Source organism: Aeromicrobium phoceense (genome assembly GCF_013868155.1).
Lineage (GTDB): Bacteria > Actinomycetota > Actinomycetes > Propionibacteriales > Nocardioidaceae > Aeromicrobium > Aeromicrobium phoceense.
This window is the reverse complement of sequence record NZ_JACEOG010000001.1, coordinates 2,432,193-2,546,969: the sequence shown is the minus strand read 5'-3', so window position 1 is coordinate 2,546,969 and position 114,777 is coordinate 2,432,193. Positions and strand designations below refer to the sequence as shown.

The window sequence follows — 114,777 nt, the reverse complement described above, 5'->3', positions numbered from 1 at the left end:
TCGGTGCTCCCACAGCGACCGTCGGCGAGGGTCTCGCCGGCGTGCAGACTGATCGAGGCGACGGTCGTGAACACGCAGACCTTCGCCTGCCCCGTCTGGAACCGGAGCCGCTCGGTCTCGACGTCGAACCGGTCACGGCCGTAGATGGTGGCGACCTCGATGCCGGCCTCGCGCAGACGGTCGGCGATCGGGTCGGCCGCGGTCGCCACGAACTCGACCGAGCACGCGACCTGCCGCTCGGCCTCGACCTGCTGGGCGATCCAGGCGACGGTCGAGTCGACGCGGATCAGTCCGGCCTTCTGCCGGAAGCGCAGCAGCGCGGAGCGGCCCCTCGCGACGTTGCGGCCGCGCCGGGCGACGTCCATCTCGCGACAGAACTCGCCCCATTCAGTCTCGTAGGCTGTCCGTTCCGCCGGGGTGAGCGCCACGGGCATGCCGAAGATCGGTACCGACCCCCACGGTGCGGCGCGGTGCAGCATGGCCGGGGGCCGTTCCTCACTCAGCCAGCCGCGCACCAGCTTGAGATCTGCCGCGCGGCGAGCGGGGTCGGTGGTCCACGTCGCGCCGTAGCGTCCGCGCTCCACCCCGACGCCGTGGCGCTCGAGCGCGTCGGCGAACGCGGCTGCGGCTTGCGTCGACGAGGTCCACTCCTTCATCGGCTCACCGAGCACCTGCGCATAGGCCGGAGCGAGGTACGGCAGCTCGAGTGGCGTGTGCCCGGGCGTCGCCGTGGTCGAGATGACGAACGGTGCCTTGTCGTGCGGGCGGCCGTGTCCGGAGATCCGCGCCCAGAGCTTCCATCGCTTCGTCGTCGTCCGTCGCAGCGCGTGAGCCTCGTCCGCGATGATGACGTCCCACGTGTGGTCCTTGACCTTCTCCAACCGGTCCCACGTGATGACCACCCATTCGAGGCCGCCGTCGCCGAGTGCGGTGATCGTGCGGCACCAGTGCCCGATCGTGATCGCGGCGGGTCGGTCGGCCACGACGAGGACCCGCCGCGCAGCTCGGAGATCGGCCACCGCCGTCGCCCCGAGAACCGCGGAGATCGTCTTGCCCACGCCGGGCTCATCGGCCAGCAGGAACTGCCGCCCGCCCGCCGCCGCACGCGCCGCGATCGCGTCGGCCGCCTCGAACTGGATCCTTCGCGGCTCGAGCTCATCGGTCGGTTCGGCGCTGGGCGTCGGATGGTCGGGATTGAGGGAGTTCTCGATGAACCGACCGAGCGTGTGGGGCCCCGGAGCGTACGGCGCGAGGTGTTCGGGCAACGCGCGTCCGACGTGGAGATGGGTCTTGACCGCGGGGTGCCAGGTGGCGCCGTCGACCTGTGTCCCGTACGGAACGTCGAGCACCCACACCCGTTCACCCGGTCCGGCGGCGGGCATCGGCCGCGACTGCTGTCGCGACCCGCCACGGCGCGGAGACGCGGCGCGTCGACGAGCACTGGATCGGCGAGGACTGGCCACCTCAGGACGCTATCGGGGTGTCCGACCCGAACAGAGCTGGCTCGCCCGGGGGAGGCGTCCCGGTCGCCGTCCCCGCTCATCGCCCCTAGGCTCGGGACGCCTTGCGTGCCTTCGAGCGCCCTGGCCTGTGCCGACCGACCACGTCACGGATCCACGATCGATCAGCGAAGGAAGCCCATGTGTCGCGTTCTGGCCTATCTAGGAACCGAAGTCCCGCTGGAAGAGCTGCTGCTCAAGCCAGAGAACAGCCTCATCAACCAGGCCCTCGACCCGGAGCGCCACCCTCAGCTCCAGCTGGCCGGGTGGGGATTCGGAGCGTGGAGCGAGCACCTGCTCAAGCCGGACAAGCCGTTCCTCTATCACCGCCCCATGGCTGCCTTCTACGACGACAACGTCGTCGGCATCGTGCCGAGCCTCCAGGTCAGCACCATGCTCGCCCACGTCAGGGCGGCGGACTACAACTCCAAGACCGTGCTGGCAGATGAGAACTGCCACCCGTTCTCCTTCGAGGGGACGCTGTGGATCGTCGCGCAGAACGGTGACGTACCGAACTGGCAGCTCTTGCAGCGCGAGCTGCTGCAGCATTGCAAGGACGAGTACCTGGAGCAGATGGTGGGCACCACGGACACCGAGTTCCTCTACGTGCTCCTGCTGTCCCTGCTCGAGAGCGACAGCGACGAGGACGTGAAGCGCGCCTTCGAGGAGGTCATGCGACTCCTCGTGCAGGCGATGAAGGATCTCGATCTGCCGGCATTGGCCAAGCTGAAACTGGCTCTGGTCTCCCCGAACCGGATCATCGGGGTCAACGTCGGCACCGGGCACCACGGCGAGCCTGACCCGGCGGGGGACTGGGAGGAGCTGCGCAAGTCCGGTCCCGGCACGGACGACTACGCCCTCTCCATGCTCCTGGAGCCGATGTACCTGCTGATGGGTCGCAACTTCGACCACGACGGCCCGACCTACGACTTCGAGGAGTGCACCGTCGACCACGCGACCGGCGTCATCTTCGCCTCCGAGCCGTTGACCGACAGCAAGGCTGACTGGGGCAGGTTGGAGTTCGGCGAGATCGTGTTCCTCGAGAGGGACGGCGAGCAGATCACCAAGACCGTCGACAAGCTGAAGGTGTAGCGGGCACTCAGGTCGAAGGCCTGTTGTTGTTCGTCATTGGCGGCGAGATGCTGCTGGGGGGCTCGCAGTGCCGCAGATGAGCTCGGCCGAAGCCGCCTTCGATTAGGGGGTCTTCTGGTCTGGCGACGAGGCAGGCGCGGATGGCGCTTCGCTCGACGCGAAGTCGAGCTGTTGGCCGATCGCGTCGGCGATGTGTTTGCCGTGACGCGCGGCCTGATCGACGTACCAGTCCCGCACGGGAGGGACGGCCGCGAGACCAAGGACGAGGCAGAAAGCGACAAACCTCCGAAGGTGACGAGCGAGAAGCCCGGCGTGGTCGGCGAGGTCGAATGGGTCCACGCATCAGATTCTTGAGACCCCCATCGACACTTTCGTCTGGTCCGCCCGACCGACACTGGCGCCGTCATGGCTCCCATGGCGCTGCTTGTCGAGAATCTAGAGGTTAGACCTCCATCGTGAGTTCGCTGACTACAGTCCAAGCATGAATCGCGTGACGCTTTCCGATCAGTGGCACAGCCGAGACCTGCCAGTTCTGGTGGAGACAGCCGATCGGCTTAGGACGTCGCCCACAGTGGCTTCTGGGCAGGTTGCACCAGCGGTCGGCATCGACGCAGCGGAAACCGCCCGTGCCTTTGATGCCCTGATCGGCACCTACCTCTTGGGAAAGGTGCAGCGTACTGGAAACGGCGAGATCTATGTGGCCATCGCGAGCGGAGTCACAGAACGCGGCCGGCGGGCCACCGGCCTTTGGCCGGATGGCGATTCCGCCGTCGAACATTTGCTCTCTGCCCTTCGGCAGGCAGAGGAGCTCACTGATGATCCGGACGACAAGAGCGCGTTGCGGAAGGCGTCCGGACAGTTAGCTTCCGTTTCTCGGAACGTGGTTGCCGAGGTGATCGCTGCTGTAGTAACCCGCCAAGCTGGTTCCTAAGGGTTGGGCGACGACCAAGATCGTGCCTTTCACGACGTTCGCGACCGGCGGGTTCGGTGGTGGCCTCCGTAGCCTTGTCTATTCCACGCCGCGTGAGGAATGCGGCAATATGGCGAGGATTGTGCGGCCGCGAGGCGCACACCGTCAACGAAATAGGCCATGATCGTGGCCGTGACGTTTCCAGACTGGAACGAGCCGGTCCGCCTTCTCGAGGAGCAATCGGGCCCAATAGCCCCGGAGCAACTCAGATTGGCAATGCAGGTCGGCATGTCACTCGCTGGTGATCTCCCTCGCGGAGTCGCCGCCATCCTGCTGGAAGATTATCTGAGACCACAGATCTGGGGAGTCCCGGCACGCGAGGACGCACTTCCGTCCGAGAAACAGCGCGCATTTTTAGAAGCGATCGCCCACGATCGACTATTCGAGCGCACGTCCCTCAGCAGGAGTTTGGCGTCCGCGTGGATCAGTCACTACTTGGCTGCTCGCACCGCCAGAAGGCTACGGGAGCTCAAGTTGGCTGCAGGAGACGTCGTAGTCCGACAGCAGACGTGGTTGGACCGCGACACTGGAGAATTGCACACCTTGGCCGATCGCTACGTCGTCTCAAGTATCGGGGCAAGTGGGTTGGTCTACTTCAAGGGAGGCAATGGCTGGTGCGCCTGGCCCACCAGCTTGGCGCGCTGCGACGCTTTGTAGAGGTATCGCGGCGAAGTGACGCGATCGCAGCCTGCGTGCATTCATCTCCCAGGGTGATAGTCACCGGTGAGGTACCGGAGGAATCGGTCGGCGCGGTCAACGTAGGTGTGCACGGTGCTGTCGCGCTTCCCAGCTCGCCGCAGATCGGTCTCGAACTCGAGCAGCGCGCGTCGCAACTCGAGCATCGTCCAGTTGTCTGTCATTGAACGAGCATGAGTGAAACCACCGGGATCTTGTCTAGTTCCACGGAGTACGCACTGCATGGGACCAATCGCGGCGAAAGGACGCGGTCAGAGGAGAGACGTGGCGGAGCAGGATGACCAGGCGCGTAACCGGAAGTGCATGTCGTGACGCAACGCTCCGACTACTCTCGGCGGAATGACCGAGAACGGCGACCAACTACCTCCGGCCGGGTGGTACCCAGACCACGCCGACGAACGCCAACTTCGCTGGTGGGACGGGAACCAGTGGACGGAGCATCTCGCGCCCAGTCCGCCGGAAATCGCCACAACCCGACCACCCGGCGAGACTAAGCGTCGAAGTCGATTCATGCGTGAGCTCGTGGGCAGCAAGGAAGAGAAGGCCGAGGCGAAGGCCGAGCGGCTCACCGCGAGAACTGAGGCCAATGCCGCGCTGGAGGCCAAGAGTGATCCGAGTCGGCGAGGCGGTCGAACTCCATCGAGTCATCAAGGTCGCCTTCCCTCCTTGGCGCAGATGCTCTCGGAGTTGACTCTGGAGCCACGAAGAGATCCGCTCGACGAACAGGTTGAGGTCGTTGGGGAGACCCACAACATTGCGGGCATTAAGAAGGTCTTCCGAGCCCGGAGTCTTCCGATTCCTAGCCGGGGACTTGAGATCAACGATGCTGAATGCGTTCTGGTACCCGAACCGTGGAACCCGCACGACGCCAATGCCGTGATCGTTTCAATCGACGGTCACCAGGTTGGCCACCTTCCGGCCGCCCTCGCGGAGGATTACGCAGGTCCGTTGGCCGCAATTGCGCGGTCGGGCTTTCTCGTAACAGGCGACGCTCGGGTCTGGGCGAAAGACGACGGGTCGGGAATTGTTAGGGCCCGTGTCACGGTCCTGATACCGGAGGTCGAACTTCTAGCCACCTGATGACTGATTGCGGCGGTATGACGTTGCCACCACGTCCGGCCGGGCGCCTGCGGCGTTTGAAAGGGACCCGGGAGCCGTTCTCAAGAGGCTAAAGTCGCTGCTCGTGAGCTATGAGGTCCCCTTGTCGTTGACGAACTTTCCCAAATGGGTGCCCAATCCGCAGTCGCTGCTCCTTTCGGATGAACTGCTGGTATGGGCGGCGGCAACTCTGGGCGAGCGTGGCCGCGCCCCGTTCAGCGCTGACATTGTACGAGCCGGTCATCGTCGGGTGTCTACGCTCTACGATGCGTTTTCGACCACCTGCGGATGTCACCTTGCCCCGAGCCAGAACTACTTGTCAGGTTCCGATACGACTGAGAGAGCTACCATCTCCTACTTTCTAGGTGGATTGTCCGCAAAGCTCGCGGCGGCTCTCCTAGTTGGCGTTCCATACCTAACGCACTATGACGCGGTCCTTCGAGAACATGGCCGCCCGGTTCGTGGCCGTCGTCCTGACTTTGTCGGAGTTGGCAATCCACCGATCGGTGCACGGGTCACTGTGGAAGCCAAGGGGACCATCGGGAATATCAACAATGCGCTCGATTACGCGGCAGTGCAGGCTAAAGGCGCTGGACGTCGTCCACGCCCTCGCCGCTTGGTTTGGGGGCAACAGGCGCACTTCAACGATCATGGCTGGGGCGAGGCGGTATGGTCTGCCAGCCTTGTTGATCCGCCCGAAGATGACTTCGAATTCCCAGCGACGGGTGACGTCCTCGTGGCGTACTTCGCACCTCTTGTGCGGGACCTATTTTTCCGTGCACAGGTGGAGTCCTACGTAGAGTCACAAGGTTGGTGGATGGCCGAGTTGGGCGAGACAGGCGCCCAAGTTGCAATCCGAAGAGAGATCGCTCTCGCAGCACTCGAGTCGGATGGAGCGGCGCTCGTGGAGCTTTCTCGACTGCATATGAACGGCCCGGACGATCGAGAGCCTCAGCCCGACGAAGTCGAAGCATCTCTTCTGGCCGCCGAGTCGGAACATTGGGGTTCACCAATCTGGCCAGAGCGTGCCGATTTGACTCAAGGAATCGTAGGACCAGACGGGATCGCCGTCCGAACTTCGACCGTCGCAACGTTTAGTCATTCCCTTTGAATGATCGCTCGGCACCGTCCACATTCGCGGTTGGCGGCCGGGCGACTCTCTCCGGCGGTCGCGAACTAAGGTGCGTAGGACGTGACAGCGGTCTCGGTCTTGGTGAACTGCCCTGATTCGTGCGCTCGTGACCATAGATTGTCGCCATGTATGTGCAACGCGTCGACGTGGAGCGTCTTTTGGGCTTCAGGCGGCTACGGGTCGACATGGACCGGGATCTGCAACTCATCGCCGGCCCCAACAACGCTGGTAAGTCCTCCCTCGTCACCGTGCTCGAGACCTTCTTCTCCGACCCCTCATCCGACGACCTCCAGCGGGTGAAACCGCTGCATGACTATTACGTCTCCGGCGGCCCAAGGATGATGTCGAGCATCAAGGTGATCTTTGGTGGCCTCGACGATAAGGAGGCAGCGGAGTTCGAAGACGTCACAGCCCGCGACGGTTCATTGGCCGTCGAGATCGCTTGTACGCGAAAGGGCCAAATCAGTTACCGCGGACGAGGAGACGCCGCACGCTCGCGCGAGGTCTACGAACGAGTGCTCCAGTCCTTCAGCTTCGTGAAGATTCCGTCGGTTAGGGTAAGCGGGGCGGATGCCGACGACGGCGATAGGTCGCTCGCGCGCCTATACGAGACGCTTGAAGGTGTACTCGTCCGCTCCGGAAGCTCCCGTTCCACGCAACTCCAGAAGGATTTCGCAGAAGCCATCAAGCCCGTCGAAGACCTTGTGCGCAAGGTCCTGAGTGAGTCCGTCAGTTCGGTTGCTACTGAGTTGCCCTTCCAGGAGCCAGTTCTTGGAGTCGAACTCCCCGCACCTCAGCATGCGCTGCGAGGAATGCTCCGGGAGGCAGTAATCACGAGCCATGACGACGTTGTGGTTTCGATCGCTGAACGAGGCACCGGGTTTCAGTCCGCCTTAGTACTCGGCATTCTGAGATACGTCTCTGCGAAAAACAGGCAGTCGGGCGCAAACGTCGTGTTTGCCATCGAAGAGCCTGAGGCGTTCCTCCACCCACAGACGCAGAGGGCTATGGCCAAGATTCTGAAGGAGATTGCGCAAGAGTCGCAAGTGCTGGTGACGACGCACAGCCCGGTGCTCGTCGACTCGTTCTCCGTCACTCGTATCGCTCGGCTTCCGCTGAGTCCCGAAGGCATGACGTACACCGCGCGCAAGCCGGACCTAGCAGTCGACGAAGAGGGTCGGCTGACACGTTACTGCGATGCGACTAACAGCGAGTTAGTGTTCGCCAGTTCGGTGATCTTGGTCGAAGGTCATGGCGACAAACTCCTCATCGATTATCTCTTAGAGAGGATTACCGGAGGCGCGGGCGGCCATTATGCACTGGGTATTGCGGTGATTGAGGCATCCGGGATCACTACGATCTCGCATCTTCTCCGGCTCGCTCAACTCTTCGGAGTCCGCGCGTATGTCCTCACCGACAAGGACGGATTGCATAAGAACGGCGAAGGCAAGCGGGCACTCATCGAGATACTGAAGGCGAAAGATCCGAAGCCGCCAACTAGTGTGCTCTCCGACTTGCGGGAGTCGGCGGATCGATCGGTGACAACACTAACGACGGCGCTCGAGCACCAAGCTGAACTCAACGACAAGCTGAGCGAGTGGGACAGTTTCGTACTGAGTTCGGATCTCGAGGGTTTACTCTTCGACACGGTCGGCCAGGCGCAATTGGCTGAGATGCTCGGACCAAACGGGACGGGTGAGGTAAGTGAGGCGACGGCGACCGACTTCGCGACAGGCATCGATGGCCGAGAGGCGATGGCGTCGTGGCTTGGCGCCAAGGGTTGGAATTCCGACCGCAAGAAGACAGGAAAAGCGAAGCCTCACCTGCCTTCGGCCTTGCTGCGGCAGTATCTCAGTACCGAAACTGGACAGCCTCGTGCCGTCAAACCACTACGTATGTGGCTAAAGGGTATTGTCGAAGCGCATAAGCGCGCGCCGCTCTAGATCCAGGCCGACCGATCTGCATCGGTCTTCGCCTGTCCTTTCCCGCTTAGCTGATGGCCTGCTGTCTACGCTGGCTTGAACGATGTTGGCTCGACCCGTTCTATTCGGTAGCGATTGCACCTCACACTGTTTTCGAGATCAGCGGCGCAGGGCCTGCGACCCGGACGGCCCGTCAGTTTGCGCCACTGTGTCCTAATGGCGGAATGCAGCAGCGTCGCGACGACCGCGCTAGGGCGGGCAACTTGGTACCAAGCTGTCGCTCCCGCGACCGCAACGTCGAAACTTCCGGCCGGACCGGCGGGCATTCAGCGGTCGAGCGAAGCCTGAGCGAACCCCACTGATAACCTGACGCAGAACCATCCTTTAACCACCGTCCTGTGAGGCGGAGAAGGAGGTCGGGCTTGAGCACCGTCATGGATGCCACCGACATCTCGCGTGCGCTGACACGCATCACCCACGAGATCCTCGAGCGAAATCGCGACGCCGAAGGCGTGGTGATCCTGGGGATTCCCACCCGCGGGGTCGAGCTCGCCGAGCGGATCGCCGCGAAGATGGCCGAGGTCGAGGGGACCACCATCAAGCCGGGCGCGCTCGACGTCACGATGTACCGCGACGACCTGCGCCTGAAGGCTCCGCGCGCGCTCGAGGCCACCAACGTCCCCGAGGACATCGACGGCCGCGTCGTCGTCCTGGTCGACGACGTCCTCATGAGCGGCCGCACGATCCGCGCCGCGCTCGACGCGCTGAGTGACCTCGGTCGCCCCAAGGCCGTGCAGCTCGCCGTCCTCGTCGACCGCGGCCACCGCGAGCTGCCGATCCGGGCCGACTTCGTTGGCAAGAACTTGCCCACCTCGAAGACCGAGAAGGTCCGCGTCCGGCTCACCGAGACCGATGGCGCCGCCGACTCCGTGTCGATCGAGGGGAGCGACGCATGAAGCACCTCCTGAGCGCCGGCGACCTGAGCCGTGACGAGGCCACCCTGATCCTCGACACCGCCGAGCAGCTGCTGAGCGTCGCCCAGCGACCCATCAAGAAGCTCCCCACCCTGCGCGGCCGCACGATCGTCAACCTGTTCTTCGAGGACTCCACGAGGACCCGGATCAGCTTCGAGGCCGCCGCGAAGCGCCTCTCGGCCGACGTCATCAACTTCAGCGCCAAGGGCTCCAGCGTCAGCAAGGGCGAGAGCCTCAAGGACACCGCGCTCACGCTGCAGGCGATGGGTGCCGACGCGGTCGTCATCCGCCACCACGCCTCGGGCGCACCGCACCGCCTCGCCACCTCCGAGTGGACCAAGGGCGCCGTGGTCAACGCCGGCGACGGCACCCACGAGCACCCCACGCAGGCCCTGCTCGACGCGTTCACGATGCGCTCGCGCCTGGGTGACCTGGCCGGCAAGAACGTCACGATCGTCGGCGACGTGCTGCACAGCCGCGTCGCACGCTCGAACGCGCTGCTGCTCGACACGCTGGGCGCGAACGTCACGCTCGTCGCCCCGCCCACGCTGCTGCCGGTGGGCGTCGAGACCTGGCCGGTCGAGACCTCCTACGACCTCGACGCCAGCCTCGAGAAGGCCGACGCCGTGATGATGCTGCGCGTCCAGCGCGAGCGGATGAACGCCTCGTTCTTCCCCAGCGCCCGCGAGTACAGCCGCCGCTACGGGCTCGACGTCGCCCGCATGAACCGGCTGCCCGACCACGCGCTCGTCCTGCACCCCGGACCCATGAATCGGGGCATGGAGATCAACGCCGACGTGGCCGACAGCGACCGCTCGGTGATCGTCGAGCAGGTCACGAACGGCGTTGCCGTGCGGATGGCGGTGCTCTACCTGCTGCTGGGTGGGGCTACGGAGGGGGAGAGCGCATGACGTGTGATCTCGATACGCGTCTCGCTTCGCTCGCCAGCTACTCGATCACCGGGGCGGCGCTCCGTAACTACTCGATCACCGGGGCGGCGCTCCGTAACTACTCGATCACCGGGGCGGCGCTCCGCAGCTACTCGATCACCGGAATGGAGAACGCATGAGCACCGTCATCAAGGGCGCCCGGATCCTGGGCGACGAGGCGACCGACATCCTCATCGAGGACGGGGTCATCACGGCCATCGGCGCCGACCTCAGCGGTGACGAGACGGTGGACGCCACCGGACTCATCGCGCTGCCCGGTCTGGTCGACCTCCACACCCACCTGCGCGAGCCCGGCCGCGAGGACGCCGAGACCGTCCTCACCGGCACGCAGGCCGCCGCGCGCGGCGGGTTCACCTGCGTCTTCGCGATGGCCAACACCGAGCCCGTCGCCGACACCGCCGGCGTCGTCGAGCAGGTCTGGCGCCTCGGGCGCGAGCACGGCTACGCCGACGTCCAGCCCATCGGCGCCGTCACCGTCGGCCTGGCGGGGGAGCGGCTCTCCGAGCTCGGCGCGATGGCCGACTCGGCCGCCCAGGTCCGCGTCTTCAGCGACGACGGCAAGTGCGTCAGCGACGCCGTCCTGATGCGCCGCGCGCTGGAGTACGTCAAGGCGTTCGACGGCGTCATCGCCCAGCACGCCCAGGAGCCCCGCCTCACCGAGGGCGCCCAGATGAACGAGGGCCCGCTGTCCGGCGAGCTCGGCCTCACCGGCTGGCCCGCGGTCGCCGAGGAGGCGATCATCGCCCGCGACGTCTTGCTGGCCGAGCACGTCGGCAGCCGCCTGCACGTGTGCCACCTGTCCACCCGCGGCTCGGTCGAGATCGTGCGCTGGGCCAAGAGCCGCGGCATCGACGTCACCGCTGAGGTCACGCCGCACCACCTGCTGCTCGACGACGAGCTGGTCCGCAGCTACGACCCGATCTTCAAGGTCAACCCGCCGCTGCGCAGCAAGGACGACGTCCTCGCCGTCCGCGAGGGCCTGGCCGACGGCACGATCGACATCGTCGCCACCGACCACGCCCCGCACCCCATGGAGGACAAGGAGTGCGAGTGGGGTGCCGCCGCCTTCGGGATGATCGGCCTCGAGACCGCCCTGTCGATCGTCCAGCAGACGATGGTTGACACCGGATCGCTGTCCTGGAGCCGCGTCGCCGAGGTCATGAGCGCGAACCCGGCGCGCATCGGCCGCGCCACCGGTCACGGCCGCCCGCTGGCGGTCGGTGAGCCGGCCCACGTCGTGCTCTACGCCCCGTCGGTCACCCGTACGATCGAACCCGCCGACACCGCGAGCCTCTCGCGCAACACGCCGTACGCCGGAAGGGAACTCCCGGGCCGCGTGGTAGCGACGTTCCTCGCCGGCAAGCCCACCGTCCTGGAAGGAAAGCTGCAGTGACGTTCACCCCCGCCATCCTCGTGCTCGAGGACGGACGCACCTTCCGCGGCCGCTCCTACGGCGCCATCGGCACCACGGTCGCCGAGATCGTCTTCAACACCGGCATGACCGGCTACCAGGAGACGCTCACCGACCCGTCCTACCGCGGCCAGATCGTCGTCATGACGGCCCCGCACATCGGCAACACCGGCGCCAACGCCGAGGACTTCGAGTCCGGACGCGTGTGGGTCGACGGCTACGTCGTGCGCGACCCCGCCCGCCAGCGCTCCAACTGGCGCTCCGACCGCTCGCTCGACGACCTGCTCGCCGAGCAGGGCGTCGTGGGCATCAGCGGCATCGACACCCGCGCCCTCACCCGCCACCTGCGCGAGCGCGGCTCCATGCGCGCCGGCATCAGCACCGAGGTCCTCGACCCCGAGGCCCTGCTGGAGCAGGTCACGGCCGCGCCGAGCATGACCGGCTCGAACTACCTGGCCGACGTCACCGTCGACGAGGCGCACGTCGTGCCGGCCGAGGGCGACAGGAAGTACACCGTCGTCGCGCTCGACCTCGGCATCAAGGGGATGACCCCGAAGCTGATGGCCCAGCGCGGCATCGAGGTGCACGTGCTGCCCGCCACCTCCACGCTCGACGAGGTGCTCGAGCTCAACCCCGACGGCGTCTTCATGTCGAACGGCCCCGGCGACCCCGCCACGGCCGACCACCAGGTCGAGCTCGTGCAGGGCGTGCTGGAGCGCGGAACCCCGTACTTCGGCATCTGCCTGGGCAACCAGATCTTCGGCCGCGCGCTCGGCCGGGGCACCTACAAGCTCAAGTACGGCCACCGCGGCGTGAACCAGCCGGTCCAGGACCGCACCACGGGCAAGGTCGAGATCACGGCGCACAACCACGGGTTCGCCGTGGACGCGCCGCTCGATGCCGACTTCGAGACGCCCTACGGCCCCGCGCGGGTCACCCACGTGTGCCTGAACGACGACGTCGTCGAGGGCATCGCGCTGCTGGACCGCCCCGGGTTCAGCGTCCAGTACCACCCCGAGGCCGCTGCGGGTCCGCACGACGCCGGGTACCTCTTCGACCGCTTCACCGACCTCATGGAGGCAGCCCGTGCCGAAGCGCACTGACATCGAGTCAATCCTCGTCATCGGGTCCGGCCCGATCGTCATCGGCCAGGCCTGCGAGTTCGACTACTCCGGCACGCAGGCCTGCCGCGTGCTGCGCGAGGAGGGCATCCGCGTCATCCTCGTGAACTCCAACCCGGCCACGATCATGACCGACCCGGAGTTCGCCGACGCCACGTACGTCGAGCCCATCACGCCCGAGTACGTCGAGAAGGTCATCGCCGCCGAGCGTCCCGACGCCCTGCTGGCCACCCTCGGCGGCCAGACCGCGCTCAACTGCGCCATGCAGCTGGACGCGGCCGGGATCCTGGAGAAGTACGGCGTCGAGCTGATCGGCGCGTCCATCGACGCGATCGAGAAGGGCGAGAACCGCGAGACCTTCAAGGCGATCGTCGAGGACCTGCCCGCCGAGTGGGGCGCCGAGGTGGCCCGCTCGGTCATCTGCCACACCATGGCCGAGTGCGAGGCCGGCGTCGACGAGCTGGGTGGCTACCCGGTCGTCGTGCGGCCCTCGTTCACGATGGGCGGCTCGGGCTCCGGCCTGGCGTACGACCACGACGACCTGCTGCGCATCGCCGGCAGCGGACTGGCGCTCAGCCCCACCACCGAGGTGCTCCTGGAGGAGTCCATCCTCGGCTGGAAGGAGTACGAGCTCGAGGTCATGCGCGACACCGCCGACAACGTGGTGATCGTCTGCTCCATCGAGAACCTCGACCCGATGGGCGTCCACACCGGCGACTCGATCACCGTCGCGCCGGCCATGACCCTCACCGACGTCGAGTACCAGCGCCTGCGCGACATCTCGATCGGTGTCATCCGCGAGGTCGGCGTCGACACCGGCGGCTGCAACATCCAGTTCGCGGTGAACCCCGTCGACGGCCGCATCGTCGTCATCGAGATGAACCCGCGCGTCTCGCGCTCATCGGCGCTCGCGTCGAAGGCCACCGGCTTCCCGATCGCCAAGATCGCCGCCAAGGTCGCCATCGGCTACACGCTCGACGAGATCCCGAACGACATCACGCAGGAGACGCCCGCCAGCTTCGAGCCCACGCTGGACTACGTCGTCGTCAAGGTGCCGCGGTTCGCCTTCGAGAAGTTCCCGGCCGCCGACGCCACGCTGACCACGCACATGAAGTCCGTCGGCGAGGCCATGGCCATCGGCCGCAACTTCACCGAGGCCCTGCAGAAGGCGCTCCGCTCGCTCGAGCGCCCTGACGCCGTGTTCTCGTGGGAGCGCGAGTGGGTCGACCTCGACAAGGAGGCGCTGGTGAAGTCGGCCTCCGTGCCGCACGACGGCCGCCTGCGCGAGGTGATGGACGCGCTGCGCGCCGGCGCCACGCCCGAGGAGGTCTTCGAGGCCACCGCGATCGACCCGTGGTTCGTCGACCAGCTGGCCCTGCTCAACGAGGTCGCCGCCGAGGTGACCGCCGCCGAGCGCCTCACGCCCGAGCTGCTTCAGCACGCCAAGCGCCACGGCTTCTCCGACGCCCAGATCGGCCGTATCCGCGGGCTCTCCGAGGAGGTCGTGCGCGGCGTCCGGCACGCGCTGGGCGTCCGCCCCGTCTACAAGACGGTCGACACCTGCGCCGCCGAGTTCGCCGCCAAGACCCCATACCACTACTCGTCCTACGACGAGGAGACCGAGGTCGAGCCCCGCGAGCGCGAGGCCGTCATCATCCTCGGCTCGGGCCCGAACCGCATCGGCCAGGGCATCGAGTTCGACTACTCGTGCGTGCACGCGTCGCTGGCGCTGTCCGAGGCCGGCTACGAGACCATCATGGTCAACTGCAACCCCGAGACCGTCTCCACCGACTACGACACCAGCGACCGGCTGTACTTCGAGCCGCTCACCCTGGAGGACGTGCTCGAGGTCGTGCACGCCGAGCAGCAGGCCGGCCCCGTTGCCGGCGTCGTCGTGCAGCTCGGCGGCCAGACGCCGCTCGGCCTCGCCGCCGGCCTCAAGGCCGCGGGCGTGCCGATCGTGGGCACCCAGCCCGAGGCGATCGACCTCGCCGAGGAGCGCGGCGCGTTCGGGCGAGTCCTGGCCGACGCCGGGCTGCCCGCGCCGAAGCACGGCACCGCCACCACGTTCGAGGGCGCCAAGCGGATCGCCGACGAGATCGGCTACCCGGTCCTCGTCCGCCCGTCCTACGTGCTCGGCGGCCGCGGCATGGAGATCGTCTACGACGAGGAGTCGCTCTCGACCTACATCGAGAACGCCACCGAGATCTCGCCCGACCGCCCCGTCCTGGTCGACCGCTTCCTCGACGACGCGGTCGAGATCGACGTCGACGCGCTCTTCGACGGCGAGGAGCTGTTCCTCGGCGGCGTCATGGAGCACATCGAGGAGGCCGGCGTGCACTCCGGCGACTCGGCCTGCGCCCTGCCCCCGATCACGCTCGGCAGCACCGAGATCGACCGGATCCGCGCCTCCACCGAGGCGATCGCCCGCGGCGTGGGCGTGCACGGCCTGATCAACATCCAGTTCGCGCTCAGCTCCGACACGGTCTACGTGCTGGAGGCCAACCCGCGCGCCTCGCGCACGGTGCCGTTCGTCTCCAAGGCGACGAACACGCAGCTGGCCAAGGCTGCGGCTCGCCTGATGCTCGGCGAGTCGATCGCCGACCTGCGCGCCGCCGGCGTCCTGCCCGCCGAGGGCGACGGAGGCCGGCTGCCGGCCACCGCGCCAATCGCGGTCAAGGAGGCGGTCATGCCGTTCAACCGGTTCCGCACCTACGACGGTCGATATGTCGACACGCTGCTCGGCCCCGAGATGCGCTCGACCGGCGAGGTCATGGGCATCGACGCGTCGTTCGGCTCGGCGTTCGCCAAGAGCCAGTCGGCCTCGGGCGCGTACAACGGCCTGCCCACCTCGGGCACGGTCTTCGTCTCGGTGGCCAACCGCGACAAGCGCCACATGATCTTCCCGATCAAGCGCCTGGCCGACCTCGGCTTCGAGATCCTCGCGACGAGCGGCACGGCCGAGGTCCTCGAGCGCAACGGCGTGAAGGCCACGGTCCTGCGCAAGCTCCACGAGGACGACTCGCAGGGCAGCACCGTCGTGGAGAAGATCAACGACCGTGAGGTGCAGCTGATCGTCAACACGCCGCACGGCCTGGGCAGCGGCGCGAACGCCCGCGTCGACGGCTACGAGATCCGCACGGCCGCCGTGGCCGAGGGGATCCCGTGCCTCACCACCGTGCAGGCGCTCGCCGCCGCCGTGCAGGGCATCGAGGCCGAGATCGCCGGCAGCATCGGCGTGCGGTCGCTGCAGTCGTGGGCGGAGACGGTCACGCGATGAGCTTCGGGAGCCGCGCCCACGTGGCGATGCAGGCGTACGGTCCGCTGTGCGTCGGCATCGACCCGCACGCCCAGCTCCTCGAGCAGTGGGGCCTCGAGGACTCGGTCGAGGGACTCGACCGGTTCGCCGCCACGTGCGTGGAGGCGTTCGCGGGCAAGGTCGCGTTCGTGAAGCCGCAGTCCGCGTTCTTCGAGCGCTTCGGTGCGGCCGGGGTGGCGATCCTGGAGCGCACGCTGCAGGACCTGCGGCACACCGGCTCGCTGACGATCCTCGACGTCAAGCGCGGCGACATCGGCTCCACCGCGACGGCGTACGCCGACGCCTACCTGGACGACGACGCCCCGATGGCGGCCGACGCGATCACCGTGAGTCCCTACCTGGGCTTCGGCTCGCTGACGCCGTTCTTCGCGGCGGCGGAGAAGAACGACGCGGGCGTGTTCGTGCTGGCGTTCACCTCGAACCCCGAGGCGATCCGCTTCCAGGCCGCCACGACGTCGTCAGGCATGTCGGTGGGCGACGAGATCCTCGTCGAGCTCGGGCAGGCCAACGAGGGTGCCTCCCCGATGGGCTCCTTCGGTGCCGTCATCGGTGCCACCGTGGCCCACCTCGACACGCAGCGCCTCGGCTTCAACGGCCCGATCCTCGTGCCGGGCTTCGGCGCCCAGGGCGGAACGATCGACGACCTGCGCCGCCTCTTCGAGACCGTCACCGACCAGATCGTCCCGTCCACCTCGCGCGACGTCCTGGCGAAGGGCCCCGACGTCAACGCCCTGCGCGCAGCCGCCGCCGCGACCAACGACGCGCTGTCCCTGCTGTAGCCCTGGGAGTGACCTTTCGGGGGTCTCACACGGCGTGTCGCCCCCGCGAACGTCACTGCCAGCGCTCCGTCAGCTCACCAGCCGGCGCCGAAGCAGACGAACGAGGTGGGGCGGTCGCCGGTCGCTTCGGCGAGCGCGACGGCCGGGGGAGTGCCCGCGGCCATGAGCTGGTGCACGTCCTGCAGGACCTCGCAGGCCTCGTCGTCCGCCACCGCGGCAGGGGAGGCGATCACGCAGCGCGCGCCGGCGTGCAGCCACGCGGTGACCATGCCCAGCGACTCCTCGGCCCAGCGCTGTGTGGAGCGGCCGACCTCGCACGCGGACAGGATGACGATCTGCGGCACCGTGGCGATCCGGTCGAGGTCGTAGCCGAACAGCGGTCCGTCCTCGAGCAGCACGCCGGAGAACAACGGGTTCTCGGCTGCGTGGCGGCCGTGGGCCGAGACGTGCAGCAGGTCCACACCGTCGGCGAGGTCGAGCGTGGCCGCCACGGTGGCGCTCGCATCGGTGAGCGCGCTGGAGCCCGTCCAGTGGGCCGCCGACTGCTTGCCCTCCTCCACGGCACGTGCGACGCCGGGTCCGGCGACGAAGCCCGCGCTGCGTGGTGCGCGGAGGTCGCGTGTGGCCAGCCACCGCGTGGCCGTGACCGGCACGGTGACCGGGCGCCCGGTGAAGCCCGGCAGCATCGACCACGGCAGGCCCGACAGCAGCCCCGCCGGCGTGATCACCACGCGTCGGTCACCCAGGTGGGGAAGCACAGGATCGACCAGGAGTCGTGAGAGCTCCACCAGCCGCCGGTCACGCGATCCACGCACCGCTCGCTGCATCGCCGGCATCAGGGTGGCGGCGGCCATGTCGAGGTCGGCCTGCAACCCACCGAGCCGCTCGACGAGGGGACCGTGGGGGCCGAGGTCCAGCAGGACCGGCTCGCCGTCGGTGATCACCAGGGCGTGCACCCGGCGCCGGTCCCACAGGTAGCTCACGAGCGCGTCGCGGTCGCCGAGGGAGTCGGTCAGCTCGGCGGGCTCGACCACGTCGCCGACCTCGCCGGACCCGCGCTCGAGCCAGGCGCGGTGCCGCACCCGGTCGCGCAGGCGCGCGAGCTCCCGGGCCTCGGGCGACCCCTCGTCCGGCTCCTCCACGGTGAGCTGGCGGATCTGGGTGAGGTCGTCGGCGGCGTCGGCATCCACGGGCGGCCGCACGGGCACGACGCGACTGGTCAGCTCTCGCGCGCGCTCGGACCACTCCAGGACCAGCGACGGGTCGCCCGAGGCGAGGGCCTCGCGGATGCCGGTGAGCGCCAGGGCGCGACCGCTGCCGGCCACGCCGACGGCGAGGTCGAGGCTGCCGAACGACGACTGCCAGTCGTGCAGGAGGTCGAGTCCGCGGCGCAGGTGGGCGAGTCCTTCGCGTCGTCGACCGCGCACCAGCGAGCGGGCGGCCATCGCCGACCGCTCGAGCAGTCGCTCGGTGAGGCCGTCGCGCTCGGTGGTGCGGCCGCGCTTCAGCAGCAGGGTCGCCCGCTCGGGATCACCCAGGACGGCCGCGAAGCGGGCTGCGAGCAGGTCGAGCAGCTGGGCGAAGTGGTCGAGGCCGTGCTGCCGCAGGGCACCGGAGGTCTCCTCTGCGCGATCGAGCCATGCCACGGTCGGCGGCGCGATCGAGGTCTCGGCCGCCAGCGCGACCGTGTCGGCGCGCAGCGCCCACCACTCGCTGCCCGTGCCGCGCAGGCGCCGCGCCGCCTGCCGCGCCAGCCGGCGCGACCGGCGCGGATCGGTGAACAGCAGGACCCGCGCGGCGGTGGCCTCGCACTCGCCCTGGTGCTGGCGCAACCGTGCCTGGGCGAAGACGCGGGCGGCCGCGAGGATGAGGTCGACCGCCTCGTGGGTCTCGCCGGCCGCCAGCAGCGCCTCGGCGGTGTCCTGGTCACACACGGCGGCGGCGACGGGGGAGAGGTCGGCCAGGTGCACGCGCGCCGCGTCCATCGCCGCGAGGGCCCCGACGAGGTCGCCGCTCTGCAGCGCCGCGTAGCCGTCGTTGTGGCGCGCCTGGGCCCACCCGGTCTCGTCGCCGGCCGCATCGAAGAGCGCGGCCGCCTCGTCGAAGTCGTGGCGCGCCCGCTCGAGGCGCCACTGCTGCAGGTGCAGCACGCCGCGGTTCATCAGGGCGTTCGCCCGGGCCGTGCCCGTCAGCGCGGGAACGGCGAGGTCGTACAGGGCCGACGCCCGGTCGGCGTCGCCCGCGTTCAGGTGCAGACCCGCTCGCTGGCTGTGCACGAGCGCACGCACCGCCGGCGCTCGCGCCAGCCTCGCGGCCTCGTCGCACCGTCGCAGGGCCTCCTCCGCATCGCCGAGCGTGGACTCGACGTGCGAGAGGTTGACCAGGATCCGCACCTCGCGCTCGGGATCGGCGTTGCGCTCCAGTGCCGTCAACAGCTGCCGCCGTGCCGTGCGGTACCGACCGGCGTCCATCGAGGCTCGGCCCCGCCGGTGCAGCTCAACGGCCGAGAGCACGGGACCTCACTCCGGGTCGGTGAGGCGACCGATCGCGGCGATCGCCCGCTCCACGGCCTGCGCCGGATCGTCGGCGGTTCCCTCCACCGGGAGGTCCTTCGCCAGCGCGGACGCCAGCTGGGCTGCGAACACGGGCGCGGCGAACGACGACCCGCTCCACACCGCGAAGCCGCTCGCGAAGTCGTCGGGGTCGACGGTCTCGCGGGTGCGGCCACGGAAGGTGGCGCGCGCGATCGGCTGGAGACCACCCTCGAACGGCGGGATGGTGCTGACGAGAGAGGCGCCCGGCCGGTACACGTGGACCCACGGCCCGGTGTTCGTGAACATCGCGTCGGTCCGTCCGTTCGGGTTCAGCGCACCGACGGCGACGATCGGCGTGGCGCGGGGGTCGCGGCGCACGAGCTCGTCGGCCGGGTTCTCCCACGGCCCGAAGGCGGCGGGGAAGAGGGGGCGGGACGTCGCGTCGTTGCCCGCCGCGCACACCACGGTGGTGCCCGTCCGGCCGATCAGGGCGAGCAGCTCGTACAGCGTCGGGTCGAACTCCAGGTCGTACGGCGTCTCGTGGTAGTAGCCGAAGGACAGGTTCAGCACGTCGAGGCTCAACCCGTTCTTCGCACCGTCCCCGGCGCGGACGAGCTGCGTGATGCGGATCAGGGCGGTGACGAAGTCGGACTCGGCGAGCGTGCCGTCGGAGTCCATCACCCGCCACCAGTGGATGTCGGCGTCGGGGCAGCCCTGGTGCAGCAGGCCCACGATGAACGTCCCGTGGCCCGAGGCATCGTCGATCGAGCCGTCGAGCGGGCCGCTGACGTTGCCGAGCGTCTCGGGGTCGGTGGGCGCGTCGTCGCGCCCGATGGTGACTCCCGAGATCAGCTTCGTGCCGTCCTTGACCGCGCCGTTGGTGAACCAGGCGTGCTTGCCGCAGCCGGAGTCCAGTACCCCGACCCGCGGGCGGCGCTGGCCGTCGGGGTCGTCGGGGGAGCGAGTGGGGGCCGGGCCGACCCAGGCCACCGGCTGACGTCCGCCGGAGCCGACGTCGCCGTACGAGTCGACAGCCATGCTCGCGCCTCGCGTGAACGGGGCGCCGCGGGTGAAGGGCGCGCCCCGCGTGAACGGGGCTCCGCGGGTGAACGGAGCCCCTCGCGTGAACGGCGCACCCCGCGTGAAGGGAGCACCGCGGGTGAACGGAGCGCCCCTCGTGAACGGGCTGCTCTGCAGGACGTGGTCGAGACCGATGCCGTGCAGCAGGTCGGTTCCCTTCTCGGGCTCGCGACCCATCGCCAGGGCTCGCGCGGCCTGGAGCAGCGACCAGGCGTCCGGCGGCCGGGCGTGCGAGCGTGCGGTGGCGGAGATGACGACGCGAGCCATCCCGACACTGCCGGTGGTGGTGAGCCACGGGTACCGCTCGGCACGCTCCCGGCGCTCTTCCTCGGTCTCCTCGACCTCGATGCGCGGGTAGGTCTCGTCCTCGACAACCTGCCAGTTGAAGACCGCGGCGGCTTCCTTCAGCAGCTCGATGGCCGCATCGACGTCGACGAGCGTGGAGATGAGCAGCTTCGTGGAGAGGTACGCCGTGGGGTGGGCCTCACGCCCGCCGGGACCCACCGTCGCCTTGGAAGGGTCGAGGGTCGCCCCCTCGCGGGCAGCGACGCTCTCGAGGTCCTGCTCCCGCTCCCACGGGTCCTGCTCTTCCCAGCGTGGTGGCTCCTGGCCAGTCGGACGCATCCGGTGCTCCTCAGATCTCGAAGGTGGGGGTCGCCAGCTCGGTGTCACCCGAGAAGTAGATGCGGATCAGGCCGGCCGGCAGGGACTCGAACTCGAACCGGCCGTCGATGACGTCCGCGGTCCACGTCTGGTCGCCCGAGGTGAGGCGTGCCTCGCTGGCCCCGGTGCCGGTGACCCAGCCGTCGACGCGGCGGGTGGTCTCGTCGACCTCGGCCACGCGCAGCAGGATGGACGCCTCGTCGTGGGAGAACTCGATGGTGATGACGCCCGAGCCGCGGGTGCCGACCAGCTCGGTGCTGCGGCCCAGCAGGCTCAGCAGCTCGTAGTCGGCATCGAGGCTCTCGGCGGCGATGGCGGCGATCATCGCGTCGGCCAGGTGGGCCGGCGGTGGATCGAGCACCTCGTACATCGCTCGCAGGTTGGTGAAGATCGGATCGCGTTCGGTCATGACGTGGCCCCCTCGCCGGAGATGACGGCCTTGAGCTTCTCGAGGCAGCGTCGGCGTGTCGGGCCGATGCTCCCCACGGGCATGCCCAGGTCCTCGGAGATGTGCTGGTAGTCGGGCCGGTCATCGAAGGCGATCACGCGCAACAGGCGCTGGCAGCGCTCGTTGAGCTGCGCGACCGCCGACCACAGCCGGTGGTTCTCGTCGGCCGAGACGGCCTCGGACTCGGCGGCGGGCGAGCTGGGCAGCGCAGGCGCCAGCAGCTCGTCGTCGACCGCGTCCTCGCGCCGGTTCCGCGAGGCGACCCGCCACGCCTGGCGGCGGGCCGTGATGATGAGCCACGAGGAGACCGCACGCGGGTTGTCCACGCTGTCGGCCTTGCGCACGAGTGTCAGCCAGGTGAACTGGATGACGTCCTCGCACACGTCCTCGTCGAGCCGGTAGGCGCGCACCACGTGCCACAGCACGGGGGTCATCTCGCGCACGAGTTCGTCGATCGCTCCGCGGTCCCCGTCACGCCAGCGTGCGAAGGCCTCGCCGGAGCGGATCCACGGGCCGTCGTCGGATTCTGCTGGTTCGTGTGACTTTTCGCTGGTCACGAAGTTCATTGTGCGCACATCCGGGACGAGGCAGGAAGAGGGCGCGCTGATACACGCGGTCGACGGACCGCCGGCCGGACGGTGCTCGCTAGTAACCTGTCGGGGTGCGACGACCCTCCCTGCTGCTGTCCGTGGTCCTCGGTCTCGCGACCCTGACGGGCTGCTCCGGCGGGGGGCCCTACTGCGACGCGGTCGACGCGGGCCGCGACTCGCTGGCCACCTTCGGCCAGCAGAACGACGCCGCGTTCGCCACCTACGCCGACGTCACGACGAAGGTCGCCCACGAGGCGCCCGAGGACATCGCGAAGCAGTGGACCGACATCGCCAAGGCGACCAAGAAGGTCGTGATCGCCCACCGCAAGGCCGACTTCGCGCTCGAGGACATGAAGAGCGAGGAGAAGGTGAACGCCCTGTCCCAGCAGGACATCGACCGGATCACCGCCGCCCACGAGGCCTTCAACGACACGAAGGCCCAGCGCGAGGACGTGGTCGAGCACGTGAACGACGAGTGCGGCATCGACCTGTCGAAGAAGTGAGGAGTTGACCGTGGCCCTGCCCCAGCTGACCGACGAACAACGCCGCGAGGCGCTGGCCAAGGCGGCCGCCGCCCGCCAGGTGCGTGCCGAGGTGAAGAACCGCCTGCGCCACTCCGGCGCGAGCGTCGCCGACGTGCTGGCCGAGGCCAAGCGCAACGAGGCCGTCGCCAAGATCAAGGTGCTCGACCTGCTCCAGAGCATCCCCGGAATCGGGAAGCTGACGGCCCAGCAGATCATGGCCGACCTGAGCATCGCCGAGAGCCGCCGCCTGCGCGGCCTCGGCACGAACCAGGCCAAGGGCCTCATCGCCGAGATCGCCCGCCGTGGCTGAACCACGCAGTGCTGAACACCGCGGTCGCCTGATCGTGCTGGCCGGGCCCACCGCGGTCGGCAAGGGCACGGTGGCGGCGTGGGTGCGCGAGCACCACCCCGAGATCTGGATGTCCGTCTCGGCCACCACCCGGCCCGCCCGGCCGGGCGAGGTCGACGGCCGGCACTACCACTTCGTGACCCCCGAGGAGTTCGACCACCTCATCGCCACCGACGGCCTGCTCGAGTACGCCACGGTCCACGGCGTCAACCGCTACGGCACGCCGCGCGCCGCCGTGGAGGAGAAGCTGGCGCAGGGCGAGTCGGTCCTGCTGGAGATCGACCTGCAGGGCGCCCGCCAGGTGCGCGAGCGGTTCCCCGAGGCGTTCCTGGTGTTCCTGGCGCCGCCCAGCTGGGACGAGCTGGTCAACCGCCTCGTCGGCCGCGGCACCGAGACCGAGGCCGAGCGCGAGCGTCGCCTGGCCACCGCCCGCGAGGAGCTGGCGGCAGTGTCGGAGTTCGACGCCACCATCGTCAACACCGAAGTCGAGGAAGCGGGGCGGGAGTTGGTAGACTTGTTCAGATCACGCCCGCCAGCCGACCCTGCCGGGTAATCCTCGAACTTCTGGAGATTCTGAGTGTCCACGACACGTTCTGCCGCCGAAGGCATCACCAACCCGCCGATCGACGACCTGCTCGAGAAGGCGGACTCCAAGTACAAGCTCGTCCTCTACAGCGCCAAGCGCGCTCGCCAGATCAACGCGTACTACTCCCAGCTCGGCGAGGGCCTGCTCGAGTACGTCGGCCCGCTGCTCGAGACCGAGGTCCAGGAGAAGCCCCTGTCGATCGCGCTGCGCGAGATCAACGCCGGCCTGCTGACCGTCGAGGACATCACCCCCGACGCCGACGCGCCCGCGACCACCGACGAGGCCTGAGCCTGACGTCGCGATGAGTCGCATCGTCCTCGGCGTCACCGGCGGCGTCGCCGCCTACAAGGCGGCGCTGCTGCTGCGCCTGTTCACCGAGGCCGGGCACGACGTCCGCGTCGTGCCCACCGAGTCCGCGCTGGAGTTCGTCGGCGCCCCCACGTGGGAGGCCCTCTCGGGGAACCCGGTCCAGCCCGGCGTGTTCGAGAACGTCCCCCAGGTCCCGCACGTGAAGCTGGGCCAGACCGCCGACCTCGTCGTCGTCGCCCCGGCGACGGCCAACACCCTGGCCCGCGCGGCGCACGGGCTGGCCGACGACCTGCTGACCAACACGCTGCTCACCGCCCGGTGCCCGGTCGTGATGGCTCCGGCCATGCACACCGAGATGTGGGAGCACCCCGCCACGGTCGCCAACGTCGTCACACTGCGTGAGCGCGGCGTGCTGGTCATCGAGCCCGACTCCGGGCGCCTCACCGGCGCCGACACCGGCCCCGGCCGGCTGCCCGATCCCGAGGCCATCCACGCGGTGTGCCTGCAGGTGCTGCAGGGCCGCCCGCGCGACCTCGCCGGCCAGCACGTCGTGGTCTCGGCCGGTGGCACGCGCGAGTTCCTCGATCCGGTGCGATTCCTGGGCAACCGCTCGTCGGGTCGCCAGGGGATCGCCCTCGCCGAGGCGGCCCTCGCCCGCGGTGCCACGGTCACGCTGGTGGCCGCCAACGTGTCGATCGACGTGCCCGCCGGCGCCGAGGTGGTCCGGGTCGTCACCACGTCCGAGCTGCGCGAGGCGATGCTCAAGGCCGCCGAGTCCGCCGACGCCGTCGTGATGGCGGCCGCACCGGCCGACTTCCGGCCGGCGTCCTTCGCCGACGCGAAGATCAAGAAGCAGCCCGACGGCGTCGCGCCGTCGATCGAGCTGATCGAGAACCCCGACATCCTCGTCGAGCTCGTCCGCACCCGCTCGGGTCGCCGTCCGGTCATCGTCGGATTCGCCGCCGAGACCGGCGACGCGAACGGCTCGGTGCTCGACCACGCCCGCGCCAAGATGGCCCGCAAGGGCTGCGACCTGCTCGTCGTCAACGACGTCGGATCCGAGCGCACGTTCGGCCAGCCCGACAACGAGGTCACCATCCTCACGGCCGAGGGATCCGAGCATCCCGTGGCCCGCGCGGCCAAGTCCGAGATCGCCCACGCGATCTGGGACGCGGTCGTCCAACGGGTGGAATGAACCCGCCCCCTCATCACCCGCCCACTACAGTCATCACGACGTCTCAGACGTCGTAGCCACCAGCCAGAGAGGTAACCGTGAGCCGTCTATTCACCTCGGAGTCCGTGACCGAGGGTCACCCGGACAAGATCGCCGACCAGATCAGCGACAGCATCCTCGACGCACTCCTCGCGCAGGACCCGAAGAGCCGTGTCGCGGCCGAGACGTTCGTGACCACGGGCCTGGTCCTGGTCGGCGGCGAGGTCACCACCGAGGCGTACGCCGACATCGCGCGGATCGCGCGCGACCGCGTGCTCGCGATCGGCTACGACTCGTCCACCAAGGGCTTCGACGGTGAGTCCTGCGCCGTGCAGGTCACCCTCGACGCGCAGTCGCCCGACATCGCGCAGGGCGTCGACACGGCCGAGGAGGCCCGCCTCGGCGGCGCCACCGACCCGCTCGACCTCCAGGGCGCCGGCGACCAGGGCCTGATGTTCGGCTTCGCCTGCGACGAGACCCCCGAGCTGATGCCGCTGCCGATCACGATCGCGCACCGCCTCTCCGAGCAGCTGACCAAGGTCCGCAAGGACGGCACGCTGCCGTACCTGCGTCCCGACGGCAAGACCCAGGTCACCATCGAGTACGACGACAACGACAAGCCCGTGCGTGTCGAGGCGATCGTCATCTCCACCCAGCACGAGGAGGGCGTCGACCTCGAGCACCAGCTGCCCTCCGACCTCAAGAAGCACGTCATCGACGAGGTCCTGAGCCAGTACGACATCGACTCGTCGAACTACAAGTCGCACATCAACCCGACGGGCAAGTTCGTCATCGGCGGCCCCATGGGCGACGCCGGCCTGACGGGCCGCAAGATCATCGTCGACACCTACGGCGGCTACGCCCGTCACGGTGGCGGCGCGTTCAGCGGCAAGGATCCGAGCAAGGTCGACCGCTCCGCCGCGTACGCGATGCGGTGGGTCGCCAAGAACATCGTCGCCTCCGGCCTGGCCACCAAGGCCGAGGTCCAGGTCGCGTACGCGATCGGCGTGGCCCACCCGGTCGGCTTCTACGTCGACACGTTCGGCACCGAGGTCGTCCCGGTCGACACGATTCGCGACGCGGTGCTCGAGGTCTTCGACCTGCGCCCGGCCGCCATCGTGCGCGACCTCGACCTGCTGCGCCCGATCTACGCCGAGACGGCCGCCTACGGCCACTTCGGCCGCCCGGGCCTGCCGTGGGAGAGCACCGACCGCGCCGACGCCCTGCGCGCGGCCGCGGGTCTCTGATCCCGTGCCCCGGGGCCCTGTCGGGCCCTGCTGGTAGAACAGCCGAGTGAACCCAGCACAGCGGCGTGTCGCGAGAGTCCTCGTCGACACGCCGCTGTCGCATCTCGACCGTCCGTTCGACTACGCCGTCCCCGACGAGCTGGCCGAGGCGGTCGTCCCGGGATGCCGGGTCAAGGTGCGCTTCGCGGGGCGGCTCGTCGACGGATTCGTCCTCGAGCTCGCCGACGACTCCGCGCACGACGGCAAGCTCGCGGCGGTCGCCAAGGTGGTCTCCTCCGAGCCCGTCCTGACGCCTCAGGTCGCCGCCCTCGCGCGCGCCCTGGCCGACCGCTACGCGGGCACCGCGGCCGACGTGCTGCGGCTCGCGATCCCGCCTCGCCACGCCCGTGCCGAGGCCCACCCACCGGCCTCGCCGGCGCCACCGCCGCCCGAGATCGGCAGCGCGTCGTGGCACGCCTACGTCCACGGTGCGGCCTATGTCGAGGCGCTCGCGGCGGGGGAGTCACCCCGCGCCGTGCTGAACGTGCTGCCGCGCCACGAGCCCGAGCGCGCCGTGGCCGAGGCGGTGTCGGCGGTCGTGCGGTCGGGCCGGGGTGCGGTCGTCTGCGTGCCCGACGTGCGCGAGGTGGCTCGCTGGCACGCGGCCTTCACCGAGGCCCTCGGCCCCGACGCCCACGTGGCGCTCACGGCCGCCGACAAGCCCGCGGCGCGCTACCGCAACTTCCTGCGGGTCTCCCGCGGCGAGGTGCAGGTCGTGCTGGGCACCCGTGCCGCCGCCTACGCGCCCGTGCGCGACCTCGGTCTCGTCGTGATCTGGGACGACGGCGACGACCTCCACGCCGAGCCACGGGCGCCCTACCCCCACACCCGCGAGGTGCTGCTCACCCGGGCGATCGAGACGGGTGCCGGCGTGCTGATCGCCGGCCACGCCCGCACGGCCGAGGCCCAGTCCCTCGTGCAGCAGGGCTGGTGCGCCGAGATCGTCGCCGACCAGGCGTCCCGCCGGCGGGAGTGGCCCGTGGTCGAGGTCACCGACGGCACCGAGCACGGCGCGGCCGCCGCCCGGCTGCCCGCCGCGGTGTTCCAGGCGGTCCGGGCCGCCGAGGGTCCCGTGCTCGTCCAGGTGCCCCGGCGCGGCTACCGCACCTCATTGTCGTGCCAGGACTGCCGCACGCCCGCCTCCTGCCCGCAGTGCCACGGGCCGCTGCTGCAGCACCGCGCCGACGCGCCGCTGGTGTGCCGCTGGTGCGCCACCGAGGTGCCCCGCTGGCGCTGCGCCGAGTGCGGCGGCACGCGCCTGCGTGCCCCGGTCGTGGGCCAGCTGCGCACCGCCGAGGAGTTCGGCGCCGCCTTCCCCGACCGCACCGTCCTCACCTCGGGCGGTGAGACGGTCCTGGAGACGGTCGATCCCGAGGGACACCCGCTCGTGCTGGCCACGCCCGGTGCCGAGCCGCCCGTGCCCGGCGGCTACGCCGTGGTGGTGCTGCTCGACACGTGGCTCATGCTGGGCCGCGACGACGTCCGGGTCTTCGAGGAGTCGCACCGGCGCTGGTTCAACGCCCTCGCGCTATCGGCCTTCGGCGCACGCGCCGTCGCGGTCGGCGACACCACCGTCCTGCAGGCGCTCGTCCGCGCCGACCCGGTGGCCGTCGCCGCCCGTGAGCTCTCCGAGCGCGCCGAGACCCACCTGCCGCCCGTCGGGCGCCTCGCCACGGTCGATGGCACCGACGACGTGATCGGCGTCCTCGCGCGCCGGTCGTGGCCCGCGTTCGTCGACGTCCTCGGCCCGGTTCCGCTCGAGCCGGGCCGCGAGCGCCTCATCCTGCGGGTGCCCCGGCGCGAGGGACTGGCGCTGGCCGCGGTGCTCAAGCAGGTCGCCGCAGAGCGCAGCGCGGCCAAGGAGACGCCGGTGCGGATCCAGGTCGACCCCGTCGCCTTCTGAGCCGCCCGGTGGCACGACCTAGACTCGGCGGGTGAAGATCGTGTTCGCCGGGACCCCGGCCACCGCCGTGCCGACGCTCGAGGCGCTCGTCGCCAGCCGCCACGAGGTGGTCGCCGTGATCACCCGTCCCGACGCGCGGGTCGGCCGCGGACGCTCGTTGCAGCCCTCGCCCGTGGCGGTGGCCGCCGAGGCCCACGGGATCGACGTGCTCAAGCCGGCGTCCACGTCCGACCCCGAGTTCCTCGACGCCCTCGCGGCCACGGAGGCGCGCCTGGGCGTGATCGTGGCGTACGGGGCGCTGCTGCGCCGCGACGTGCTCGACGCCTTCGAGTTCGGCTGGGTCAACCTGCACTACTCGGTGCTGCCGGCCTGGCGCGGTGCGGCCCCGGTGCAGCGCTCGATCATGGCCGGCGACGAGATCACCGGCGCTACGGTCTTCAGCCTCGTCGAGGCGCTGGACGCCGGCCCCGTGCTGGGCACGATCACCGAGCGGATCCAGCAGGACGACACCACCGGAACGCTCCTGGACCGTCTGTCCGACCAGGGCGCCGCCCTCGTCGTCGACGTCGTCGACCACATCGAGGGGGGCGACATCGGCGCGGTGCGCCAGCCCGAGGACAACGTCTCCTCCGCCCACAAGCTGACCACCGAGGACGCCCGCATCGACGGGAACCGCCCCGCCTTCGCCGTCGACCGCCAGATTCGCGGCTGCACGCCCGCGCCGGGCGCCTGGACCGAGGTGGACGGGGCGCGCCTCAAGGTCGGACCGCTCACGATCGCCGAGGAGTCCACGCTCAAGCCGGGCGTGGCCTCGATCGGCAAGCGCGAGGTGCGCGTCGGCACCACCACGACCGACGTCGTGCTGGGCGAGGTGCAGCCGCACGGCAAGAAGGCGATGGCCGCCGCCGACTGGGGCCGGGGCCTCGGCGGAGCCACCGAGGTGGTGTTCGCATGAGCACCAAGGCCATCACCGATCCGCGCGAGGTCGCGTTCGAGGTCATGTCGGCCGTCCGGACGCGCGAGGTGTACGTCAACCTGCTGCTGCCGACCCTGCTCGGCGGACTGTCCGAGCGCGATGCCGCCCTGGCGACGGAGCTGACCCACAACACGATCCGCAACCAGGGCACCTACGACGCGATCATCGATCGCGTGGCAACCGGCACGGTCCACCCGGCCGTGCGCGACGCACTGCGGCTCGGTGCCCACCAGCTGCTGGCGATGCGCGTGCCGCCCCACGCGGCCGTCGACACCACCGTGAACCTGGTCCGTCGCCGAATCGGGCACCGGCCCGTCGGCTTCACCAACGCGGTCCTGCGCAAGATCGGGCAGAAGGACCTCGGCCTGTGGCTCAACGAGGTCACCGCAGGGCTGAGCCGGCTCGACGCGCTGGCCGTCCGGTACTCGCACCCGCGATGGGTCGTGGAGGCGCTGGAGCAGGCCGTCGGCCCCGACCAGCTCGAGGACCTGCTCGAGGCCGACAACGTGCCGCCCTACGTCACCCTGGTGGCGCGTCCCGGCCTCGTCGACCCGCGCTCGCTGCCGGGGGAGACCGGCCGGCTCAGCCCCTACGCCCGCGTGATGACCGCCGGGGGAGACCCGGGCTTCGTGCCCGCCGTGCGCGACGGCCGAGCCGGGGTGCAGGACGAGGGCTCGCAGATGGTGGCGATCACCACCGCCGAGGCACCGCTCGAGGGGTACGACACGCACTGGCTCGATCTCGCCGCCGGTCCGGGCGGCAAGGCCGCGCTGCTCGGCGCGCTCGCCGCCCAGCGCGGCGCCTCCCTCGTCGCCAACGAGATGCAGCCACACCGGGCCGAGCTCGTCCGCCAGTCCGTGCGGGCGCTCAACAACGTCGAGGTCACGGTCCACGACGGGCGCGAGGGTCCGTGGGAGGAGGAGTCGTTCGACCGCGTGCTCCTCGACGCCCCGTGCACCGGGCTGGGCGCCCTGCGCCGTCGTCCCGAGGCCCGCTGGCGCCGTCGCGCCGAGGACGTCCCCGAGCTCGTCACGCTGCAGCGGCAGCTGCTGACCCGCGCCATCGACCTGGCGCGGCCGGGGGGAGTGGTCGGCTACGCCACCTGCTCGCCGCTGCCCGCCGAGACCCGCGAGGTCGTCGAGTCGGTCCTCGCCGAGCGGTCCGACGTGACGGTCGAGTCCGAGCACCACTGGTGGCCGCACCTTGACGGCACGGACGCGATGTACCTGGCGCTGCTGCGCCGCAGCTGACGGATACGCTCGCCCCATGCGCATCACGCCGAGCCTGCTGAACGCCGACTTCGCGAACCTGGCGGGGGAGGCGGCCCGGATCCCGACGGCCGACTTCCTGCACATGGACGTGATGGACAACCACTTCGTGCCGAACCTGACGCTCGGCGCGCCCGTGATCGAGGCGCTGGCGAAGGCCGCGCCCCAGCCGATCGACGCGCACCTGATGATCGAGGAGCCCGACCGCTGGGCGCCGCAGTTCGTGGAGGCGGGCGCGTCGAGCGTCACGTTCCACGTCGAGGCCGCCAAGGCGCCCGTGCGCCTGGCCCGCGAGATCCGCGCGCAGGGGGCCCGTGCGTCGATGGCGCTCAAGCCCGCGACGCCGATCGAGCCCTACGAGGACCTGCTCCCCGAGCTCGACATGGTGCTGATCATGACGGTCGAGCCGGGGTTCGGCGGCCAGAAGTTCCTGGACCTGTGCCTGCCGAAGATCCGTCGCACGCGCGCCCTGCTCGACCGGGTCGGTGGCGACATCTGGCTCCAGGTCGACGGCGGCGTCTCGCTGGAGACGATCGAGCGCTGCGCGGAGGCCGGCGCCGACACCTTCGTGGCCGGTTCGGCGGTCTACAGCGCCGACGACCCGGGCGCCATGGTGGAGCGTCTGCGTGAGACGGCCGTCGGCGCCTGCCACTGAGCCGCTAGACTCTCCCCGTACGAGCTAATCGCTCGCGTGCTCCGGGGTCGGTGCAAGTCCGAACCGGCGGTGACAGTCCGCGACCCGAAGCCCTGCTCGCAGGGCCGAGGTTGAACCGGTGGAACTCCGGTACCGACGGTGAAAGTCCGGATGGAAGGCGCACGCTGCTCGGACGCATCCTGCGTCCGAGCCGTCCCCGGTGTCCCGTGAGCCCGAAGTCAGGGAGACCGGTGGCCAGTCAGACCGAGACCGACGCGATGCGCCGGGCCGTCGAGGCCGCCCGAGCCGTGGGTCGCACCCTTCCCAACCCGCCGGTCGGCTGCGTGGTGCTCGACGCGGAGGGCCGTGAGATCGCCGTGGGCGTCCACCGGGGCGCGGGCACGCCGCACGCCGAGGTCGACGCCCTGCAGCTCGCCGGCGACCGCGCCCGGGGCGCCACCGCCGTCGTCACCCTCGAGCCCTGCAACCACACCGGCCGCACCGGCCCCTGCACGCAGGCGCTGATCGCCGCCGGTGTGACCCGCGTGGTGTTCGGCACCACCGACCCGGCCGAGGGCGCCGGGGGAGCGAAGGTCCTCCTCGAGGCGGGCCTCGACGTCGAGGGCGGCGTCCTGGCCGACGAGACCGACGAGCTGGTCCGCTTCTGGTCCCACCGCCACCTCCATGGGCGGCCGTTCGTCACCTGGAAGTACGCGGCGACGCTCGACGGCCTCAGCGCCGCGCCTGACGGCACCAGCAAGTGGATCACCAGCCAGACCGCCCGCCGCGACGTCCAGGCCTTCCGCGCCGAGTGCGACGCCATCATGGCCGGCACCTACTCCGTGCTCGCGGACGATCCGCGGCTCACCGTGCGCGACGCCGCCGACCTGCCGCTGCCGTACGACCGGCAACCGCTGCGCGTCGTGGTGGGGGAGTCGAAGATCCCCGCCTACTACCGCGTGTTCGACCGCGTCGCGCCCACGCGCCAGATCCACTCGCGCGACCCCCACGAGGTCCTCGCCGAGCTGCAGGCCGAGGGCATCCACCACGTCTGGCTCGAGGGCGGCCCCCGGCTCGCCGGCGCGTTCTGGGGCGAGGGCCTCATCGACCGCGTGATCGGCTACATGGCGCCGGCGATGCTGGGCTCTGGCCGCGCCGCGCTCGAGGGCGAGGCGACCACGCTCGCGGACATCCGCCCCATCGAGATCACCGACCTGCGGATGGTCGGACCCGACATCCGCATCGTCGGCACGCCGGGCCGGATGCCGCGCGAGGACATGGACACACCGATTGAGGAACCGGACAGCGAGGGCACGAACTGATGTTCACGGGCTTGGTGGAGGAGAAGGGCACGGTCGTGGCCCTCGACGACCTCGGCGACGCGGTGCGGATCACGATCCGCGGACCCGTCGTCACGTCGGACGCCGGACACGGCGACTCGATCGCGGTCAACGGCTGCTGCCTGACCGTGATCGACCCGACGCAGGACACGTTCAGCGCCGACGTCATGCGCGAGTCGCTGGACCGCACCAGCCTCGGCGACCTGGAGGCCGGATCGGTCGTCAACCTGGAGCGCGCGATGCAGGCCGGGGCCCGGATGGGCGGCCACATCGTGCAGGGCCACGTCGACGGCACGGCCACGCTGATCGACCGCACCCCCAGCGAGCACTGGGAGGTCGTCCGGTTCAGCCTCCCGGCCGAGCTGGCGCGATACGTCGTGGACAAGGGCTCGATCACCGTCGACGGCACGTCGCTCACGGTGGTCGAGGCCGGCGACGACTGGTTCAGCGTGTCCCTCATCCCCACGACCCTCGCCGACACCGTGCTCGGCGACCGCAAGCCCGGCGACCGCGTCAACCTCGAGGTGGACGTCATCGCCAAGTACGTCGAGCGACTGCTCGAGAAGGGAGCTCACTCATGATCGAGGAGCAGCACACCGGAGTCCGCCTCGACAGCATCGAGCGCGCGATCGCCGACATCCGCGAGGGGAAGGCGATCGTCGTCGTCGACGACGAGGACCGCGAGAACGAGGGCGACATCATCTTCGCCGCCTCCAAGGCGACGCCCGAGCTGATGGCGTTCCTGGTCCGCTACTCCAGCGGCCTGGTCTGCGCGCCGATCACGGGCGAGATCCTCGACCGGCTGGCGATCCCGCTGATGACCCCGCACAACCGCGACCGGCTGCGCACGGCCTACACCGTGTCGATCGACGCGCGCGACGGCGTCACCACCGGCATCTCGGCCTCCGACCGCGCCCGCACGTGCCGCGTGCTCGCCGACTCGGCCACCGAGCCGTTCGAGCTGGTCCAGCCCGGCCACATCGTGCCGCTGCGCGCCAAGCCCGGCGGCGTGCTGGAGCGCGCCGGCCACACCGAGGCCGCGGTCGACTTCGCCCGGCTCGCGGGACTGACCCCCGCCGGCGTGATCGGCGAGGTGATGAACGACGACGGCACGCTCAAGCGCGCGCCCGAGCTGCGCGAGTTCGCCGACGAGCACGACCTGTCGCTCGTGTCGATCGCCGACCTGCAGGTGTACCTGCGCCTGCACGAGTCGCAGATCACCCGCCTCGCCGACGCCCACCTGCCCACCGAGTTCGGCACGTTCCGCGCCATGGGCTTCAAGGACCGCATCGACGGCGCCGAGCACGTGGCCCTCGTCCACGGCGAGCCCGGCACCGAGGACGTGCTGGTCCGGCTGCACTCGGAGTGCCTGACCGGCGACGTCTTCGGCTCGCGACGCTGCGACTGCGGCCCGCAGCTGGAGGCCGCGATGGCCGAGGTCGTCGCCGCCGGCGCCGGCATCGTGGTCTACCTCCGCGGCCACGAGGGCCGGGGGATCGGCCTGCTGCACAAGCTGCGCGCCTACGAGCTGCAGGACCAGGGCCAGGACACGGTCGACGCGAACCTCTCGCTCGGCTTCGGCGAGGACGAGCGCGACTACGCCGCCGGGGCCCAGATCCTGCGCGAGCTCGGCGTCACGTCGGTGCGCCTACTGACCAACAACCCCGACAAGTCCACCCAGCTGGAGCAGTACGGCGTCAAGGTGGCCGAGCGGCTGCCCGTGGTCATCGCGCCCACGCCCGACAACCTGCGCTACCTGCAGACCAAGGCCGCGCGCATGGGCCACGACCTGCCCGACCTCCACCTGGACGAGGAGATCTGACATGGCCGGACACGGAGCACCCGAGATCACGGTCGACGGCAGCGGCGCCAAGGTCGCCGTCGTCGCCTCGAGCTGGCACACCGTCGTGATGGACGGCCTCATCGCCGGCACCGACCGCGCCCTGAAGGAGGCCGGCGTCAGCGACACGACGCTGCTGCGGGCGCCCGGCTCCTTCGAGCTGCCGATCATCGCGCAGGCCTGCGCGAACGCCGGCTACGACGTGGTCGTCGCGCTCGGCGTGATCATCCGCGGCGGGACGCCCCACTTCGAGTACGTCTCGGCGGCCACCACCGACGGGCTGTCCCGCGTGGCCCTGGACACCGGCGTGCCGATCGGCTTCGGCCTGCTCACGTGCGACACCGAGCAGCAGGCGCTCGACCGCGCCGGCCTGCCGGGATCGCCCGAGGACAAGGGCCGCGAGGCCGCCGAGGCCGCCCTCTCGGCATGGGCGACCGTCCGGGGCCTGACGCCCCGCCGATAGGATGACCACGATGAAGACGTTCGATGGCCTGTTCGCGGAACTGTCCGAGAAGGCCGCCTCCCGCCCCGAGGGCTCGCGCACCGTCGCCGAGCTCGACGCGGGCGTGCACGCGATCGGCAAGAAGCTCGTGGAGGAGGCCGCCGAGTCGTGGATGGCCGCCGAGCACGAGGGACCTGCGCGTGCGGCCGAGGAGATCAGCCAGCTGCTGTACCACGCGCAGGTGATGATGATCGCCGCTGGCATCTCCCTCGATGACGTCTACTCCCACCTCTAGGAAGCCCCACATGCTCAAGGTCGCCGTCCCCAACAAGGGCGCCCTGTCCGAAGCCGCCGCCGCCATGCTGACCGAGGCGGGCTACCGCCAGCGTCGCCACGCCAAGGACCTCGTCACCGTCGACGCCGACAACGACGTCGAGTTCTTCTACCTGCGTCCGCGCGACATCGCCATCTACGTCGGCGAGGGCACGCTCGACGTCGGCATCACCGGCCGCGACCTGCTGCTGGACTCCGGCGCCAAGGCCGACGAGGTCATGGAGCTGGGCTTCGCGGGCTCCACGTTCCGCTTCGCCGCCCCTGAGGGCCAGCTGACCAACGAGTCCGAGCTCCAGGGCCGCCGCATCGCCACGTCGTACCCCGGCATCGTGCGCCCGCACCTCGAGCGGCTCGGCATCGACGCCCAGGTCGTGCGTCTGGACGGCGCGGTGGAGTCCTCGATCCGCCTCGGCGTCGCCGACGCGATCGCCGACGTGGTCGAGACCGGCACCACGCTGCGCCAGGCCGGCCTGGAGGTCTTCGGCGACCCGATCCTCACCTCCGAGGCCCTGCTGATCGCGCGCTCGGCCGCCGAGGTGCCCGCGGGCTTCGACGTGTTCCAGCGCCGCCTGCAGAGCGTCATCGTGGCGCGGACCTACGTGATGATGGACTACGACATCCGGGTCCAGAACGTCGACGAGGCCGTCCGGCTCACCCCGGGCATCGAGTCGCCGACGGTGTCGCCCCTTCATCGCGAGGGGTGGGTCGCGGTCCGGGCGATGGTCCCGCGCGAGGCCACCCAGAAGATCATGGACGAGCTGTACGCCCTCGGCGGCCGCGGCATCCTCGTCACCGACATCCTGTCGTGCCGGATCTGACGATGGGCCAGTCAGTCTCGCGACGCACGTTCCGTCCCGTCGGCGTCATCGTCGTCATGTGGGCGTGCGTCGTCGTGCTCGCCGTCCTCGCCGCGCTGATCGGGATCCGGCTGCCCGAGGAGTACAAGTTCACGACCTCCCAGACCGTGACGATCTGGGTGCTCATCGGCTTCGTGGCGCTGTTCGCCGCGTTCGTCTCGCGCAGCCACGTCACGGCCGACGACGAGGGGCTGACCTTCGTCAACGGCTGGCGCCGTCGCGCGCTGCGCTGGGACGAGATCTCCGTCGTCTCGATGCGCCCCGGCACGCCGTGGCCCACCGTCGAGACGAAGGACGGCCGCCGCTTCGCGCTGTTCGCGATCCAGGGCAGCGAGGGCGATCCGGCGCGCAACGCCGTGACCTGGTTGTCCGGGCACGTGCGATGAGCCACGACGACGGGTCCTGGGGCGGCGGACGCTCGCTGGCCGAGCCGGCGTTCCCCGGCGACGACGGCGCCGTCGACCCCTCCCTCGACCTGACCGACGACACCACGCTGCTCGCCACGATCGGCACGGCGCGGGTGTTCGTCCCCGTCGTGGCGGTGCTGGGGGAGCGGGCCACCGACGGCAGCGACAAGAACTCCGACATGGCGGCGGTCCTGATGACGGGCGCCGACGGGCGCACCGCACTGCTGGCGTTCAGCTCGCTGGAGACGATGAGCCGCTGGAACCCGACCTCGCGTCCCGTGCCCGTCTTCGGCCGCGACGCCGCACGGGCTGCCCTCGCCGACGGCGCCTCGGCCATGCTGCTCGATCTCGGCCAGCCCACCTTCGGGGTCGTGGAGACCGAGGACCTCGAGCACGTCGCGGCCGAGCACGTGCTGGTGCGCACAGCCGCCGGCACCGCCTGGATCGAGCCGGCGGGCGACTAGTCCTGCAGCGGTGTCACGCCCGTCAGCGGCACCGTGATGTGGACGTTCCCGTCGTGCCGCTCGACCCGGGCGACGAACCCGGCACGTCCCACCGTGCGCAGCAGGGTGTCGTTCGCGGTGGCCGTGACGAAGGTCAGCCGCTGGGCGCCGAGCGCCCGGGCCCGTCCGGCGCCCTGCTTGACGAGCATCGTGCCGATGCCCCGGCCCTGCCACGCGTCCTCGACGATCAGGTGGAACGTCCACCGGTCCTCGACCTGCTCCACCAGGCCGTGGCCGACGATGTCCAGGCCCGACTGCACGACGACGGCCATGCCGCTGTCGGGGACGACGAGCCGACGTGCCAGCCGCGTGGTCATCGGCATCCGCAGCGGTGCCTGGTAGCGGTGGTAGAGCGTCTCGGCGCTGCAGCGCTGGTGCAGGGCGGCGACGCCCTCGATGTCGGCGAGGGTGGCCCGGCGCGTCAGCGGCAACGGGGTCCGCTGGGCCGGCTGGAGCAGCGGCACGTCCATCCCCGCGTCGCTGACGAGGGAGAGCAGCGCCTGCGCCCGGGACCGCTCGGCCGGCGTGAAGGGGACGGCCCGGCTGATCCTCAGGCTCGTGCCGTTGCGGCGCTGCAGGTCCAGCACGTCGTGGCCGTTGTAGTCCAGGACGTCCGGGGGAGTGGTGCCCAGCAGGTCGCGCAGCACGCTCTCGACGTCGCGCCCGCCCTCCAGCACCTCGTGCATGCCGCGCAGGTAGCGGGTCGCCTCGTCGTCGAGGGCGTCGGGACCCGTGCGGGTCACGGCCACGCGCGTGCCGCCGGCCTTCTCGAACACCTCGGCCAGCTGCAGGTCGGTCATGCCCGGGGACGCGGTCACCACGAACTCGTCGGTCACGGTCGGGTCGCCGGGGAACACCTGCATGCTCGCGATGTTCACCTCGGCCTGCCCGCACGCGAGGGCGATCTCGGCCAGGATGCCGGGTCGGTTCTTCAGGGTCGTCCGCACGCGCCACATCATGCGACCAGTCTGACTCGCCGGTGTTTCGTCCCGATTTCCTCCGGGAACGAATCGGCTGCTAACATGGTTGACTGAAGTGGAGGTCACTCCCACCTGCCGGGTTCAAGGATCCGGGGGTCACCCGCTGCGGGTCGTTCTCGGACGATCTCGTGGCGTGCGGCACCGTACGGTGCGTGTGGTGGCTTTCGCTTCGACGGAGGCCACCTTTTTCGTGTCCTCCAAACCCGATCTCAGGAGGATCCATCAGCACAGATCTGCGCGTCAACGAGCGCATTCGCGTACCGGAGGTCCGGCTCGTCGGACCCAGCGGTGAACAGGTCGGCATCGTTCGCATCGAAGATGCCCTGCGCCTGGCCGCCGAGGCCGATCTCGATCTCGTCGAGGTCGCCCCCCAGGCCCGGCCCCCGGTCTGCCGCCTCATGGACTTCGGCAAGTTCAAGTACGAAGCCGCCCAGAAGGCGCGCGAGTCGCGACGCAACCAGACGAACACGGTCATCAAGGAGATGAAGCTCCGCCCGAAGATCGACCAGCACGACTACGACACCAAGAAGGGTCACGTCGTGCGGTTCCTGAAGGCCGGAGACAAGGTCAAGATCACGATCATGTTCCGCGGCCGCGAGCAGCACCGTCCCGAGCTGGGGTTCCGGCTGCTGCAGAAGCTCGCCGCCGACGTGGAGGATCTCGGCTTCATCGAGTCGAACGCCCGCCAGGACGGTCGCAACATGACGATGGTGCTTGGACCTCACAAGAAGAAGTCCGAGGCGCAGGCCGAGGTCAAGGCCGAGAAGGCCGTGACCACCGCCGCCCGCGAGGCTGAGCGCGAGGCCGAGGCCGAGGCCGAGAAGGTCCATCGCGAAGAACACCAGAAGACAGCGCCGCCGAAGAAGCCTCGCCGGCGCTCCGAGAACCTCGATCCAGACATGGAGGCATAACCGTGCCGAAGTTCAAGCCCCACTCGGGCATGAAGAAGCGCATCAAGATCACCGGCAAGGGCAAGCTCCGCCGCGAGCAGACCAACCGCCGCCACCTCTTGGAGGTCAAGTCCTCGACCCGAAAGCGCCGCCTCGACGGCACGACGTCGGTGTCGAAGGCTGACACCAAGCAGGTCAAGAAGCTGCTCGGTCTCTGAGCGCCCCCGAACTTTACGAAGATTTGAAGGAGTAACACTGTGGCACGCGTCAAGCGTTCAGTGAACGCGCAGAAGAAGCGCCGCGAGATCCTCGAGCGGGCCTCCGGCTACCGCGGACAGCGCTCGCGCCTGTACCGCAAGGCCAAGGAGCAGGTCACCCACTCGCTGGTCTACTCGTACAACGACCGCAAGGCTCGCAAGGGCGACTTCCGTCGTCTCTGGATCCAGCGCATCAACGCCGCCGCGCGTGCGCAGGGCATCACGTACAACCGCTTCATCCAGGGCCTGAAGGCCGCCGAGGTCGAGGTCGACCGCAAGATCCTCGCGGATCTGGCCGTCAACGACATCGCGGCGTTCAACGCCCTCGTCGAGGTCGCCAAGGCGAACCTCCCCGAGGACGTCAACGCTCCCAAGGCCGACTCGGCCGTCTGAGCTCCGGCTCAGCTCACGACGTGGCGAGCCCCGGCGATCTGACCGTCCGTTCCGGACGGGTCAAGACCGCTCGGCGGCTCGCCACGCGTGCGTTCCGGGCCAAGACCGGCGAGTTCCTCGCCGAGGGCCCCCAGGCCGTGCGCGAGGCCCTCGATGCGCCGGGCGCGGTCATCGAGGTCTTCGCCACGGTGGACGCCACCGAGCGCCACCCCGAGCTGGCCGAGCGTGCCGAGACCTGGCACGTCGTCACCGACGACGTCGTCGAGGAGATCGCCGACTCCGTCACCCCGCAGGGAGTCGTGGCTCGCTGCCACTCGATCCTCACCACGCTGGCCGACGTCCCGCAGGACGCGCGACTCGTGGTGGTCTGCGCCGAGATCCGCGATCCCGGCAACCTGGGGGCCGTCATTCGGTGCGCCGACGCGGCCGGAGCGGCCGGCGTCGTCGTGGCCGGCGACAGCGTCGACCCCCTCAACCCCAAGGTCGTGCGCGCCACCGCGGGCTCCCTTTTCCACCTGCCGATCGCCATCGAGCGCGACGTCGAGGCGACCATCGCCGAGCTCCAGCGCCGCGGCTGCCAGGTGCTCGCCGCCGACGGCGCCGGTGAGACCGGCCTGTTCGACGCCGACCTCGACCTCACGGCGCCCACCACCTGGATGATGGGCAACGAGGCCCACGGCCTTCCCGCCGCGTGGGCGGCCGCCGCCGACCGGGTGGTCCACGTGCCCATCCTGGGCCGCGCCGAGAGCCTGAACCTGGCCACCGCCGCGGCGGTCTGCCTCTACGCCTCCGCGCGCGAGCAGGGCTAGGCTCTGGCCGTGCCCTTCGAAGACTTCCCAGACGGCATCATCGTCGCCGACGAGCACGCCAAGGTGACACTGGCGAACAAGTGGGTCCGCTACTGGGCGCGTGCCGAGGGCGACGAGATGATCGGGATGGACCTGCGGGACGCGGTCCCGTTCGACGACCTCGCCGGCAACAGCTGGTTCGACTCCGTCCACCCGTACGACGGGCTCGCGATCCGCAAGCGCATCAGCGAGTCCTCCTGGTACTCCCCGCGCGGCAGCGAGTACCTCATCACCGCCTCCCTCGTGCGCGAGCGGCCTGCGGGCCGGGTCATCAAGGTGATCGTGAGCATGCGCAACGCACGCGTGCGTCTGCAGCGCGACCGGCAGAAGTCCGACATGGTGGCCACGGTCGCCCACGAGCTGCGCTCGCCGCTGACCGGCATCAAGGGCTTCTCGGCCACGCTGCTGAGTCGCTGGGACGCCTTCACCGAGGACCAGCGTCTGTTCATGCTGCAGACCATCGACGCCGACGCCGACCGGTTGAGCCGCCTCATCACCGAGCTGCTCGATGCCGCGCGCATCGACGCCGGACGACTGTCGCTGCGCACCGAGCCGGTCCAGCTCGACGAGCTCGCGGGCCGGGTCCTGAACTCGGTCTTCTCCGCGGTCGACGAGCCTCCCCAGCCCCGCGTCGAGGGCGAGGTGCCGGTGGTGTGGGGCGACGCCGACCGCGTCACCCAGGTGCTCACCAACCTCGTCGAGAACGCGATCCGCCACGGTGAGGGGCTCCGTGAGGTCGTCGTGGCCGCCGAGCCGCGCGGCGACATCGACGGCGTGGTCGTGCGGATCATCGACCGTGGCCCGGGCATTCCCGAGGAGTCGCGGGTCCGCATCTTCAGCCGCTTCTGGAGGTCGGGCCCCGGTGCCGGCAGCGGCCTGGGCATGTTCATCGTGCGCGGCGTCGTCGACCAGCACGGCGGGTCGATCGTCATCGAGGACGCCGAGGGTGGGGGAGCGTCGATCTGCGTGTGGTTCCCGGTGAACGAGCCGGACACCATGGCGTCCTGACACGCCGATAGACTCGAGGGCGTGTCTGCGCCCAATTCCGACTACGACCCGGTCGAGGTGACGCCCCTGCGCGCCGACGAGGTCGAACGCATGCGTGACGAGGCCCTCGCGGCGATCGCCGCGGCCGAGTCCCTCGACGCCCTCAAGCAGGTGCGCATCGACCACACGGGCGATCGCTCGCCTCTCGCGCTGGCCAACCGCGAGATCGGCGCGCTGCCGCCCGCCGCCCGCAAGGACGCCGGCCAGCGGGTCGGTCAGGCCCGTGGCGCCGTGAACAAGGCCCTGGCCGCCCGCACGGCCGAGGTCGAGGCCGTCGAGTTCGAGCGCCGCCTCGCCGCCGAGACCGTCGACGTCACGCTGCCGGTCGACATCGAGCCGGTCGGCGCGCGTCACCCGATCACCACGATCCAGGAGCACGTCGCCGACATCTTCGTCGCGATGGGCTGGGAGGTGGCCGAGGGCCCCGAGGTCGAGGCCGAGTGGCTGAACTTCGACGCCCTCAACCTGGGCCCCGACCACCCGGCACGCACGATGCAGGACACGTTCTGGCTCGACCCTGAGTCGGCCGCGATGGTGCTGCGGACCCACACCTCGCCGGTGCAGGCGCGCACGATGCTCACCCGCCAGCCCCCGATCTACATCGTCTGCCCCGGTCGCGTCTACCGCACCGACGAGGCCGACGCGACGCACATGCCCGTCTTCCACCAGGTCGAGGGCCTGGCGATCGACAAGGGCCTGTCGATGGCGCACCTCAAGGGCACGCTCGACCACTTCGCGCGCGCCGTCTACGGCACCGAGATCACCACCCGGTTCCGTCCCTCCTACTTCCCGTTCACCGAGCCCAGCGCCGAGGTCGACCTGCTCTGCTACGTGTGCCACAACGATCCCGCCGAGGTCGCCTCGTGCCGGACGTGCGGCGGCGAGGGCTGGGTCGAGTGGGGTGGCTGCGGCGTCGTGAACCCCCGTGTCCTGGTCGCGTGCGGCGTCGATCCCGAGGAGTACTCGGGCTTCGCGTTCGGCATGGGCCTCGACCGCACCGTCACCAGCCGCTACGACATCGCCGACCTGCGCGATCTCTGGGACGGCGACGTCCGCTTCACCGAGCCCTTCGGAGTTGGTCTCTGACATGCGTGTCCCCGTGGAGTGGCTGCGGTCACTCGTCGAGCTTCCCGATGCCGTCACGACGGAGCAGCTGGCCGACCGCCTGACGATGTACGACCTCAAGCTGGAGGAGATCGTCGGCGGCGGGCTCAGCGGTCCGCTGACCGTCGGTCGCGTCCTGGCGATCTCGCCCGAGGAGCAGAAGAACGGCAAGACGATCAACTGGTGCCGGGTCGACGTCGGCGCGCAGAACGATCCGTCCGTGCCCGACGCCCCCGGCGAGGACGTGCCGTCGCGCGGCATCGTCTGCGGCGCCCACAACTTCGGCGTCGGCGACCTGGTCGTGGTGTCGCTTCCCGGCACCTACCTGCCCGCGCTCGGCTTCGAGATCGGCTCGCGCAAGACCTACGGCCACGTGTCCGACGGCATGATCTGCTCCACCACCGAGCTGGGCCTGGCCGACGACGAGACCTCGGCCCACGGCATCGTCGTGCTGCCGGCCGGCTCGGCCGAGCCCGGCGACGACGCGATCGCGCTGCTGGGCCTCGACGACCAGACCCTCGACCTCGAGGTCAACCCCGACCGCGCCTACGCGCTGAGCCTGCGCGGTGTCGCCCGGGACACCGCTCTCGCGTTCGACGTGCCGTTCACCGACCCCGCCGACCGCGAGGTGCCGTCCGCCGACACCCCCGCGTACCCCGTGCGCGTCGAGGACCCCGCGGGCTGCCCCGTCTTCACCACGCTCGTGGTGGAGGGCATCGATCCGTCGGCCACCACGCCGGCCTGGATGGCCAAGCGCATCGCCGACGCCGGCATGCGGCCGATCTCGCTCACCGTCGACATCAGCAACTACGTGATGCTCGAGCTGGGCCAGCCCAACCACTGCTACGACCGCGCCAAGGTCAACGGCGAGATCGTGGTGCGCCGCGCGACCGAGGGTGAGCGACTCACGACCCTCGACGGCGTCGACCGTGCCCTCACCACCGAGGACCTGCTGGTGGCGGACTCGTCCGGGCCGATCGGACTCGCCGGCGTCATGGGCGGCGACCACACCGAGATCGACGCCACGACGACCGATGTCCTGGTCGAGGCCGCCTACTGGGATCCGGTGACGATCTTCCGCGCGGTCAAGCGCCACAAGCTGCCGTCGGAGGCCGCCAAGCGCTACGAGCGTGGTGTCGACCCGGAGCTGCCGCTCGTCGGCGCGGCCCGGGTGGCCGAGCTGCTGGTCGAGCTGGCCGGCGGCACGCTCGCGCCCGGCGCCACGGTCGTGGGAACCGCGCCTTCGCGCAAGCCCGTCACGCTCTCCACCGACCTGCCGGCCCGCATCAGTGGCCTGCCGATCACGCCCGAGCAGGCGCAGGACACCTTCGAGCGCAACGGCTGCGCGGTCGAGCTCGCCGGTGACCGCTTCACGGTCACCCCGCCGTCCTGGCGGTTCGACCTGAACGACCCCTACGACTTCGTCGAGGAGGCGCTGCGCACCGCCGGGTACGAGAACGTCCCCTCGGTGCTGCCCACGCCCACGGGCGGACGGGGCCTGTCGCGCGACCAGGAGCTGCGGCGTCGCGTGGGCCACGTGCTCGCCGGAGCGGGTCTCGTCGAGGTCACCACGCTGCCGTTCGTCGGCCCTGCCGACCTCGACAAGCTGGGCCTGCCCCCCGAGGACGCGCGGCGCGAGCTCGTCCGGCTGGCGAACCCGCTGTCGGCCGAGGAGCCCGGCCTGACGCCCACGCTGCTGATCGGCCTGCTGCGCGCGGCGTCGCTCAACATCGGACGCGGCCACGAGTCGGTCGCCCTGAGCGAGATCGGGCGCGTGTTCCACCCGCGCGAGGGAAGCCCCGCGGCGCCGATCCTCGGCGTCGACCGGCGCCCCACCGACGAGGAGCTCGCCGCCCTCGACGCGGCCCTGCCCGAGCAGCCCCGCCACACCGGCTTCGTGCTGGTGGGGGAGCGCACGCGCTCCGGCTGGGCCGGCCCGGGTCGCGCCGTCGCCTGGACCGACGCGCTCGCAATCGCCCAGCGCGTCGCGGCGAACCTGCACGTCGACCTGACGGTGGAGGCGGCGAGCCTCGCTCCCTTCCACCCGGGTCGCTGTGCCCGACTCAGCATCGACGGCCGCGTCGTCGGCCACGTCGGCGAGCTGCACCCCAAGGTTGCCGAGACCTACGGCCTCCCGGGCCGCGTGGCCGCCGGCGAGCTCGACCTCGACGCACTCATCGAGTCCGCGCCCGCGATCGGCCCGAAGCCGCACTTCTCGGCCTTCCCGGTCGCGAAGGAGGACTTCGCCTTCACGGTGGACGCCGCCCTGACCGCGGGCGAGCTGGAGTCGGCGATCGCGTCGGCGAGCCCGCTGCTGGAGTCGGTGCGACTGTTCGACGTGTACACCGGTGACCAGGTCGGCGAGGGCCGCAAGTCCCTCGCGTTCAAGGTGCGCCTGCGTGCCGAGGACCGCACGCTCACCGACGCCGACATCAAGGCCGCGCGCGAGCAGATCGTCGCGGCCGCCGCGACACTCGGGGCCGAGCTGCGCTGACCGGCATGCGGCCTGTCCGGGTGATTGGATGGACGCATGACCGAGATCACACGCGTTCGGATCGAGCACGACCTGCTCGGAGAACGTGAGGTACCGGCGGACGTCTACTGGGGCGTGCACACCCTGCGCGCCCTGGAGAACTTCCCGATCACCGGTGTCCCCATCGCCATCAGCCCCTACCTGCCCCAGGCGCTCGCCGCCGTCAAGGAGGCCGCCGCCGAGGCGAACCACGACCTCGGCCTGCTCGATGACGAGCGGCACGCCGCCATCGTGCAGGCGTGCCAGGAGATCCGCCGCGGTGAGCTGCACGACCAGTTCGTCGTCGACGTGATCCAGGGCGGTGCCGGCACCTCGACGAACATGAACGCCAACGAGGTGATCGCGAACCGCGCCCTCGAGATCCTGGGTCACCCGCTCGGGGACTACATGCGGCTGCACCCGAACGAGCAGGTCAACCTCAGCCAGTCGACGAACGACGTCTACCCGACGGCCGTCAAGATCGCCGTCATCAACGCGACCCACGACCTCATCGCCGCGATGGGCGACCTCCAGGAGGCGTTCGCCGCGAAGGCTGTGGAGTTCCACGACGTACTGAAGATGGGTCGCACGCAGCTGCAGGACGCCGTGCCGATGACGCTCGGCCAGGAGTTCGGCACGTACGCGCTGATGATCGCCGAGGACCGCACGCGGCTGCGCGAGGCTGTGATGCTGCTGCACGAGATCAACCTCGGTGCCACCGCGATCGGCACCCAGCTCAACGCGCCGAACGGCTACGTCCCGCTGGCCCGCCAGCACCTCTCGCGGATCACCGGACTGCCGCTGGTGACGGCGGTGGACCTCATCGAGGCCACCCAGGACTGCGGCTCGTTCGTGCAGATGTCCGGCGTGCTCAAGCGGGTCGCGGTGAAGCTGTCGAAGATCTGCAACGACCTGCGGCTGCTGTCGTCGGGGCCGCGCGCAGGCCTGGGCGAGATCAACCTGCCGGCGCGGCAGGCCGGGTCGAGCATCATGCCCGGCAAGGTGAACCCGGTGATCCCCGAGGTGGTCAACCAGGTCGCGTTCCAGATCATCGGGCACGACGTCACGGTGTCGATGGCGGCCGAGTCGGGCCAGCTGCAGCTCAACGCGTTCGAGCCCGTGATCTGCTACTCGCTGTCGGCCGGGCTCTACCGGCTGCGCACGGCCATCACGTCCCTGACGGAGAACTGCGTCAAGGGCATCACCGCCAACACCGAGCACCTGGCGATGGAGGTGGCGAACTCGATCGGCCTGGTCACGGCCCTGAACCCGTACCTGGGCTACCAGACCGCGACCGAGCTGGCCAAGGAGGCGCTCGCCACCGGCCGCGGCGTGGCCGAGCTCGTGCTGGAGAAGGGCCTGCTGCCGCAGGACGAGCTCGAGCGGATCTTGCGGCCCGAGACGCTGGCCCATCTGGGGCCCAAGCCGGCCGACCGTTCCGGCGGCGTGTGAGTGGTGAGGTGGCACGGCGGCAGGGGTGTACCCTGTCGCCATGACCACCTTCGTGATCATCATTGGAAAGCGCGTCTGAATCTTCATCCCAGACGCGCCGCCTCCCGTACCCGGGAGGCTTTTTTTTGGCCCGACCAGACAGCAGGACGACCATGAGCACCACCTTCGGGAAGCACGACCCGGCGGACTTCCACGTCTACGACACGACGATGCGCGACGGCGCCCAGCAGGAGGGGCTCAACCTCTCCGTGCAGGACAAGCTGGCCATCGCCCAGCACCTGGACGACCTCGGCGTGGGCTACATCGAGGGCGGCTGGCCCGGCTCGAACCCCAAGGACACCGAGTTCTTCGCGCTGGCCGCCAAGGAGCTCGACCTGAAGCACGCCACGCTGGCCGCGTTCGGCTCCACGCGCCGGGCGGGGGTCGCCGCGGCTGACGACCCGCTGATCGCCGCGCTGCGCGACTCGGGCGCGTCCGTGGTCACGATCGTGGCCAAGAGCCACGACCAGCACGTCATCAAGGCACTGCGCACCACGCTGGAGGAGAACCTCGCGATGGTGCGCGACACGGTCGAGTTCCTGCGGGCCGAGGGCCAGCGGGTGTTCGTGGACTGCGAGCACTTCTTCAACGGCTACCTCGACAACCGCGAGTACGCGCTGGAGGTCGTCCGCACCGCCATCGAGGCCGGCGCCGAGGTGGCCGTCCTGTGCGACACCAACGGCGGGGTGCTGCCGCCCCCGGTGGGCGAGATCGTGGCCGACGGGCTGGCCTCGACGGGCGCGCGACCGGGCATCCACGCGCACAACGACACGGGCTGCGCCGTCGCCAACTCGATCGAGGCGGTGCGCTCGGGCGCCACCCACGTGCAGGGCTGCATCAACGGCTACGGCGAGCGCACGGGCAACGCCGACCTCGTCACGTGCGTGGCCAACCTGGAGTTCAAGCTGGGCATGAGCGTGATGCCCGAGGGCGTGCTGGCCGACGCCACGCGCATCTCGCACGCGATCAGCGAGATCACGAACTACCCGCCGGTGGCGCGTCAGCCCTACACGGGCGTCTCGGCGTTCGCCCACAAGGCGGGCCTGCACGCCAGCGCGATCCGGGTCGATCCCGACCTGTACCAGCACATGGATCCCGCGCTCGTGGGCAACGACATGCGCCTGCTCGTCTCGGAGATGGCCGGTCGCGCAACGATCGAGCTCAAGGGTCGCGAGCTCGGCTTCGACCTCTCGGGCGACAACGACCTGCTCACGCGCATCACCGACCAGGTCAAGCAGATGGAGCAGGACGGCTACACGTTCGAGGCGGCCGACGCGTCGTTCGAGCTGCTGCTAACCGAGGCGGTCACGGGTCGCCGTCCGGAGTACTTCGACGTCGAGTCGTGGCGCGTCATCGCGGGCTCGGCCGGCGACGGCGGTGCCGAGGCGATCGTCAAGGTCGTGGCCGGTGGCACGCGCGCCGTGGTGGTGGGGGAGGGCAACGGTCCCGTCAACGCCCTCGACCACGCGCTGCGCCAGGCGATCGAGCGGATCTACCCCGACGTTGCCCAGTTCCACCTCATCGACTTCCGCGTGCGGATCCTCGACCAGGGCCACGGCACCGATGCCGTCACGCGCGTCCTCATCGAGACGACCGACGGCAAGAGCTCGTGGGTGACCGTGGGCGTGGGCCCGAACATGATCGAGGCGTCGTTCGAGGCGCTCGTGGACGCGCTGACCTACGGCCTGCGCTCCCACGGGGTCGCGGCGCTGTAGCGCGCGGGCGCGCAGAGGTGGCGGTCGTCGAGGTGACCGTGGGACTTCATGTTGTGGTGCTTCCGCTCCATCGCGGCTACGCCCTCTCTGCGATGGCTCCATGAGGCACCTGAGGTTCTTCGCTGACGTCTCGCCGCCGGAGTCGTAGTCCTTCGCGTGGTCGAGATCCGTCTCGAACACCGGCGCCCTGCACCCGGCGACGCGACAAGTGCCGTCCCGCCAGTGCAGCGCCTTTCTCAGCGACTCGGTGGGTCGATAGCCCAGGACCGTGGTGTCGAGCACTTCGCCGACCGGGTCGAGCACGAGCCGTCTGAAGACGGTGTGCTCGCTCGCTGCGAGCTCGCGGACCCAGGCCTGATGCAGCGGCTCGCCGTCGCGCGTGATCCCCGGCCCGCCGGTGAGGCCGATCAGGTCGGTGGCGGCGATGCTGATGGCAATCTCGGCGCGAATGTCGGTGGTGGTGCCGGTGCAGGACGTGAGCCACCGACCGAGGATGTCGGCCTGCTTCTGCTCGCGCGTGCGGGTGTCGCGGCGGCCGGTCTCGGGATCGATCGTCGGCTCCGCCTTGGCGGCCTTGCGGAGTCTCTCGGCGGCGGCGATGGCGAGGCCGGTGGGCAGGAGCGCGTTGAGCCAGCTGGTGCCGTCGCTGAGGTGGGTGAGGGACACGCGGCGCTCGTCGAGGGCCTTCGCAGTCTCCTCGGCGGTCTCCTCGGGCTCGATGCGCGCGCGGAATCGGCGCAGCCATGCCCGCAGCTCGCTGACGGTGTGCGCGACGGCGTAGGCGACGACGGTGGTCTCGAGCTTTGCCCAGCTCTCGCGCTCGACGAGGCGTTCGGCGGTGTCGGCGATCGCACCGGCACGCGCCGCGTCGAGGTCGCCGACTCCGAACGCCTGCCAGACGAGGGGAGTGCGCTCGCGCAGCGTCTCGGCCTCGAACACGATGGCCCACACCCGGTGCTCGGTGACCTTCATCGCCTGGGCGATCTCGAGCGTGACCTCACGCCGTGCCAGGTCCTTGCCGAGGATGATCTCGTCGGTGCGGTCGATCTCGGCGACGCGTCGCCGGTGGTGGGCGGCGATGAGCTTCCACTCCTCGAACTCCGCCAACGCGCGAGCGCGACGTGCCGCGTCGAGCGCGCGAGCGGTGAGTTCCGAGGTCATGCACTCAACGTAGTGAGCCCCTCCGACAGCGGTCACTGGTCATTGCACGCGGAGGATTTGGCCCGCGGTTCCAAGGTGTCGACCCAGTGGGCTAGCTCCGATGAAGTCCCGGCTGGAGGACTCGCTGGGTGGACGGTGGGTTGGCGCCGAGGTGTGCCGCAGGACGGATGGGACGGCGCTGGAGGTCGCCGCCACAGTTCGGGCACTCTCCACCCAGGCACGTCTCGACGCATCGCGCGCACCAGGTGCACTCGAAGGTGCAGATCATGGCGTCCGTGGACTCGGGCGGCAGGTCGGTGTCGCAGCATTCGCAACCCGGGCGCAGTTCCAGCATTCCGCCATTGTCGCGGGGGGCGTCGCATCCGGCCTTCCCGGGTCTTTCACCTCCGGGCGCCATCACGCGCTATTCCTCGGACTGGTCGCGGGACGAGCGGAAGAGCTCGGGCAGGACGAATGGAACGACGATCAGCGCGAGCACCCACAGGACGAGGCCCGCCGGGGTGCCGAGCTCGCCGAGGGGTCCGGTCTCGGTGACATGGAAGATGAACGCCACTTCGATCGCGATGGCAGCCACGGTGATCGAAGCCTCTTTGACGCCGTTCACGTGAGCCTCTCCTCCATCACGGGGATGAGCCGCCAACGCTACCGCCCGAGCTCCGCGCGCACTCCGGGTATCGCTCTCCAGTTGGGGCCGCCCGCGCCTAGACTCGGGCCGTGCCCCCGCGATCGCCGTTGCCGTCCCGTCACGGCCTGGAGGCGGCGTGGTTGCGGACGCCCGACCGTCAGCCCGACGGGCCGACGATGTCGGCGTGGCTGGAGCACCGGTTGTCGGAGCGCGCTGACGTCGGCCAGATGCTGGTGGACGCGCGCTTCGTCTACGACGACCTGACACCCGTCCGAGTCAACGACCCTTACGCGCCGCACACGTTCGTGTGGTTCCACCGCGACCTGCGCGACGAGGTCGAGGTGCCCGGTGAGATCGGGATCCTGCACCGCGACGAGCGCATCGTCGTCGTGGACAAACCGGCGTTCCTGTCGACGATCCCGCGGGGCCGGCACGTGGTGCAGAGCGTGGTCGTGCGGCTCCGTGCCGAGCTCGGTCTGCCCGAGCTGACGCCGCTGCACCGGCTCGACCGGGTCACGTCCGGGGTGCTGCTGCTGGCGACCGAGCGTCGCTGGCGCGGGCCGTACCAGACCCTCTTCGAGCACCGCCGGGTCGGCAAGACCTACCACGCCCTCGCGCCGTGGCAGGCCGCTCTCGAGTCACCGGTCGTGGTCCGCAACCACCTGCGCAAGGAGCGGGGCGCACTCCGGGCCGAGGTCGTCCCCGACGCGCCGGTCAACGCCGAGACGCTGGTCGAGATGGAGTCCCGCGACGGCGACCTGGCCGTCTACCGCCTCTCGCCCCGCACGGGCCGCACGCACCAACTGCGCGTCCACCTGGCCGGCCTCGGGAGCCCGATCGTCGGCGATCCGCTCTACCCGACGGTGACCGACGCGTCGGTCGACGACTTCTCCCGGCCGCTCCAGCTCCTGGCGAGCGAGCTGCGGTTCACCGATCCGGTGGACGGCTCGGAGCGTCGCTTCGTCAGCGACCGAAGCTTTCCGCTCCATCCCGATTGACAGGCAAGCGACGACTTGCATAACGTGAGGGCGTGGGTGACGTCTTCAAGGCCATCGCGGAGCCGACACGTCGTGCCCTTCTGGACGAGCTCCTGGAGCGCGACGAGCAGACGCTCTTCGAGCTGTGCTCGCGGCTCGCGATGAAGCAGGACCTGACGCCCACGCGGCAGGCGGTCTCGCAGCACCTCGACGTCCTGGAGGGCGCAGGGCTGGTGCGAACCGAACGCCGCGGCCGCTACAAGCTGCACACGATCGACACCGGGCCGCTCGCCCAGATCGCTGAGCGATGGCCACCACGAGAGGAACACTCATGAAACTGCAGACGGTCAGCATCTTCGTCGACGATCAGCAGCAGGCGGTCGACTTCTACACGGGCACGCTCGGCTTCGAGGTCACGGCCGACGTGCCGATGGGTGAGCACCGATGGCTCACGGTGCGCCTCGGCGACAGCGTGGACGCCACGGAGGTGTCCCTCGAGCCCAAGGCGCATCCGGCAGCGGCCGCGTTCACCGACGCACTGCTCGCGGACGGGATCCCGTTCTGCATGCTCGGTGTCGACGACGTTCAGCACGAGTACGAACGACTCGTCGCCTCCGGCGTGACGTTCAGCCAGCCGCCGACCGACGTCGGCCCGGTGGTCATCGCCGTGTTCGAGGACGGCTGCGGCAACCTCCTGCAGCTCGCCCAGCTCAAGGACGCCTGAGCCGGCAGCGTCACCCGGACCGGGGCGAGAAGCGCTGCCGGTACGAGGTGGGCGTGGTCGCGTAGGACGCGGAGAAGTTCTGCCGGAAGGTCGCGACGCTGCTGAAGCCGCAGGCGTCGGCGATGCGGGAGATCGGCCAGGTGGTGGTCTCCAGCAGGCGGCGCGCCTCGTCGAGGCGGCGCTTCAGGACCCAGCGGGCCGGGGTGGAGCCGGTCAGCTCGACGAACCGGCGGGTGAAGTTGCGCCGGCTCATGCGTGCGTGGGCGGCCAGGTCGTCGACCGAGAGCGGCTCGTCCAGGCGGCTCAGCGCCCAGTCGATGGTGGGTGCCAGGTCACCCACGCCGCCGGGCTCGGGCATCGGGCGGGTGACGTACTGGGCCTGGTCGCCCTCGCGGTGCGGCGCCACGACCAGCTGGCGTGCCACGGTGGCCGCGGCCTCCGACCCGAGACGCGTCCGGACGACGTGCAGGCAGGCGTCGATCGCCGACGCCGTGCCCGCCGAGGTCAGGACGTCCCCGTGGTCGAGGTACAGGGCGGCCGGGTTCACGCTCAGCCCGGGCCGCCGTGCCCGCAGGCGGTCGACCGCGCCCCAGTGCGTCACGACGTCCCGTCCGTCCGCCAGTCCGCTGTCGACCACAGGGAACGCACCCAGGCAGAGCCCCGCGACGCTGCTGCCGCGGTCGCGGGCGGCGCGGAGCCGGTCGACCAGGGCAGAGTCGGCGGGCGGGAGATCGGTCGGCCAGGACGGAAGGACGACGAGATCGGCCCCCTCGACCACCTCGGGGCCCGACACGTCCTCGATCCGGGGTCCCTCCGCGGTGCGGATCCCTTGGCCGTCCGCGGTCCAGACCACGGGGTCCCAGCCCTCCGCGAGCCCCTGGCGTCCGACCTCGCCGAAGACGAGCAGCGGCGCCGCGAGGTGGAACATGGTGATGCCGTCGAAGGCATGGACGACGATGCGCACGATCTGGCCCGATCTCATCGATAGATGGCTTTGGTGCCACTCACGGTACCCCGGCGAACCCGGCAGGCTTGATCCCGGAGCACCTGACCACACCACCTGCTGACCACCGCCTTGGAGACACCATGAACGCCCCGCGCCGCGCCCTGATCGTCATCGACGTCCAGAACGAGTACTTCGACGGAATCCTGCAGATCCAGGCGCCCTCGCGCGAGCAGAGCCTCGCCAACATCACCCAGGCCCTCGAGGTGGCCGCGTCCCAGGACGTGCCCGTCGTCGTGGTGCAGCACCAGACGCCCGAGGGTGCGCCCGTCTTCGCCGAGGGCAGCCACAGCTGGTCGCTGCACCCGGAGATCGAGGCGCTCGCCCAGCCGACCTGGAAGCGCGTCATCAAGCACAAGTCCAGCGTCTTCGCGGGCACGGACGTGGCCGCCTGGCTCGCCGACCAGGGCGTCGACACGATCAGCATCGTCGGCTACATGACGAACAACTGCGACCTCGGCACCGCCTTCGGCGCGGAGGAGTTGGGCCTGGAGGCCGAGATCCTCTCGGACGCGACCGGTGCGATCCACCTCGCCAACGAGGCCGGGAAGGTCTCCGCCGCAGACCTCCACGCCACGCTGCTGGTGCTTCTGCAGTCCAACCTCGCCGCCGTCGCGAGCACGGAGGAGTGGGCCACGGCGGTCGAGGCCGGCACCGCGCTGCCGAAGAGCGACCTCGGCACCTCGGCCATGCAGGGGCGCGCCGCCTTCGCGGGCTGAATGCCGTTGCGCCGGGTACTGCGGGACTTCTACCGAGGAGCGGTGGTGTCTGCCGTCGCGGCCCAGGACGCGAGGAGGCGGAGTCGCTCGGCCGACGGCGAGCCGGGCTCGGCGGTGTAGACGAGCAGCACGAGGCCGGGCTCGGCGGTGATGGCCAGCTCCTCGTAGGCGAACGTCAGCTCGCCGACGACCGGATGGTGGAAGCGCTTCGTGCCCGTGCCGTGGGTGCGGACGTTGTGGTCGGCCCACAGCTGCCGGAACGTCTCGCTCTGGGTGGAGAGCTCGCCGACGAGGTCCTGCAGCTCGCGGTCGTGCGGGTCGCGCCCCGCCTCGGCGCGCATGATGCCGACACACATCTCGGCGAACAGGTCCCAGTCCGGGTAGAAGTCGCGTGAGGCGGGATCGAGGAACTGGAATCGCGCGAGGTTCGGCGTGCGTCCGCCGTCGCCGATCACGGGGGAGTAGAACGCCCGGCCGAGGGTGTTGGTGGCGAGCAGGTTCTGGTGGGAGTCGCGGACGAAGGCGACGCCCTCGGTGATCGCCTCCAGCGCCCACTGCAGGCTCAGCCGCGACGCTGCCTTGCCGGGGGAGCGGCGCCGTGGCCTGCCCGAGGCGGGGATGCCGTCCGCGGCGCGGGCGAGGTCGTAGAGGTGGGTCCGCTCGGTCTCGTCGAGCTGCAGGGCCTTCGCGAGGGACTCCAGCACCCCGGACGAGGCGCCCGCGATGTGACCGCGCTCGAGCCGGGCGTAGTACTCGACGCTGAGCCCGGCGAGCGAGGCGACCTCGCTGCGGCGCAGGCCGGGCACGCGGCGGGTGCCGGTGGTCGGGAGGCCGACCTGGTCGGGGGTGATGCGGGCGCGCCGGGTGGTGAGGAACTCGCTCACCTCCCGCCGGGCGTCCTGACGGTGGTCCACGCCTTCGAGCGTACGGGCGTTCGGTGCCGGGTGCGGACCACGAGGGATGCCCTAGCAGTACACCCATGCGCAGTGGCTTCCTGCGCGCCGCCGACGCCGGTTCACTGGATCTCGTGGTGCCGTGCCGGCACCGCGGACGACGAGGACAGGAGCCATCGATGCGCCAGGTAGTCATGCACGCACCCGGAGACGTGAGGGTCGAGGACCGCGAGGACCCGACCATCATCGAGCCGACCGACGCCATCATCCGTCTGTCGGCGACCTGCATCTGCGGCAGCGACCTGTGGCCCTACCGCGGCGTCGAGCCGGTCGACCACCAGGTCATGGGGCACGAGTACGTCGGTGTGGTCGAGGAGATCGGCGCGGACGTGCGGACCGTCCAGGTCGGCGACTTCGTGGTCGGATCGTTCTGGGCCTCGGACAACACGTGTGAGATCTGCCGTGCGGGCTACCAGGCGTACTGCACGCACCGGGTGCTGATGGGGACCATCGGGACGCAGTCCGAGCTGGCCCGCATCCCGCTCGCGGACGGCACACTCGTCGCGACGCCCGGGATGCCCGAGCCGGACCTGATCCCGTCGCTGATGGCCGCCTCCGACGTGCTCGGCACCGGCTGGTTCGCAGCCGTCGCGGCCGAGGCCGGTCCGGGCAAGACGGTCGCGGTCGTCGGTGACGGCGCGGTCGGTCTCCTGGGCATCCTCGCCGCGCAGCAGCTCGGCGCCGAGCGCATCATCGCGTTCAGCCGGCACGCGGATCGCCAGGCCCTGGCGCGGGAGTTCGGCGCCACCGACATCGTCGAGGAGCGCGGGGACGCCGGCGTGGCCCGCGTCAAGAAGCTGACGGACGGCCTCGGCGCCCACTCGGTGATCGAGGCCGTCGGCACGCAGGAGGCGATGATGCAGGCCATCCACTCCGCGCGGCCCGGTGGCCACGTCGGCTTCGTCGGCGTCTCACACGACGTCGCCATTCCGGGTGACGAGCTGTTCATGGCGGGAGTCCACCTCCACGGTGGGCCCGCGCCCGTGCGCCAGTACCTCCCCGAGCTGATCCAGCTCATCTGGGACCGCAAGATCGAGCCCGGCAAGGTCTTCGACCTCACGCTGCCGCTCGAGAGTGCCGCCGAGGGCTACCGGGCCATGGACGAGCGGACCGCGACCAAGGTGCTGCTGACGCTGTGAGCATCGGCCTCGCCCACCGCGCGGCGGCCGTCATGGCGGTCGGCTGCCTCGCCGCGGCCACGACCGCGTGCGGCGCGGGGGAGACGGGCGACCCCGCTCCGTCGGCCTCCGAGCCATCGGCCGAGGCGACGGCGAGCGGCACCCCCACCACCGACCCGAGCGACCCGGAGGACGACATGCTCATCCGCATCACCATCGGCGAGGAGCGCTTCACCGCGACCCTCGAGGACAGTGCCGCGGCGGACGACCTGCTCGCGCAGCTGCCCGTCACGATCGACATGACCGATCACGGCGGGGTGGAGAAGACCGGTCCGCTGCCGTCGCCCTTGGCCCTGGACGGCCAGCCCGACGGGGCAGACCCGGACGTGGGCGACCTCGGGTACTACGCACCCGGCAACGACCTGGTCCTGTACTACGGCGACCAGTCGTACTTCCCCGGCATCGTCGTCCTGGGGCAGCTTGACGGAGACGCCGCGGCGCGGATCGCACGACTGGACGGCACGGTCACGGCCAGCGTCGAGGCGGGGTGAGCGGGATGGATCTGCAGGAGTTCCTCGCCCACGTCGGCCGCGGCGACCTCATCGAGGGCGGCTCGGAGGCGCCCCGCTTCATGCACCATGCCGCCCAGGACGCCTTCCGCGTCACCAGCCGACTCAACTCCGGCTACTGCACGCCCGACGAGGTGCGCGCCCTGCTGACCGAGCTCACCGGGCGGCCGGTGGACGGATCTGTCGCGCTCTTCCCGCCGTTCCACAGCGAGTTCGGCAAGAACCTGACTCTAGGCAAGGACGTCTTCATCAACCTCGGGTGCCGCTTCCAGGACACCGGCGGGATCACGATCGGGGACGGCACGCTCATCGGGCACGGCAGCACGCTGACCACCCTCAACCACGCCATCGATCCGGACCGACGCGCCGACATGTTGCCGGCCCCGATCGTCATCGGCCGGAAGGTGTGGCTCGGCGCCTCCGTGACGGTCGTCCCCGGCGTGACCATCGGTGACGGGGCCATCGTCGGCGCCGGCTCCGTCGTGACGAGGGACGTGCCGGCCAACGCGATCGTCGCGGGCGTCCCGGCGAGGGTGCTGCGCGAGACGGGGTTCGACGCCCAACCCGCCTGATCGGGACGTTCCGGTCAGCCCCACGCGTCCGGCCCGTCACAATGGGCGGGTGCTGCTCACGATCACCGCCACCCGGAGCGAGACGCTCGCCGATGCGAGCGACCTGGGCTACCTGCTGCACAAGCACCCCGACCGCGTGCAGACGTTCGACGTCTACGGCGGGACGGCGACGGTCCTGTACCCCGAGGTCTCGCCCGAGCGCTGCACCGTCGCGCTGGTGCTCGAGGTCGACCCCATCGGCCTGGTGCGCGGGCGACGCGGGCGGAACGAGGGGTTCTCGCTCGCGCAGTACGTGAACGACCGGCCGTACGCCGCGACGTCGCTGCTGTCGGTGGCGATGGGCAAGGTGTTCCGCAGCGCCCTGAACGGCCAGTGCAAGCCGCGGCCGGAGCTCGTCGACCAGCCGCTGGACCTGCGCATCGAGGTGCCGACCATGCCTGGCGGCGTCGACCTCGTGACCCGGATGTTCGAGCCGCTCGGCTGGACGGTCGCGGCGGAGCCGATCATGCTCGACCCCGAGATTCCTGCCTGGGGAGACTCCGACTTCTGCGCGGTCACGCTCACCGGGTCGTTCACCCTCAGCGAGGCGCTCAACCACCTCTACGTGCTGGTGCCCGTGCTCGACGGCGGGAAGCACTACTGGGTCAGCTCCGACGAGGTGGACAAGCTCGTGCGGGCCGGGACCGGCTGGCTGGCGACCCACCCCGAGCGCGAGCTGATCAGCCGCCGCTACCTGGCGCGCCAGCGGGACATGGTCGACGAGGTCCGTGAGCGCCTCGACGAGCTCGACGGGTCGACCGAGCCGACCGTGCCCACAGAAGAGGGCGAGCCGCCGCTCGTCCGGCTGCGGCACGACGCCGTGATCGAGCAGGTCGAGCGGCTCCGCCCGGGCTCGGTCCTGGACCTCGGCTGCGGTCAGGGCGCCCTGCTGCGCCGCCTGCTGGAGACCCAGGGGGTCGAGAGGGTGGTCGGCACCGAGGTGTCGGCGAGCTCCCTCGACGTCGCGTCCAAGCGCCTGCACGTGGACCGCATGACCGAGCGTCAGGCTGATCGACTCGACCTCTGGCTGTCGTCGCTGCAGTACCAGGACTCGCGACTGGTGGGCTTCGACCTGGCCGTGCTGATGGAGGTCGTCGAGCACGTCGACGAGGACCGGCTGCCGGCGGTCGTGGCGAACGTCTTCGGCTTCATGCGCCCCGGCTCGGTCGTCGTGACGACGCCCAACAGCGAGTACAACGCCCTCTACCCTGCGCTGGCCGCGGGCGGGTTCCGCCATGTCGACCACCGGTTCGAGTGGTCGCGCGGCGAGTTCGCGGCGTGGAGCGACGGCGTCGCCGCCCGCTACGGCTACACCGTCGAGTGCTCCGGCGTCGGCGCCGAGGATCCCGAGCGGGGCACCCCCACCCAGCTGGCCGTGTTCCGTCGCGCCGAGGAGGTGGCCGCATGAGCGTGCTCCAGGTGCCCGAGGTGTCGCTCGTCGTGCTGGTCGGCGCGAGTGGCGCGGGCAAGACGTCGTTCGCGGCGCGGCACTTCCTCCCGACCGAGGTCGTCTCCTCGGACGCCTGCCGTGCGCTGGTGTCCGACGACGAGAACGACCAGTCGGCGACGACCGACGCGTTCGACCTGCTCGAGTTCATCGTCGGCAAGCGCCTGTCGCGCGGCCTGCTGACCGTCGTGGACGCCACGAACGTGCAGCCGCACGCCCGCAGGAGCCTGATCGCGGTGGCCAAGGAGCACGACGTGCTGGCCACGGCTGTCGTGCTCGACGTGCCGCCGGCGGTGTCGGTCGCGCGGAACGCCGAGCGGCCCGACCGCACCTTCGGCGCGTCCGTCGTCAAGCGGCAGCACGACCAGCTGCGCCGGTCGCTCAAGTCGCTGCGGCGCGAGGGATTCCGGCACGTCCACGTGCTGTCGTCGGTCGAGGAGATCGAGGAGGCGACGTTCGAGCGCACCCGCCTGCACAACGACCTGCGCGACCTCACCGGACCGTTCGACGTCATCGGCGACGTCCACGGCTGCCGGGCCGAGCTCGAGCAGCTGCTCGACGACCTCGGCTACGCGATCACCCGTGACGACGCCGGGCGGCCCGTCGACGCCGCCGGCCCGGACGGGCGCCGTGCGATCTTCGTCGGCGACCTCGTCGACCGCGGCCCCGACTCACCGGGCGTGCTGCGCCGCGTCATGGGCATGGTCGCGGCCGGCCACGCCCTCTGCGTCGCAGGCAACCACGAGGCGAAGCTGTCGAACGCGCTGTCCGGCCGCAAGGTCACCGTCAGCCACGGCCTCGAGACGACCCTCGCCCAGCTGGAGGCCGAGACCGACGAGTTCCGCGGCGACGTCGCTCGATTCCTCGACGGCCTCATCGCTCACTACGTGCTGGACGGCGGCCGCCTCGTGGTGGCGCACGCGGGCCTCAAGGAGAGCTACCACGGCCGTGCGTCGGGCCGCGTCCGTGCGTTCGCGCTCTACGGGGACACCAGCGGCGAGACCGACGAGTTCGGCCTCCCGGTGCGCTACCCGTGGGCCGAGGACTACCGCGGTCAGGCGATGGTGCTTTACGGCCACACGCCGACGCCCACGCCGGAGTGGGTCAACAACACGATGTGCCTCGACACCGGCTGCGTCTTCGGTGGCTCGCTGACCGCACTGCGCTACCCCGAGCGCGAGGTCGTCCAGGTCGTCGCGGCCGAGACCTACTACGAGCCGGTCCGGCCCCTCGCGCCGCCGGAGCGGGAGCCCGACACGCTGCGCCTCGACGACGTGCTCGGTCCGCGCATCATCGAGACCTCGACCATGGGTCGGATCTCGCTGCGCGAGGAGAACGCCGCCGGCGCGCTCGAGGTGATGAGCCGCTTCGCGGTCGACCCGAGCCGTCTCGTCTACCTCCCGCCGACCATGTCGCCGAGCGACACCTCAGTGCTCGAGGACCACCTGGAGCACCCCGAGCAGGCGTTCACGCACTTCGCGCGGACGGGCGCCGGCCAGGTGATCTGCGAGGAGAAGCACATGGGCTCGCGCGCCGTGGTGGTCGTCGACCGCGACGGCGGAGGCGTGGTGCACACGCGCACCGGGCGCGCGTTCTTCGACGCCGCGACCGAGCGCGCCGTCCTCGACCGGGTCGCCTCGGCCGTCGCCTCAGCGAAGCTCTGGGACGAGCTGGGGACGTCATCGCTGGTGCTCGACGCCGAGATCATGCCGTGGTCGACGAAGGCGGGTGCGCTCATCCGCGAGCAGTACGCCGCTGTCGGCGCCGCGGCACGCGCGGGCCTGGCCGGCACGCTCGACGTCCTCGGCGCGGCTGCCGCGAGAGGTCTCGACGTCGGCGACCTCGCCGATCGCACGAGCCGTCGGCGTGACGACGCAGACGCCTACACCGCCGCCTACCGCCGGTACGTCTGGGAGGTCGACGGCCTCGACGGGCTCCGGATCGCGCCGTTCCAGGTGCTGGCGAGCGACTCGGAGACCTTCGAGACCCGCGACCACCTGTGGCACCTCGCGATCGCCGACCGGCTGGCCGAGAGCGACGGCGACCTCTTCACGACGACCGGCCGACTGGTCGTCGACCCCGCCGACGAGGCCTCGGTGGGTGCGGGTGTCGAGTGGTGGAACGACCTCACCGGCGCGGGCGGCGAGGGCATGGTCGTGAAGCCGCTCGCCAACCTCACCCGCGGACCCAAGGGCCTCGTCCAGCCCGGGGTGAAGGTCCGAGGCCGTGAGTACCTGCGCATCATCTACGGCCTCGACTACACCGAGCCGGAGAACCTCGCGCGCCTCCGCGACCGCAACCTCGGCCACAAGCGCTCGATGGCCCTGCGGGAGTACGCCCTCGGACTCGAGGCGCTCAGGCGCCACGTCAACGGCGAGCCCACGTGGCGAGTCCACGAGTGCGTCTTCGCGGTGCTCGCGATGGAGTCCGAGCCGGTCGACCCGCGTCTGTAGCGGTTCATCGTCGCTACGTGCGCTGTCCCTTGACGCGACCCCCTCTTCGGTAGGTCACTGGGGAGGAGACCCCGGGCGAAGGTGGAGGGCGCGATGGAAGCGGGCAATCGGGACACGACGGTCCACGAGACGAACCTGCCGCAGGCGGAGTCCTGGGACGGGCCCGGTGGCGAGTACTGGGCGGCGCACGCCGACCGGTTCGACCGTGCCGTGGCGGACTACCAGGAGCGCTTCGAAGCAACCGTCGCGGTCCGTCGTGGCGAGCGCGTGCTCGACGTCGGCTGCGGGGGCGGGCTAACCACACGCCGCGCCGCTCGCGCGTCCGTCAACGGCGAGGCGCTCGGGGTGGACCTCTCGAGCCAGCTGCTCGACGTCGCCCGCGCCCGGGCCGAGGACGAGGGGCTCGACAACGTGCGCTTCCTCCGTGCCGATGCGCAGGTGCACCCGTTCGAGCCGGGCCACCACGACGTCGTCGTCTCCCGCACCGGCGCCATGTTCTTCGGGGACCCGGTCGCGGCGTTCGCCAACCTCCGTCGCGCCACGAGACCCGGTGGCCGGATGGTGCTGATGACGTGGCAGCCGCCCGACCGCAACGAGTGGATCCGCGGCACCCTCGGCGTGCTGGGCGGGCCCCCGGGACCGACCGCCGACCTCGACGCTCCCGGCATGTTCTCGCTGTCCCGGCCCGAGCGGATCCGCGAGGTGCTCGAGGCGGCGGGGTGGACGCACGTGGAGGTGGACGGCCTCGAGGGGCAGGAGTGGTTCGGGGCCGACGTCGACGACGCCCTCGGCTTCCTGCGAGGGCTGTTCGCGTGGCTCCTCGACGAGCTGCCCGACGATGAGCGCGACGCCGCGGTCGAGCGGCTCCGCGAGAGCCTGGCGGCGCACGCCGGTCCCGGAGGGGTTCAGTTCGCGTCGGCCGTCTGGCTGGTCAGCGCACGCAAGGAGACCGACGATGAACGATGACGCACCCACCTTCCGCGACGTGGACTCGTCCTCCGAGCAGGGAAGGGCGGCCGCGCTGATGGCCCTCGACCTCCAGGCGCAGCTGCCGCCGATCCAGCGGCTCCACGCGTGGATGATCGAGCACCTGGACCCGCTCCCGGGGATGCACGTCCTGGACGTGGGCTGCGGCACCGGCGAGGACGTCCGCGGCCTTGCGGTCCTGGTCGCTCCGACCGGCTCGGCCACTGGTGTCGACCCGAGCGAGACCATGCTGGCCGAGGCCCGGCGGCGCGGCGAGGCAGCGCGCAACCCCACACGGTTCGTGCAGGGGACGGCCGAGGAGCTCCCGGCCGAAGACGGCTCCCTCGACCTGGTGCGTTGCGAGCGCGTGCTGCAGCACCTCGCCGACCCGGCCGTGGCGGTCGGGGAGATGGCCCGCGTCCTCCGTCCCGGCGGCCGGGGCGGCCTGATCGACACCGACTGGCGCACGCTCGCGACCTGGCCCGGGGACCCGTACCTGGCCGCGGCCTGGCTCGAGGACTGGGCGGGGGTCCCGTCGCCGGCGGCCGGTGCCCAGCTGCTCGACCTCGTCCGGCGTCACGGGTTCGTCGACGCCCGCCTCACCACCGACACCTTCATGCTGCGCCCGCGTGCCCTCGACCAGCCACCGGTGTCCATCGTCCTCGAGCTCGCAGCTCGTCGTGCGGCCGCCGCAGGGGAGGAGGCCGCGTGGAGGCAGGCACTCGAGGAGAGCGCGGCGGAGGGAGCGTTCGTCTTCGCCGTCACGCTCTACGCCGTGGTCGCAACGCGCAGGTAGTCCTGCTCAGGTCGCGGCCACGGCCGCACGAAGGGCGTCGAGCGTGCGCTCGACGTCGGTATCGGTCGTCGACCAGTTGCTGACGGAGATGCGCAGCACCGCCCGGTCGTGCCACACCGAGCCCGTGGTCCAGGCGGTGCCGTCCTCCAGCATCAGGCGGACGACGTCGCGGGTGCGGTCGTCGTCGCCGAAGGCGGCGCAGACCTGCGTGAACACCACGTCGTTGAGGACCTCGGCGGACTCGATGCCGGCGATGCCGTCCGCGAACGCTCGGGCGTGCCCGGCCATGCGGTCGACCAGCTCGGCGACACCACGGCGTCCGAGCGACCGCAGCACGGCCCACACGGTGAACGCGCGGCCCCGGCGGGACAGCTCGGGGACCTTCTCGAACGGGTCGCCGGCAGCGTCCTGGATCAGGTAGTCGCCGTGCATCGACATCGCCGCTCGCAACGCGGCGGGGTCGCGCACGATCGCCAGTCCGCAGTCGTAGGGCACGTTCAGCGTCTTGTGCGCGTCGGTCGCCCAGGAGTCGGCGGCCTCGTAACCGTGGACGAGGTGCCGGAACGACGGGCTGGCACCCGCGAAGAGTCCGAACGCTCCGTCGATGTGCACCCACGCGCCGTGCTCGTGCGCCACCGTGATGGCCTCGTCGAACGGGTCGAACGCACCCGAGTGGATGTTCCCCGCCTGGAGGACCACCATCGCCGGCTGCTCGTCGTCGCCCTCGTCGAGCATCGTTCCGAGCGCCTCGGCCAACAGTCGTCCCTCGGCATCCACCGGCACGAGCTCGGGCGCGCCCAGGCCGAGGTACCGGAGCGCCAGATCGACCGAGCCGTGTCCTTCGGCACCGGCCAGCACGCGCACGCCCGGTGAGCCGGCCAGTCCGCGGGTGCCGACATCCCAGCCCGCGCGGGTGAGCACGGCGTCGCGGCCCGCTGCCAGGCACGTGAAGTTTGCCGTGGTGCCACCGGTCACGAAGCCGACCGCGCCGTCCGCGGGCAGGCCGAGGAGGTCGAGGACCCACGCCTCGGCGATGTCGTCGGCAGCGGTGGCCGCCGGGGTGACCGTGCGCATCCCCGAGTTCTGGTCCCACGCGGACGTCAGCCAGTCGGCTGCCATCGCCGCCGGGTGGGTGCCGCCGATGACGAAGCCGAAGAACCGGCCCGAGGGCATCGCGGTCAGTCCCGGCTCCGCCGCCCGGGCCAGCAGGTCGACGACCTCGACAGGATCGGTCGGTCCCTCGGGGAGGTCGGCGCCGAGAGCCGCGATCACGTCGGCCACCGAGGCGGCCGGCGGGACGGGGCGGTCGGGCAGGGTCGCCAGCCAGCTCAGGGCGTGCTGGTGAGCACGGGCGAGGGCTTCCGATGCGTCCGGCGGCCGGTCCATCTCGTCAGGATGACCCACCGACGAGGGGGAGTCCATAGCCCGCGGACGCCGCCGTCACTCGGGGAGCGTGGGCCTCGAGAAGCGGATCTCCTCGATGTCGAGCCTGGCCTGGACCTGACGCAGCACGATGTCGTCGATGCGCCGTTCGTCGCGCAGCTGCACGAGGGCCTCGCGCCGACGGGCGAGGAGGGCGAGCGACAGGCTCGTGTACTGGTCGTGGTGCTCCACCAGCGGGTCGCCGTCGGCCCCGGTCGCCTCCACGAGCCGTCGCTGCTTGTCGAGCTCGTGGCGGACCCGCGTCGTCACGATCTCGCCGACACCGAGCTCGGTGGCCGTGTCGTCGATCGCCTCGATCGCGGCGTCGAGGGTGAGGACCTCGGCGAGCTGGATCTCCTCGTCGACCGAGGTGTCGCTGGGCAGTCGGGCGAACCGAACGATCGCCGGCAGGAGCAGCGCCTGGAGCAGGCTCAGCATGATCACGCCGCAGGCGATGAGCACGATGAGGTCCCGGTCGGGGAAGGGCGCTCCCGAGTCGACGGTGCGCGGCACGGCGAGGATCGCCGCGAGGGACACCGCGCCCCGGAAGCCGGCCGTCGCCGTGACGGTGCGCTGACGAGCGCTCACGCGACGCTCCCGCTGGACCGGGCGCCGGTCGACGGCGCGGATCAGGTAGGGCGTCGTGTAGGTCCACACCCACCGCACGCCGATCACGACGGCGGCCACCAGCAGGGTGTCCAGCAGTGCCCGCGCCATGGTCGTGCTGGAGAGGGCGCGGAAAGCGGACTGCGCCTCGAGACCGATCAGCACGAACAGCGCGCTGCTCAGCATCGTGGTGGAGAGCGACCAGAACGGGACCACGAGGTGTCGGGTGGCCGCGCCGGTGATGCGCGGGGCGACCTGACTCAGGAAGAGGCCGCAGGCGACGACGGCCAGCACGCCGGACGCCTCGATTGCCTCAGCCGCCAGGAACGCGGCGAACGGGGTCACGAAGATCGCGATGCCCTCGAGCATCGGGTCGTTCATCCGGCGGCGGATCTGCCAGCTGAGCAGCCCGACCAGCGCACCCGCGATGAGGCCGCCGCCGTACGAGAGCACGACGAGCCAGGTGACGTGCCACCCGGTGAGGACCTCCTCGCCCACGGTGACGCCCACCGCGAGCCCGTAGATGACCAGGGCGGTGCCGTCGTTGATGAGGCTCTCGGCGCGCAGGGTCGTGACCGTGCGGCGAGGGAGGTGGCGGGCCAGGACGCCGACCGCGGTCGCGTCGGTGGGCGCCAGCGCCGCGCCGAGCACCCACGCCGGGCCCCACGACATGCCGAGCACGTGGTGGGCGGTCGTCGCGACGGCGCCGGCCGTGGCGACCACCAGGACGGTGCTCGTGAGGACCACGACGCGCAGGTTGTTGCGGATCTCGCGCAGCGACGTCGTCAGGCTCTCCCAGAAGAGCAGCGCGGGCAGGAACACCAAGAGGATGACCTCGGGTGGCAGGTGCGCCGCGCGCAGGCTCGGCGCGAACCCGATGAGCACGCCCGCGACGACCAGCAGGATGGCGGGGGCGATCGGGTAGCGGCTGGCGAGCGCGCCGCACGCCACGATCGCGATTCCCAGCAGGACGACCATCTCGAGTCCGAGCACGGGTCAATCCTGACGCACGCCCCGTCAGGAGCCGCCGAAGGGACGCGACGGGTAGCCCGTGTCGAAGTGCATGTAGTCAGGCACGTCGATGTTCTGCCAGATCCAGCCCTCGCGGTCGAACAGCCGCCACACGAGATCGTTCTCGAGGATCTTGCCGGGCCCCGGGGTGCGCTCGGCGTGGCGGGCCGGGGGCGTCCAGCAGTCGCAGCGCAGGTCCATCCACGGATTCTCGAGCGGATTGATGTCGATGGCGCGCCCGTTCGCGTGGGGCGAGTCCTTGAACGGCGCGTTGATCTGGTCGGCGCGGCGGCAGTTGAAGGCGGAGGTGTTGTCCGCCGCCAGACTCTTCGCGACGTCGCCGCCGTAGGCCTCGACGCCCCTCATCTTGCGGATCGGGAACTCCTCGGCGAAGAGGTGGTCGAAGATCCGCTGGATGCTTCGCGCCACGTCGGCGTTGACGATGACGTGACCGCGGCGCGTGCGGCCCTCGAAGTCGATGAAGTTCAGGTCGACGCGGCTCAGCTGCTCACGGCGCTGGATCGGGCACTCCGGACGAACCATGCCGGCCTCGACGATCGCGTCCCACTGGGCCGGGGGAACCTCGCGGATCCGCGAGGCGGGCGGGGGAGCGGGCGTCGTGGCGGTGGGCGACGGCGTGGGCGTCGTGGCCGTCGGGGTCGCGCTGGCGCTGCTGGGAGTGGCCGCGGGCTCGTCGTCCTGCCCGCCACTGCAGCCAGCGAGCAGGGCCAGTGTCATGACGACGGTCGTCACGCGGAGGAGGTGTGGCATCGCGAATCGGCTCCCGTCGGGTCTGGACTGCACCCCCGAGAGTCTGTCAGGCGAACAGTCCTCGGTAGTGGTCGGACTGCCCGGGGTGGTAGTCGTCGAAGTTGATTCCCTCGGCGTCGTTGCCGGTCTCCGCCGCGACGAGGCGGTCGAGGTAGTACTCCCAGCCGGGGCCGACGTTGGCCGCCAGCTCCGGGTCTGTCATGGACTGGCTGAACGTCAGGGTGGTCGTGCCCGCGTCCTCGCTCAGCTCCAGCAGCAGGTCGAAGGTCTCCGTGTCGCCGGCGGGGGAGGAGACCTCGAGCAGGTGCGGTGGCTCGCAGCGGTGAATCGTGAAGGTCTCGTCCTGGACGTCGTCGCCCTCGGCGTTCATGCGGAACTCGACCGAGCCGGACGAGGGGTCACCGCTCCACGTGCCGATCCACCGGGCCAGCCGGTCGCTCTCGGTGACCGCCGACCACACGGCCTCGATGGGGGCTCGGAAGGTGCGGGTGAGCACGATGCCGTCGTTGCCGTGGCGGGTCTCGCGGCGTCCGGTGGGGTCGGGGGTCATGCGGTCTCCTCGGAGGAAGCGGGCGCCGCGGCGCCCTGGTGGTCCCTGACGGTGCGTCGGACCTCGAGATCCAGACCGTCGAGCACGGATTCGCTGAAGCGTGGCTGCTGGGTGAGCTCGTGCAGCAGGTCGCGTACGGGGGCAAGACCCTCGTCGACGAGGGTGTAGTGGCGCTCCCGCCCGTGGTCCTCCGCGGAGACCAGACCGGCCTCGACCAGCACCTTGAGGTGCTTGCTCACGGCCGGGCGACTGATCGGGTGCTCGGCCGCGAGGTCCACCACGCGCGCCGGCCCCCGGCTGAGCCGGCGCAGCAGCGCCCGGCGCACCGGGTCGGCGAGAGCGGTGAACGGATCCACGGTTCATTGGTAACGCAGTGGTTACCTGAATGTCAACGGTGTCCGTGCCGCGCGACTCGCGCCGGGTCGCATCTTGTGGCGATTGAGCCCAGATATGGGCCGAACCGGCACATCATCCGCGGGGCGGGAGGCGCTCGCCGCGCCAGGGCGGGTCGGCGCCGGGGCGCGAGACCGTGATGGCAGCGGCGGCGACGGCAGCTTTCCCGAGCTCGCGGAGCTCCTCGGCGGTGAACGCGGTCCGATCGGTCCAGCCGCGGAGCAACAGCTCGGTGAGCAGGGTGCCCATCCACGTGTCGCCCGCGCCGATGGTGTCGGCAACCTCGACCTGGGGGACCTGCACCTCGACCTCCGTGTCACCGGAGCGGAGCACCGCCGACTCACCGCCTCGGGTGAGGGCGGCCAGCACGGGACCGTGCGTGGCAAGCTCCCGGAGCACCGACAGCGGATCGCCGTGACCGTCGGCGAGCACCTCCGCGTCCTCGTCACTGAGCTTCACGAAGCGGCTGAGCCGGGCCAGGTCGAAGACCCGCTGCCGGAGCACCGGTATGGAGGGGGCGAGCGCGGGCCGGACGTTCGGGTCGAAGCCGACTGGCTGGCCGCTGGCGTGCGCGCGGCGCACCAGGTCGGCGACGGCGTCGGCACCCGGCGCCATCCACGCACCGATCGAGCCGACGTGGACGAGGTCGAAGTCCGCCGGGTCGGGCAGCGACTCGGGGTCCCAGTGCAGGTCGAACTCGTACGTCGCCGCGCCGCCTTCATCGAGCGTGGCGGTGGCCGAGGCGGTCGGCACCGACGACCCGGTGCCGTCCAGCGTCACGCCGCTGCGCTCGAGGTGGGCTCGGACGAGGGAGCCGAAGTGGTCGTCGCCCACCTGCGCGGCCAGCGTGGTGTCGATGCCCTGGCGCGCCATCGTCACCGCGACGTTGAGGGGCGAGCCGCCCGGGTGCTCGGCGACGCTGCCGTCGGGCTTGCGGGTGACGTCCACCAGTGCCTCGCCGACGACGAGGGCGCGGGGAGCTCGTGCGGCGCTCACCGCGGTTGGAAGAGCTCGACGAGGTTGCCGTCCGGGTCCGCGACGAGGACCTGCTGCCCACCCGGACCGCTGACGATGTCCGTGGTCGGCTCGACGCCACCCGCACGGAGCCGGTCGACCTCGGAGGCCAGGTCGTCGACGACCACGTGGATGCGGTTGCGGCCCGGGACGTCGAGGTCGGCGGGTGTGGCGCGAGCGCCCGAGCTGCCCGGGCCGGACAGCAGGACCCGCAGCGAGCCCCGGGTCACGTCGGCGAACGGTGGTGCCGGATGGGCGCGCAGCGTGAACCCGAGCCGGTTCACGTAGAAGTCGATGGACGCCTGCACGTCCTGCACGATGTAGCGGACGCTGCCGTAGGTTTCGTCACCGCTCATGGGAGTACCTCCGGTCGCCCAGCCTAGGCACCCGAGGGTTCAGGTGCTCGGCTGCGCGGAGGGCTGGCGGGTCATCGGGATGTGGTCGATGCCGGCCTCCGTGTAGTGGGGCCCGGAGGTGACGAAGCCGAAGGTGCCGTACCAGTCCTCGAGGTAGGCCTGGGCGCCGATGCGGATCTCCTGGTCGCCCCAGCGGCTGAGGACCTCACGGATGAGGGCTCCCGACAGGCCCTGTCCGCGGGCCTCCTTGAGCGTGGCCACGCGCCCGACCTTCCGGACGCCGCCGGCGACGTAGGTGCGCAGGTACGACTGCACGATGCCGTTGTCGTCGGCGATCCAGAGGTGGACGCAGTCGTCGGCCAGGTCGACGCCGTCGACATCGGGCTCGTCGCACTGCTGCTCCACGGCGAACACCACGTCGCGGATGCGCCAGATCTCGTAGACCTCGCGGCCGCTGAGGTCCGGGCCGCTCCGGGCGGTGATGGTGGGGGTCGTCACGGGTCGACGATATCCGGCGCAGCGTGGTCTCGATACGCCGCTCGCTGCGCTCGCGTGCTACTCGACCACCGGGGTGCTGAGCAGGTCCTCGACCGAGGCGAGGAGGCGCGCCCGCAGGGGAGCGGCGGCGTCGGTGAAGTCGCGCTGACGGCGCACGTACTCGGCCTTGCCCTCGGGCGTCTCGATGCGGATGGGCTCGTAGCCGAGGTCGCTGAGGTCGTACGGCGAGGCCATCATGTCGACCTCGCGCACGGCCAGCGCCAGCTCGAAGGTGTCCAGGACGATCGTCGACTCGACGAACGGCAGCAGCCGGAAGGCGATCCGGTACAGGTCCATCGTCGCGTGGAGGCAGCCCGGCTGCTCCCACTCGAGCTGGTGCTCGCGACCCAGCTCCTCGATGTTGAGCGGTCGCGCCTCGTCGGTGAAGAACCGGAACGCGTCGACGTGGGTGCACGTCAGCCTGTGCGACTCGACCACCTCGTCGGTGCCGGCGCCGCCCAGGCGCAGGGGAGCGGGATGGCGCCGGTCGTCGGCGTCGCGGTAGACCATCGCCCACTCGTGCAGTCCGAAGCACCCGGTCCGCGCCGGGCGCGAGGCCGTGCGGGTGAGCAGGTCACGCGTCCAGCGCAGCCCCGGGAGGCGCTTCTCCAGTCGCGAGGTGTCCACCGAGGCCACGCCGTCGTCCTCGACGTAGGCCCCGAGCGCCGCGTACTCCGGCGCGTCGGCCAGTCCGACGCCGAGCCCGGGGTGCCAGCGCTCGAGGGCACCGGGGGAGAGGTTGTAGTACTCGAACAGGAAGTCCGCGACGGGGTGCTTCTCGCTGTTCGCGCGCCGCGCGAGGTGAGGCCCGGTGTACCTGCGCGCCCGCTCGCGGTGGGCCTCCGCCAGGGGAAGCCAGTCGGTGCGGCTCAGGACCTGCATGATCCGCAGGTGCCGAAGATCTCCAGCGTGTGTGAGATGTCGGCGAAGCCGTTCTCCTCAGCCACGCGGTCGGCCCACTTCTCGACCGTCGGGCCCTCCACCTCCACCGTGCGCCCGCACGCGCGGCACACGAGGTGGTGGTGGTGCCCGCGGCTGCAGCGGCGGTAGAGCGTCTCGCCGTCGTCGGAGCGCAGGGCGTCGACCTCGTCGGCCTCGGCGAGTGCCTGCAGGGTGCGGTAGACGGTGGACAGGCCGACGTTGTCGCCGCGATCCTCCAACAGGGCGTGGATCTGCTGGGCCGAGCGGAAGCCGTCGAGGTCCTCCATGAGGTCGGCGACGGCGCGCCGCTGGCGGGTGTTACGCGGTGCCTCGACCATGAGGTGCCTCCTGTCGGGAACGGACGTGCGTCAGGCCGTGGGCCAGCGCCGCCACGATGAACACGCCGAGGGCGATCACCACGATCGTGGGCCCCGGCTGGGTGTCGATCTGGACGCTCACGAGCAGCCCGGAGACGGCCGAGAACAGGCCGATCCCCATGGCCGCCAAGTGGGTGGAGCGGAAGCTGCGCGTCAGCTGCTGGGCCGCGGCCACCGGCACCACCATGAGTGCCGAGACCAGCAGCAGGCCGACCGTGCGCATCGCGACCGTGATCGTCACCGCCGCGAGCACCGCGATGAGCATCCCGTACAGCCGCACGGGGATGCCCATGACGCGCGCCTGCGACTCGTCCTGGCACAGGGCGAACAGCTGCGGCCGCAGGGCGACAGTGGTCGCGATCACGACGAGGCCCAGCACCGTCACGACCGCGAGATCGGCCCGGCTCATCGTGATGATCGAGCCGAACAGGTACTGGTTCAGCACGGCTGCGGACTCGCCCGCGAGGTTCGTCAGCAGGACACCGCCGGCGAGGCCGCCGTAGAACAGCATCGCCAGGGCGAGGTCGCCGCTCGTGCGTCCGATGCTGCGCAGGACCTCGAGCAGGATGGCGCCGCCCACTGCGACGACCACCGCGGTGGCCAGGGGCGCGACGCCCGTCAGCAGGCCGAGCGCGACACCGGTGAGCGCGACGTGGCCGAGCCCGTCGCCGAGCAGGGCCAGCCGGCGCTGCACGACGAACGTGCCGACGGCCGGTGCCGACAGGCCCGTGATGACCGCGGCGACGAGGGCGTACTGCATGAACGCGTACGACAGGACGCTCATGACGTGCCTCCCGGAAGAGGGCCCTCGGCGGGCACGGGCCGTGTCACGGACGGCTCGCTGCTGTGCGCGTGGTCGTGCGCGTGGTCGTGGGTCCCGGGTCCGACCGCGGGTCCCTCGTACTCCACCAGCCCGCGGTCGAGGTGGACCGCGCGGTCCACCAGCGGCGCCATCGGGCCCAGCTCGTGGGCCACCATGACGATCGCGGTGCCGCGCTCGTCGAGCTCGCCCAGCAGGCCGGCGAAGACCTCGGCGCTGTGCGCGTCGATGCCCGCCATCGGCTCGTCCATGACGACGAGATCGGGGTCGGCCACGAGCGCCCGCGCGATGTGGGCGCGCTGCTGCTGGCCGCCGGACAGGTGCGTGATCGGCCGTTTCGCGAGGTGGGCGAGACCGACCCGCTCGATCAACTCGGCGGCCGCGGCGCGGTCGGCGCGCGACGGCCAGCCGAAGCGCGGGCGGCGCGACAGGGCACCGCTCACCACGACCTCGCTCACCGTGGCGGGGACGCCGGAGAACACCTCCGGGCGCTGCGACATGTACCCGATCCGCTGGTGGTCGGTGAAGCGCCCGAGCGGGGTGCCGAAGAGCTCGATCGAGCCACGGTGCGGCAGCAGTCCGACGAGGGCGCGCACGAGCGTGGACTTTCCCGATCCGTTGGCACCCAGGATCGTCACGAACTCACCCGGCATCACCCGCAGGTCGACCCCGCGCAGCACCTGGGTGCCGCCGAGGTCGACCGTGACGCCGCTGGCGTCGATGACGGGAGGGACGGAGGGGGACGTCACGAGCAGCCGTTCGCCTTCGTCAGCGCGTCGAGGTTCTGTCGCATGAGGGAAACGTAGTCCTCGTCGCTCGTCTCGTCCGACAGGCCCTCGATCGGGTCGAGCACCGCGGTGTCGGCCCCGGTCTCGCGGGCGACCGTCTCGGCCAGGGCGGAGGACGCGAGGCGTTCGGTGAACACGGTGGTGATGCCGTGGTCCTTGACCTCCTCGGTGATCTCGGCCAGCGCCGCCGTGGTCGGCTCGGACTGCGGGTCGATGCCGCTGATCGCGATCTGCGTCAGGCCGTACGCCGCGGCGAGGTGCCCGAACGCGGCGTGCGACGTGACGAACTCCGTCTGCTTGCACGAGGCCAGACCGCTCGTGAAGTCGGCGTCGAGCTGCTCGAGTTCGGCGATCAGCTCCTCGGCGTTCGCCTCGTAGGTGGACGCGCCGTCGGGATTCGCCTCGACGAGAGCGTCCCGCACGCCTGCGGCTGCGGTCACCATGTTGGCCGGGTTCAGCCACACGTGCGGGTCGACGCCGCCGTGGTCGTGGTCGTGACCCTCGTGGTCGTGGCCCTCCTCCTCGTGACCTTCCTCCTCGCCCTCGATCGGCGCCACGCCCTCGGCCAGGTCCACGGTGGACCCGCCGTCGCGGTCGGCGTCCTCGATCGCGTGGTCGACGGCCTCCTGGAAGTTCGACAGGTACACCACGACGTCGGCCTCGTTGACCTTCATGACCTGCTTGGCCGTGAGCTCGAGGTCGTGGGCCTCCGCGCCGGGGGACGTGAGCGTGGTGACCGAGACGTCGTCGCCGCCGATCCGCTCGGCGAGGAACTGCGCGGGATAGAACGACGTGACGACCTCGGTGCGTCCGTCGTCGTCACCGCCTCCGGCGCAGGCGACGAGGGTTGCGGCGAGGAGGGCGGTGCACGCGGCACCGGCAAGCAGCTTCATGACAACCATTCTCAAGAGGGTTGAGAACGATTGTCAAATCAGAGGCGGTGGCCGGTGGCCGGGTCGAAGACGTGGACGTCCGCGAGATCCAGGGGCGCGAGGCGGATGTGGCTGCCCTTCTCGGGTGGACGGCGCCAGTCGGTGCGGGCGACGAGGTTCTCCGTGAGGTTCTCGGTGTGCCCGTAGAGGTACGCGTCGGCGCCGGTCTCCTCGACGACCGAGACGGTGATTGGCAGGCCCTGCTCGGAGATGCCGAGGTTCTCCGGCCGCACCCCCAGCGTGACGGTGCCGTCGACCCGCTCGAGGACGGACCGCTCGATCGGGACGAGGGCGTCGCCGAGGCGCACGCCGCCGTCGACGACGGGCAGCTCCAGGAGGTTCATGGCGGGGGAGCCGAGGAACCCCGCGACGAAGACGTTCGCGGGGCGGTCGTAGATCTCGCGCGGCGTCGCCACCTGCTGGAGGACTCCGGCGTCCATGACCGCGACGCGGTCGCCCATCGTCATCGCCTCGACCTGGTCGTGCGTGACGTAGACGGTCGTGGTCCCGAGCCTGCGCTGGAGCGCCGCGATCTGGGTGCGGGTCTGCACGCGCAGCTTCGCGTCGAGGTTCGACAGCGGCTCGTCCATGAGGAACACCTGCGGCGACCTGACGATCGCCCGGCCCATCGCGACGCGCTGGCGCTGGCCGCCGGACAGCGCCTTCGGCTTGCGATCGAGGTAGGGCGTCAGGTCGAGGATGGCCGCGGCCTCCTCCACCCGGGTGCGGATCTCGGCCTTGGGGACGCGCGCGATCTTGAGGGCGAAGCCCATGTTCTCGGCCACTGTCATGTGCGGGTAGAGCGCGTAGTTCTGGAACACCATCGCGATGTCCCGGTCCTTGGAGGCCAGGTGGGTCACGTCGCGGTCCCCGATGAGGAGGCGACCGGAGTCCACGTCCTCCAGGCCCGCCAGCATCCGCAGCGTCGTGGACTTGCCGCAGCCCGACGGACCGACCAGCACGAGGAACTCGCCGTCCTCGATGGCGAGATCGATCGCGTCCACGGCCGGACGCTCCTGCCCGTCGAAGACCCGGGTCGCCTTCTCGAAAGTCACCGATGCCACGATGCTGCTCCTTCAACTGGGTTCATGGGCGCTGGGTTCATGGTCACCACGGCTGCCCGTCCGGCTTGTGGGCCACGGTGAAGCGGTAGTAGTCGATCAACTTCAGGTCCGCGGCGGCGTCCGGATCCACGACGCACGTCACGTGCGGGTGCAGCTGGAGCACCGAGGCGGGGCAGTACGCGCTCACCGGTCCCTCGACCGCGGCGGCCACCGCGGCCGCCTTGGCCGGACCGGTGGCGACCAGCACGACGTGACGTGCCTCGAGGATCGTGCCGAGGCCCTGTGTCAGCACGTGGATCGGGACCTCGTCGACCGAGCCGAAGAAGCGGGCGTTGTCCTCGCGGGTGCGCGGGGTCAGGGTCTTGGTCCGGGTGCGCGAGGCCAGGGACGACCCGGGCTCGTTGAAGCCGATGTGGCCGTCCGTGCCGATCCCGAGCAGCTGCACGTCGATGCCGCCCGCGGCGGCGATCGCCGCCTCGTAGCGGGCCGCCTCGGCGGGGACGTCCGTCGCCTCGCCGTCGGGGCCGTCGACCTCAATGCCCGCCTGGTCGGTGAAGTCGCGCCGGATCACCGAGTGGTAGCTCTGCGGGTGCGAGCGGGGCAGGCCCAGGTACTCGTCGAGCGTGAAGGCGCGCACGCTGTCGAACGAGAGCTCGCCGGTGTCGCGCCGGCGCAGCAGCGACGTGTAGACCGGCAGTGGGGACGAGCCGGTGGCCAGGCCGAGGACCGCACCAGGGCGCAGGTGCCCGGCGATCGCGTCCGCGGCGACCTCGCCCGGGCTCGTGGTGACGACGACCTCCATCAGCCCATCACTCCCTCGGTGACCAGCAGCGCGGCACCGCGGGTGCCGACCGCGACGTGATCGGGCAGCCAGCGCACCCGGTCGGCGACCGGGACGGCGCGGCCCACGAGGGCGCGGTCGTCGTGGTGCAGGCGGGCGGTGACCGCGGCACGCAGTGCGGGGTTGCGGGAGACGACGCCACCGGTCACGAGGATCAGCGCGACGTCGGGGCCGTAGGCCAGCAGCGTGATCGCGTGCGCGATCCCGGCGGTGAGGTCGTCCGCGGTCCGGGCCGCCGCCTCGTCCCCGGCCTCGGCCGCGGCGAACAGCTGGCGTGCGGTGCCCGACCAGCCACGCCGCAGGCCGCTGCCCGAGGCGTACAGCTCGAGGCAGCCGGTCTGCCCGCACGGGCACACCGGGCCGCTGCGGTCGAAGACGAGGTGGCCGATCTCGCCGGCCGAGCCGGTCGCCCCGGCGCGCAGCCGACCGCAGAGCACCATCCCTGCGGCCAGGCCCGTGCCGATGTTCAGCAGGGCGTAGTCGTCGACGCCGGGATCGTGCTGCGCGAGCCAGCCGCGGGCGCCGAGCGCGGCGGTCTTGACGTCGTTCTCCACGCCCACCGGCCCGGGCGTGAGCGCCCTCAGCGTCGGCAGCAGGTCGAGCGGCTCGGCCCCGAGCCCGAGGTTGACCGCATGCGACGCGGTGCCCCGCGAGACGAATCCGGGGATGCCCACACCGATGCCCACGACGTCGGCGTCGGGTACGGCGGCGGCGAGGTCGTGGACGGCCGCGGTGATGCCGTCGCGGATGCCATCGGCGCCGAGCTGGGTACGGCGGCGCAGCTCGGCCAGCGCGGGGCCGGTGGGGTCGGTGGGCGACACGGCCATCGCCTTGACGGAGGTGCCGCCGATGTCGAGGCCCACGAGGATCGGAGTGGTCACGAGTTGTCACCCCTCAGCGCGCGCGAGAGCGCGGTCAGCAGGGCGGCCGACGAGCCCATCGTGCACAGCACGTCGGAGCGGTCCGCGAACCTCGGATCGGGCCACGCCAGCTCGACGAGCCGCGCCTGCGGGTTGGCGTCCAGCTGCGCGGTGACCCAATCGCGGACCTCGGGGTGGGCGGCGGCACGGCGGGCGACCACCAGGACCTCGCCACCGAACGGGCCGACGCCCTCCAGGTCGCGAGCGGTCAGGTCGACGACGTCGGCGTCCACGTCGAGGCGGCCCCAGTCGGTCCAGCCCACGGCGGGATTGGTGCCGGTGTCGATGCGCACGACGGTGGCGCGTCCCGTCAGCGGGGTGACGCCGAGCCGGGCGACCACCTCCGCGGCGACCTTCTCGGAGGCGGTCCGGGCGGTCTCGATGGTTCCCGGCTCGGGCGCGGGGCGGCCCGACCAGTCGGCGCGCAGCCGCTCTACCCGCACTGCTGCGTCCCTGAGCCGGCTGCGCTCCAGGGTGCCGGCCCCGACCGCCGCGACGACCGCTTCCACGGCCTCGGTGAGCGCACGCGGCTCGGCCGAGGACTCCGGGCCGAGGCACAGCAGGTCGGCACCGGCGGCGAGCGACGCGACCGCCGCGCCACCGAGGCCGAGGGGGCCGCTGGCGCCGGCCATGTCGAGCGCGTCGCTGACGATCACGCCGTCGTAACCGAGCTCGTCGCGCAGCAGCCCGGTCAGGACGGCCCGGCTCAACGTGGCCGGACGGTCGGGATCGAAGGCGGCGAGGACCACGTGGGACGTCATGATCGACGCCGCCCGAGCCTCGATCGCGGCCCGGAACGGCACCAGCTCGCGCTCGCGCAGGACTGCGGCGGAGGCGTCGACGCGGGGGAGCTCCAGGTGCGAGTCGGCGCTCGTGTCGCCGTGCCCGGGGAAGTGCTTCACGCTCGCGGCGACGCCCGCCGAGGCGAGTCCCTCGACGAAGGCGGCGACGTGGCGGGCCACGAGCGCCGGGTCGGCGCCGAAGCTGCGGGTGCCGATGACGGGATTGGCGGCGTTGCTGTTCGCGTCGGCGCACGGCGCCAGGTCCAGCCACACGCCGGCCTCACGCAGCTCGGCACCGATGCCGGCGGCGATCGTGCGGGTCAGCGCGACGTCGTCGACGACGCCGAGCGCGGCGTTGCCCGGGTGAGCGCTGCCCGTCGCCATGTGCAGACGGGTCACGTCGCCGCCCTCCTCGTCGAGGGCGAGGATCCGGGTGGGGTCCAGCGCCGCGACGGCCCGGGCGACGGGGCGGACGTCGCCGTCCGCGGGCAGGTTGTCGCCGTAGAGGCAGATCCCGGCCAGACCGTCGGCGAACGCCTCAGCCAGCCACGAGGGAACCCGCGGGCCGTGGAACGCGGCCAGCATCACGCCGTGCGCGTCGGCGCGCACCGAGTCGTCGGTCATCCCTTCACCGCCCCCGAGACGAGGCCGGAGGTCATCCGGCCCTGGACGATCATGAAGAACACGATCACCGGAACGGCCACCATCGTCGCGCCGGCCATGACGCCGGGCCAGTCAATCGCCTCGTTGGACACGTCGGACAGGCCGCGCAGCCACAGCGGCAGCGTGCGGTTCGACGGGTCCATGACGACGACCGCGAGGGTGAACTCGTTCCAGGCCTGCAGGAACCCGTAGACGCTGGCCGCCACCAGCCCCGGAGCCAGCAGGGGGAACGTGATCGTGAAGAAGGCGCGGGTGCGGCTGCAGCCGTCGACCATCGCGGCCTCCTCCAGGTCGATCGGGACCCCGTCGGCGAAGCCGCGCAGCATCCAGATGGTGAAGGGCAGGATCATCGCGATGTAGAGCAGACCCAGGCCGCCGATCGTGTTGTAGAGGCCGGCGTCGCCGAGCATCTTGTACTGGCTGATGAAGAGGGCCTCCGGCGGGATCATCTGGATCGCCAGGACGACGAGGACGAACTGGGCGCGCCCGCGGAAGCGGAAGCGCGAGATCGCCACGGCCCCCAGGAAGGCGCACAGCCCGGCGCAGATCACGGCGATCATCGTCACGGTGATGCTGAGCTTGAACGAGTCGACGAAGGCGTCGTCGAAGACCCTCGCGAAGCCCGAGCCCGTGAGGTCGCGGGGGAACCAGGCCGGCTCGGGGGAGCGCAGCCGGGCGGCCGGCTGGAACGCGCTGTTGAGGATCCAGTAGACCGGGAACACCCACAGGACCGCGACCACGACGGCCAGGGCACCCCACAGGCGGCGGGTCGTCGTGCGCGTCATCGCGACTCCTTCAGCAGCGCGCGGACGTAGCCCGCGGTGAGGACGAGGGTCAGCACGAGCACGAACATCGCCAGCGCGGAGGCCATGCCGTAGTCGCTCTGGCCGATGCCGAGCGTGTAGATGTACGTGCCGAGCAGGTGCGTCTTGCTCGGGGTGCCGCCGACGCCCTGCAGGTAGTAGATCTGGGCGAACACCCGCAGGTCCCACACGACCTGAAGCAGCAGCGTGATCGTGAGGACGGGGCGGATCGTCGGGTAGACGATGTGCCGGAACCGCTGCCAGGCGTTCGCGCCGTCGAGCTCGCCGGCCTCGAGCGCCTCCTCGGACACCTGGGTCAGCGCCGCGTAGATCGTGAACATGACGAACGGCACGCTCATCCACACGACGATCACGGTGGCCACGAAGTAGAAGGACCAGGGGTTCGTCAGCCAGTTGTGGCCGTCGAAGGACTCGAACCCGAGGCGGACGAGCGTCCAGTTGATGACGCCGTAGCGGGTGTCGAAGAGCCACTGCCACGAGGTCATCGCGGCGATCACCGGCATGGCCCACGCGAGCAGCATCGCGATCTGCAGGGTCAGCCGGGGCCCGCGCGACACGTGCTTCAGCAGCACTGCCAGCGAGATCCCGATGACCATCGTCACGACCACGTTGACGGCGCAGAACGCGAGCGACCGGCCGACGACCGCCCACATCTGCGGATCGGTGAACAGCTGCGTGTAGTTCTCCAGGCCGACGAAGGGTGCCGCCTGGCCGAACTGCTGGGCCCGGCCGTACTCCTGGAACGACATCACGACCTGGCGCACCAGGGGATACCCCATGGCGATCCCCAGGATCACCACCGCCGGCGTCAGCAGGGCGTAGGGCCCGAACCTGCGGGCGGCCGTCTGCGTGCTCATCGTTCCTCCTTCCCTGGGCAGTGTGCTCCCGGCAGGCGGCGGGGCCCGGCCTCACGACCGGGCCCCACCGGACTCCTCACCGCGAGCGTGTCACTTGTTGAGCTCGGCCTCGAGCTTGGCGTCGGTGGCCTTCGCGACCGTGGCGACGTCCTCGCCGTTGGCGATGGCACCGAAGAACTCCTCCATGACGCTCGACGTCTCGACCGCCGCCCAGTTCGGCGACGTCGGGGTGAGCTTGGAGTTGCCGGCCGCGGTGATGGCCGCCGTGGCGAACTCGTCGTCGCCCATGAGCGACGTGAACTCGTCGTTCGCCGGGCCGAGGCCGTTCTTGGCGAGCAGCTGCTGGTAGTCGTCGCTGTAGATCAGCTTGAGCACCTCGAAGGCCAGGTCCTGGTTCTTCGACTTGGCCGACACGGCGAGGTTCGAGCCGCCGGCGAAGACCGGGGCGGCCTCACCGTCGACACCCGGCAGCGCGAAGCCGCCGAGATCCTCGGCCTTGTCCTCGGCGACCGACCAGCGGGCCCAGCTCGGCGCCATGAACATCGCGGCCTCGCCGTTGTTGAACGGGGTCCACGCCTCCTCGTCCTTGCCGTCCTTCGGGGCGGTGGTGGCCTTCTCGGCCAGCTGCTGCCACTGCTCGAGACCCTGGATCGACTCGGGGCTCGACAGCTTGCCCACCCACGCGTCGCCCTCCTGGACGGCGATGTCGCCCCCGTGCGCGAAGATCCAGCTGATGCCGTTGCGCCAGTCCTGGCCGGGCAGCCAGAACCCGCTGTACTTGTCGCCGCCGTCGGCCTTCAGCTGCGCCGCCGCGGCGCTGAAGTCCTCGAGGGTCTTCGGGGGCTCCAGGCCGGCGTCCTTGAGGGCCTTCTTGCTGTAGAAGACGTAGCGCGAGCCCCAGTAGTACGGCACCGCGTAGAGCTTGTCCTCCCACGTGCCGGCCTCGACGAACGACTCCGGGCCCATGGCACCCAGCTCGTCGGCCTTGTCGGTCAGGTCGGAGAAGGCGCCGATGCTCGTGAACGAGGCGGCCTGGGTGTTGCCGATCTCCACGACGTCGGGCGACTCGTCGCTCGGCAGGGAGGTGTTCAGGCGGGTCAGCAGCTCGCCCCAGTCGATGCGCTCGATCTTGAGGGTCTTGCCGTCGTTCTGGGCGGCGAACTCCTTGGTCAGCCAGTCGCTGGCCTCGGTCGGGGTGTCCTCCTTGCCCGCGAGCCACAGGGTGATGGTGTCGGACCCGGCGTCGGACGACGAGTCGTCGTCGCCCCCGCACGCGGCCAGGACGCTCAGGGCGATCCCGGCCACGGCCGCGCTCGCCACGAACTTACGGAGCTTCATGATGTGCCTCTCCTGCATGATGTGTGGTGGTGGAGTGTTCGGCGCGGCGCACCTCACACGACTCCCAGCTCGCGATGGCGCACCAGCGCCGCCGCCCCGGTCAGGACGAGCTCGTCGTGGGCGACCAGGCGGATCCTGATGCGCTGGGCGACGAAGGGGAGACTCTGGCGGGCGACGGCGGCGCGTGCTGCCTCCAGCACCGGGCCGTCGAGCAGGTCGGTCGGTCCGTGCAGGACGACGTCGGCGATGCCGAGGGTGGTCACGATCGGCGTCAGGACCGATCCGAGCAGGTCGCCGACGTGACGGCGGGCCTCGTCGGACCCGGCCGCCCGCAGGGCCGGGGCGCTGAGCAGGGTCTCGAGGCAGCCGCGGTTCCCGCAGGCGCATGCGGCGCCGTCGGGATCGACGACGATGTGGCCGATCTCGCCGGCCGAGCGCAGGGGACCGGCCACCGGGTGGCCGTCGACGAGGATGCCGCCGCCGACGCCCTGCCCGATCGTGACCATCAGCGGGCCGGCGTCGTCGCCGTCGCCGAAGGCGCCTTCGGCAACCGCCGCGATGTTGGCGTCGTTGCCGACGCACACCGGCAGCCCGTGGCGCTCGGCCAGGGTGGCGGCGAGGGGGACGTCCTCCCAGGCCAGATTCGGCGCCTGCAGGACGACGCCCGCGTCGTCGATGATGCCCGGCGTGCCGACCCCGATGCCGAGCACGCGGCGGGGAGCTCTCTCGACGAGACGGGCGACGAGCGTGGACAGGTCGTCCACGGCGTCAGCACCTCGGGTGAACGGGGCCTGCTCGCGCAGGAGGACCTGACCGTGCAGGTCGACGACGGCGCCGTCGAAGCCCGAGTCGTCCGACAGGTCGACCGCGACGATGACCGGCGCGTCCTTCGAGATCGCGACGAGGGTCGCGGGCTTGCCCAGGTGGGTGCCGGGGCGGGCGCCGATGTCGTCGACCAGCGACTCCTGGAGCATCTCGGCGACCAGGTCCGACACCGTCACGCGGGTCAGGCCAGTCTCGCGGGCGAGGTCGGCGCGGGTCGTCGGGCCGTGGTCCATGAGGTGCTGCAGCAGCAGGGTGCGGTGGTGCCGACGGGTGTCGGCCGGGCGCACCTTGCCCACCGCACGGCGGGTCACTGTGGTCGAGGTCACAGAGTTAATAAACCAAACTAACTAAAGCCCGTCAAGGCATTCGGGGGAACTGATCACGGACCGCCGTGAGGCCGGGGGTATCGTGGATCGCTGACCTCGGGCGCGCGTTGTCACGACGACGCGCAACGGCCCGCCGACATCCAGCCGGACAGGATTTCCTCCATGGCCTCAGTCATCGACACCGTCATCAGCCTCTGCAAGCGCCGCGGCTTCGTCTACCAGTGCGGCGAGATCTACGGCGGCACCCGCTCCGCCTGGGACTACGGGCCGCTCGGCGTCGAGCTCAAGGAGAACGTCAAGCGCCAGTGGTGGCGCTCGATGGTGCAGGGCCGCGACGACGTCGTCGGCCTCGACTCCTCGGTGATCCTGCCCACGCCGGTCTGGCAGGCCTCGGGCCACCTCGCCGCCTTCGTCGACCCGCTGGTCGAGTGCCTGCAGTGCCACAAGCGCTACCGCCAGGACCACCTCCAGGAGGCGTACGCCGAGAAGCACGGCCTCGACGACCCCGACGCGGTCGAGATGTCCACGCTGGTCTGTGCGAACTGCGGCACCCGCGGCCAGTGGACCGAGCCGCGCATGTTCAACGGCCTGCTCAAGACGTTCCTCGGCCCGGTCGAGTCCGAGGAGGGCCTGCACTACCTGCGCCCCGAGACCGCCCAGGGGATCTTCGTGAACTTCGCGCAGGTCATGGGCTCGTCCCGCCAGAAGCCCCCGTTCGGCATCGGGCAGATCGGCAAGAGCTTCCGCAACGAGATCACGCCCGGCAACTTCATCTTCCGCACGCGCGAGTTCGAGCAGATGGAGATGGAGTTCTTCGTCAAGCCCGGCGAGGACGAGGAGTGGCACCAGTACTGGATCGACACGCGCCTCAAGTGGTACACCGACCTCGGTGTGAACCCCGAGAACCTGCGCCTGTTCGAGCACCCGGCCGAGAAGCTCTCGCACTACTCCAAGCGCACCGTCGACATCGAGTACCGCTTCGGCTTCGCGGGCTCGGAGTTCGGTGAGCTCGAGGGCGTCGCGAACCGCACCGACTTCGACCTGTCGACGCATGCCAAGCACTCGGGCAAGGACCTGTCGTACTTCGACCAGGCCAACAACGAGCGCTGGACCCCGTACGTCATCGAGCCGGCAGCCGGTGTGAACCGCTCGCTGATGGCGTTCCTCGTGGACGCCTACACCGAGGACGAGGCGCCCAACGCCAAGGGCGGCGTGGACAAGCGCACCGTGCTGCGCCTGGACCCGCGACTCTCGCCGGTCAAGGCCGCGGTCCTGCCGCTGTCGCGCAACGAGGCCCTCTCGCCCAAGGCGCGCGACCTCGCCGCCGAGCTGCGCCAGAACTGGAACGTCGACTTCGACGACGCCCAGGCGATCGGCAAGCGCTACCGCCGTCAGGACGAGATCGGCACGCCGTTCTGCATCACGGTCGACTTCGACACCCTCGAGGACGACGCGGTCACGATCCGGGAGCGCGACTCGATGTCGCAGGAGCGCATCGGCCTGAGCCAGGTCAGTGGGTACCTCGCGTCGCGCCTCATCGGTTGCTGAGCGTGCGCGCCCTCGCCGCAGCGCTCCTGCTGCTCGCGCTGGCCGCGTGCTCGAGCGGTGACGCCCAGGAGTCGTCAGCGCCCGAGCCGGGCTTCGAGGTGCCGGCGGGCCTGAGCCTGTCCGATCCGGGCACCGAGAAGAAGGTCGGCGAGTCGCTGGCCGTGGCCTACCCGTCGGCGGACGACGAGGCCGGCACTGCGATGACGCTCGGCGTCGCCCGGATCGACAAGGCGCCGCGCCGCGACCTCTCGCTGTTCACGGTGCCTGAGGGCATGCAGCCGTACTACGTGCGCGTCGTGATGGGGAACCGCGGTCCGGCCGTGGCGGAGTTCCCCGAGGGCCTGCCGTGGTGGCTGCACCTCGCGGGCGACGTCCTCGTGCCGCCGACGGCCACGCCGGCCGGGCTCACCGCGTGCCGCGCGCCCCAGGTCGGTGCCTCCTTCGCGGCCGGCCAGACGGCCAAGGGCTGCCTGCTCTACTTCGTCCCGCGGGGCACGGCGGTCGAGTCGGTCGACTTCCAGCCCGGCGGCGTGACCACGGCGGTCCGATGGCGACCCTGACGCGGGGCCTCGACCTCGGGCGCGTCCACGTCGACGTGCCGGTCGTCCTCGCCCCGATGGCCGGCGTCACGAACGTGGCGTTCCGCCGGCTGTGCGCCGAGCAGGGCGCCGGGCTCTACGTGTGCGAGATGATCACCACCCGCGGCCTCGTCGAGGGCGACGCCACGAGCCTGTCGATGCTGACGTTCGCCGAGGGCGAGCAGGTCCGCTCGGTGCAGCTCTACGGCATCGATCCCGACACCGTCGGCCGTGCCGTGGAGATCCTGTGCGCCGACCACGGCGTCGACCACGTCGACCTCAACTTCGGCTGCCCCGTGCCCAAGGTGACCCGCAAGGGCGGTGGCTCCGCGCTGCCGTGGAAGGCCACGCTGCTGGGCCAGATCCTCAACGCGGCCGTGAGCGCCGCGGAGCCGTACGGCGTGCCGGTCACGATGAAGACCCGCAAGGGCATCGACGAGGACCACCTGACCTACCTCGACGCCGGCCGCATCGCCGAGGACACCGGCTGTGCCGCAATCGCGCTGCACGGCCGCACCGCGGCGCAGCACTACAGCGGACGCGCCGACTGGGACTCGATCGGCGAGCTCAAGTCCGCGGTCGACATCCCGGTGCTCGGCAACGGCGACATCTGGGAGGCCTCCGACGCGCTCGCGATGGTCGAGCAGACCGGCTGCGACGGCGTCGTCGTCGGCCGGGGCTGCCTCGGCCGGCCGTGGCTCTTCCGCGACCTCGCGGCCGCCTTCGACGGTCGCACCGTCGCCACCCTGCCGAACCTCGGCGAGGTCATGGCCGTCATGCGCCGCCACGCCGAGCTGCTGGGGGAGTGGCTGGGCGAGGAGCGCGGCTGCGTGGAGTTCCGCAAGCACGTCGCGTGGTACCTCAAGGGCTTCCCCGCGGGCTCCAGCGTGCGCGACCGGCTCGGGCACGTCAGCTCCTACCGGGCGCTGGACGAGCTGCTCAGCGACCTCGACCCCGACCTGCCGTTCCCGGTGAGCGAGCTGGGCGTGCCGCGTGGCCGCCAGGGCTCCCCGCGCAAGGTCGTGCTGCCCGAGGGCTGGCTCGACTCGCGCGAGATGTCGGGCGCCATGGACGCGGCGGCCGAGGACGCGATCAGCGGCGGCTGACCCGGCGCGCCTCGCGCGCCAGCTCGACCTCGTCGAACGACACCCGGCGGGCGACCTCCGCGTCGAGGTGCGCCGCCTGGGCTGAGACCGGCCCGTCAGGCGTGTGCACGTGCACCGAGGCGACGCCCAGGCGGCGCTGCAGCGGCCCCTGGGAGAACTCGACCGACTGCACCTTGTGGTGCGGCACGATCGAGCGGCTGCGCGTGATCCAGCCCGTCGCCGTGGTCACCGTGTGCGCGGTGGACTCCAGCCAGCGGTATCTCCAGCCGACCGGCGCGAAGAGCCGCGAGCGGCGCGTGGGACGCACCCGGTCGCCGGTGCCGCGATCGGGATCGGGGATCAGCTCGTCGACGATCCGCTGGGCGAGGTCGAGGTCGGCGATCGGGAGCAGGGTCGTGGACGAGACGCCCCCGCTGTCGTCCGAGACGGCGCCGTAGCCGGCGACGTCCACGTCGAGGCGCGACCAGCGGTAGCGGCGCCAGACGATCGGCTCGACGACGGCGATGCCCTGCACGCGGTCGTAGGGGATCGTCTGTGAGCTGCGGCTCAGCAGGCCGCGCTCGATCCGCAGGCCGCGTGGACCGCGGGACAGCGTGAAGTCCCACTGGGCGAAGATCCGGTTGGTGATCATCTGGCCGATGCCCCACAGGGCCGGGATGAGGATGGCCAGCAGGGCCCAGCCGGTCTCGGTGAAGAGGGCGAAGCCGATCGATCCCAGCGCGGCGAGCACCGTGGCGACGAAGTCCAGCGAGAGCAGCGTGCCGATGATGATGCGGTCCGGCGGCACGACGTGCAGCACCTGGCGCTGCTCCTGCAGCGCGAGCCCGCCCTCGCCCTCGGCGTCCTGCGGCGTTCCATGGGCGCGCTCGAGCAGGAGGCGGCGCAGGCGCCGCGACTCGGCCAGCGTCAGGAAGCGCAGTCGCGTGCGGGAGTCGGAGCCGCCGGCCATCTCGATCGTCAGCTCGGAGAGCCCGACCACCCGGGCGATGAGCGGCTCGTTGATGTCGACCGACTGCAACCGCTCGAACGGGATTCGGCGCGAGGACTTGAACAGCACGCCCTTCTCGACCCGGACCTCCTGGTCGTCGATCACGTAGCGGGTGAAGAGCCAGCTGATCCAGCCCGCCACCGCGCCGAGGAGGAAGCCCGCCGGCATGGAGGCGAGGGTCCACCACTCGGGGTCGCTGAAGTCGAGGGCCTGCCACGCGAACGCCACCGCGACGCCGGCACCCCAGATCAGGCCCTGCAGCAACGCGGTCAGGGGGTGAGTGCGGTGCGCCTCAGACGCCGGCGCCATGACCCTCACCGAGATCGGTCAGCCGGTTGCGCAGGCGCGTGGCCTCGTCGAGGGGGACGCCGGGGATCTCGGCCGCCGTGGCGGTGGAGGCGGTGTGCAGCGTGACGGTGGCGAACCCGAACGCGCGGGCCACCGGGCCGGACTGCACGTCGACGAACTGCATCCGGCCGTAGGGCACGACCACGAGACGGCGGAACATGATGCCGCCGCGCACGACGAAGTCGTCCTCGGCCTCGGCGTAGCCCCAGCTGCGGCGGTTGCGCGGCGCCCACCACCAGATCCACGCGATGAGACCCACGCCGATCACGGCCGGGATCCAGGCGAGCCAGGACCATTCGCCCCACGCGTCGCCGAAGGCGAGCCACAGTCCGACGGAGACCAGGAGCAGCACGATCCCGAAGGCCGAGCCGATGAGTCCGCGGGCCGTGGCGAGCTGCGGGGAGACGGCGGTCCACTCGCCCTCCGGGCTGGTGAACAGGTCCTGACGCATGCGATCCACCCTAGGGCTGCCCCGCGCAGCGTGTACGGTCCCCTCTCGTGGGACACCTGATCAGCGCCGAGGCGGTCGTCGACGTCCGGGTCGACCTCGAGCCGGGCTGGGTCGAGATCGCCGACGGCACGATCGTGGCCTCCGGCACGGGCGCGCCGCCGCGGCCGGCCGACGAGCACCACGACGGCATCCTGGCGCCGGGACTCGTCGACGCCCAGATCAACGGCGCCTACGGGGCGGACTTCGCCGCCGCCACTGCCGACGAGTGGGACCGGATCGTCGACGGCCTCGCCACGACGGGCGTCACCGCGATCGCGCCGACCTTCATCACCGCGCCCGTCGAGTCCCTCGTCGAGCAGCTGCGGGACTTCCGCGGCCAGCGGGCCCGGCTCGCCGGCCGGCCCGGTGCGACGCGCCTGCTCGGCGCGCACGTCGAGGGCCCGTTCATCTCGGCCGCCTGCAAGGGTGCGCACGACGAGGCATTCCTCGTCGACCCCACGCCCGAGCGCGTCGACGCGCTGATCGAGGCCGGGGGAGCGGACCTGGGCTACGTGACGCTCGCCCCCGAGCGTGCCGGTGCCCTCGAGGCGATCGAGCGGCTCGTCCGTGCGGGGGTCCGGGTCAGCATCGGGCACAGCGACGCCGACGATGCGACGGCGACCCGCGCCGTCGACGCCGGCGCGACCCTCGTGACCCACCTCTACAACGCCCAGCGCGGTCTCGGGCACCGCGACGGCGGCGTGGTCGGCGTCGCGCTGACCGACGCCCGCCTGACTCCCGGACTGATCGCCGACCTGCACCACGTCGACCCGATCGCGCTGCGGGTCGCGTTCGCCAGCGCCGCGGGCCGCATCATGCTCGTCACCGACGACCTGTCGACGTTCGGGATGCCTCCGGGCCGGTACGAGCTCGGTGGCGCCGCGGTCGTCATCGACGAGGACCAGCCGGCGCGCCGCGAGGACGGCACGATCGCCGGGGCCGCGGTGCGCCTCGACGCCTGCATCGCCCACGTCGTCCGGGCCGCCGGGGTCGACGTCGCCACGGCGATCCGGGCGGCCAGCACGGTGCCCGCCGTCGCCCTCGGCGCGCCCGAGCTCGGCACTCTCGCACCCGGGACGCCCGCCGATCTCGTCGTGCTGGACGCCGCCGAGCTGCGCGTCACGCACACGTGGATCGCAGGCAGGCGCCCCGGTTGACCGAGCGCCCGACCCGGTGGGACACTGGTAGACGCAGCCTTCGCGGCTGCCACCACCTCCACCTCTCCTGAACAAGGATGAACATGGCCAAAGCGCTGTACGGCTACGTCGGTGGCCCGTCCCCTGAGCACGCTCACGAGGTCGCGGTCCTGCGCCGCCGGATCGGCGACCTCGAGAACGAGGTGCTGCGACTGAAGGCCGAGAACGACGGCCTCCTCGCGCGCCTCGCCGAGACCGCGCACGACGGCGACCTCGCCGAGCTGCTCGAGTCCGCTGCTCGCTGATCCTGCGGCGTTTCCCCTGCGATGGCCGACATCGCAGGCACTAGGCTGACGTCGTGTATCTGAAGACCCTCACGCTGCGGGGATTCAAGTCCTTCGCGTCGTCCACGACGCTGGCCCTCGAACCCGGCATCACGGCAGTCGTCGGCCCCAACGGGTCCGGCAAGTCCAATGTCGTCGACGCCTTGTCGTGGGTGATGGGCGAGCAGGGCGCCAAGACGCTGCGTGGCGGCAAGATGGAGGACGTCATCTTCGCCGGCACCGCCGGCCGCGCGCCCCTCGGGCGCGCCGAGGTCGTCCTGACCATCGACAACTCCGACGGCGCCCTGCCGATCGAGTACGCCGAGGTCACGATCAGCCGCACGATGTTCCGCAGCGGCGGGTCCGAGTACGCGATCAACGGCAACACGTGCCGCCTGCTCGACGTCCAGGAGCTGCTGAGCGACTCCGGCATCGGCCGCGAGATGCACGTCATCGTCGGTCAGGGCCAGCTCGACTCGGTGCTGCGCGCCACCCCCGAGGAGCGCCGCGGCTTCGTCGAGGAGGCGGCGGGCGTCCTGAAGCACCGCAAGCGCAAGGAGAAGGCGCTCCGCAAGCTCGACGCCACGCAGGACAACCTGACCCGGCTGAACGACGTGCTCACCGAGCTGCGCCGCCAGCTCAAGCCGCTGGGCCGCCAGGCCGAGGTCGCCCGCCGGGCCGCCGGCATCCAGGCCACCGTCCGCGACGCGCGCGCCCGCCTGCTCGCCGACGACATCGTCGCCGCGCGGACCACGATCGAGACCGAGCTGGCCGACGAGCACGCGCTGCGCGCCCGTCGCGAGGAGGTCGAGAAGGCCCTCGCCGAGGCCCGGCGCATCGAGACCGAGCTCGAGCAGGCCCTCGCCACCGACGCGCCCCTGCTCGCCCGCGCCCAGGAGACGGTCTACGCCCTCGGCAGCCTGCGCGAGCGGTTCCACGGCACGGCCAACGTCGCCCGTGACCGGATCCGGCTCGCCGCCGACGCCTCGTCCGACCGCGTCGACGGTCGCGACCCCGAGGAGCTGGAGGCCGACGCCCGGCGTGCCCAGGAGCGTCTCGTCGAGCTCGAGGCCGACGTCGCCACCGCCGCGGAGGCCCTCCAGGGAGCCATCGCCGCGCGCGGGGAGGCCGAGGAGGCCTACTCCACCGAGGAGCGCCGGATCGCCGGCCTGCTGCGCGCCGCCGCCGACCGCCGCGAGGGGCTGGCCCGCCTGCACGGCCAGGTCAACGGGCTCAAGAGCCGCGCCGCTGCCGCGGGCGAGGAGATCGGCCGCCTGACGGCCGCCCGCGCCGAGGCGCGCCAGCGCGCCGAGGAGTCGCAGCGCGAGTTCAGCGCGCTCGAGAGCACGATCGCCGGACTGAGCGCCGGGGAGTCCGGCCTCGACGAGGAGCTGGAGGGCGCCGAGGAGGCCCTGGCCACCGCCGAGGCCGCCGTCACCGAGCTCACGTCCAGACGCGACGAGCTGGAGCGCCGCCTGGCCACCGCCACGGCGCGCAAGGAGGCCCTCGAGCTGGGCCTGAACCGCAAGGACGGCTCGGGTGCCCTGCTCGCGGCCTCCGACCGGCTCAACGGCGTGCTCGGCTCCGTCGCCGCCCTGATCACCGTCCGTGGGGGCCACGAGGCGGCCGTCGGCGCTGCCCTCGGAACCGCCGCGGACGCCGTGGCCGTCGACCGGGTCGACAGCGCGATCGACGCGCTGCACCTGCTGCGCGAGGAGGACCTCGGCCGCGCTGGCCTGCTGCTGGGCTCGGGCCAGGTGTCCACCGACGGCTGGCCCGCTCTGCCGGACGGCGCCGTCTACGCCGAGTCGCTCGTGGAGGCGCCCGCCGAGCTGCGCGGATCCCTGCGCCGCCTGCTGCACAAGGTCGCGGTTGTCGAGACGCTCGCCGCGGCGAAGCGCCTCGTCGCCGACCTGCCCGACGTCACGGCCGTCACCGCCGACGGCGACCGCATCGGCGCCCACTTCGCCGAGGGCGGCTCCACCAGCTCGCCCAGCCTGATCGAGGTCACGGCCGCGATCGACGAGGCGGCCGAGACGATCGAGCGCACCGGCCACGAGCTGGAGGCGCTGCGCTTCGAGACCGAGCGCGCGACCACCACCGCCGAGGCCGCGAACGACCGGGTCGACGCCGCGCTGGCCCGCCTGCACGAGTCGGACGCGTCGATGTCCGCCGTCGCCGAGAAGCTGGCCCAGCTGGGCACCACCAGCAGGTCCGCTGCCGCCGAGGCCGAGCGCCTCCAGACCGCCATCGCCGCCGCCGAGGAGGCCCGCGACCGTGACGTCGCCGGGCTGTCCGAGCTGGAGGAGCGGCTGACGGCCGCGGAGGACGCACCCGACGTCGAGCCCGACACGGCCGAGCTGGAGCGGCTCGCCGAGGCGGCGTCGGCCGCCCGTCGCGCCGAGACCGACGGCCGGCTCGCGCTGCGCACCGCCGAGGAGCGCGCCAAGGCCCTCGGCGCCCAGGTCGCGTCGCTGCTGGAGGCCGCCGAGGCCGAGCGTGAGGCCCGCGAGCGGGCCCGGGTGCGCGCCGAGCGGCGTCGCCGCGAGGCCGAGACGGCCACGGCCGTGCTGCAGGCCGCCGAGACCGCCCTGCAGCACCTCGAGCAGTCGTACGCCGACGCCACCCGCACCCGGGTGGAGATCGAGCACTCGCGGTCCGAGCGCGAGCAGCGGCTCAAGGAGGCCCGCTCCACCGTCCGTGGCCTGTCGTCCGACCTCGAGGGCCTGACCGACTCGGTGCACAAGGACGAGATGGCCCGCGCCCAGCTGCGGCTGCGGCTCGAGGCCCTGCAGGAGCGCGCTCTGGAGGAGCTCGGCGTCGAGGCCGACACGCTCGTGGCCGAGTACGGTCCCGACCAGATGGTGCTGCCGATCGATGGCGAGGGTGAGCCCATCCCGTTCGAGCGCACCGAGCAGGCCAAGCGCCTCAAGACGGCCGAGCGTGAGCTGGCGATGCTCGGCAAGGTCAACCCGCTCGCGCTGGAGGAGTTCTCCGCCCTGGAGGAGCGTCACCAGTTCCTCTCCGAGCAGCTGGACGACCTGCGCAAGACCCGCGAGGACCTCCTCGAGATCGTCGCCGACGTCGACGCCAAGGTCGAGCAGGTGTTCACCGAGGCCTGGGCCGACGTCGAGCGGGAGTTCAACGACGTCTTCTCCCGCCTGTTCCCCGGTGGCGAGGGCCGCCTGATCCTCACCGATCCGTCCGACATGCTGGCGACCGGCATCGACGTGGAGGCCCGGCCCCCGGGCAAGAAGGTCAAGCGGCTGTCGCTGCTCTCCGGTGGCGAGCGGTCGCTGGTGGCCGTCGCGTTCCTGGTCGCGCTGTTCAAGGCGCGTCCCAGCCCGTTCTACATCCTCGACGAGGTCGAGGCGGCGCTCGACGACACGAACCTCGGCCGCCTGCTGGAGATCTACGAGGAGCTGCGCGCCAACTCCCAGCTCATCGTGATCACGCACCAGAAGCGCACGATGGAGGTCTGCGACGCCCTGTACGGCGTGACGATGCGCGGCGACGGCGTCTCGGCCGTGATCAGCCAGCGTCTGCGCGAGGAGGAGTCGGCATGAGCCGTCCCGGAGCCACGTTCACCATCACCACCCGGTGGGAGGACGAGGACGTCTACGGTCACGTCAACAACGTGAAGTACTACTCCTACTTCGACACCGCCGTGAACGGCTACCTCATCCGCGAGACCGGCACCGACATCCGCCGCCTCCCGGCCTACGGGATCGTCGCGGAGTCCTCGTGCCGCTTCCTGCGCGAGCTCAAGTTCCCGCTCGACGTCGTGGCGGGCCTGACGGTCACGAAGCTGGGCAACTCCAGCGTCGTCTACGAGATCAGCCTGTACCAGGACGACGACCCCGAACCGGCCGCGATCGGCCGGTTCGTGCACGTCTACGTGACGGGGGAGGACCGCAAGGTCACCCCGATTCCGGACGTCATCCGCACGGTGCTGGAGCCCCTCGCGGTCTGAGACGGACGGGGCGGGTGATGTCCGCCACGTCGGATGCTCGACCGCACCTTCCTGACCCTGCCGCGACCTACGCTCGCGGGTGGATCACAACGGTGTGACCCGCAGTCGGAAGGACCAGTGTGGACTCAGCACTCGAGCTCGCCCGGTGGCAGTTCGGCATCACGACCGTCTACCACTTCCTGTTCGTGCCGATGACGATCAGCATGGCGTTCCTGGTGGCGATCATGCAGACGGCGTGGTGGCGCACCGGGAACGAGAAGTGGCTCCGCCTGACCCGGATGTTCGGCAAGCTCTTCCTCATCAACTTCGCCATGGGCGTCGTCACCGGCATCGTGCAGGAGTTCCAGTTCGGCATGAACTGGAGCAGCTACAGCCGCTTCGTCGGCGACATCTTCGGCGCCCCGCTCGCGATCGAGGGCCTGCTGGCCTTCTTCCTGGAGTCGACGTTCCTGGGGCTGTGGATCTTCGGCTGGGACCGGCTCAAGCCCGGCCTGCACCTGATGACCATCTGGATCGCTGCGTTCGGAACGGCGCTCTCGGCCTACTTCATCCTCGCGGCCAACTCGTTCATGCAGAACCCCGTGGGCTTCACCATGAACGAGGAGCGCGGCCGCGCCGAGCTGAACGACTTCATGGCGGTGCTGACCAACAAGGTCGCCCTCATCACGCTGCCGCACACCCTGTTCGCGGCCTTCATGGTCGGCGGCGGGTTCGTGGCCGCGGTTGCGGTGTGGCACCTCATCCGCCGCCCCGACCGGGACGCCGACGCGTTCCGCAGCGCGGCGAAGCTCGGCGCCGTGACGCTGCTCATCGCGGGCATCGGCGTCGTCATCACCGGCGACATCCAGGGCAAGGTCATGACCGAGGTCCAGCCGATGAAGATGGCGGCCGCAGAGGCGCTCTACGAGGACGCCGACGAGTGCGCGCCGTTCTCCGTGTTCACCGTCGGCACGCTCGACGGCTCCAAGCCGCTCTTCAGCGTCGAGATCCCGTGCCTGCTGTCGCAGCTGGCCACGGGCGGCTTCGGCGGCGAGGTGCGCGGCATCAACTCGCTCAACGAGGAGTACGCCGAGACGTACGCCGACTCCGGGATCACCGACTTCTCGCCAAACATCCCGGTCACCTACTGGAGCTTCCGCCTCATGATGGGCCTCGGGTTCGTGGCGATGGCGGCGAGCGCCTGGATCCTGTGGGCCCTGCGCCGAGGCCGTGTCCCGACGCCCGGTGCACGCACGACCCGCTGGCTGCTGTGGACCGCCATGGTCCTTCCCCTCATGCCGCTGTTCGCGAACTCGTTCGGCTGGATCTTCACCGAGATGGGGCGCCAGCCCTGGGTGGTCTTCGGCCTGATGCCCACCGAGGCGGGCGTCTCGCCGTCGGTCTCGGCCGCGCAGGTGTGGACCTCGATGCTCGGCTTCACGCTGCTGTACGGCGCGCTGGCGGTCGTCGAGGTCAAGCTGCTGCTGCGGTTCATCGACAAGGGCCTGCCCGAGGCCAATCCGCCCTCCGCCCCCGACGACGACTCCGACGCCCCGCTGGCGTTCGCGTACTGAGGACACCGCCATGGAACTCACCACCGTCTGGTTCATCCTGATCGCCTTCCTGTTCGTCGGGTACTTCGTGCTCGAGGGCTTCGACTTCGGCGTGGGCATGCTCGTCGGCCTGCTGGCCAAGGACGAGAAGGAGCGTCGCGTCCTCGTCAACACCATCGGTCCGGTCTGGGACGGCAACGAGGTGTGGCTCATCGTCGGCGGCGGCGCGATGTTCGCCGCCTTCCCCGAGTGGTACGCCACCTTGTTCAGCGGCTTCTACCTGCCGCTGTTCCTCATCCTCATCGCCCTGATCGTCCGCGGCGTCGCGTTCGAGTACCGCGGCCTGCGCGACCAGCAGGAGTGGCGCGACCGCTGGGACTGGGCGATCATCATCGGCTCGTTCGTCCCGGCCCTGCTGTGGGGCGTGGCGTTCGCGAACATCGTCCGCGGCGTCCCGATCAACGAGTCCCACGAGTACGTCGGCGGGTTCTTCAACCTGCTCAACCCGTACGCACTGCTGGGCGGCCTGCTGACGACGTCGGTCTTCCTCGTGCACGGAGCGTTCTTCGTCGCGCTCAAGACCGTCGGCGACATCCGCGTCCGGGCGCACGCGTTCGCGCAGCGGCTCGGTGCCGTCGTCGCGGTGCTTGCGGTGGCGTTCATCGGCTGGACCGCAGCTCGGGACGGCGACCTCGCCGTCTGGGTGATCGGCGGCGTGGCGGCTCTCGCGTTCCTCGGTGGCCTCGCCGCCAGCATGCGCGACCGCGACGGCTGGGCCTTCGTCGGCACGGCCGTGGCGATCGCCGGCGTCGTGGCGATGCTGTTCGTCGCGCTGTTCCCCGACGTGATGCCCTCGACGCTCGACCCGGCGTTCAGCCTGACCACCGAGAACGCGTCGTCGACGCCCTACACGCTCAAGATCATGACCTGGGTCGCGGTGGCGTTCACGCCCATCGTGCTGATGTACCAGGCGTGGTCGTACTGGGTGTTCCGCAAGCGCATCGGCGTGCAGCACATCCCGGCGTGAGACCCCTCGATCCGCGGCTCGTCCGCCGCTCGGCCACCGTCCGCACCCACCTGGTGTGGTCGGTGGTCCTGGGTGTCGTCACGGCGCTGCTCATCATCGGCGTGTCCTGGTGCGTCGCCGAGGTCGTCGCCCGCCGGTTCACCGGCGACGAGGTCCTGCTGCTCCCGCTCGCGATCGCCGCGGCCTTCGGGCTGCGGGCGGTGATCGCGTGGGCGCACGGTGTCGTCAGCGAGCGGGCCGCCATCCGGGTGAAGGCCGAGCTGCGGTCCGAGGTCGTGGACGACCTGCTCGACCCGCGCCGCGTCGGTCCGCGGCCCGGGAGCGGCCGCCTCGTGGCGTTGCTCGGCCCCGGGATGGACGCGTTCGACGGATACGTCGGGCGGTTCCTGCCACAGCTCGCGCTCGCGGCGATCGTGCCGGCCGCCGTGATCGCCGTGATCGCGTGGACCGACCTGCTGTCGGCAGTGATCATCGTGGTCACGCTGCCGCTCATCGGCCTCTTCATGTGGCTCGTCGGCATGCTGACGCGCGACCGGGTGGAGCGCCGCTGGGCCGCCATGGAGCGCCTGGCCCGGCACTTCACCGACGTGCTCGACGGCCTCGTCGTGCTGAAGGTCTTCGGACGGCGCCAGGAGCGTGGGATCCGCGAGGTCGGCGACCGGCACCGGGTCGAGACGATGCGCGCCCTGCGGCTGGCCTTCCTGTCCTCGCTGGTGCTCGAGCTGATCTCGACGATCTCGGTGGCCCTCGTGGCCGTGAGTGTCGGCCTGCGCGTCGTCGAGGGTCATCTCGACCTGCGCGACGCGATGTTCGTCCTGCTGCTGGCGCCCGAGGCGTACCTGCCGGTGCGCCGGGTCGGGATGATGTTCCACGACAGCACCGAGGGCGCCACGGCCACCGCCGAGCTGCTCGACCTGCTCGACCACGACCGCCACGAGGGGACCGTCGCGCCGCCGGCCGGGCCGTCGACCATCACGGTGAGCGGCGCGCGACTGACGCATCCCGGCCGCAGCGCGCTGTCGCTGGCCGTCGACGAGCTGCGGGTCGAGCCGGGGGAGTTCCTCGCGGTCGTCGGCCGCTCCGGTGGTGGGAAGTCCACCCTGCTCGACGTCCTGCTCGGCTTCGAGCGGCTGGACGCCGGATCGGTCACCGTCGGCGACACCGCGCTGGCCGACCTCGACATCGCCGCCTGGCGGGAGTCGGTGGCCTGGGTGCCGCAGACGCCGCACCTCGTGGCCGGCACCCTCGGCGAGAACGTCGCGCTGGGCCAGCGAGGCGCGAGCGCCGAGGAGATCGCCGCGGCCGCCGGCGACGCAGGGCTGGACCTCTCCCTGGGACGGGTCGTGCGCGAGGGCACGACCGACCTGTCGGCGGGGGAGCGACGCCGCGTGGCGGTGGCGCGGGCCCTGCTGCGGATCCGGCGAACGGACGCCTGGCTCGTGCTGCTGGACGAGCCCACCGCGGGCCTCGACGCCCACCACGAGGCCACGGTGCTGACCGCCCTGCGCGAGTCGGGCGCCACGGTGCTGGTCGTCACGCACCGGCCCGAGACCGTGGCCGCGGCCGATCGGGTCGTCGAGGTGGCCGCATGAGCCGCACCTACTCGCGCCGCGCGCGCCTGGGCACGGGACTGGCCATGGGCGTCGCCGCCCAGCTGGCCGCGGTCGGCCTGCTGCTGGCCTCCGCGTGGCTCATCGTCCGGGCCGCCGAGCAGCCGCCCGTGCTCTACCTCATGGTCGCGATCGTCTCGGTGCGCTTCTTCGGGATCTCCCGGTCGGTGCTGCGCTACGTGGAGCGGCTGCTGACGCACGACGTCGCCCTCGCCGACGCGGTGGAGCAACGCGTCGCCACCTACACCGACCTCGACCGCGCGGCGCCCGCCGGACTGGGCGATCTGCGCCGCGGCGACCTCGTCAGCCGGGTCGTCGCCGACGTCGCCCGGATGCAGGACCGGCTGCTGCGGCTGCGCATCCCGTGGTGGATCGGGCTGGCGGCCACGGCCGTCGTCGTGGTGGTCGTCGCGCTGATCGACGCGCCGTCAGGCCTGGTCATCACCGCCGGCGTGGCGGTGGCGGCGCTGTCGCTGCGGTGGCTCGTCGCACGCGCCGGCAGTCGGCGCAGCGGCCGGGCCGAAGCACAGGGACGTCTGTCGGCCGAGGTCGCCGCCGCGGCCGTCGCCGCGCGCGAGCTCGTCGCCTTCGGTGCCGCCGACGAGGCCCGGGCGACCGCCTCGACCGCCACCGGCGACGCCGAGTCGGCCCAGTCCGGCGGCGCGAGCGTCGCCGGCATCGGGTCGGCCGTCGTCCTGGCCGTCGCCGGGCTCACGGTCGCCGTCCTGGCCGCCCTGTCCGGCGGCCTCGACCCGGTCCTCGTCGGCGTGGTCCTGCTGGCGCCGATCGCCCTGGTCGAGCCGTGGGACGGCTGGTCGGAGGCCGAGCGACTGCGGCCCGAGGTCACGGCCGCGGCGGCGCGACTCGCTGCCCTGGCGGATCTGGGCGCGCCGGTCGAGGACCCCGCCGATCCGCGCCCGCTGCCGGACGGCAACGACCTCGTGGTCGAGGACGTCCGCGTCGGCTGGGACACCCCCGTGACGACACCGATCTCGTTCAAGGTGCCCGAGGGTGCCGCGATGGCGGTCACCGGTCCCAGCGGTGTCGGCAAGTCCACGCTCGGCTACGCGCTGCTGCGGCTGCTGCCGACGTGGCACGGCACCGTCTCGCTCGGTGGAGTGCCCACGACCGAGCTGTCCGCCGCCGAGGTCCGTCGCCGCATCGGCTACCTCGGCCAGGACGACGCCGTGTTCGACACCTCGATCCGCGAGAACCTGCGGATCGCCGATCCGGAGGCCGACGACGAGCGACTGCGCGCCGCGCTCGCGTCCGCCGGGCTGCTCGTGTCGGTCGACGCCATGCCGCAGGGCCTCGACACCCCGGTCGGCGAGCACGGCGGCCGGCTCTCCGGCGGCGAGCGCCAGCGACTGTGCCTGGCGCGGCTGCTGCTCGCCGACCACCGCGTGCTGGTGCTGGACGAGCCGACCGAGCACCTCGACGCGCCGACGGCAGCGGCACTGATGGACGACGTCCTCGCCCTGGCGGGTCCCGGAGGGCGCAGCCTCGTCGTCATCTCGCACAGCCCGGCCGTGCTGGCCCGGTTCGACGACGTCGTCCGCTTGTCTAGGGTGGACCCGTGACCACCGAGACCCTCGTCGTCCTGATCGCCGTCGCCGTCGTCATCCTCGGTGGCGGCCTCGCGTACCTCATCGCCAAGCCGCGCCGCGAGCTGCCGCCGCCCGACGTGATGGACGAGCTCACCGAGCGTGAGATCGAGCATCCCGAGCTGCGCGAGGTCGACCTCGACGAGGTCGAGGAGCTCGAGGCCGGGGTCCTGGAGGAGGAGCCGGCCGCCCCGGCTGCCCCCACGCTGGAGCGCCCCGAGACCCCGCAGGGCCGCCTCGCGCGCCTGCGCTCGCGCCTCTCGCGCTCGCAGACGAGCCTGGGCCGCGGCCTGCTCTCGCTGCTCGGCGGCGGCGACCTCACCGAGGACCAGTGGGAGGAGATCGAGGACACCCTGCTCGCGGCCGACGTGGGCGTCGGTCCCACCACCGAGCTGGTCACGAACCTGCGCGCCCGGCTCGCCGCCGAGGGCGTCAAGGATCCCGAGCGCGCCAAGGCCGTGCTGCGCGACGAGCTGCTGGGCCTCGTGGGCCCCTCGCTCGATCGCACGATGCACACCACCGGTGACGACAACCTTCCCGGCGTCGTGCTCGTCGTCGGTGTCAACGGCACCGGCAAGACCACCACCGTCGGCCGCCTCGCCCGCGTGCTCGTCGCGGAGGACCGCTCGGTCCTGCTCGGCGCCGCCGACACGTTCCGCGCCGCCGCGGCCGACCAGCTGGAGACGTGGGGCGCCCGCGTGGGCGTGCCCACGGTGCGCAGCCACGAGGGCGCCGACCCGGCCAGCGTGGGCTTCGAGACCGTGAAGCAGGGCATCGCCGACGGCGTCGACGTCGTCCTGGTCGACACCGCCGGACGCCTGCACACCAAGTCGGGCCTGATGGACGAGCTCGGCAAGGTCAAGCGCGTCATCGAGAAGCAGGCTCCGGTCACCGAGGTCCTGCTGGTGATCGACGCGACGACCGGTCAGAACGGCCTCACGCAGGCGCGCGTGTTCGGCGAGGTCGTCGACGTCACGGGCATCGTGCTGACGAAGCTCGACGGCACCGCCAAGGGCGGCATCGTCATCGCCGTGCAGCGCGAGCTCGGCGTTCCGGTGAAGTACGTCGGCCTCGGCGAGGGCCCCGACGACCTCGCGCCGTTCGACCCCGCCGACTTCGTGGACGCCCTCCTGGAGGCGTAACACAGACGTAACACGGAGCGTTCCGACGCGAAATCGGGACCGGCCACAGTGACGGGCATGGATGGTTACTACGCCTGGATGCTCATGGCCACGGCCATGGTGCTCTTCATGACCGTGCCCGCGCTCGCCCTGTTCTACGGCGGCATGACCCGCGCCCGCTCCGTGCTGAACATGATGATGATGTCCTACGTGGCCGCGGCCGTCGTCGGACTCGTCTACGTGCTTTGGGGCTGGTCGATGTCCTTCGGCAGCAAGGACGTCGGCGGCCTGTTCGCCAGCCCCTTCGAGCTCTTCGGGCTCGAGGGCGTCGAGTGGGGCGACTACATCGCCGTCGCGTTCCAGATGACCTTCGCGATCATCACCGCGGCCCTCATCTCCGGCGCCATCGCCGACCGCGTGAAGTTCTCGGCCTGGCTCGTCTTCCTGCCGCTGTGGGTCACCTTCTCGTACTTCCCGATCGCGCACATGGTGTGGGGCGGCGGCTTCATCGCCGAGCACTTCCCGGCCCAGGACTACGCCGGCGGCACCGTGGTGCACATCAACGCCGGCATCGCGGGCGGCATCCTCGCGCTGATCATCGGCCGGCGGATCGGCTGGCCGCGCGAGCAGATGCGCCCCCACAACCTGCCGTTGACGATGATGGGCGCCGCGCTGCTGTGGTTCGGCTGGTACGGATTCAACGTCGGCTCGATCGTCTTCGCCGAGGGTGACGGCGCCGCCAAGGACACCGCCCAGTTCATGACCGAGACCGGCGTGACCTTCATGAACACGACCGTCGCCACGATGGCCGCGATCCTGGCCTGGCTGGCGGTCGAGAAGATCCTCCACGGCAAGGCCACCTCGCTCGGTGCGGCGTCGGGCATCGTCGCCGGACTCGTGGCGATCACCCCCGCCTGCGGCGCGGTCGGCATCGTCGGCGCCATCGCGATCGGCGCGGCCTCCGGTGCACTGTGCGCCTGGGCGGTCGGCCTCAAGTTCAAGTACGGCCTCGACGACTCGCTCGACGTGGTGGGCGTCCACCTCGTCGGCGGCCTCGTCGGCACGCTGCTCATCGGCCTGTTCTCCACCGCCTCCGCGCCCGGTGGCATCGACGGGCTGCTCTACGGCGGCGGCTTCGAGTCGCTGTTCAACCAGTTCATGGCGGCGCTCATCGCCATCGTGTGGACGGGCGTGTTCACCACCCTCATCGCCCTGGCCATCAAGTACACGATCGGCTGGCGCGTCGACGACGAGGACGAGGTCACCAACGGGATCGACTTCGCCCAGCACGGAGAATCTGCCTACGACATCGCCGGGTCCACCGGATCCAGCTTCTGAGAACGGAGAATGATCGTATGAAGCTCGTGACCGCGGTGATCAAGCCGCACAAGTGGGAAGAGGTCCGGGAGGCGCTCGCCGCCTCCGGCGTGGCCGGCATGACCGTCACCGAGGCCAGCGGCTACGGCCAGCAGAAGGGCCACACGGAGGTCTACCGGGGCGCCGAGTACGACGTCTCCCTGGTGCCGAAGATCCGCCTCGAGGTCGTCGTCGACGACGCCGACGTCGAGGGTGTGGTCGCCACGATCACGTCCGCGGCCCAGACCGGCAAGATCGGCGACGGCAAGGTGTGGGTCATGCCCGTCGAGTCGGTGGTCCGGGTCCGCACCGGCGAGACGGACGAAGCGGCGCTCTGAACGAGGCGCTCGACCAGGCCCGCCGGGGCCGGGCCGACGCGATGGACCGGGTGCTGCGCGAGGCCTTCGCAGCGGTGGCCGGGGACATCGAGACCGGCCTGGCCCTGGCGGCCATCGGCGGCTACGGGAGGGCGCAACTCTCCCCGCACAGCGACGTCGACGTGGTCCTGGTCCACGCCGACCACCTCGATCCCGCCGAGGTCGACGCGCGGGCGGCGGCGCTGTGGAGCCGGCTGTGGGAGGCGAAGGTGCCGCTCGACCACTCCGTCCGGTCGCTGACCGAGATGGAGGAGTTGGCCGCGACGGACCACCGCGTCGCGATCGGCGTCGTCGACGCACGCTACGTGGCCGGCGACGCGGGCGCCGTCGTGGGCATGCGCTCCACCGTGATGGCCGGGTGGCGCCGGGAGGCCCGCTCGCGTCTCCAGACCGTGCGCCAGGACCGGGACGCGCGGCTCGAGCGCTCGGGCCAGCTGGCCTACGAGGCGGTCCCCGACCTCAAGAACTCCGGGGGAGGGCTCCGCGACGCCGTGCTGCTGCGGGCGATCGCGGCCACGTGGCTGGTCGACGTGCCCGCGCGCGAGGTGGCCCAGCTGACCGCCGAGCTGCTCGACGTGCGCGACCTGCTCCACGAGGTGGGCGGCCGGCGCACCGACAAGCTGGTGCCCGAGCTGGTGCCCGACATCGCCGCGCGGCTGGGGCTGACCCCGGCCGATCTCGACGTGCACGCGCGCGACGTGGGCCGCCGGCTCGACCACCTCACGGCCCGCGCCTGGCGACGTCTCGACGACATCGCGCGCAGCCCGCACCGGTCGGTCGGCAGCCGCGGCCCGATCATCGAGAAGGTCGTCCCGGGCGTCGGCGTCCTCGACACCGAGGTCGTGCTCACGGCCGACGCCGCCCCCGCGTCGGACCCCGAGCTGCTGTTCCGGGCCGCCGCCGTGGCGGCGCGTCGGAACCTCCCGATCAACCAAGCGTCGCTCGACCGGATGGCGCGCGAGATCCGATGGCCCGACGAGCCGATGCCCGCGTCCACGCACCGCTGGCTGGTCGACCTCGTCTCGTCGGGACGCCGCCTCGTCCCGGTGTGGCTGCAGCTGGACTTCGCGGGCCTGATCGACCCGTTCCTCCCCGAGTGGGCCGGCATCCGCCTGCGAGGCTCGTCCTCGCCGATCCACCGGTTCACCGTCGACCGGCACAGCCTCGAGGCCGCCGTGAACGCGGACGAGCTCAACCGCGAGGTGGACCGCCCCGACCTGCTGGCGGTGGCGGGCCTCCTGCACGACATCGGCAAGGGCGCGCGGGGCGCCCACAGCGAGGTGGGCGAGCCGATGGCCGTCGCGATCGCGCGCCGCTGGGGATTCGACGAGACCGATGCGGTGACGATCGGCTGGCTCGTGCGGCGCCCCCTGCTGCTGCCCACCATCGCCACCCGGCGCGACATCGAGGATCCCCTCACCGCCTCGAACGTCGCGGAGTTCATCCCCGACGAGGCGGCGCTCGACCTGCTGTCCGCCCTCACCGCGTGCGACGCGCGCGCCACCAGCGCGGCGGCCTGGAGCGACTGGCGGCGCAGCCTCGTCGAGGGCTTGGTCCGCAAGGTCCGCGACCACCTCCGCGGCACCGCGGTGCCGGCATCCGACTACGCCGGCTGGCCCGCCCACGTGCCGATGCCCGACCTCGACCGCGAGGTGGTGGGGGAGTTCATCCTCGCCGTGCAGCCCCACCACGACGGCTCGCTGCTCACGATCGCCGTTCCCGACCGCCGGGGCATGCTGGCCGACCTCGCCGGAGCGCTCACGGTGGCGGGCCTGAACATCCGGTCGTGCCGCTCGGTCACGGTGGACCACGTGGCGGCCACCCTGTGGGAGGTCACGAGGTCCACGGTCGACGCCACGACCCTGGCCGAGCGTATCCGTCCGGTGCTCGAGGGCCGCGTCGACCTCGCCCAGCGCCTGGCCTACCGGCTCGAGCGGGACGAGTACGAGCCGCGCGTGAACGTCCTCGACGCGCTCGAGCAGACGGCGACGCTGCTCCAGGTCCGCACCCTCGACCGCCGCGGGCTGATGTGGACGGTGTGCCACACGATCGCGACGCTGGGGCTCCACATCCGCTCGGTGCACCTGTCGACGTACGGCGACGAGGCTCGCGACGTGTTCTACGTGACCGACGACGACAACGCCGCCCTGGGCGACGACGCGGCCCGCGCGTTGCGCCAGGCGGTGAGTGACGCCCTCGCCTGACGGGCGCTCGGCTACTCTGGGGACCTATGTTCGATTCGCTGCAGGACCGGCTCCAGTCGGCATTCAAGGGACTCCGCGGCAAGGGCAAGCTGTCCGATGCCGACATCGACGCTGTCGCCCGCGAGATCCGCGTCGCGCTGCTCGACGCCGACGTCGCGGTGCCCGTCGTGCGCGAGTTCATCGCGAACGTCAAGGAGCGCGCCCGCGGCGCCGAGGTGAGCCAGGCGCTCAACCCGGCGCAGCAGGTCATCAAGATCGTCAACGACGAGCTCGTGCGCATCCTCGGCGGCGAGACGCGCCGGATCCGCTTCGCCAAGAACCCGCCGACCGTGATCATGCTCGCCGGCCTCCAGGGCGCCGGCAAGACCACGCTGGCCGGCAAGCTCGGTCGCTGGCTCAAGGCGCAGGGCCACTCGCCCATGCTCGTCGCGGCCGACCTCCAGCGTCCCAACGCCGTCACGCAGCTGAAGGTCGTCGGCGAGCAGGCGGGCGTCACCGTCTTCGCCCCCGAGGCCGGCAACGTCGGGGGAGCCCAGACCGGCTCGGGCACCCAGAGCATCGGCGACCCGGTGCGGGTCGCGCGCGACGCCGTCGCCGAGGCGAAGCGCTCGTTGCACGACGTCGTCGTCATCGACACCGCCGGCCGCCTCGCGATCGACGCCGAGCTGATGAAGCAGGCCGCCGACATCCGCGAAGCCACGCAGCCCGACGAGGTGCTGTTCGTCATCGACGCGATGATCGGTCAGGACGCCGTCGGCACCGCCGAGGCGTTCCTCGAGGGCGTCGACTTCACCGGCGTCGTCCTGTCGAAGCTCGACGGCGACGCCCGCGGTGGTGCCGCCCTGTCGGTGCGCTCGGTCACGGGCCGCCCGATCATGTTCGCCTCCACGGGCGAGAAGCTCGACGAGTTCGACGTCTTCCACCCCGACCGCATGGCCTCGCGCATCCTCGACATGGGCGACGTCATGACGCTCATCGAGCAGGCCGAGAAGGTCTTCGACGCCGACCAGGCCGCGCAGGCCGCCGAGAAGGTCGCCGGCGGCTCCTTCACGCTGGCCGACTTCCTCCAGCAGATGGAGGCCCTGTCGAAGATGGGGTCGATGTCCAAGATGCTCGGGATGCTGCCGGGCATGGGCCAGTTCAAGGACCAGCTCGCGAACTTCGACGAGAAGGACATCGACAAGATCAAGGCGATCATCCGGTCGATGACGCCGTCCGAGCGTGACAACCCCAAGATCATCGACGGCTCGCGCCGCGCCCGCATCGCCCGCGGCTCGGGCACGCAGGTCAGCGACGTCAACCAGCTCGTCACCCGGTTCTTCGAGGCCGCCAAGATGATGCAGCGCATGGCCAAGGGCGGCGGGGTGCCCGGCATGGGCGCGATGCCCGGCATGCCCGGCATGGGCGCGGGCAAGCGCGCCGGGGCCAAGCAGCCGAAGCAGAACAACAAGAAGAAGGGCAAGCGCGTCTCGGGCAACCCGGCCAAGCGCGCCGCTGCCGCGCAGGCCGAGCCGGCGAAGCCCGCCGGGGCCGGTGCCTTCGGCTTCGACCAGAACGCCGCGGCCGACGACTTCGAGCTCCCGAAGGAGCTGCGCGACCTGCTCTGACGCGACTTGGTCCGCTCCCGGGCGTAGCGTGAGGGCCATGAGTCCGCCGCTGGTCGTGGTCATGGGGATCTCGGGGGTCGGCAAGTCCGCGGTGGGTCACGCGGTGGCCGACGACTCAGGGGTCCCGTACGCCGACGGAGACGACTACCACCCGCAGGCCAACATCGAGAAGATGTCGGCCGGGCAGGCGCTGACCGACGAGGACCGCTGGCCCTGGCTCGACCTGATCGGCGGCTGGCTCGCCGACCACGACGAGCAGGGCGGCGTGATCAGCTGCTCCGCCCTTCGCCGGGTGTACCGCGACGTGCTGACCCGGCACGCGCCGCGCACCGTGTTCCTGCACCTGGTGGGCGACCACGAGCTCATCCTGTCCCGCATGGAGGGTCGCGACCACTTCATGCCGGTCTCGCTGCTGGAGTCGCAGGAGGCCACCCTCGAGCCGCTCGAGGCCGACGAGAACGGCGTCGTCTTCGACGTCACCGAGACGCCGGAGAGGATCGCCGCGGCATTCCTGCTCTGGCTGCGCACCACGGAGGCACAGGCCTGATGTCCGATTCCACCCAGCTGATCCTCGCCGCCCTCCTGGGCATCGCGGTCATCGTCGTCCTGATCACCGTGGCGAAGCTGCACCCGTTCCTCAGCCTCACGCTCGGCTCGCTCACCGTCGGCGCGGCCGCCGGTATGTCGATGTCCAGGACGGTCGAGAGCTTCAGCGCCGGCGTGGGCACGACCGTGGCCGGTGTCGGCATGCTGATCGCCCTCGGCGCGATGTTCGGCAAGCTGCTGGCCGATTCCGGGGGAGCGGACCAGATCGTCGACACGATCATCGGAAAGTCGTCCGACCGGATGCTGCCCTGGGCGATGGCCGGCATCGGCGCGCTGATCGGCCTGCCGATGTTCTTCGAGATCGGCCTCGTGCTGCTGATGCCGGTGATCTTCCTGGTGGCGCGCCGGTCGGGGAAGTCGCTGATCGGCCTCGGCATCCCTGCGCTCGCCGGCCTGTCGGCGATGCACGGCTTCGTGCCGCCGCACCCCGGACCCCTCGTCGCCGTCGACGCGCTCGGTGCCGACCTGGGCCTCACGCTCGGCCTCGGCGTCCTCGTCGCGATCCCCACGATCATCGTCGCCGGGCCGCTCTTCGCGCGCGTGGCCCCCCGCTGGGTGGACGTGCCCACGCCGCACCTGTTCGACGCCGACGAGCAGGTGCACACCGGCAAGCGGCCGAGCTTCGCGCTGACCCTCGCCACGGTGCTGCTCCCCGTCGTGCTCATGCTGGCCAAGACGGTGGCCGACATCGTCGAGGCCGAGGGCGTCCTGCGGTCGACGCTCGACTTCGTCGGCACCCCGCTCGTGGCCCTGCTCATCTCGGTGCTGGTCGCGATGTTCACCCTCGGCCGGGCCGGCGGGATGGAGTGGGACAGGATCATGGACACCCTCGGGGCCTCCCTGGGACCCATCGCCGGCATCGTGTTCATCGTCGGCGCCGGTGGCGGCTTCAAGCAGACGCTCGTCGACACCGGGATCGCCGACGTCGTGGCCGAGTGGGTGGAGGGATCAAACTTCTCCGTCTTCGTCGTGGCGTGGCTCGTGGCCGTGCTGATCCGCCTCGCCACGGGCTCGGCGACGGTGGCCACGGTGACGGCCTCGGGCATCATGGCGCCGCTGGCAGGGGACCTGAGCAGCCCCGAGGTCTCGCTGCTCGTGCTGGCGATCGGCGCCGGCTCGCTGTTCTTCAGCCACGTCAACGACGCCGGCTTCTGGCTGGTCAAGGAGTACTTCGGCATGACGGTCGGCCAGACGATCAAGACGTGGTCGATCATGGAGACCGTGCTGTCCGTCTCGGGACTGATCGTCGTCCTCTTGCTCGGTCTCGTAGTCTGACCGGGTGCTGATCGCGCTCCTGCGCCACCACCTGCGGCCCTACCGGGTCCCGGTCCTGGTGGTGTGCCTCTTCCAACTCGTCCAGACGGTGGCCACGCTGTACCTGCCCGGGCTGAACGCCGACATCATCGACGAGGGCGTGGCCCAGGGCGACATCGGCCGCATCTGGCACGTGGGCGGGCTGATGCTCGCCGTCACGGTCCTGCAGGTCGTGTGCAACGTCGTCGCGGTCTTCATCGGCTCGCGGGTCGCGATGGCCGTGGGCCGCGACCTGCGCGCCGAGGTCTTCGGCACGGTGCAGTCGTTCGGCAGCCGCGAGATGGCCTCGTTCGGACCGCCCACGCTGATCACCCGCAACACCAACGACGTCCAGCAGGTCCAGCTGCTGCTGTTCATGGGGCTGACGATGATGGTCGCCGCCCCGATCACCGGCATCGGCGGGCTGGTCATGGCCCTGCGCGAGGACGTTCAGCTGTCGGCCGTCTTCCTGATCGTCCTGCCGGTGCTCGTCATCTCGCTCGGGCTGATCATCGCGAAGATGCGCCCGCTGTTCCGCCTCATGCAGGAGCGCATCGACACGCTGAACCAGATCATGCGCGAGCAGATCACCGGCGTGCGCGTCGTGCGGGCCTTCGTCCGAGAGGACCAGGAGGCCGCCCGCTTCGCGCACGCGAACGAGCTCAACCGCCAGGTCGCCGTGGGCGCCGGCCGTCTGATGACGATCTTCTTCCCGCTGCTGATGGGCATCATGAACCTGTCGGTGGTGCTCGCCCTGTGGTGGGGCGCCTCGCGGATCGGTGCGGGCGAGCTGCAGATCGGCCAGCTGACCGCGTTCCAGCAGTACCTGATCCAGACCCTGATGGCCGTGATGATGGCGACCTTCATGTTCATGCTGTGGCCTCGCTCCGAGGTGTCGGCCGAGCGGCTCACCGAGGTGCTGCGCACGGAGCCCGCGATCGACCTCGACCCCGAGGTGCCGAGCGTCGAGCTGTCGCAGGGCCGTGTCGACGTCGAGAGTGCGTCGTTCTCGTACCCGGGCGCGGAGAACGCCGTCATCGAGGACGTGTCGCTCGTGGCCAGGCCCGGGGAGACCACCGCGATCGTGGGCTCGACCGGCAGCGGCAAGACCACGGTGCTCGGACTCGTCGCGCGACTGTTCGACGTCACCGGGGGGCGGGTCCTGATCGACGGCCTCGACGTGCGCGACGTGCGTCCGGCCGACGTCTGGCGGGCCATCGGGCTCGTGCCGCAGAAGGCTCTGCTGTTCACCGGCACGATCGCCGACAACCTGCGGTTCGGCCGGGCCGACGCGACCGACGAGGAGCTCTGGGACGCGCTGCGCATCGCCCAGGCCGAGGACTTCGTGCGCGCGATGCCCGACGGGCTCGAGTCCCCGGTGAGCCAGGGCGGCTCGAACTTCTCCGGAGGGCAGCGGCAGCGGCTCGCGATCGCCCGTGCGATCGTCAAGCGCCCGCGGATCTACCTGTTCGACGACTCGTTCTCGGCGCTGGACTACGCGACCGATGCCGCCCTGCGCGCCGCCCTGAAGCCCGTCACCGCCGACGCCGCCGTCGTGATCGTCGCCCAGCGGATCAGCACGATCCGCCAGGCCGACCGGATCGTCGTGCTCGACGAGGGCCGCGCCGTCGGCACCGGCACGCACGACGAGCTCATGGAGACCTCGGAGGTCTACCGCGAGATCGTCCTGTCGCAGCTGTCGCCGGAGGAGGCCCGATGAGCTGGCACGGGGCACCCCAGAAGCCCGCGAAGGCGAACAACTTCCGCGCGACGTTCGGCCGCGTGTTCCGCCGCCTGCTGCTCGACCGCACGATGGTGTTCGCGCTGGCCGCGTTCGGGCTGATCGGCGTGACCCTCTCGGTCATCGGACCGAAGATCCTCGGGCACGCGACGGACATCATCTTCGACGGCTTCATCTCGAGCCAGTTCCCCGAGGGGATGACGAAGGCCGAGGCCGTGGCGTCGCTGAAGGCCGACGGGCAGGACCAGCTGGCCGAGCTCGTCGGCGCGATCGACCTGCAGCCGGGCCAGGGCATCGACATGGGCGAGCTCGGCACGGTCCTGGCGATCGTCACCGTGATCTACGTCGTGTCGTCGCTGTTCATGTGGCTCCAGGGCGTGCTGGCCACCACGGTCGTCCAGCGCATGGTGGCCGACCTGCGCAACGACGTCGAGGACCAGCTCAACCACCTGCCGCTGGCCCACCTCGACCGCCAGGAGCGCGGCGAGATCATGTCGCGCACGACCAACGACCTCGACAACCTCGCCCAGTCGCTCCAGCAGACGCTGAGCCAGATGATCACCAGCATCCTCATGGTCATCGGCACGCTCGCGATGATGTTCTGGATCTCGCCGCTGCTGACGATCATCGCGCTGGTGACGATCCCGGTGGCGATCGCCATCACGGGCGGCGTCATGAAGCGCTCCCAGCCGCAGTTCGTGGCGCAGTGGACGCAGACCGGCCGGCTCAACGCCATCATCGAGGAGTCGTTCACGGGGCACGAGGTCGTCAAGGTCTTCGGACGCCAGCAGGTGGCCGAGGACGAGTTCGCGGCCACGAACGACGAGCTGTTCGGGGCGTCGTTCCGGGCGCAGTTCATCTCGGGCGTCATCCAGCCGCTGATGATGTTCGTCTCCAACCTCAACTACGTGCTGGTCGCGGTGGTGGGCGGGCTCCAGGTCGCCAACGGCACCCTGTCGCTCGGCTCGGTGCAGGCGTTCATCCAGTACTCGCGCCAGTTCACGCAGCCGCTGACCCAGGTGGCCGCGATGGTGAACCTGCTGCAGTCCGGCATGGCGTCGGCCGAGCGGGTCTTCGCGTTCCTCGACGAGGAGCGCGAGCGCCCCGACCGCGTGGACGCCCCCGAGCCCGACCCGCTGCGCGGACGAGTCGTCTTCGATCACGTCGACTTCTCGTACACCGACGAGCCGCTGATCGAGGACCTGTCGCTCGTCGCCGAGCCCGGCCAGACCGTCGCGATCGTCGGTCCCACCGGTGCGGGCAAGACCACGCTGACGAACCTCGTGCTGCGCTTCTACGAGGTCGACGGCGGCCGCATCACGCTGGACGACGTCGACATCGCCGAGATGAGCCGCCGCGAGCTGCGTGACGACTTCGGTGTGGTCCTGCAGGACACGTGGCTGTTCTCCGGCACCATCCGCGAGAACATCGCGTACGGCGCGGACGACCCCTCCGAGGAGCAGATCCTGGCCGCCGCCCAGGCCGCCTCGGTGGACCACTTCGTGCGCACGCTGCCCGACGGCTACGACACGGTGATCACCGACGACGGCGGGGGAGTGAGCGCCGGCCAGCGTCAGCTGCTCACGATCGCGCGGGCGTTCCTGGCGGATCCGGCCATCCTCGTGCTGGACGAGGCGACCAGCTCGGTCGACACCCGCACCGAGGCGCTCGTGCAGTCCGCGATGAACGATCTGCGCTCGGGTCGCACCAGTTTCGTGGTGGCCCACCGGCTCTCCACGATCCGCGACGCCGACCTCATCGTGGTCATGGAAGCTGGCCGGATCGTCGAGCAGGGGACCCACGAGGAGCTCATCGCGGCACAGGGCGCGTACCAACGGCTGTACGCGGCGCAGTTCGCCTCCACGACGTTCACACCGCCCCGATAGGCTGTGCGGGTGTCCACACAGCCCGTCCTCGCCGTCATCGGCCGTCCCAATGTCGGCAAGTCGACCTTGGTCAACCGCATCATCGGACGGCGAGAGGCCGTCGTGGAGGACGTCCCCGGCGTGACCCGCGACCGCGTCCCGTACGACGCGATCTGGAACGGGCGAGCGTTCACCGTCGTCGACACCGGTGGCTGGGACCCTGACGCCAAGGGCATGGCCGAGCGCATCGCCGCCCAGGCCGAGGTCGCCATCGCCGTCGCCGACGCGATCCTGTTCGTCGTCGACGCCACCGTCGGCGCCACGGACATCGACGACAAGGTCGTGAAGCTGCTGCGCGCCTCCGGCAAGCCGGTCGTGCTGGCCGCCAACAAGGTCGACGACCAGAAGGGCGAGCTCGAGGCCGCCAGCCTCTGGAACCTCGGGCTCGGCGAGCCGTACCCGGTCTCGGCCCTGCACGGTCGTGGCAGCGGCGACATGCTCGACGCGATCCTCGACGCGCTGCCCGAGGCCCCCGAGGAGGACTTCGACGCGCCGCGCGGCCCGCGCCGCGTGGCCATCGTCGGCAAGCCCAACGTCGGCAAGTCCAGCCTGCTGAACAAGTTCGCCGGCGAGGACCGCGTCGTCGTCGACAACGTCTCGGGCACCACGGTCGACCCCGTCGACGAGCTGGTCGAGCTCGGTGGTCGGGTCTGGACCTTCATCGACACCGCCGGCATCCGCAAGCGCGTGAAGACCGCCACCGGCCACGAGTACTACGCCAGCCTGCGCACGTCGGCCGCGATCGAGCGTGCCGAGGTCGCCGTCATGGTGATCGACGCCAGCGAGTCGATCTCCGAACAGGACCTGCGCATCATCAACACGATCGAGGAGACCGGCCGCGCCGTCGTGCTGGCCTTCAACAAGTGGGACCTCGTCGACGACGAGCGCCGCTTCTACCTCGAGCGCGAGATCGAGCGCGACCTCGTGCAGATCCCGTGGGCGCCGCGCATCAACGTGGCCGCCCGCACCGGCTGGCACATCGACCGCCTCGTGCGTGCGCTCGACGCGGCACTCGAGGGCTGGGAGACCCGCGTGTCCACCGGCGCGCTCAACTCCTTCCTCGGTCGGCTCGTCGCCGAGCACCCGCACCCGGTGCGCGGCGGCAAGCAGGCGAAGATCCTCTTCGGCACCCAGGCGTCCACGGCGCCGCCGACCTTCGTGCTGTTCACCTCCGGCAAGCTCGAGGCGGGCTACCTGCGCTTCATCGAGCGTCGCCTGCGCGAGGAGTTCGGCTTCGTCGGCAGCCCCATCCACCTCCAGCAGCGCCCGCGCAAGAAGCGCGAGCGTCGCTGATGCGCTCGCCCGTCCCCGACTACCTCGACGAGGTCCTCCAGGCCTGCGGTGGCATCCAGGGCGAGACGGCCGACTACATCCCCGAGCTGGCGAAGGTCGATCCGAGCCTGTCGGCCGTCGCGCTCAGCACGGTGGACGACGCCCACCACAGCGCCGGCGACGCGAAGCACCGCTTCACCATCCAGTCGATGTCGAAGCCGTTCGCGTACGCCGTGGCGATCGAGCACCTCGGCTGGGACGCCGTGCACGCGAAGATCGACGTCGAGCCGTCGGGCGAGGCCTTCAACGAGATCTCGGTGGACTCCGAGACGGGCCGCCCCCACAACGCGATGATCAACGCGGGCGCCATCGCGACCGCGGGCCTCGTGGGCTCGTTCGAGCGCTTCGCGGACTTCGCCTCGCGCCTGGCCGGCCGGGAACTACGGGTCGACGAGGCGGTCTACGAGTCCGAGATGGGCTCCACCCACCGCAACCTCGCGCTCGCCCACCTGATGGCTGCCTACGGCATCGTGGAGGACCCGCGGGACGCTGTCGAGCGGTACGTGCGGCAGTGCTCGCTCGCGGTGGACGTCCGCGACCTCTCGCGGATGGCGGCGACCCTGGCGAACGGTGGCGTGCACCCGGAGACGGGGGAGCGGATCATGGCCGAGCGCACCACACGCCAGGTTCTGAGCGTCATGGCCACGTGCGGTATGTACGACGCGGCGGGGGACTGGCTCAGCACCGTGGGCATCCCGGCCAAGAGCGGCGTCTCGGGCGGCATCATCGGCGTGCTCCCGGGCCAGGTGGGCGTCGCCGTGTTCTCGCCCGGCCTCGACGCGCACGGCAACAGCGCGCGCGGCGTCGAGATGATGCGCCGGCTGTCCGACGACATGGGCATGCACCTGATGAACCCCGGTCGCCCATCGCGATCGGCGCTGGCCGACGTCCGCGTCGAGGACGGGACGACCGTCTACGTGCTCGGCGGTGACCTGCTGTTCGCGAGCGCCGAGTCGCTGATCCGCCACCTGGTGGAGCACCCGCCCGAGACCTCGGAGGTCGTGTTCGACATCAGCCGGGTCGACGAGGTCACCGACGTGGGGCGCCGGATGGCCGCGGAGGCCCGACGCCGCCTGGAGCTGGACGGCCTCGGCGTGACGGTGATCGACTTCGAGGGATCCGACCGGCTGGCCCAGCCGAGCTCCGACTAGGCCGCTGGCCAGAGGTCGAGCTCGACCACCACGGGCGAGGGCAGGCGCCATCGCTCGCGGTGCTCGACCGCAGGGGCGATGAACTTCTCGGGGAGCCTGTCGTGGGACTTCATGTTGTGGTGCTTGCGGCAGAGGCATCGCAGATTCGCCGCACTGGTGGTGCCACCGCGGTCGTGGGCCAGCGCGTGGTCGAGATCGGTCTCGGCCGCTGGCGCTCGACACCCGGCCACGCGACAGGTGCCGTCGCGCCAGTGCAACGCCGCTCGCATCGAGTCCGGTGGCTGGTAGCCCAGGCTGGTGGTGTCCAGTACCCGCCCCACCGGATCGAGGACGAGCCGTCGGAAGAGCGTGGTCTCGGAGGCGGCCAGCTCGCGAACCCACGCGGCGGGAAGCGCGTGGTCGCCGTCGCGGGTGATGCCCGGCCCCTCGGTGAGCCCGACGAGGTCGGCCGCGTCGATGCTGATCGCGATCTCGGCCCGGATGTCGGTCTCGGTGCCGGTGCACGACGTGAGCCAGTGACCGACGAGGTCGGCCTGGCGCTGGTCGCGGGTGCGTCGGTCGATCTCGCCCGTGTCGAGGTCCACCTTCGGCAGCTGCTTCGCCGCCCGCCGGAGGCGATTCCCGACCGCGATGGCGACGTGGGTGGGCAGGAGCGCGTTGAGCCAGGACGTGCCGTCGCCGTTGTGGCTGATGTCGACTCGGCGGGTCTCCACCGCGCGGTCGGCCTGCGCCTCGACCTCCTCGGGCTCGAGCCGTGCGCGCATGCGGTTCAGCCAGGCGCGCAGCTCGCCGACGGGGGGGGAGGGGGCGAAGGGCACGACGCTGGCGTCGAGCACCTCGACCGAGGGCGTGTGCGCCAGCTTGTCGATCGTGTCGGCGATGAGCATGGCTCGCGCAGCGTCGATGGAGCCGTCGCCGAAGGCGATCCACGTGCGAGGTGCCCGCTCGCGCAGGATCCCGGCGTCGTTGACGATGCCCCACACGCGGTGTTCCGTGGTGCGGAGGGCCCGGGCGATCTCGAGGGTGACGCCGCGCCGGCCGAGGTCCTTGCCGATCTCGGGCGCGTCCTCCGCGTCGACCTCGGCGCACCCGGACTCGTGGGCCGTGAGGATCAGCGACCAGGAGGCGAACTCGGCCCGTGCCTGCGCACGTGCCGCGCTCTGCAGCAGCAGCTCCTCGGGTCGTTCCATGTGCTCAATCTAGGGACGACCACTGACAGTTCTGTTGGGCCCGGGATCGCGGTGCGCGCGTCAGAGGCCGAGGTCCTCCTGCACCTTCCGCAGCGCCTCGGCCGACGCGTGCAGCTGCCGCTCCTCGTGCGCCGACATCCGCACGTCCAGCACGCGCGCGACGCCCTTCGCGTTCACGATGCTCGGCAGGGAGAGGGCCACGCCGTCCACCCCGTGGTGGCCTCGATGGACGATGCTGACGGGCAGGACGGCGTTCTCGTCGCTCAGCACCGCCTCGACGATCCGGGTGGCCGAGACGCCGATCGCGTAGTTGGTGGCGCCCTTGCCCTCGATCACGGCATAGGCGGCGTTGCGGACCCGGTCGGTGATGTCGTCGAGTTCGCGGTGGGAGAACGGCCGCGGGTCCTCCGCCGTGGAGGACGGGACCCAGTCGAGGATCGGCACCGGGCCGATGCGGGCCTGGGACCACAGCGCGAACTCCGTGTCGCCGTGTTCGCCCACGATGTCGGCGTGCACGCTGTGCGGCGCCACCCCGGCGCGCACGGCGAGGAGCTGGCGCAACCGGGACGTGTCGAGCACCGTTCCGGACGCCATCACGCGCTCGTCCGGCAGCCCGGTGATCCCCTGGGCGGCCACGGTGAGGACGTCGCACGGGTTCGTCACGAGCACGTAGACGGCGTTCGGGGCGTGCTGCATCAGGACCGGCAGCATCTGTTCGAGGATCCTGACGTTCGTGCCCGCCAGGTCGATGCGTGTCTGGCCGGGGTCCTGCTTCGCGCCCGCGGTGATCACCACCAGGTGGGCGCCGGCGACCACCGACGGGTCGGCCCCGCCGATGATCTGGCTGCTGCCGGTGAACAGGGCGCCGTGCTGCAGGTCCAACACCTCCGCCTCGACCTTCGGCCGGTTCACGTCGTACAGAGCGATGGTGCGCGCGGACCGTCGGATCAGGCAGGCGTAGGCGATCGCCGTGCCCACGCTGCCCGCACCCACGATGGCGACCTTGGAGTTCTCGATGACGGCCATGGCCCCATTGTGAGGTGCCCCCGGCCCGATGACGACCTCGGCGAGACCTGCGCTAGACTCTTGCAGGTTGTCACGGGCTGTAGCGCAGCTTGGTAGCGCACCTGACTGGGGGTCAGGGGGTCGCAGGTTCAAATCCTGTCAGCCCGACCGTGTGATGTCTCAGGACATCGGAAACTCCCGGACCTGCATTTTGCAGGTTCGGGAGTTTTTTCATGTGGTTTTGTGTCGGGGTTGGTCGTC

Annotated in this window: 108 protein-coding genes, 1 tRNA gene, 1 pseudogene and 1 riboswitch (1 of these 111 cut by a window edge); of the genes and pseudogenes, 74 read left to right on the top strand and 36 right to left on the bottom strand. The window is 70.9% G+C overall.

Annotated features, from left to right (window positions below; genetic code table 11):
• Positions 1 to 1,349, bottom strand: the 5' portion of a protein-coding gene (locus tag H1W00_RS12360) for a DEAD/DEAH box helicase (RefSeq protein ID WP_241732849.1). 271 nt of this gene lie to the left of the window's left edge; 1,349 of the gene's 1,620 nt are visible here — the first part of the coding sequence; its start codon is at positions 1,347 to 1,349; its stop codon lies off the left edge, out of view.
• A 291-nt stretch (positions 1,350 to 1,640) separates the two neighbouring features.
• Here H1W00_RS12360 and H1W00_RS12355 point away from each other — a divergent pair, with 291 nt between their 5' ends.
• The 13 genes from H1W00_RS12355 (at position 1,641) to pyrF (ending at position 16,963) form a co-directional block, all read left to right on the top strand.
• Positions 1,641 to 2,591 carry a class II glutamine amidotransferase gene (locus tag H1W00_RS12355; protein ID WP_181755964.1) on the top strand — a complete coding sequence of 317 codons (951 nt, stop codon included), beginning with the start codon at positions 1,641 to 1,643 and terminating at the stop codon, positions 2,589 to 2,591.
• Between the two features lie 171 nt (positions 2,592 to 2,762).
• Positions 2,763 to 2,945 carry a hypothetical protein gene (locus H1W00_RS12350; RefSeq protein WP_181755963.1) on the top strand — a complete coding sequence of 61 codons (183 nt, stop codon included), beginning with the start codon at positions 2,763 to 2,765 and terminating at the stop codon, positions 2,943 to 2,945.
• Between the two features lie 127 nt (positions 2,946 to 3,072).
• Positions 3,073 to 3,522: a hypothetical protein gene (locus H1W00_RS12345; protein ID WP_181755962.1), complete on the top strand. Its 450-nt coding sequence runs from the start codon at positions 3,073 to 3,075 to the stop codon at positions 3,520 to 3,522.
• 1,074 nt (positions 3,523 to 4,596) lie between these two features.
• Positions 4,597 to 5,337, top strand: coding sequence for a DUF2510 domain-containing protein (locus tag H1W00_RS12340; protein WP_181755961.1), 741 nt, complete (start codon positions 4,597 to 4,599; stop codon positions 5,335 to 5,337).
• Positions 5,338 to 5,440: 103 nt separating this feature from the next.
• A complete protein-coding gene (locus tag H1W00_RS12335; RefSeq protein ID WP_181755960.1) occupies positions 5,441 to 6,466 on the top strand; it encodes a hypothetical protein in 1,026 nt (341 codons plus the stop codon).
• A 146-nt stretch (positions 6,467 to 6,612) separates the two neighbouring features.
• Positions 6,613 to 8,430 (top strand): ATP-dependent nuclease, encoded by a 1,818-nt coding sequence (locus tag H1W00_RS12330; protein WP_181755959.1) that lies wholly within the window; start codon positions 6,613 to 6,615, stop codon positions 8,428 to 8,430.
• 377 nt (positions 8,431 to 8,807) lie between these two features.
• A complete protein-coding gene (gene pyrR, locus H1W00_RS12325) occupies positions 8,808 to 9,365 on the top strand; it encodes a bifunctional pyr operon transcriptional regulator/uracil phosphoribosyltransferase PyrR (RefSeq protein WP_476692249.1) in 558 nt (185 codons plus the stop codon).
• Positions 9,362 to 10,294: an aspartate carbamoyltransferase catalytic subunit gene (locus H1W00_RS12320; RefSeq protein WP_181755958.1), complete on the top strand. Its 933-nt coding sequence runs from the start codon at positions 9,362 to 9,364 to the stop codon at positions 10,292 to 10,294. Before pyrR ends, H1W00_RS12320 begins: the two co-directional genes overlap by 4 nt.
• Positions 10,291 to 10,452 (top strand): hypothetical protein, encoded by a 162-nt coding sequence (locus tag H1W00_RS12315; RefSeq protein WP_181755957.1) that lies wholly within the window; start codon positions 10,291 to 10,293, stop codon positions 10,450 to 10,452. Before H1W00_RS12320 ends, H1W00_RS12315 begins: the two co-directional genes overlap by 4 nt.
• Positions 10,449 to 11,726 (top strand): dihydroorotase, encoded by a 1,278-nt coding sequence (locus tag H1W00_RS12310; RefSeq protein WP_181755956.1) that lies wholly within the window; start codon positions 10,449 to 10,451, stop codon positions 11,724 to 11,726. Before H1W00_RS12315 ends, H1W00_RS12310 begins: the two co-directional genes overlap by 4 nt.
• A complete protein-coding gene (gene carA, locus H1W00_RS12305; RefSeq protein WP_181755955.1) occupies positions 11,723 to 12,847 on the top strand; it encodes a glutamine-hydrolyzing carbamoyl-phosphate synthase small subunit in 1,125 nt (374 codons plus the stop codon). The genes H1W00_RS12310 and carA overlap by 4 nt, the downstream gene beginning before the upstream one ends.
• The gene (gene carB / locus H1W00_RS12300) at positions 12,831 to 16,145 is read left to right on the top strand and encodes a carbamoyl-phosphate synthase large subunit (RefSeq protein ID WP_181755954.1); all 3,315 of its coding nucleotides are present in this window, start codon (positions 12,831 to 12,833) and stop codon (positions 16,143 to 16,145) included. The genes carA and carB overlap by 17 nt, the downstream gene beginning before the upstream one ends.
• On the top strand, positions 16,142 to 16,963 hold the full coding sequence (gene pyrF / locus H1W00_RS12295; RefSeq protein WP_078700926.1) for an orotidine-5'-phosphate decarboxylase: 822 nt from the start codon (positions 16,142 to 16,144) through the stop codon (positions 16,961 to 16,963). The genes carB and pyrF overlap by 4 nt, the downstream gene beginning before the upstream one ends.
• Positions 16,964 to 17,037: 74 nt before the next feature.
• On the opposite strand, the gene H1W00_RS17100 is transcribed toward pyrF, so the two are convergent.
• The 4 genes from H1W00_RS17100 to H1W00_RS12275 are packed head-to-tail and all read right to left on the bottom strand — an operon-like array spanning position 17,038 to position 22,245.
• The gene (locus H1W00_RS17100) at positions 17,038 to 19,476 is read right to left on the bottom strand and encodes a CHAT domain-containing protein (protein WP_181755953.1); all 2,439 of its coding nucleotides are present in this window, start codon (positions 19,474 to 19,476) and stop codon (positions 17,038 to 17,040) included.
• Positions 19,477 to 19,482: 6 nt separating this feature from the next.
• Positions 19,483 to 21,201 (bottom strand): S8/S53 family peptidase, encoded by a 1,719-nt coding sequence (locus tag H1W00_RS12285; RefSeq protein ID WP_181755952.1) that lies wholly within the window; start codon positions 21,199 to 21,201, stop codon positions 19,483 to 19,485.
• A gap of 10 nt (positions 21,202 to 21,211) precedes the next feature.
• Positions 21,212 to 21,649 carry a hypothetical protein gene (locus tag H1W00_RS12280; RefSeq protein WP_181755951.1) on the bottom strand — a complete coding sequence of 146 codons (438 nt, stop codon included), beginning with the start codon at positions 21,647 to 21,649 and terminating at the stop codon, positions 21,212 to 21,214.
• Positions 21,646 to 22,245, bottom strand: coding sequence for an RNA polymerase sigma factor (locus H1W00_RS12275; RefSeq protein ID WP_286928494.1), 600 nt, complete (start codon positions 22,243 to 22,245; stop codon positions 21,646 to 21,648). The genes H1W00_RS12280 and H1W00_RS12275 overlap by 4 nt, the downstream gene beginning before the upstream one ends.
• A gap of 104 nt (positions 22,246 to 22,349) precedes the next feature.
• Between H1W00_RS12275 and H1W00_RS12270 the strand changes: the two genes are divergently transcribed.
• The 18 genes from H1W00_RS12270 to H1W00_RS12185 all read left to right on the top strand — a co-directional run bounded on the left by H1W00_RS12270 (position 22,350) and on the right by H1W00_RS12185 (position 37,009).
• A complete protein-coding gene (locus H1W00_RS12270) occupies positions 22,350 to 22,781 on the top strand; it encodes a hypothetical protein (RefSeq protein WP_181755949.1) in 432 nt (143 codons plus the stop codon).
• 10 nt (positions 22,782 to 22,791) lie between these two features.
• The gene (gene mihF / locus H1W00_RS12265) at positions 22,792 to 23,112 is read left to right on the top strand and encodes an integration host factor, actinobacterial type (protein ID WP_181755948.1); all 321 of its coding nucleotides are present in this window, start codon (positions 22,792 to 22,794) and stop codon (positions 23,110 to 23,112) included.
• The gene (gmk, locus tag H1W00_RS12260) at positions 23,105 to 23,704 is read left to right on the top strand and encodes a guanylate kinase (RefSeq protein WP_181755947.1); all 600 of its coding nucleotides are present in this window, start codon (positions 23,105 to 23,107) and stop codon (positions 23,702 to 23,704) included. The genes mihF and gmk overlap by 8 nt, the downstream gene beginning before the upstream one ends.
• A gap of 24 nt (positions 23,705 to 23,728) precedes the next feature.
• Positions 23,729 to 24,025, top strand: a complete 297-nt coding sequence (gene rpoZ, locus H1W00_RS12255) for a DNA-directed RNA polymerase subunit omega (RefSeq protein WP_181755946.1) — start codon at positions 23,729 to 23,731, stop codon at positions 24,023 to 24,025.
• 13 nt (positions 24,026 to 24,038) lie between these two features.
• A complete protein-coding gene (gene coaBC / locus H1W00_RS12250; protein ID WP_181755945.1) occupies positions 24,039 to 25,241 on the top strand; it encodes a bifunctional phosphopantothenoylcysteine decarboxylase/phosphopantothenate--cysteine ligase CoaBC in 1,203 nt (400 codons plus the stop codon).
• 77 nt (positions 25,242 to 25,318) lie between these two features.
• Positions 25,319 to 26,506, top strand: a complete 1,188-nt coding sequence (gene metK, locus H1W00_RS12245; protein ID WP_181755944.1) for a methionine adenosyltransferase — start codon at positions 25,319 to 25,321, stop codon at positions 26,504 to 26,506.
• Positions 26,507 to 26,552: 46 nt separating this feature from the next.
• Positions 26,553 to 28,448: a primosomal protein N' family DNA-binding protein gene (locus tag H1W00_RS12240; RefSeq protein WP_181755943.1), complete on the top strand. Its 1,896-nt coding sequence runs from the start codon at positions 26,553 to 26,555 to the stop codon at positions 28,446 to 28,448.
• 31 nt (positions 28,449 to 28,479) lie between these two features.
• Positions 28,480 to 29,403: a methionyl-tRNA formyltransferase gene (gene fmt, locus H1W00_RS12235; RefSeq protein WP_181755942.1), complete on the top strand. Its 924-nt coding sequence runs from the start codon at positions 28,480 to 28,482 to the stop codon at positions 29,401 to 29,403.
• On the top strand, positions 29,400 to 30,674 hold the full coding sequence (locus tag H1W00_RS12230) for an RsmB/NOP family class I SAM-dependent RNA methyltransferase (protein WP_181755941.1): 1,275 nt from the start codon (positions 29,400 to 29,402) through the stop codon (positions 30,672 to 30,674). Before fmt ends, H1W00_RS12230 begins: the two co-directional genes overlap by 4 nt.
• A gap of 16 nt (positions 30,675 to 30,690) precedes the next feature.
• Entirely contained in the window at positions 30,691 to 31,347 is a 657-nt protein-coding gene (gene rpe / locus H1W00_RS12225) for a ribulose-phosphate 3-epimerase (RefSeq protein ID WP_078700940.1), read from the top strand.
• Positions 31,348 to 31,380: 33 nt separating this feature from the next.
• Positions 31,381 to 31,513, top strand: a riboswitch (FMN riboswitch).
• Between the two features lie 64 nt (positions 31,514 to 31,577).
• Positions 31,578 to 32,648, top strand: coding sequence for a bifunctional diaminohydroxyphosphoribosylaminopyrimidine deaminase/5-amino-6-(5-phosphoribosylamino)uracil reductase RibD (ribD, locus tag H1W00_RS12220; protein WP_338072896.1), 1,071 nt, complete (start codon positions 31,578 to 31,580; stop codon positions 32,646 to 32,648).
• Positions 32,648 to 33,247, top strand: a complete 600-nt coding sequence (locus H1W00_RS12215; RefSeq protein ID WP_181755940.1) for a riboflavin synthase — start codon at positions 32,648 to 32,650, stop codon at positions 33,245 to 33,247. The genes ribD and H1W00_RS12215 overlap by 1 nt, the downstream gene beginning before the upstream one ends.
• Positions 33,244 to 34,488: a bifunctional 3,4-dihydroxy-2-butanone-4-phosphate synthase/GTP cyclohydrolase II gene (locus tag H1W00_RS12210; protein WP_181755939.1), complete on the top strand. Its 1,245-nt coding sequence runs from the start codon at positions 33,244 to 33,246 to the stop codon at positions 34,486 to 34,488. The genes H1W00_RS12215 and H1W00_RS12210 overlap by 4 nt, the downstream gene beginning before the upstream one ends.
• A 1-nt stretch (position 34,489) precedes the next feature.
• Positions 34,490 to 34,969, top strand: a complete 480-nt coding sequence (gene ribH, locus H1W00_RS12205) for a 6,7-dimethyl-8-ribityllumazine synthase (RefSeq protein WP_181755938.1) — start codon at positions 34,490 to 34,492, stop codon at positions 34,967 to 34,969.
• Positions 34,970 to 34,979: 10 nt separating this feature from the next.
• Complete coding sequence (locus H1W00_RS12200) at positions 34,980 to 35,243, top strand: phosphoribosyl-ATP diphosphatase (RefSeq protein ID WP_078701480.1); 264 nt, start codon at positions 34,980 to 34,982, stop codon at positions 35,241 to 35,243.
• Between the two features lie 10 nt (positions 35,244 to 35,253).
• Positions 35,254 to 36,099 carry an ATP phosphoribosyltransferase gene (gene hisG / locus H1W00_RS12195; protein ID WP_181755937.1) on the top strand — a complete coding sequence of 282 codons (846 nt, stop codon included), beginning with the start codon at positions 35,254 to 35,256 and terminating at the stop codon, positions 36,097 to 36,099.
• A 2-nt stretch (positions 36,100 to 36,101) separates the two neighbouring features.
• Positions 36,102 to 36,524 carry a PH domain-containing protein gene (locus tag H1W00_RS12190; RefSeq protein WP_181755936.1) on the top strand — a complete coding sequence of 141 codons (423 nt, stop codon included), beginning with the start codon at positions 36,102 to 36,104 and terminating at the stop codon, positions 36,522 to 36,524.
• Entirely contained in the window at positions 36,521 to 37,009 is a 489-nt protein-coding gene (locus H1W00_RS12185) for an SseB family protein (protein WP_181755935.1), read from the top strand. Before H1W00_RS12190 ends, H1W00_RS12185 begins: the two co-directional genes overlap by 4 nt.
• On the opposite strand, the gene H1W00_RS17095 is transcribed toward H1W00_RS12185, so the two are convergent.
• On the bottom strand, positions 37,006 to 37,995 hold the full coding sequence (locus H1W00_RS17095) for a GNAT family N-acetyltransferase (RefSeq protein WP_181755934.1): 990 nt from the start codon (positions 37,993 to 37,995) through the stop codon (positions 37,006 to 37,008). The genes H1W00_RS12185 and H1W00_RS17095 overlap by 4 nt on opposite strands.
• Before the next feature lie 161 nt (positions 37,996 to 38,156).
• On the opposite strand from H1W00_RS17095, the gene infC reads away from it, so the two are divergent.
• The 9 genes from infC to cimA all read left to right on the top strand — a co-directional run bounded on the left by infC (position 38,157) and on the right by cimA (position 48,285).
• Complete coding sequence (gene infC / locus H1W00_RS12175) at positions 38,157 to 38,939, top strand: translation initiation factor IF-3 (RefSeq protein WP_338072895.1); 783 nt, start codon at positions 38,157 to 38,159, stop codon at positions 38,937 to 38,939.
• A gap of 2 nt (positions 38,940 to 38,941) precedes the next feature.
• Entirely contained in the window at positions 38,942 to 39,136 is a 195-nt protein-coding gene (gene rpmI / locus H1W00_RS12170) for a 50S ribosomal protein L35 (RefSeq protein WP_078700949.1), read from the top strand.
• A 39-nt stretch (positions 39,137 to 39,175) separates the two neighbouring features.
• Complete coding sequence (gene rplT / locus H1W00_RS12165) at positions 39,176 to 39,568, top strand: 50S ribosomal protein L20 (RefSeq protein ID WP_078700950.1); 393 nt, start codon at positions 39,176 to 39,178, stop codon at positions 39,566 to 39,568.
• Positions 39,569 to 39,588: 20 nt separating this feature from the next.
• The gene (locus tag H1W00_RS12160) at positions 39,589 to 40,377 is read left to right on the top strand and encodes an RNA methyltransferase (RefSeq protein ID WP_181755933.1); all 789 of its coding nucleotides are present in this window, start codon (positions 39,589 to 39,591) and stop codon (positions 40,375 to 40,377) included.
• Positions 40,378 to 40,386: 9 nt separating this feature from the next.
• On the top strand, positions 40,387 to 41,424 hold the full coding sequence (locus tag H1W00_RS12155; protein WP_181755932.1) for an ATP-binding protein: 1,038 nt from the start codon (positions 40,387 to 40,389) through the stop codon (positions 41,422 to 41,424).
• Positions 41,425 to 41,445: 21 nt separating this feature from the next.
• Positions 41,446 to 42,549: a phenylalanine--tRNA ligase subunit alpha gene (pheS, locus tag H1W00_RS12150; RefSeq protein ID WP_181755931.1), complete on the top strand. Its 1,104-nt coding sequence runs from the start codon at positions 41,446 to 41,448 to the stop codon at positions 42,547 to 42,549.
• A 1-nt stretch (position 42,550) separates the two neighbouring features.
• On the top strand, positions 42,551 to 45,061 hold the full coding sequence (gene pheT, locus H1W00_RS12145) for a phenylalanine--tRNA ligase subunit beta (RefSeq protein WP_181755930.1): 2,511 nt from the start codon (positions 42,551 to 42,553) through the stop codon (positions 45,059 to 45,061).
• Positions 45,062 to 45,097: 36 nt separating this feature from the next.
• Complete coding sequence (gene aspA / locus H1W00_RS12140; RefSeq protein WP_181755929.1) at positions 45,098 to 46,531, top strand: aspartate ammonia-lyase; 1,434 nt, start codon at positions 45,098 to 45,100, stop codon at positions 46,529 to 46,531.
• Positions 46,532 to 46,683: 152 nt separating this feature from the next.
• Positions 46,684 to 48,285, top strand: a complete 1,602-nt coding sequence (cimA, locus tag H1W00_RS12135) for a citramalate synthase (RefSeq protein WP_181755928.1) — start codon at positions 46,684 to 46,686, stop codon at positions 48,283 to 48,285.
• A gap of 225 nt (positions 48,286 to 48,510) precedes the next feature.
• Here the strand turns inward: cimA and H1W00_RS16620 are convergent.
• From H1W00_RS16620 to H1W00_RS12125, 3 genes and pseudogenes are all read right to left on the bottom strand, one after another.
• Positions 48,511 to 49,446 (bottom strand): annotated as a pseudogene (locus tag H1W00_RS16620) (DUF222 domain-containing protein); the annotation flags it as partial.
• A 91-nt stretch (positions 49,447 to 49,537) separates the two neighbouring features.
• Entirely contained in the window at positions 49,538 to 49,780 is a 243-nt protein-coding gene (locus H1W00_RS17175; RefSeq protein WP_181755927.1) for a DUF1272 domain-containing protein, read from the bottom strand.
• Between the two features lie 69 nt (positions 49,781 to 49,849).
• Positions 49,850 to 50,050, bottom strand: coding sequence for a hypothetical protein (locus H1W00_RS12125; RefSeq protein ID WP_181755926.1), 201 nt, complete (start codon positions 50,048 to 50,050; stop codon positions 49,850 to 49,852).
• A 197-nt stretch (positions 50,051 to 50,247) separates the two neighbouring features.
• On the opposite strand from H1W00_RS12125, the gene H1W00_RS12120 reads away from it, so the two are divergent.
• The 3 genes from H1W00_RS12120 to H1W00_RS12110 are packed head-to-tail and all read left to right on the top strand — an operon-like array spanning position 50,248 to position 51,772.
• Positions 50,248 to 51,069, top strand: a complete 822-nt coding sequence (locus H1W00_RS12120; protein WP_181756287.1) for a pseudouridine synthase — start codon at positions 50,248 to 50,250, stop codon at positions 51,067 to 51,069.
• A gap of 32 nt (positions 51,070 to 51,101) precedes the next feature.
• Positions 51,102 to 51,383 (top strand): metalloregulator ArsR/SmtB family transcription factor, encoded by a 282-nt coding sequence (locus tag H1W00_RS12115; RefSeq protein WP_181755925.1) that lies wholly within the window; start codon positions 51,102 to 51,104, stop codon positions 51,381 to 51,383.
• Complete coding sequence (locus H1W00_RS12110; protein ID WP_181755924.1) at positions 51,380 to 51,772, top strand: VOC family protein; 393 nt, start codon at positions 51,380 to 51,382, stop codon at positions 51,770 to 51,772. The genes H1W00_RS12115 and H1W00_RS12110 overlap by 4 nt, the downstream gene beginning before the upstream one ends.
• 10 nt (positions 51,773 to 51,782) lie before the next feature.
• On the opposite strand, the gene H1W00_RS12105 is transcribed toward H1W00_RS12110, so the two are convergent.
• Positions 51,783 to 52,754 (bottom strand): GlxA family transcriptional regulator, encoded by a 972-nt coding sequence (locus tag H1W00_RS12105; protein WP_194956263.1) that lies wholly within the window; start codon positions 52,752 to 52,754, stop codon positions 51,783 to 51,785.
• Between the two features lie 104 nt (positions 52,755 to 52,858).
• Here H1W00_RS12105 and H1W00_RS12100 point away from each other — a divergent pair, with 104 nt between their 5' ends.
• A complete protein-coding gene (locus H1W00_RS12100; RefSeq protein WP_181755923.1) occupies positions 52,859 to 53,494 on the top strand; it encodes an isochorismatase family protein in 636 nt (211 codons plus the stop codon).
• Between the two features lie 29 nt (positions 53,495 to 53,523).
• On the opposite strand, the gene H1W00_RS12095 is transcribed toward H1W00_RS12100, so the two are convergent.
• Entirely contained in the window at positions 53,524 to 54,408 is an 885-nt protein-coding gene (locus H1W00_RS12095) for a helix-turn-helix domain-containing protein (RefSeq protein WP_338072894.1), read from the bottom strand.
• Positions 54,409 to 54,566: 158 nt separating this feature from the next.
• Here H1W00_RS12095 and H1W00_RS12090 point away from each other — a divergent pair, with 158 nt between their 5' ends.
• From H1W00_RS12090 to H1W00_RS12060, 7 genes are all read left to right on the top strand, one after another.
• Positions 54,567 to 55,586, top strand: coding sequence for a zinc-dependent alcohol dehydrogenase family protein (locus tag H1W00_RS12090; protein ID WP_181755922.1), 1,020 nt, complete (start codon positions 54,567 to 54,569; stop codon positions 55,584 to 55,586).
• A complete protein-coding gene (locus H1W00_RS12085; protein ID WP_338072893.1) occupies positions 55,583 to 56,116 on the top strand; it encodes a cyclophilin-like fold protein in 534 nt (177 codons plus the stop codon). Before H1W00_RS12090 ends, H1W00_RS12085 begins: the two co-directional genes overlap by 4 nt.
• 5 nt (positions 56,117 to 56,121) lie before the next feature.
• Positions 56,122 to 56,706 (top strand): sugar O-acetyltransferase, encoded by a 585-nt coding sequence (locus H1W00_RS12080; protein ID WP_181755921.1) that lies wholly within the window; start codon positions 56,122 to 56,124, stop codon positions 56,704 to 56,706.
• Between the two features lie 49 nt (positions 56,707 to 56,755).
• Positions 56,756 to 58,153, top strand: a complete 1,398-nt coding sequence (locus tag H1W00_RS12075) for a 3' terminal RNA ribose 2'-O-methyltransferase Hen1 (protein WP_181755920.1) — start codon at positions 56,756 to 56,758, stop codon at positions 58,151 to 58,153.
• Positions 58,150 to 60,645: a polynucleotide kinase-phosphatase gene (locus H1W00_RS12070; RefSeq protein ID WP_181755919.1), complete on the top strand. Its 2,496-nt coding sequence runs from the start codon at positions 58,150 to 58,152 to the stop codon at positions 60,643 to 60,645. The genes H1W00_RS12075 and H1W00_RS12070 overlap by 4 nt, the downstream gene beginning before the upstream one ends.
• A 93-nt stretch (positions 60,646 to 60,738) precedes the next feature.
• Positions 60,739 to 61,611: a class I SAM-dependent methyltransferase gene (locus H1W00_RS12065; RefSeq protein WP_181755918.1), complete on the top strand. Its 873-nt coding sequence runs from the start codon at positions 60,739 to 60,741 to the stop codon at positions 61,609 to 61,611.
• Positions 61,601 to 62,407: a methyltransferase domain-containing protein gene (locus tag H1W00_RS12060; protein WP_181755917.1), complete on the top strand. Its 807-nt coding sequence runs from the start codon at positions 61,601 to 61,603 to the stop codon at positions 62,405 to 62,407. Before H1W00_RS12065 ends, H1W00_RS12060 begins: the two co-directional genes overlap by 11 nt.
• A gap of 6 nt (positions 62,408 to 62,413) precedes the next feature.
• On the opposite strand, the gene H1W00_RS12055 is transcribed toward H1W00_RS12060, so the two are convergent.
• From H1W00_RS12055 to H1W00_RS11955, 21 genes are all read right to left on the bottom strand, one after another.
• Positions 62,414 to 63,793, bottom strand: a complete 1,380-nt coding sequence (locus H1W00_RS12055; protein ID WP_181755916.1) for a pyridoxal phosphate-dependent decarboxylase family protein — start codon at positions 63,791 to 63,793, stop codon at positions 62,414 to 62,416.
• Between the two features lie 54 nt (positions 63,794 to 63,847).
• Positions 63,848 to 65,428 carry a Na+/H+ antiporter gene (locus tag H1W00_RS12050; RefSeq protein ID WP_181755915.1) on the bottom strand — a complete coding sequence of 527 codons (1,581 nt, stop codon included), beginning with the start codon at positions 65,426 to 65,428 and terminating at the stop codon, positions 63,848 to 63,850.
• A 24-nt stretch (positions 65,429 to 65,452) separates the two neighbouring features.
• Complete coding sequence (locus tag H1W00_RS12045; RefSeq protein WP_338072892.1) at positions 65,453 to 66,199, bottom strand: M15 family metallopeptidase; 747 nt, start codon at positions 66,197 to 66,199, stop codon at positions 65,453 to 65,455.
• Positions 66,200 to 66,263: 64 nt separating this feature from the next.
• On the bottom strand, positions 66,264 to 66,767 hold the full coding sequence (locus tag H1W00_RS12040) for an SRPBCC family protein (protein WP_181755914.1): 504 nt from the start codon (positions 66,765 to 66,767) through the stop codon (positions 66,264 to 66,266).
• Complete coding sequence (locus tag H1W00_RS12035; RefSeq protein ID WP_181755913.1) at positions 66,764 to 67,123, bottom strand: metalloregulator ArsR/SmtB family transcription factor; 360 nt, start codon at positions 67,121 to 67,123, stop codon at positions 66,764 to 66,766. The genes H1W00_RS12040 and H1W00_RS12035 overlap by 4 nt, the downstream gene beginning before the upstream one ends.
• A gap of 112 nt (positions 67,124 to 67,235) precedes the next feature.
• Positions 67,236 to 68,156: a PfkB family carbohydrate kinase gene (locus H1W00_RS12030; RefSeq protein ID WP_181755912.1), complete on the bottom strand. Its 921-nt coding sequence runs from the start codon at positions 68,154 to 68,156 to the stop codon at positions 67,236 to 67,238.
• Positions 68,153 to 68,530, bottom strand: coding sequence for a VOC family protein (locus H1W00_RS12025; RefSeq protein WP_181755911.1), 378 nt, complete (start codon positions 68,528 to 68,530; stop codon positions 68,153 to 68,155). The genes H1W00_RS12030 and H1W00_RS12025 overlap by 4 nt, the downstream gene beginning before the upstream one ends.
• A gap of 39 nt (positions 68,531 to 68,569) precedes the next feature.
• Complete coding sequence (locus H1W00_RS16615; protein ID WP_206680019.1) at positions 68,570 to 69,028, bottom strand: GNAT family N-acetyltransferase; 459 nt, start codon at positions 69,026 to 69,028, stop codon at positions 68,570 to 68,572.
• Positions 69,029 to 69,085: 57 nt separating this feature from the next.
• Positions 69,086 to 69,949: a 3-methyladenine DNA glycosylase gene (locus H1W00_RS12015; protein ID WP_181755910.1), complete on the bottom strand. Its 864-nt coding sequence runs from the start codon at positions 69,947 to 69,949 to the stop codon at positions 69,086 to 69,088.
• The gene (locus H1W00_RS12010; protein WP_181755909.1) at positions 69,937 to 70,326 is read right to left on the bottom strand and encodes a Fur family transcriptional regulator; all 390 of its coding nucleotides are present in this window, start codon (positions 70,324 to 70,326) and stop codon (positions 69,937 to 69,939) included. The genes H1W00_RS12015 and H1W00_RS12010 overlap by 13 nt, the downstream gene beginning before the upstream one ends.
• Positions 70,307 to 71,149 carry a metal ABC transporter permease gene (locus H1W00_RS12005; RefSeq protein ID WP_181755908.1) on the bottom strand — a complete coding sequence of 281 codons (843 nt, stop codon included), beginning with the start codon at positions 71,147 to 71,149 and terminating at the stop codon, positions 70,307 to 70,309. Before H1W00_RS12005 ends, H1W00_RS12010 begins: the two co-directional genes overlap by 20 nt.
• Positions 71,146 to 71,934 (bottom strand): metal ABC transporter ATP-binding protein, encoded by a 789-nt coding sequence (locus H1W00_RS12000; protein WP_338072891.1) that lies wholly within the window; start codon positions 71,932 to 71,934, stop codon positions 71,146 to 71,148. The genes H1W00_RS12005 and H1W00_RS12000 overlap by 4 nt, the downstream gene beginning before the upstream one ends.
• Positions 71,931 to 72,866, bottom strand: a complete 936-nt coding sequence (locus H1W00_RS11995) for a metal ABC transporter substrate-binding protein (RefSeq protein ID WP_206680018.1) — start codon at positions 72,864 to 72,866, stop codon at positions 71,931 to 71,933. Before H1W00_RS11995 ends, H1W00_RS12000 begins: the two co-directional genes overlap by 4 nt.
• 38 nt (positions 72,867 to 72,904) lie before the next feature.
• The gene (locus H1W00_RS11990) at positions 72,905 to 73,969 is read right to left on the bottom strand and encodes a sn-glycerol-3-phosphate ABC transporter ATP-binding protein UgpC (RefSeq protein WP_181755906.1); all 1,065 of its coding nucleotides are present in this window, start codon (positions 73,967 to 73,969) and stop codon (positions 72,905 to 72,907) included.
• 43 nt (positions 73,970 to 74,012) lie between these two features.
• The gene (nagB, locus tag H1W00_RS11985; protein ID WP_181755905.1) at positions 74,013 to 74,771 is read right to left on the bottom strand and encodes a glucosamine-6-phosphate deaminase; all 759 of its coding nucleotides are present in this window, start codon (positions 74,769 to 74,771) and stop codon (positions 74,013 to 74,015) included.
• Positions 74,771 to 75,691: an ROK family protein gene (locus H1W00_RS11980; RefSeq protein ID WP_181755904.1), complete on the bottom strand. Its 921-nt coding sequence runs from the start codon at positions 75,689 to 75,691 to the stop codon at positions 74,771 to 74,773. Before H1W00_RS11980 ends, nagB begins: the two co-directional genes overlap by 1 nt.
• Positions 75,688 to 77,136, bottom strand: coding sequence for a glycoside hydrolase family 3 N-terminal domain-containing protein (locus tag H1W00_RS11975; protein WP_181755903.1), 1,449 nt, complete (start codon positions 77,134 to 77,136; stop codon positions 75,688 to 75,690). Before H1W00_RS11975 ends, H1W00_RS11980 begins: the two co-directional genes overlap by 4 nt.
• A complete protein-coding gene (locus H1W00_RS11970; RefSeq protein ID WP_181755902.1) occupies positions 77,133 to 77,960 on the bottom strand; it encodes a carbohydrate ABC transporter permease in 828 nt (275 codons plus the stop codon). Before H1W00_RS11970 ends, H1W00_RS11975 begins: the two co-directional genes overlap by 4 nt.
• The gene (locus H1W00_RS11965) at positions 77,957 to 78,856 is read right to left on the bottom strand and encodes a carbohydrate ABC transporter permease (protein WP_181755901.1); all 900 of its coding nucleotides are present in this window, start codon (positions 78,854 to 78,856) and stop codon (positions 77,957 to 77,959) included. Before H1W00_RS11965 ends, H1W00_RS11970 begins: the two co-directional genes overlap by 4 nt.
• Positions 78,857 to 78,946: 90 nt before the next feature.
• On the bottom strand, positions 78,947 to 80,194 hold the full coding sequence (locus tag H1W00_RS11960) for an extracellular solute-binding protein (protein WP_181755900.1): 1,248 nt from the start codon (positions 80,192 to 80,194) through the stop codon (positions 78,947 to 78,949).
• Between the two features lie 53 nt (positions 80,195 to 80,247).
• Positions 80,248 to 81,345, bottom strand: coding sequence for an ROK family protein (locus tag H1W00_RS11955; protein ID WP_206680017.1), 1,098 nt, complete (start codon positions 81,343 to 81,345; stop codon positions 80,248 to 80,250).
• A gap of 162 nt (positions 81,346 to 81,507) precedes the next feature.
• Here H1W00_RS11955 and H1W00_RS11950 point away from each other — a divergent pair, with 162 nt between their 5' ends.
• From H1W00_RS11950 to dusB, 3 genes are read left to right on the top strand one after another with little or no spacing between them, the layout of a single operon-like run.
• Positions 81,508 to 82,893, top strand: a complete 1,386-nt coding sequence (locus tag H1W00_RS11950) for a glycine--tRNA ligase (protein ID WP_181755899.1) — start codon at positions 81,508 to 81,510, stop codon at positions 82,891 to 82,893.
• Positions 82,894 to 82,895: 2 nt separating this feature from the next.
• The gene (locus H1W00_RS11945; protein ID WP_181755898.1) at positions 82,896 to 83,453 is read left to right on the top strand and encodes a hypothetical protein; all 558 of its coding nucleotides are present in this window, start codon (positions 82,896 to 82,898) and stop codon (positions 83,451 to 83,453) included.
• The gene (gene dusB, locus H1W00_RS11940) at positions 83,441 to 84,577 is read left to right on the top strand and encodes a tRNA dihydrouridine synthase DusB (RefSeq protein ID WP_181755897.1); all 1,137 of its coding nucleotides are present in this window, start codon (positions 83,441 to 83,443) and stop codon (positions 84,575 to 84,577) included. The genes H1W00_RS11945 and dusB overlap by 13 nt, the downstream gene beginning before the upstream one ends.
• Here dusB and H1W00_RS11935 read toward each other — a convergent pair.
• Together H1W00_RS11935 and H1W00_RS11930 are read right to left on the bottom strand one after the other, a co-directional pair.
• The gene (locus H1W00_RS11935) at positions 84,564 to 85,874 is read right to left on the bottom strand and encodes a PH domain-containing protein (protein ID WP_181755896.1); all 1,311 of its coding nucleotides are present in this window, start codon (positions 85,872 to 85,874) and stop codon (positions 84,564 to 84,566) included. The genes dusB and H1W00_RS11935 overlap by 14 nt on opposite strands.
• Positions 85,858 to 86,364, bottom strand: coding sequence for a PH domain-containing protein (locus H1W00_RS11930; RefSeq protein WP_181755895.1), 507 nt, complete (start codon positions 86,362 to 86,364; stop codon positions 85,858 to 85,860). The genes H1W00_RS11935 and H1W00_RS11930 overlap by 17 nt, the downstream gene beginning before the upstream one ends.
• A gap of 47 nt (positions 86,365 to 86,411) precedes the next feature.
• On the opposite strand from H1W00_RS11930, the gene nagA reads away from it, so the two are divergent.
• The 19 genes from nagA (at position 86,412) to glsA (ending at position 112,321) form a co-directional block, all read left to right on the top strand.
• Entirely contained in the window at positions 86,412 to 87,560 is a 1,149-nt protein-coding gene (nagA, locus tag H1W00_RS11925) for an N-acetylglucosamine-6-phosphate deacetylase (RefSeq protein ID WP_181755894.1), read from the top strand.
• Between the two features lie 83 nt (positions 87,561 to 87,643).
• Positions 87,644 to 87,844, top strand: a complete 201-nt coding sequence (locus tag H1W00_RS11920; protein WP_181755893.1) for a hypothetical protein — start codon at positions 87,644 to 87,646, stop codon at positions 87,842 to 87,844.
• A 53-nt stretch (positions 87,845 to 87,897) separates the two neighbouring features.
• Positions 87,898 to 91,428 carry a chromosome segregation protein SMC gene (smc, locus tag H1W00_RS11915; protein ID WP_181755892.1) on the top strand — a complete coding sequence of 1,177 codons (3,531 nt, stop codon included), beginning with the start codon at positions 87,898 to 87,900 and terminating at the stop codon, positions 91,426 to 91,428.
• Positions 91,425 to 91,835, top strand: a complete 411-nt coding sequence (locus H1W00_RS11910; protein WP_181755891.1) for an acyl-CoA thioesterase — start codon at positions 91,425 to 91,427, stop codon at positions 91,833 to 91,835. The genes smc and H1W00_RS11910 overlap by 4 nt, the downstream gene beginning before the upstream one ends.
• 119 nt (positions 91,836 to 91,954) lie before the next feature.
• Positions 91,955 to 93,388, top strand: a complete 1,434-nt coding sequence (locus tag H1W00_RS11905; RefSeq protein WP_181755890.1) for a cytochrome ubiquinol oxidase subunit I — start codon at positions 91,955 to 91,957, stop codon at positions 93,386 to 93,388.
• Positions 93,389 to 93,398: 10 nt separating this feature from the next.
• Positions 93,399 to 94,394, top strand: coding sequence for a cytochrome d ubiquinol oxidase subunit II (gene cydB, locus H1W00_RS11900; protein ID WP_181755889.1), 996 nt, complete (start codon positions 93,399 to 93,401; stop codon positions 94,392 to 94,394).
• A complete protein-coding gene (gene cydD, locus H1W00_RS11895) occupies positions 94,391 to 95,986 on the top strand; it encodes a thiol reductant ABC exporter subunit CydD (RefSeq protein ID WP_181755888.1) in 1,596 nt (531 codons plus the stop codon). The genes cydB and cydD overlap by 4 nt, the downstream gene beginning before the upstream one ends.
• Positions 95,983 to 97,584, top strand: coding sequence for a thiol reductant ABC exporter subunit CydC (gene cydC, locus H1W00_RS11890; protein ID WP_181755887.1), 1,602 nt, complete (start codon positions 95,983 to 95,985; stop codon positions 97,582 to 97,584). Before cydD ends, cydC begins: the two co-directional genes overlap by 4 nt.
• Positions 97,581 to 98,750 (top strand): signal recognition particle-docking protein FtsY, encoded by a 1,170-nt coding sequence (gene ftsY / locus H1W00_RS11885; protein ID WP_181755886.1) that lies wholly within the window; start codon positions 97,581 to 97,583, stop codon positions 98,748 to 98,750. Before cydC ends, ftsY begins: the two co-directional genes overlap by 4 nt.
• A gap of 57 nt (positions 98,751 to 98,807) precedes the next feature.
• Positions 98,808 to 100,067: an ammonium transporter gene (locus H1W00_RS11880; RefSeq protein WP_181755885.1), complete on the top strand. Its 1,260-nt coding sequence runs from the start codon at positions 98,808 to 98,810 to the stop codon at positions 100,065 to 100,067.
• A gap of 17 nt (positions 100,068 to 100,084) precedes the next feature.
• Positions 100,085 to 100,423 carry a P-II family nitrogen regulator gene (locus tag H1W00_RS11875; RefSeq protein WP_181755884.1) on the top strand — a complete coding sequence of 113 codons (339 nt, stop codon included), beginning with the start codon at positions 100,085 to 100,087 and terminating at the stop codon, positions 100,421 to 100,423.
• The gene (locus H1W00_RS11870; protein WP_338072890.1) at positions 100,357 to 102,666 is read left to right on the top strand and encodes a [protein-PII] uridylyltransferase; all 2,310 of its coding nucleotides are present in this window, start codon (positions 100,357 to 100,359) and stop codon (positions 102,664 to 102,666) included. The genes H1W00_RS11875 and H1W00_RS11870 overlap by 67 nt, the downstream gene beginning before the upstream one ends.
• 26 nt (positions 102,667 to 102,692) lie before the next feature.
• Positions 102,693 to 104,273 (top strand): signal recognition particle protein, encoded by a 1,581-nt coding sequence (gene ffh / locus H1W00_RS11865; RefSeq protein ID WP_181755882.1) that lies wholly within the window; start codon positions 102,693 to 102,695, stop codon positions 104,271 to 104,273.
• Positions 104,274 to 104,310: 37 nt separating this feature from the next.
• Entirely contained in the window at positions 104,311 to 104,820 is a 510-nt protein-coding gene (locus tag H1W00_RS11860) for a gluconokinase (protein WP_181755881.1), read from the top strand.
• Complete coding sequence (locus tag H1W00_RS11855) at positions 104,781 to 106,154, top strand: GntP family permease (protein WP_420826882.1); 1,374 nt, start codon at positions 104,781 to 104,783, stop codon at positions 106,152 to 106,154. The genes H1W00_RS11860 and H1W00_RS11855 overlap by 40 nt, the downstream gene beginning before the upstream one ends.
• Before the next feature lie 4 nt (positions 106,155 to 106,158).
• Positions 106,159 to 107,892, top strand: coding sequence for an ABC transporter transmembrane domain-containing protein (locus tag H1W00_RS11850; protein WP_181755879.1), 1,734 nt, complete (start codon positions 106,159 to 106,161; stop codon positions 107,890 to 107,892).
• Entirely contained in the window at positions 107,889 to 109,799 is a 1,911-nt protein-coding gene (locus H1W00_RS11845; RefSeq protein WP_181755878.1) for an ABC transporter ATP-binding protein, read from the top strand. The genes H1W00_RS11850 and H1W00_RS11845 overlap by 4 nt, the downstream gene beginning before the upstream one ends.
• A 9-nt stretch (positions 109,800 to 109,808) precedes the next feature.
• The gene (der, locus tag H1W00_RS11840) at positions 109,809 to 111,131 is read left to right on the top strand and encodes a ribosome biogenesis GTPase Der (protein WP_286928606.1); all 1,323 of its coding nucleotides are present in this window, start codon (positions 109,809 to 109,811) and stop codon (positions 111,129 to 111,131) included.
• Positions 111,131 to 112,321: a glutaminase A gene (glsA, locus tag H1W00_RS11835; protein WP_181755876.1), complete on the top strand. Its 1,191-nt coding sequence runs from the start codon at positions 111,131 to 111,133 to the stop codon at positions 112,319 to 112,321. The genes der and glsA overlap by 1 nt, the downstream gene beginning before the upstream one ends.
• Here glsA and H1W00_RS11830 read toward each other — a convergent pair.
• Positions 112,318 to 113,511, bottom strand: coding sequence for an HNH endonuclease (locus tag H1W00_RS11830; protein WP_181755875.1), 1,194 nt, complete (start codon positions 113,509 to 113,511; stop codon positions 112,318 to 112,320). The two genes, glsA and H1W00_RS11830, sit on opposite strands and share 4 nt — an antisense overlap.
• A gap of 60 nt (positions 113,512 to 113,571) precedes the next feature.
• A complete protein-coding gene (locus H1W00_RS11825) occupies positions 113,572 to 114,537 on the bottom strand; it encodes an L-lactate dehydrogenase (RefSeq protein WP_181755874.1) in 966 nt (321 codons plus the stop codon).
• A 73-nt stretch (positions 114,538 to 114,610) separates the two neighbouring features.
• Here H1W00_RS11825 and H1W00_RS11820 point away from each other — a divergent pair.
• Positions 114,611 to 114,684 (top strand) — tRNA-Pro (locus tag H1W00_RS11820).
• The last annotated feature ends 93 nt before the right edge of the window (positions 114,685 to 114,777 follow it).

Excerpts from the sequence above, each read along its gene's own strand:
- H1W00_RS12355 (WP_181755964.1), top strand. The coding sequence starts at position 1,641 with ATGTGTCGCGTTCTGGCCTATCTAGGAACCGAAGTCCCGCTGGAAGAG.
- H1W00_RS12345 (WP_181755962.1), top strand. The coding sequence starts at position 3,073 with ATGAATCGCGTGACGCTTTCCGATCAGTGGCACAGCCGAGACCTGCCA.
- H1W00_RS12340 (WP_181755961.1), top strand. The coding sequence starts at position 4,597 with ATGACCGAGAACGGCGACCAACTACCTCCGGCCGGGTGGTACCCAGAC.
- H1W00_RS12330 (WP_181755959.1), top strand. The coding sequence starts at position 6,613 with ATGTATGTGCAACGCGTCGACGTGGAGCGTCTTTTGGGCTTCAGGCGG.
- H1W00_RS12320 (WP_181755958.1), top strand. The coding sequence starts at position 9,362 with ATGAAGCACCTCCTGAGCGCCGGCGACCTGAGCCGTGACGAGGCCACC.
- H1W00_RS12315 (WP_181755957.1), top strand. The coding sequence starts at position 10,291 with ATGACGTGTGATCTCGATACGCGTCTCGCTTCGCTCGCCAGCTACTCG.
- H1W00_RS12310 (WP_181755956.1), top strand. The coding sequence starts at position 10,449 with ATGAGCACCGTCATCAAGGGCGCCCGGATCCTGGGCGACGAGGCGACC.
- pyrF (WP_078700926.1), top strand. The coding sequence starts at position 16,142 with ATGAGCTTCGGGAGCCGCGCCCACGTGGCGATGCAGGCGTACGGTCCG.
- H1W00_RS12285 (WP_181755952.1), bottom strand. The coding sequence starts at position 21,201 with ATGCGTCCGACTGGCCAGGAGCCACCACGCTGGGAAGAGCAGGACCCG.
- H1W00_RS12280 (WP_181755951.1), bottom strand. The coding sequence starts at position 21,649 with ATGACCGAACGCGATCCGATCTTCACCAACCTGCGAGCGATGTACGAG.
- coaBC (WP_181755945.1), top strand. The coding sequence starts at position 24,039 with ATGAGTCGCATCGTCCTCGGCGTCACCGGCGGCGTCGCCGCCTACAAG.
- H1W00_RS12230 (WP_181755941.1), top strand. The coding sequence starts at position 29,400 with ATGAGCACCAAGGCCATCACCGATCCGCGCGAGGTCGCGTTCGAGGTC.
- rpe (WP_078700940.1), top strand. The coding sequence starts at position 30,691 with ATGCGCATCACGCCGAGCCTGCTGAACGCCGACTTCGCGAACCTGGCG.
- H1W00_RS12215 (WP_181755940.1), top strand. The coding sequence starts at position 32,648 with ATGTTCACGGGCTTGGTGGAGGAGAAGGGCACGGTCGTGGCCCTCGAC.
- H1W00_RS12210 (WP_181755939.1), top strand. The coding sequence starts at position 33,244 with ATGATCGAGGAGCAGCACACCGGAGTCCGCCTCGACAGCATCGAGCGC.
- ribH (WP_181755938.1), top strand. The coding sequence starts at position 34,490 with ATGGCCGGACACGGAGCACCCGAGATCACGGTCGACGGCAGCGGCGCC.
- H1W00_RS12200 (WP_078701480.1), top strand. The coding sequence starts at position 34,980 with ATGAAGACGTTCGATGGCCTGTTCGCGGAACTGTCCGAGAAGGCCGCC.
- hisG (WP_181755937.1), top strand. The coding sequence starts at position 35,254 with ATGCTCAAGGTCGCCGTCCCCAACAAGGGCGCCCTGTCCGAAGCCGCC.
- H1W00_RS12190 (WP_181755936.1), top strand. The coding sequence starts at position 36,102 with ATGGGCCAGTCAGTCTCGCGACGCACGTTCCGTCCCGTCGGCGTCATC.
- H1W00_RS12185 (WP_181755935.1), top strand. The coding sequence starts at position 36,521 with ATGAGCCACGACGACGGGTCCTGGGGCGGCGGACGCTCGCTGGCCGAG.
- pheT (WP_181755930.1), top strand. The coding sequence starts at position 42,551 with ATGCGTGTCCCCGTGGAGTGGCTGCGGTCACTCGTCGAGCTTCCCGAT.
- aspA (WP_181755929.1), top strand. The coding sequence starts at position 45,098 with ATGACCGAGATCACACGCGTTCGGATCGAGCACGACCTGCTCGGAGAA.
- cimA (WP_181755928.1), top strand. The coding sequence starts at position 46,684 with ATGAGCACCACCTTCGGGAAGCACGACCCGGCGGACTTCCACGTCTAC.
- H1W00_RS17175 (WP_181755927.1), bottom strand. The coding sequence starts at position 49,780 with ATGCTGGAACTGCGCCCGGGTTGCGAATGCTGCGACACCGACCTGCCG.
- H1W00_RS12120 (WP_181756287.1), top strand. The coding sequence starts at position 50,248 with ATGTCGGCGTGGCTGGAGCACCGGTTGTCGGAGCGCGCTGACGTCGGC.
- H1W00_RS12110 (WP_181755924.1), top strand. The coding sequence starts at position 51,380 with ATGAAACTGCAGACGGTCAGCATCTTCGTCGACGATCAGCAGCAGGCG.
- H1W00_RS12105 (WP_194956263.1), bottom strand. The coding sequence starts at position 52,754 with ATGAGATCGGGCCAGATCGTGCGCATCGTCGTCCATGCCTTCGACGGC.
- H1W00_RS12100 (WP_181755923.1), top strand. The coding sequence starts at position 52,859 with ATGAACGCCCCGCGCCGCGCCCTGATCGTCATCGACGTCCAGAACGAG.
- H1W00_RS12090 (WP_181755922.1), top strand. The coding sequence starts at position 54,567 with ATGCGCCAGGTAGTCATGCACGCACCCGGAGACGTGAGGGTCGAGGAC.
- H1W00_RS12080 (WP_181755921.1), top strand. The coding sequence starts at position 56,122 with ATGGATCTGCAGGAGTTCCTCGCCCACGTCGGCCGCGGCGACCTCATC.
- H1W00_RS12070 (WP_181755919.1), top strand. The coding sequence starts at position 58,150 with ATGAGCGTGCTCCAGGTGCCCGAGGTGTCGCTCGTCGTGCTGGTCGGC.
- H1W00_RS12065 (WP_181755918.1), top strand. The coding sequence starts at position 60,739 with ATGGAAGCGGGCAATCGGGACACGACGGTCCACGAGACGAACCTGCCG.
- H1W00_RS12060 (WP_181755917.1), top strand. The coding sequence starts at position 61,601 with ATGAACGATGACGCACCCACCTTCCGCGACGTGGACTCGTCCTCCGAG.
- H1W00_RS12055 (WP_181755916.1), bottom strand. The coding sequence starts at position 63,793 with ATGGACCGGCCGCCGGACGCATCGGAAGCCCTCGCCCGTGCTCACCAG.
- H1W00_RS12040 (WP_181755914.1), bottom strand. The coding sequence starts at position 66,767 with ATGACCCCCGACCCCACCGGACGCCGCGAGACCCGCCACGGCAACGAC.
- H1W00_RS12025 (WP_181755911.1), bottom strand. The coding sequence starts at position 68,530 with ATGAGCGGTGACGAAACCTACGGCAGCGTCCGCTACATCGTGCAGGAC.
- H1W00_RS12015 (WP_181755910.1), bottom strand. The coding sequence starts at position 69,949 with ATGCAGGTCCTGAGCCGCACCGACTGGCTTCCCCTGGCGGAGGCCCAC.
- H1W00_RS12010 (WP_181755909.1), bottom strand. The coding sequence starts at position 70,326 with ATGGTCGAGGCACCGCGTAACACCCGCCAGCGGCGCGCCGTCGCCGAC.
- H1W00_RS12005 (WP_181755908.1), bottom strand. The coding sequence starts at position 71,149 with ATGAGCGTCCTGTCGTACGCGTTCATGCAGTACGCCCTCGTCGCCGCG.
- H1W00_RS11995 (WP_206680018.1), bottom strand. The coding sequence starts at position 72,866 with ATGAAGCTGCTTGCCGGTGCCGCGTGCACCGCCCTCCTCGCCGCAACC.
- nagB (WP_181755905.1), bottom strand. The coding sequence starts at position 74,771 with ATGGAGGTCGTCGTCACCACGAGCCCGGGCGAGGTCGCCGCGGACGCG.
- H1W00_RS11975 (WP_181755903.1), bottom strand. The coding sequence starts at position 77,136 with ATGACCGACGACTCGGTGCGCGCCGACGCGCACGGCGTGATGCTGGCC.
- H1W00_RS11970 (WP_181755902.1), bottom strand. The coding sequence starts at position 77,960 with ATGACGCGCACGACGACCCGCCGCCTGTGGGGTGCCCTGGCCGTCGTG.
- H1W00_RS11965 (WP_181755901.1), bottom strand. The coding sequence starts at position 78,856 with ATGAGCACGCAGACGGCCGCCCGCAGGTTCGGGCCCTACGCCCTGCTG.
- H1W00_RS11960 (WP_181755900.1), bottom strand. The coding sequence starts at position 80,194 with ATGAAGCTCCGTAAGTTCGTGGCGAGCGCGGCCGTGGCCGGGATCGCC.
- H1W00_RS11950 (WP_181755899.1), top strand. The coding sequence starts at position 81,508 with ATGGCCTCAGTCATCGACACCGTCATCAGCCTCTGCAAGCGCCGCGGC.
- dusB (WP_181755897.1), top strand. The coding sequence starts at position 83,441 with ATGGCGACCCTGACGCGGGGCCTCGACCTCGGGCGCGTCCACGTCGAC.
- H1W00_RS11935 (WP_181755896.1), bottom strand. The coding sequence starts at position 85,874 with ATGGCGCCGGCGTCTGAGGCGCACCGCACTCACCCCCTGACCGCGTTG.
- H1W00_RS11930 (WP_181755895.1), bottom strand. The coding sequence starts at position 86,364 with ATGCGTCAGGACCTGTTCACCAGCCCGGAGGGCGAGTGGACCGCCGTC.
- H1W00_RS11920 (WP_181755893.1), top strand. The coding sequence starts at position 87,644 with ATGGCCAAAGCGCTGTACGGCTACGTCGGTGGCCCGTCCCCTGAGCAC.
- H1W00_RS11910 (WP_181755891.1), top strand. The coding sequence starts at position 91,425 with ATGAGCCGTCCCGGAGCCACGTTCACCATCACCACCCGGTGGGAGGAC.
- cydB (WP_181755889.1), top strand. The coding sequence starts at position 93,399 with ATGGAACTCACCACCGTCTGGTTCATCCTGATCGCCTTCCTGTTCGTC.
- cydC (WP_181755887.1), top strand. The coding sequence starts at position 95,983 with ATGAGCCGCACCTACTCGCGCCGCGCGCGCCTGGGCACGGGACTGGCC.
- H1W00_RS11880 (WP_181755885.1), top strand. The coding sequence starts at position 98,808 with ATGGATGGTTACTACGCCTGGATGCTCATGGCCACGGCCATGGTGCTC.
- H1W00_RS11875 (WP_181755884.1), top strand. The coding sequence starts at position 100,085 with ATGAAGCTCGTGACCGCGGTGATCAAGCCGCACAAGTGGGAAGAGGTC.
- ffh (WP_181755882.1), top strand. The coding sequence starts at position 102,693 with ATGTTCGATTCGCTGCAGGACCGGCTCCAGTCGGCATTCAAGGGACTC.
- H1W00_RS11860 (WP_181755881.1), top strand. The coding sequence starts at position 104,311 with ATGAGTCCGCCGCTGGTCGTGGTCATGGGGATCTCGGGGGTCGGCAAG.
- H1W00_RS11845 (WP_181755878.1), top strand. The coding sequence starts at position 107,889 with ATGAGCTGGCACGGGGCACCCCAGAAGCCCGCGAAGGCGAACAACTTC.
- glsA (WP_181755876.1), top strand. The coding sequence starts at position 111,131 with ATGCGCTCGCCCGTCCCCGACTACCTCGACGAGGTCCTCCAGGCCTGC.
- H1W00_RS11830 (WP_181755875.1), bottom strand. The coding sequence starts at position 113,511 with ATGGAACGACCCGAGGAGCTGCTGCTGCAGAGCGCGGCACGTGCGCAG.
- H1W00_RS11825 (WP_181755874.1), bottom strand. The coding sequence starts at position 114,537 with ATGGCCGTCATCGAGAACTCCAAGGTCGCCATCGTGGGTGCGGGCAGC.